The organism is Holdemania sp. 1001302B_160321_E10, from assembly GCF_015552275.1.
Lineage (GTDB): Bacteria > Bacillota_I > Bacilli_A > Erysipelotrichales > Erysipelotrichaceae > Holdemania.
Window position 1 is genome coordinate 1 of sequence record NZ_JADNEM010000002.1, and the last position, 112717, is coordinate 112717.

At 47.4% G+C, this 112717-nt stretch carries 133 protein-coding genes and 1 pseudogene (1 of these 134 cut by a window edge); 23 read left to right on the forward strand and 111 right to left on the reverse strand.

Annotation, left to right across the window (positions count from 1 at the left end; translation table 11 throughout):
- The 61 genes and pseudogenes from I2D94_RS01055 to I2D94_RS01355 all read right to left on the reverse strand — a co-directional run.
- Positions 1–767, reverse strand: a pseudogene (locus I2D94_RS01055) (hypothetical protein); the annotation flags it as partial.
- Between the two features lie 17 nt (positions 768–784).
- Positions 785–1555: a hypothetical protein gene (locus tag I2D94_RS01060; protein ID WP_195395306.1), complete on the reverse strand. Its 771-nt coding sequence runs from the start codon at positions 1553–1555 to the stop codon at positions 785–787.
- A gap of 1 nt (position 1556) precedes the next feature.
- Positions 1557–2036, reverse strand: coding sequence for a hypothetical protein (locus tag I2D94_RS01065; protein WP_195395307.1), 480 nt, complete (start codon positions 2034–2036; stop codon positions 1557–1559).
- Positions 2037–2097: 61 nt separating this feature from the next.
- Positions 2098–2460 carry a hypothetical protein gene (locus I2D94_RS01070; protein WP_195395308.1) on the reverse strand — a complete coding sequence of 121 codons (363 nt, stop codon included), beginning with the start codon at positions 2458–2460 and terminating at the stop codon, positions 2098–2100.
- Between the two features lie 5 nt (positions 2461–2465).
- Entirely contained in the window at positions 2466–2879 is a 414-nt protein-coding gene (locus I2D94_RS01075) for a hypothetical protein (RefSeq protein WP_195395309.1), read from the reverse strand.
- Positions 2879–3049 carry a hypothetical protein gene (locus I2D94_RS01080; RefSeq protein ID WP_195395310.1) on the reverse strand — a complete coding sequence of 57 codons (171 nt, stop codon included), beginning with the start codon at positions 3047–3049 and terminating at the stop codon, positions 2879–2881. Before I2D94_RS01080 ends, I2D94_RS01075 begins: the two co-directional genes overlap by 1 nt.
- Positions 3043–3321: a hypothetical protein gene (locus I2D94_RS01085; protein ID WP_195395311.1), complete on the reverse strand. Its 279-nt coding sequence runs from the start codon at positions 3319–3321 to the stop codon at positions 3043–3045. Before I2D94_RS01085 ends, I2D94_RS01080 begins: the two co-directional genes overlap by 7 nt.
- A 1-nt stretch (position 3322) precedes the next feature.
- A complete protein-coding gene (locus I2D94_RS18630; RefSeq protein ID WP_195395312.1) occupies positions 3323–3607 on the reverse strand; it encodes a PF13754 domain-containing protein in 285 nt (94 codons plus the stop codon).
- Positions 3607–4488 carry an Ig-like domain-containing protein gene (locus tag I2D94_RS01095; protein ID WP_195395313.1) on the reverse strand — a complete coding sequence of 294 codons (882 nt, stop codon included), beginning with the start codon at positions 4486–4488 and terminating at the stop codon, positions 3607–3609. The genes I2D94_RS18630 and I2D94_RS01095 overlap by 1 nt, the downstream gene beginning before the upstream one ends.
- A 14-nt stretch (positions 4489–4502) precedes the next feature.
- Positions 4503–5003 (reverse strand): hypothetical protein, encoded by a 501-nt coding sequence (locus I2D94_RS01100; protein ID WP_195395314.1) that lies wholly within the window; start codon positions 5001–5003, stop codon positions 4503–4505.
- Positions 4987–5388: a hypothetical protein gene (locus I2D94_RS01105; protein WP_195395315.1), complete on the reverse strand. Its 402-nt coding sequence runs from the start codon at positions 5386–5388 to the stop codon at positions 4987–4989. Before I2D94_RS01105 ends, I2D94_RS01100 begins: the two co-directional genes overlap by 17 nt.
- On the reverse strand, positions 5342–7594 hold the full coding sequence (locus tag I2D94_RS01110) for a hypothetical protein (RefSeq protein ID WP_195395316.1): 2253 nt from the start codon (positions 7592–7594) through the stop codon (positions 5342–5344). Before I2D94_RS01110 ends, I2D94_RS01105 begins: the two co-directional genes overlap by 47 nt.
- A gap of 2 nt (positions 7595–7596) precedes the next feature.
- Positions 7597–8001 carry a hypothetical protein gene (locus I2D94_RS01115; protein ID WP_072684050.1) on the reverse strand — a complete coding sequence of 135 codons (405 nt, stop codon included), beginning with the start codon at positions 7999–8001 and terminating at the stop codon, positions 7597–7599.
- Entirely contained in the window at positions 8001–11129 is a 3129-nt protein-coding gene (locus I2D94_RS01120) for a hypothetical protein (RefSeq protein WP_195395317.1), read from the reverse strand. The genes I2D94_RS01115 and I2D94_RS01120 overlap by 1 nt, the downstream gene beginning before the upstream one ends.
- Before the next feature lie 33 nt (positions 11130–11162).
- The gene (locus I2D94_RS01125; protein ID WP_195395318.1) at positions 11163–11444 is read right to left on the reverse strand and encodes a hypothetical protein; all 282 of its coding nucleotides are present in this window, start codon (positions 11442–11444) and stop codon (positions 11163–11165) included.
- Positions 11445–11500: 56 nt separating this feature from the next.
- Complete coding sequence (locus tag I2D94_RS01130; protein ID WP_072684047.1) at positions 11501–11956, reverse strand: hypothetical protein; 456 nt, start codon at positions 11954–11956, stop codon at positions 11501–11503.
- Positions 11956–12666, reverse strand: coding sequence for a hypothetical protein (locus tag I2D94_RS01135; RefSeq protein WP_195395319.1), 711 nt, complete (start codon positions 12664–12666; stop codon positions 11956–11958). The genes I2D94_RS01130 and I2D94_RS01135 overlap by 1 nt, the downstream gene beginning before the upstream one ends.
- A 14-nt stretch (positions 12667–12680) precedes the next feature.
- Positions 12681–13088, reverse strand: a complete 408-nt coding sequence (locus I2D94_RS01140; RefSeq protein ID WP_072684045.1) for a hypothetical protein — start codon at positions 13086–13088, stop codon at positions 12681–12683.
- Complete coding sequence (locus tag I2D94_RS01145) at positions 13085–13621, reverse strand: hypothetical protein (RefSeq protein WP_195395320.1); 537 nt, start codon at positions 13619–13621, stop codon at positions 13085–13087. Before I2D94_RS01145 ends, I2D94_RS01140 begins: the two co-directional genes overlap by 4 nt.
- Positions 13622–13708: 87 nt before the next feature.
- Positions 13709–14077: a hypothetical protein gene (locus tag I2D94_RS01150; RefSeq protein ID WP_195395321.1), complete on the reverse strand. Its 369-nt coding sequence runs from the start codon at positions 14075–14077 to the stop codon at positions 13709–13711.
- A complete protein-coding gene (locus I2D94_RS01155) occupies positions 14074–14376 on the reverse strand; it encodes a hypothetical protein (RefSeq protein WP_195395322.1) in 303 nt (100 codons plus the stop codon). The genes I2D94_RS01150 and I2D94_RS01155 overlap by 4 nt, the downstream gene beginning before the upstream one ends.
- 3 nt (positions 14377–14379) lie before the next feature.
- Positions 14380–14601, reverse strand: a complete 222-nt coding sequence (locus I2D94_RS01160) for a hypothetical protein (RefSeq protein WP_195395323.1) — start codon at positions 14599–14601, stop codon at positions 14380–14382.
- Between the two features lie 154 nt (positions 14602–14755).
- Positions 14756–15778 carry a hypothetical protein gene (locus tag I2D94_RS01165; protein WP_195395324.1) on the reverse strand — a complete coding sequence of 341 codons (1023 nt, stop codon included), beginning with the start codon at positions 15776–15778 and terminating at the stop codon, positions 14756–14758.
- A 3-nt stretch (positions 15779–15781) separates the two neighbouring features.
- Positions 15782–16381 carry a hypothetical protein gene (locus I2D94_RS01170; protein WP_195395325.1) on the reverse strand — a complete coding sequence of 200 codons (600 nt, stop codon included), beginning with the start codon at positions 16379–16381 and terminating at the stop codon, positions 15782–15784.
- 105 nt (positions 16382–16486) lie between these two features.
- Positions 16487–18091, reverse strand: a complete 1605-nt coding sequence (locus tag I2D94_RS01175) for a phage portal protein (protein ID WP_195395326.1) — start codon at positions 18089–18091, stop codon at positions 16487–16489.
- A 13-nt stretch (positions 18092–18104) separates the two neighbouring features.
- Positions 18105–19829, reverse strand: a complete 1725-nt coding sequence (locus tag I2D94_RS01180) for a hypothetical protein (protein ID WP_195395327.1) — start codon at positions 19827–19829, stop codon at positions 18105–18107.
- Between the two features lie 1519 nt (positions 19830–21348).
- Positions 21349–21669: a hypothetical protein gene (locus I2D94_RS01185; protein WP_195395328.1), complete on the reverse strand. Its 321-nt coding sequence runs from the start codon at positions 21667–21669 to the stop codon at positions 21349–21351.
- 200 nt (positions 21670–21869) lie between these two features.
- Positions 21870–22049 carry a hypothetical protein gene (locus I2D94_RS01190; protein ID WP_195395329.1) on the reverse strand — a complete coding sequence of 60 codons (180 nt, stop codon included), beginning with the start codon at positions 22047–22049 and terminating at the stop codon, positions 21870–21872.
- 1 nt (position 22050) lies between these two features.
- The gene (locus tag I2D94_RS01195) at positions 22051–22941 is read right to left on the reverse strand and encodes a hypothetical protein (protein ID WP_195395330.1); all 891 of its coding nucleotides are present in this window, start codon (positions 22939–22941) and stop codon (positions 22051–22053) included.
- Positions 22942–23562: 621 nt separating this feature from the next.
- Entirely contained in the window at positions 23563–24480 is a 918-nt protein-coding gene (locus tag I2D94_RS01200; RefSeq protein ID WP_195395331.1) for a hypothetical protein, read from the reverse strand.
- Between the two features lie 2 nt (positions 24481–24482).
- Complete coding sequence (locus I2D94_RS01205) at positions 24483–24983, reverse strand: Panacea domain-containing protein (protein WP_195395332.1); 501 nt, start codon at positions 24981–24983, stop codon at positions 24483–24485.
- A 96-nt stretch (positions 24984–25079) separates the two neighbouring features.
- Positions 25080–25718, reverse strand: a complete 639-nt coding sequence (locus I2D94_RS01210) for a recombinase family protein (RefSeq protein WP_195395333.1) — start codon at positions 25716–25718, stop codon at positions 25080–25082.
- Positions 25719–25827: 109 nt separating this feature from the next.
- A complete protein-coding gene (locus tag I2D94_RS01215; RefSeq protein ID WP_195395334.1) occupies positions 25828–26427 on the reverse strand; it encodes a hypothetical protein in 600 nt (199 codons plus the stop codon).
- Positions 26378–26692 (reverse strand): hypothetical protein, encoded by a 315-nt coding sequence (locus I2D94_RS01220; RefSeq protein WP_195395335.1) that lies wholly within the window; start codon positions 26690–26692, stop codon positions 26378–26380. Before I2D94_RS01220 ends, I2D94_RS01215 begins: the two co-directional genes overlap by 50 nt.
- 61 nt (positions 26693–26753) lie before the next feature.
- On the reverse strand, positions 26754–27110 hold the full coding sequence (locus I2D94_RS01225; protein WP_195395336.1) for a single-stranded DNA-binding protein: 357 nt from the start codon (positions 27108–27110) through the stop codon (positions 26754–26756).
- A gap of 5 nt (positions 27111–27115) precedes the next feature.
- Positions 27116–27649 (reverse strand): dUTP diphosphatase, encoded by a 534-nt coding sequence (locus I2D94_RS01230; RefSeq protein WP_195395337.1) that lies wholly within the window; start codon positions 27647–27649, stop codon positions 27116–27118.
- Positions 27650–27981: 332 nt separating this feature from the next.
- Positions 27982–28428: a hypothetical protein gene (locus tag I2D94_RS01235; protein ID WP_195395338.1), complete on the reverse strand. Its 447-nt coding sequence runs from the start codon at positions 28426–28428 to the stop codon at positions 27982–27984.
- A gap of 90 nt (positions 28429–28518) precedes the next feature.
- Positions 28519–28872: a hypothetical protein gene (locus I2D94_RS01240; RefSeq protein ID WP_195395339.1), complete on the reverse strand. Its 354-nt coding sequence runs from the start codon at positions 28870–28872 to the stop codon at positions 28519–28521.
- Between the two features lie 349 nt (positions 28873–29221).
- The gene (locus I2D94_RS01245; RefSeq protein WP_195395340.1) at positions 29222–29527 is read right to left on the reverse strand and encodes a hypothetical protein; all 306 of its coding nucleotides are present in this window, start codon (positions 29525–29527) and stop codon (positions 29222–29224) included.
- Positions 29524–29808, reverse strand: coding sequence for a hypothetical protein (locus I2D94_RS01250; protein WP_195395341.1), 285 nt, complete (start codon positions 29806–29808; stop codon positions 29524–29526). Before I2D94_RS01250 ends, I2D94_RS01245 begins: the two co-directional genes overlap by 4 nt.
- Positions 29809–30069: 261 nt before the next feature.
- On the reverse strand, positions 30070–30981 hold the full coding sequence (locus I2D94_RS01255) for a radical SAM protein (protein WP_195395342.1): 912 nt from the start codon (positions 30979–30981) through the stop codon (positions 30070–30072).
- A 71-nt stretch (positions 30982–31052) separates the two neighbouring features.
- Positions 31053–31418, reverse strand: a complete 366-nt coding sequence (locus I2D94_RS01260; protein ID WP_195395343.1) for a hypothetical protein — start codon at positions 31416–31418, stop codon at positions 31053–31055.
- 28 nt (positions 31419–31446) lie between these two features.
- Positions 31447–31770: a hypothetical protein gene (locus I2D94_RS01265; RefSeq protein ID WP_195395344.1), complete on the reverse strand. Its 324-nt coding sequence runs from the start codon at positions 31768–31770 to the stop codon at positions 31447–31449.
- A gap of 3 nt (positions 31771–31773) precedes the next feature.
- The gene (locus I2D94_RS01270; protein WP_195395345.1) at positions 31774–32064 is read right to left on the reverse strand and encodes a hypothetical protein; all 291 of its coding nucleotides are present in this window, start codon (positions 32062–32064) and stop codon (positions 31774–31776) included.
- Between the two features lie 5 nt (positions 32065–32069).
- Positions 32070–32471, reverse strand: a complete 402-nt coding sequence (locus I2D94_RS01275) for a hypothetical protein (protein ID WP_195395346.1) — start codon at positions 32469–32471, stop codon at positions 32070–32072.
- Positions 32472–32481: 10 nt separating this feature from the next.
- Positions 32482–32913: a single-stranded DNA-binding protein gene (locus I2D94_RS01280; RefSeq protein ID WP_195395347.1), complete on the reverse strand. Its 432-nt coding sequence runs from the start codon at positions 32911–32913 to the stop codon at positions 32482–32484.
- Between the two features lie 13 nt (positions 32914–32926).
- On the reverse strand, positions 32927–33214 hold the full coding sequence (locus tag I2D94_RS01285) for a hypothetical protein (protein WP_195395348.1): 288 nt from the start codon (positions 33212–33214) through the stop codon (positions 32927–32929).
- Positions 33211–33714 (reverse strand): hypothetical protein, encoded by a 504-nt coding sequence (locus I2D94_RS01290; RefSeq protein ID WP_195395349.1) that lies wholly within the window; start codon positions 33712–33714, stop codon positions 33211–33213. The genes I2D94_RS01285 and I2D94_RS01290 overlap by 4 nt, the downstream gene beginning before the upstream one ends.
- A 4-nt stretch (positions 33715–33718) precedes the next feature.
- Complete coding sequence (locus I2D94_RS01295; protein ID WP_195395350.1) at positions 33719–34174, reverse strand: hypothetical protein; 456 nt, start codon at positions 34172–34174, stop codon at positions 33719–33721.
- On the reverse strand, positions 34164–34526 hold the full coding sequence (locus I2D94_RS01300; protein WP_195395351.1) for a hypothetical protein: 363 nt from the start codon (positions 34524–34526) through the stop codon (positions 34164–34166). Before I2D94_RS01300 ends, I2D94_RS01295 begins: the two co-directional genes overlap by 11 nt.
- A gap of 152 nt (positions 34527–34678) precedes the next feature.
- Positions 34679–35227 carry a replicative helicase loader/inhibitor gene (locus I2D94_RS01305; RefSeq protein WP_195395352.1) on the reverse strand — a complete coding sequence of 183 codons (549 nt, stop codon included), beginning with the start codon at positions 35225–35227 and terminating at the stop codon, positions 34679–34681.
- On the reverse strand, positions 35220–36008 hold the full coding sequence (locus I2D94_RS01310) for a hypothetical protein (protein ID WP_195395353.1): 789 nt from the start codon (positions 36006–36008) through the stop codon (positions 35220–35222). The genes I2D94_RS01305 and I2D94_RS01310 overlap by 8 nt, the downstream gene beginning before the upstream one ends.
- A 19-nt stretch (positions 36009–36027) precedes the next feature.
- Positions 36028–36444, reverse strand: coding sequence for a RusA family crossover junction endodeoxyribonuclease (locus tag I2D94_RS01315; RefSeq protein ID WP_195395354.1), 417 nt, complete (start codon positions 36442–36444; stop codon positions 36028–36030).
- Positions 36428–36946 carry a hypothetical protein gene (locus I2D94_RS01320; protein ID WP_195395355.1) on the reverse strand — a complete coding sequence of 173 codons (519 nt, stop codon included), beginning with the start codon at positions 36944–36946 and terminating at the stop codon, positions 36428–36430. Before I2D94_RS01320 ends, I2D94_RS01315 begins: the two co-directional genes overlap by 17 nt.
- 15 nt (positions 36947–36961) lie before the next feature.
- Complete coding sequence (locus I2D94_RS01325) at positions 36962–37816, reverse strand: recombinase RecT (RefSeq protein WP_195395356.1); 855 nt, start codon at positions 37814–37816, stop codon at positions 36962–36964.
- Positions 37813–38763: a YqaJ viral recombinase family protein gene (locus I2D94_RS01330; protein WP_195395357.1), complete on the reverse strand. Its 951-nt coding sequence runs from the start codon at positions 38761–38763 to the stop codon at positions 37813–37815. The genes I2D94_RS01325 and I2D94_RS01330 overlap by 4 nt, the downstream gene beginning before the upstream one ends.
- Entirely contained in the window at positions 38756–39037 is a 282-nt protein-coding gene (locus tag I2D94_RS01335; RefSeq protein ID WP_195395358.1) for a hypothetical protein, read from the reverse strand. Before I2D94_RS01335 ends, I2D94_RS01330 begins: the two co-directional genes overlap by 8 nt.
- Complete coding sequence (locus I2D94_RS01340; protein WP_195395359.1) at positions 39024–39302, reverse strand: hypothetical protein; 279 nt, start codon at positions 39300–39302, stop codon at positions 39024–39026. Before I2D94_RS01340 ends, I2D94_RS01335 begins: the two co-directional genes overlap by 14 nt.
- Positions 39302–39802 carry a glucosaminidase domain-containing protein gene (locus I2D94_RS01345; RefSeq protein WP_195395360.1) on the reverse strand — a complete coding sequence of 167 codons (501 nt, stop codon included), beginning with the start codon at positions 39800–39802 and terminating at the stop codon, positions 39302–39304. Before I2D94_RS01345 ends, I2D94_RS01340 begins: the two co-directional genes overlap by 1 nt.
- Before the next feature lie 102 nt (positions 39803–39904).
- A complete protein-coding gene (locus tag I2D94_RS01350) occupies positions 39905–40252 on the reverse strand; it encodes a helix-turn-helix domain-containing protein (protein WP_195395361.1) in 348 nt (115 codons plus the stop codon).
- Positions 40253–40394: 142 nt separating this feature from the next.
- Positions 40395–40583: a helix-turn-helix domain-containing protein gene (locus I2D94_RS01355; protein WP_195395362.1), complete on the reverse strand. Its 189-nt coding sequence runs from the start codon at positions 40581–40583 to the stop codon at positions 40395–40397.
- A 200-nt stretch (positions 40584–40783) separates the two neighbouring features.
- Here I2D94_RS01355 and I2D94_RS01360 point away from each other — a divergent pair, with 200 nt between their 5' ends.
- The 5 genes from I2D94_RS01360 to I2D94_RS01380 all read left to right on the forward strand — a co-directional run bounded on the left by I2D94_RS01360 (position 40784) and on the right by I2D94_RS01380 (position 44708).
- On the forward strand, positions 40784–41185 hold the full coding sequence (locus I2D94_RS01360) for a helix-turn-helix domain-containing protein (protein ID WP_072684005.1): 402 nt from the start codon (positions 40784–40786) through the stop codon (positions 41183–41185).
- Positions 41186–41497, forward strand: coding sequence for a hypothetical protein (locus tag I2D94_RS01365; RefSeq protein WP_195395363.1), 312 nt, complete (start codon positions 41186–41188; stop codon positions 41495–41497). It abuts the gene before it with no gap.
- A gap of 1 nt (position 41498) precedes the next feature.
- On the forward strand, positions 41499–42221 hold the full coding sequence (locus tag I2D94_RS01370) for an Ig-like domain-containing protein (RefSeq protein WP_195395364.1): 723 nt from the start codon (positions 41499–41501) through the stop codon (positions 42219–42221).
- A 139-nt stretch (positions 42222–42360) separates the two neighbouring features.
- Positions 42361–43521: a site-specific integrase gene (locus I2D94_RS01375; RefSeq protein WP_072684002.1), complete on the forward strand. Its 1161-nt coding sequence runs from the start codon at positions 42361–42363 to the stop codon at positions 43519–43521.
- 347 nt (positions 43522–43868) lie between these two features.
- Positions 43869–44708, forward strand: coding sequence for a DegV family protein (locus I2D94_RS01380; RefSeq protein WP_195395365.1), 840 nt, complete (start codon positions 43869–43871; stop codon positions 44706–44708).
- A gap of 505 nt (positions 44709–45213) precedes the next feature.
- Here I2D94_RS01380 and I2D94_RS01385 read toward each other — a convergent pair.
- From I2D94_RS01385 to I2D94_RS01415, 7 genes are read right to left on the reverse strand one after another with little or no spacing between them, the layout of a single operon-like run.
- Positions 45214–45522 carry an RnfABCDGE type electron transport complex subunit B gene (locus I2D94_RS01385; protein ID WP_072684000.1) on the reverse strand — a complete coding sequence of 103 codons (309 nt, stop codon included), beginning with the start codon at positions 45520–45522 and terminating at the stop codon, positions 45214–45216.
- A complete protein-coding gene (locus tag I2D94_RS01390) occupies positions 45519–45704 on the reverse strand; it encodes a hypothetical protein (RefSeq protein WP_072683999.1) in 186 nt (61 codons plus the stop codon). Before I2D94_RS01390 ends, I2D94_RS01385 begins: the two co-directional genes overlap by 4 nt.
- 3 nt (positions 45705–45707) lie before the next feature.
- On the reverse strand, positions 45708–46289 hold the full coding sequence (locus I2D94_RS01395) for an electron transport complex protein RnfA (protein ID WP_139248583.1): 582 nt from the start codon (positions 46287–46289) through the stop codon (positions 45708–45710).
- On the reverse strand, positions 46286–46936 hold the full coding sequence (rsxE, locus tag I2D94_RS01400) for an electron transport complex subunit RsxE (protein WP_072683998.1): 651 nt from the start codon (positions 46934–46936) through the stop codon (positions 46286–46288). Before rsxE ends, I2D94_RS01395 begins: the two co-directional genes overlap by 4 nt.
- Before the next feature lie 12 nt (positions 46937–46948).
- Positions 46949–48196 (reverse strand): FMN-binding protein, encoded by a 1248-nt coding sequence (locus tag I2D94_RS01405; RefSeq protein WP_195395366.1) that lies wholly within the window; start codon positions 48194–48196, stop codon positions 46949–46951.
- Between the two features lie 11 nt (positions 48197–48207).
- Positions 48208–49587, reverse strand: a complete 1380-nt coding sequence (locus I2D94_RS01410; protein WP_006058774.1) for an RnfABCDGE type electron transport complex subunit D — start codon at positions 49585–49587, stop codon at positions 48208–48210.
- A gap of 14 nt (positions 49588–49601) precedes the next feature.
- Positions 49602–50897 carry an RnfABCDGE type electron transport complex subunit C gene (locus I2D94_RS01415; protein ID WP_072683995.1) on the reverse strand — a complete coding sequence of 432 codons (1296 nt, stop codon included), beginning with the start codon at positions 50895–50897 and terminating at the stop codon, positions 49602–49604.
- Between the two features lie 251 nt (positions 50898–51148).
- Here I2D94_RS01415 and I2D94_RS01420 point away from each other — a divergent pair, with 251 nt between their 5' ends.
- Positions 51149–52267, forward strand: coding sequence for an FAD:protein FMN transferase (locus I2D94_RS01420; protein WP_229056713.1), 1119 nt, complete (start codon positions 51149–51151; stop codon positions 52265–52267).
- Between the two features lie 168 nt (positions 52268–52435).
- On the forward strand, positions 52436–54301 hold the full coding sequence (locus tag I2D94_RS01425; protein WP_195395367.1) for an LTA synthase family protein: 1866 nt from the start codon (positions 52436–52438) through the stop codon (positions 54299–54301).
- A gap of 194 nt (positions 54302–54495) precedes the next feature.
- Here the strand turns inward: I2D94_RS01425 and I2D94_RS01430 are convergent, their stop codons facing one another.
- Both I2D94_RS01430 and I2D94_RS01435 read right to left on the reverse strand, forming a co-directional pair.
- On the reverse strand, positions 54496–55770 hold the full coding sequence (locus I2D94_RS01430) for a glucose-6-phosphate isomerase (protein WP_195395368.1): 1275 nt from the start codon (positions 55768–55770) through the stop codon (positions 54496–54498).
- Entirely contained in the window at positions 55767–56132 is a 366-nt protein-coding gene (locus tag I2D94_RS01435; RefSeq protein ID WP_020223945.1) for a CvfD/Ygs/GSP13 family RNA-binding post-transcriptional regulator, read from the reverse strand. Before I2D94_RS01435 ends, I2D94_RS01430 begins: the two co-directional genes overlap by 4 nt.
- Before the next feature lie 74 nt (positions 56133–56206).
- Between I2D94_RS01435 and I2D94_RS01440 the strand changes: the two genes are divergently transcribed.
- Both I2D94_RS01440 and I2D94_RS01445 read left to right on the forward strand, forming a co-directional pair.
- The gene (locus I2D94_RS01440; protein WP_006058768.1) at positions 56207–56662 is read left to right on the forward strand and encodes a divergent PAP2 family protein; all 456 of its coding nucleotides are present in this window, start codon (positions 56207–56209) and stop codon (positions 56660–56662) included.
- An 11-nt stretch (positions 56663–56673) separates the two neighbouring features.
- The gene (locus I2D94_RS01445; RefSeq protein ID WP_006058767.1) at positions 56674–56922 is read left to right on the forward strand and encodes a NifU family protein; all 249 of its coding nucleotides are present in this window, start codon (positions 56674–56676) and stop codon (positions 56920–56922) included.
- An 82-nt stretch (positions 56923–57004) separates the two neighbouring features.
- Here I2D94_RS01445 and yunB read toward each other — a convergent pair whose 3' ends face one another.
- The 5 genes from yunB to I2D94_RS01470 all read right to left on the reverse strand — a co-directional run bounded on the left by yunB (position 57005) and on the right by I2D94_RS01470 (position 59852).
- Complete coding sequence (gene yunB / locus I2D94_RS01450; RefSeq protein WP_072683990.1) at positions 57005–57682, reverse strand: sporulation protein YunB; 678 nt, start codon at positions 57680–57682, stop codon at positions 57005–57007.
- A complete protein-coding gene (locus tag I2D94_RS01455) occupies positions 57660–57968 on the reverse strand; it encodes a DUF1805 domain-containing protein (RefSeq protein ID WP_072683989.1) in 309 nt (102 codons plus the stop codon). Before I2D94_RS01455 ends, yunB begins: the two co-directional genes overlap by 23 nt.
- A 452-nt stretch (positions 57969–58420) precedes the next feature.
- Positions 58421–58717, reverse strand: coding sequence for a helix-turn-helix domain-containing protein (locus I2D94_RS01460; protein ID WP_072683988.1), 297 nt, complete (start codon positions 58715–58717; stop codon positions 58421–58423).
- 264 nt (positions 58718–58981) lie between these two features.
- The gene (gene rbr / locus I2D94_RS01465) at positions 58982–59521 is read right to left on the reverse strand and encodes a rubrerythrin (RefSeq protein WP_195395369.1); all 540 of its coding nucleotides are present in this window, start codon (positions 59519–59521) and stop codon (positions 58982–58984) included.
- Between the two features lies 1 nt (position 59522).
- The gene (locus tag I2D94_RS01470) at positions 59523–59852 is read right to left on the reverse strand and encodes a rubredoxin-like domain-containing protein (protein WP_072683986.1); all 330 of its coding nucleotides are present in this window, start codon (positions 59850–59852) and stop codon (positions 59523–59525) included.
- 245 nt (positions 59853–60097) lie between these two features.
- On the opposite strand from I2D94_RS01470, the gene I2D94_RS01475 reads away from it, so the two are divergent.
- Entirely contained in the window at positions 60098–62191 is a 2094-nt protein-coding gene (locus I2D94_RS01475; protein ID WP_195395370.1) for a glutamine synthetase III, read from the forward strand.
- 108 nt (positions 62192–62299) lie between these two features.
- Here the strand turns inward: I2D94_RS01475 and I2D94_RS01480 are convergent, their stop codons facing one another.
- A complete protein-coding gene (locus tag I2D94_RS01480) occupies positions 62300–63448 on the reverse strand; it encodes an AI-2E family transporter (protein WP_195395371.1) in 1149 nt (382 codons plus the stop codon).
- A 117-nt stretch (positions 63449–63565) separates the two neighbouring features.
- Between I2D94_RS01480 and I2D94_RS01485 the strand changes: the two genes are divergently transcribed.
- On the forward strand, positions 63566–63970 hold the full coding sequence (locus I2D94_RS01485; RefSeq protein ID WP_006058758.1) for a PTS sugar transporter subunit IIA: 405 nt from the start codon (positions 63566–63568) through the stop codon (positions 63968–63970).
- An 86-nt stretch (positions 63971–64056) separates the two neighbouring features.
- Here the strand turns inward: I2D94_RS01485 and I2D94_RS01490 are convergent, their stop codons facing one another.
- The 5 genes from I2D94_RS01490 to I2D94_RS01510 all read right to left on the reverse strand — a co-directional run bounded on the left by I2D94_RS01490 (position 64057) and on the right by I2D94_RS01510 (position 69479).
- Positions 64057–65682: a Na/Pi cotransporter family protein gene (locus I2D94_RS01490; RefSeq protein WP_195395372.1), complete on the reverse strand. Its 1626-nt coding sequence runs from the start codon at positions 65680–65682 to the stop codon at positions 64057–64059.
- 192 nt (positions 65683–65874) lie between these two features.
- Entirely contained in the window at positions 65875–66714 is an 840-nt protein-coding gene (locus I2D94_RS01495) for a PTS system mannose/fructose/sorbose family transporter subunit IID (RefSeq protein ID WP_072683982.1), read from the reverse strand.
- Positions 66704–67492 (reverse strand): PTS sugar transporter subunit IIC, encoded by a 789-nt coding sequence (locus I2D94_RS01500; protein ID WP_195395373.1) that lies wholly within the window; start codon positions 67490–67492, stop codon positions 66704–66706. The genes I2D94_RS01495 and I2D94_RS01500 overlap by 11 nt, the downstream gene beginning before the upstream one ends.
- Before the next feature lie 471 nt (positions 67493–67963).
- Positions 67964–68932, reverse strand: coding sequence for a hypothetical protein (locus tag I2D94_RS01505; protein WP_195395374.1), 969 nt, complete (start codon positions 68930–68932; stop codon positions 67964–67966).
- 40 nt (positions 68933–68972) lie between these two features.
- Positions 68973–69479: a hypothetical protein gene (locus I2D94_RS01510; RefSeq protein WP_072685042.1), complete on the reverse strand. Its 507-nt coding sequence runs from the start codon at positions 69477–69479 to the stop codon at positions 68973–68975.
- Positions 69480–70403: 924 nt separating this feature from the next.
- Between I2D94_RS01510 and I2D94_RS01515 the strand changes: the two genes are divergently transcribed.
- On the forward strand, positions 70404–70883 hold the full coding sequence (locus I2D94_RS01515; RefSeq protein ID WP_072685041.1) for a hypothetical protein: 480 nt from the start codon (positions 70404–70406) through the stop codon (positions 70881–70883).
- 89 nt (positions 70884–70972) lie between these two features.
- Here I2D94_RS01515 and I2D94_RS01520 read toward each other — a convergent pair whose 3' ends face one another.
- Together I2D94_RS01520 and I2D94_RS01525 are read right to left on the reverse strand one after the other, a co-directional pair.
- Positions 70973–71734 (reverse strand): HAD hydrolase family protein, encoded by a 762-nt coding sequence (locus I2D94_RS01520; protein ID WP_072685040.1) that lies wholly within the window; start codon positions 71732–71734, stop codon positions 70973–70975.
- A gap of 206 nt (positions 71735–71940) precedes the next feature.
- A complete protein-coding gene (locus tag I2D94_RS01525; protein WP_072685039.1) occupies positions 71941–72423 on the reverse strand; it encodes a PTS sugar transporter subunit IIB in 483 nt (160 codons plus the stop codon).
- A gap of 333 nt (positions 72424–72756) precedes the next feature.
- Here I2D94_RS01525 and I2D94_RS01530 point away from each other — a divergent pair, with 333 nt between their 5' ends.
- The 3 genes from I2D94_RS01530 to I2D94_RS01540 are packed head-to-tail and all read left to right on the forward strand — an operon-like array spanning position 72757 to position 74668.
- Entirely contained in the window at positions 72757–73566 is an 810-nt protein-coding gene (locus tag I2D94_RS01530; RefSeq protein WP_072685066.1) for an endonuclease/exonuclease/phosphatase family protein, read from the forward strand.
- Positions 73563–74105 carry a chromate transporter gene (locus I2D94_RS01535; RefSeq protein WP_195395375.1) on the forward strand — a complete coding sequence of 181 codons (543 nt, stop codon included), beginning with the start codon at positions 73563–73565 and terminating at the stop codon, positions 74103–74105. Before I2D94_RS01530 ends, I2D94_RS01535 begins: the two co-directional genes overlap by 4 nt.
- The gene (locus I2D94_RS01540; RefSeq protein ID WP_072685037.1) at positions 74102–74668 is read left to right on the forward strand and encodes a chromate transporter; all 567 of its coding nucleotides are present in this window, start codon (positions 74102–74104) and stop codon (positions 74666–74668) included. Before I2D94_RS01535 ends, I2D94_RS01540 begins: the two co-directional genes overlap by 4 nt.
- 136 nt (positions 74669–74804) lie before the next feature.
- Here I2D94_RS01540 and I2D94_RS01545 read toward each other — a convergent pair whose 3' ends face one another.
- The 5 genes from I2D94_RS01545 to I2D94_RS01565 all read right to left on the reverse strand — a co-directional run bounded on the left by I2D94_RS01545 (position 74805) and on the right by I2D94_RS01565 (position 81349).
- Positions 74805–76427, reverse strand: a complete 1623-nt coding sequence (locus tag I2D94_RS01545; protein ID WP_195395376.1) for an NAD(P)H-dependent oxidoreductase — start codon at positions 76425–76427, stop codon at positions 74805–74807.
- Complete coding sequence (locus tag I2D94_RS01550) at positions 76408–76977, reverse strand: PadR family transcriptional regulator (protein ID WP_195395377.1); 570 nt, start codon at positions 76975–76977, stop codon at positions 76408–76410. Before I2D94_RS01550 ends, I2D94_RS01545 begins: the two co-directional genes overlap by 20 nt.
- Positions 76978–77442: 465 nt before the next feature.
- Complete coding sequence (aspS, locus tag I2D94_RS01555; protein WP_195395378.1) at positions 77443–79185, reverse strand: aspartate--tRNA ligase; 1743 nt, start codon at positions 79183–79185, stop codon at positions 77443–77445.
- Positions 79182–80474, reverse strand: coding sequence for a histidine--tRNA ligase (hisS, locus tag I2D94_RS01560; RefSeq protein WP_195395379.1), 1293 nt, complete (start codon positions 80472–80474; stop codon positions 79182–79184). The genes aspS and hisS overlap by 4 nt, the downstream gene beginning before the upstream one ends.
- A gap of 383 nt (positions 80475–80857) precedes the next feature.
- Positions 80858–81349 (reverse strand): hypothetical protein, encoded by a 492-nt coding sequence (locus I2D94_RS01565; protein WP_229056714.1) that lies wholly within the window; start codon positions 81347–81349, stop codon positions 80858–80860.
- 179 nt (positions 81350–81528) lie between these two features.
- Between I2D94_RS01565 and I2D94_RS01570 the strand changes: the two genes are divergently transcribed.
- Positions 81529–81999 carry an LURP-one-related/scramblase family protein gene (locus I2D94_RS01570; protein WP_229056715.1) on the forward strand — a complete coding sequence of 157 codons (471 nt, stop codon included), beginning with the start codon at positions 81529–81531 and terminating at the stop codon, positions 81997–81999.
- A 302-nt stretch (positions 82000–82301) separates the two neighbouring features.
- Here the strand turns inward: I2D94_RS01570 and I2D94_RS01575 are convergent, their stop codons facing one another.
- From I2D94_RS01575 to I2D94_RS01590, 4 genes are all read right to left on the reverse strand, one after another.
- The gene (locus I2D94_RS01575) at positions 82302–84500 is read right to left on the reverse strand and encodes a DUF2207 domain-containing protein (protein ID WP_195395382.1); all 2199 of its coding nucleotides are present in this window, start codon (positions 84498–84500) and stop codon (positions 82302–82304) included.
- Entirely contained in the window at positions 84497–85189 is a 693-nt protein-coding gene (locus tag I2D94_RS01580; RefSeq protein WP_072685029.1) for an MBL fold metallo-hydrolase, read from the reverse strand. The genes I2D94_RS01575 and I2D94_RS01580 overlap by 4 nt, the downstream gene beginning before the upstream one ends.
- An 82-nt stretch (positions 85190–85271) precedes the next feature.
- Positions 85272–85784 (reverse strand): Gx transporter family protein, encoded by a 513-nt coding sequence (locus tag I2D94_RS01585; protein ID WP_072685028.1) that lies wholly within the window; start codon positions 85782–85784, stop codon positions 85272–85274.
- A 1-nt stretch (position 85785) separates the two neighbouring features.
- Positions 85786–86127: a NusG domain II-containing protein gene (locus I2D94_RS01590; RefSeq protein WP_072685027.1), complete on the reverse strand. Its 342-nt coding sequence runs from the start codon at positions 86125–86127 to the stop codon at positions 85786–85788.
- 173 nt (positions 86128–86300) lie between these two features.
- On the opposite strand from I2D94_RS01590, the gene I2D94_RS01595 reads away from it, so the two are divergent.
- Entirely contained in the window at positions 86301–86912 is a 612-nt protein-coding gene (locus I2D94_RS01595) for a nitroreductase family protein (RefSeq protein WP_072685026.1), read from the forward strand.
- 181 nt (positions 86913–87093) lie between these two features.
- Here I2D94_RS01595 and I2D94_RS01600 read toward each other — a convergent pair whose 3' ends face one another.
- From I2D94_RS01600 to I2D94_RS01655, 12 genes are all read right to left on the reverse strand, one after another.
- Positions 87094–87735, reverse strand: coding sequence for a GyrI-like domain-containing protein (locus I2D94_RS01600; protein WP_072685025.1), 642 nt, complete (start codon positions 87733–87735; stop codon positions 87094–87096).
- A 284-nt stretch (positions 87736–88019) separates the two neighbouring features.
- On the reverse strand, positions 88020–88478 hold the full coding sequence (locus tag I2D94_RS01605; RefSeq protein WP_195395383.1) for a VOC family protein: 459 nt from the start codon (positions 88476–88478) through the stop codon (positions 88020–88022).
- Between the two features lie 20 nt (positions 88479–88498).
- Positions 88499–88930, reverse strand: a complete 432-nt coding sequence (locus I2D94_RS01610) for a VOC family protein (protein ID WP_195395384.1) — start codon at positions 88928–88930, stop codon at positions 88499–88501.
- A complete protein-coding gene (locus I2D94_RS01615; protein WP_195395385.1) occupies positions 88927–89886 on the reverse strand; it encodes a hypothetical protein in 960 nt (319 codons plus the stop codon). Before I2D94_RS01615 ends, I2D94_RS01610 begins: the two co-directional genes overlap by 4 nt.
- Before the next feature lie 31 nt (positions 89887–89917).
- Positions 89918–90721 carry an AraC family transcriptional regulator gene (locus tag I2D94_RS01620; protein WP_195395386.1) on the reverse strand — a complete coding sequence of 268 codons (804 nt, stop codon included), beginning with the start codon at positions 90719–90721 and terminating at the stop codon, positions 89918–89920.
- A gap of 357 nt (positions 90722–91078) precedes the next feature.
- Positions 91079–91918: a PRD domain-containing protein gene (locus I2D94_RS01625; RefSeq protein WP_195395387.1), complete on the reverse strand. Its 840-nt coding sequence runs from the start codon at positions 91916–91918 to the stop codon at positions 91079–91081.
- Between the two features lie 39 nt (positions 91919–91957).
- Complete coding sequence (locus tag I2D94_RS01630; RefSeq protein WP_195395388.1) at positions 91958–93430, reverse strand: glycoside hydrolase family 1 protein; 1473 nt, start codon at positions 93428–93430, stop codon at positions 91958–91960.
- Position 93431: 1 nt separating this feature from the next.
- Positions 93432–95384 (reverse strand): beta-glucoside-specific PTS transporter subunit IIABC, encoded by a 1953-nt coding sequence (locus I2D94_RS01635; protein WP_229056716.1) that lies wholly within the window; start codon positions 95382–95384, stop codon positions 93432–93434.
- A 122-nt stretch (positions 95385–95506) separates the two neighbouring features.
- Positions 95507–97756, reverse strand: coding sequence for a HAMP domain-containing sensor histidine kinase (locus I2D94_RS01640; protein ID WP_195395390.1), 2250 nt, complete (start codon positions 97754–97756; stop codon positions 95507–95509).
- 4 nt (positions 97757–97760) lie between these two features.
- Positions 97761–98465: a response regulator transcription factor gene (locus I2D94_RS01645; RefSeq protein WP_006058716.1), complete on the reverse strand. Its 705-nt coding sequence runs from the start codon at positions 98463–98465 to the stop codon at positions 97761–97763.
- A 76-nt stretch (positions 98466–98541) separates the two neighbouring features.
- Entirely contained in the window at positions 98542–99420 is an 879-nt protein-coding gene (locus I2D94_RS01650; protein ID WP_195395391.1) for a glycosyltransferase family 2 protein, read from the reverse strand.
- A gap of 3 nt (positions 99421–99423) precedes the next feature.
- Positions 99424–100182 (reverse strand): TVP38/TMEM64 family protein, encoded by a 759-nt coding sequence (locus I2D94_RS01655; RefSeq protein ID WP_195395392.1) that lies wholly within the window; start codon positions 100180–100182, stop codon positions 99424–99426.
- Between the two features lie 220 nt (positions 100183–100402).
- Here I2D94_RS01655 and I2D94_RS01660 point away from each other — a divergent pair, with 220 nt between their 5' ends.
- On the forward strand, positions 100403–101008 hold the full coding sequence (locus I2D94_RS01660) for a histidine phosphatase family protein (RefSeq protein WP_195395393.1): 606 nt from the start codon (positions 100403–100405) through the stop codon (positions 101006–101008).
- A 101-nt stretch (positions 101009–101109) separates the two neighbouring features.
- Here I2D94_RS01660 and I2D94_RS01665 read toward each other — a convergent pair whose 3' ends face one another.
- The 3 genes from I2D94_RS01665 to I2D94_RS01675 form a co-directional block, all read right to left on the reverse strand.
- On the reverse strand, positions 101110–101751 hold the full coding sequence (locus I2D94_RS01665) for a lactate utilization protein (RefSeq protein ID WP_006058713.1): 642 nt from the start codon (positions 101749–101751) through the stop codon (positions 101110–101112).
- Between the two features lie 63 nt (positions 101752–101814).
- Positions 101815–102111, reverse strand: coding sequence for a hypothetical protein (locus tag I2D94_RS01670; RefSeq protein WP_006058712.1), 297 nt, complete (start codon positions 102109–102111; stop codon positions 101815–101817).
- A gap of 94 nt (positions 102112–102205) precedes the next feature.
- Positions 102206–103339 (reverse strand): M20/M25/M40 family metallo-hydrolase, encoded by a 1134-nt coding sequence (locus I2D94_RS01675; RefSeq protein ID WP_195395394.1) that lies wholly within the window; start codon positions 103337–103339, stop codon positions 102206–102208.
- Between the two features lie 89 nt (positions 103340–103428).
- Between I2D94_RS01675 and I2D94_RS18635 the strand changes: the two genes are divergently transcribed.
- Both I2D94_RS18635 and I2D94_RS01685 read left to right on the forward strand, forming a co-directional pair.
- Entirely contained in the window at positions 103429–104922 is a 1494-nt protein-coding gene (locus I2D94_RS18635; RefSeq protein ID WP_195395395.1) for an NAD(P)H-hydrate dehydratase, read from the forward strand.
- Complete coding sequence (locus I2D94_RS01685) at positions 104913–105383, forward strand: GNAT family N-acetyltransferase (RefSeq protein WP_195395396.1); 471 nt, start codon at positions 104913–104915, stop codon at positions 105381–105383. Before I2D94_RS18635 ends, I2D94_RS01685 begins: the two co-directional genes overlap by 10 nt.
- A gap of 114 nt (positions 105384–105497) precedes the next feature.
- Here the strand turns inward: I2D94_RS01685 and I2D94_RS01690 are convergent, their stop codons facing one another.
- Together I2D94_RS01690 and I2D94_RS01695 are read right to left on the reverse strand one after the other, a co-directional pair.
- A complete protein-coding gene (locus I2D94_RS01690) occupies positions 105498–107546 on the reverse strand; it encodes a S9 family peptidase (protein ID WP_195395397.1) in 2049 nt (682 codons plus the stop codon).
- Between the two features lie 66 nt (positions 107547–107612).
- Complete coding sequence (locus I2D94_RS01695) at positions 107613–108512, reverse strand: mechanosensitive ion channel family protein (RefSeq protein ID WP_195395398.1); 900 nt, start codon at positions 108510–108512, stop codon at positions 107613–107615.
- A gap of 163 nt (positions 108513–108675) precedes the next feature.
- Here I2D94_RS01695 and I2D94_RS01700 point away from each other — a divergent pair, with 163 nt between their 5' ends.
- From I2D94_RS01700 to I2D94_RS01710, 3 genes are all read left to right on the forward strand, one after another.
- A complete protein-coding gene (locus tag I2D94_RS01700) occupies positions 108676–108996 on the forward strand; it encodes a co-chaperone YbbN (protein WP_195395399.1) in 321 nt (106 codons plus the stop codon).
- Entirely contained in the window at positions 108996–109913 is a 918-nt protein-coding gene (gene trxB / locus I2D94_RS01705) for a thioredoxin-disulfide reductase (RefSeq protein WP_083538582.1), read from the forward strand. Before I2D94_RS01700 ends, trxB begins: the two co-directional genes overlap by 1 nt.
- A gap of 168 nt (positions 109914–110081) precedes the next feature.
- The gene (locus tag I2D94_RS01710; protein WP_072685004.1) at positions 110082–110315 is read left to right on the forward strand and encodes a hypothetical protein; all 234 of its coding nucleotides are present in this window, start codon (positions 110082–110084) and stop codon (positions 110313–110315) included.
- Positions 110316–110329: 14 nt separating this feature from the next.
- On the opposite strand, the gene dhaS is transcribed toward I2D94_RS01710, so the two are convergent.
- A complete protein-coding gene (dhaS, locus tag I2D94_RS01715; protein WP_195395400.1) occupies positions 110330–110887 on the reverse strand; it encodes a dihydroxyacetone kinase transcriptional activator DhaS in 558 nt (185 codons plus the stop codon).
- Between the two features lie 1471 nt (positions 110888–112358).
- Positions 112359–112717, reverse strand: partial view of an SDR family NAD(P)-dependent oxidoreductase gene (locus I2D94_RS01730; RefSeq protein ID WP_200798802.1) — the final stretch only. Its footprint extends 409 nt past the window's final position; only the last 359 of its 768 coding nucleotides appear in the window; its start codon lies off the right edge, out of view — the gene reads right to left on this strand; it ends in the stop codon at positions 112359–112361.

A 112717-nucleotide genomic window follows, 5' to 3' on the forward strand; every position in this document is an offset into this window, starting at 1 on the left:
CGACCATCTTTGGTAATGATTAAGCTATGATACTCTTTTTGTGCCGGCCGATCATCCCGGGTAAATCCTTGATTACGTCCATAAGTGATACCGTACTCTTTAGTACCTGGATGATTGTTAAAAAATGGCCAGTTAACCTTGCAGTAATGAATGTGGTCATCGTCGATTTTATCTATCGTTTCGGTTACTTGTCCTGGCAGCTGCAGCAGGCCAATATCCTGATCCGTCTTGCGTTTGTAGACATGGATCGTCTGGCCTTGCCATGCGATGCTTTGATAACCTGGTTTTAAATACATCTTGGATCCCTCCTCGTAAATTAAAAAAGGACACCTGAGCCAGTGTGTCCATGTGCCGCGGTACATCGCCGCGGACTTATCTTTGAATTGTGACTTGACGACGCAGCCGCCGACGGATCCCCATCGTTTAGCTGTGGCCTCGATGACCTGGCCGCCGCCGATGTAGATCCCGATGTGGCCCTGCTGCCAGACCAGCAGCCCGGGGATCTCCGGGATCGTGCTGATCGGCCCCTTGTCGGTCGCCCGGGCGTACATCTGATCAGCGTTGATATCCGGCGCCGTCTTACCGTAGTAGCTGGTATTGCCCGGGCCGTAGTCGTGCCACAAAAAGCACTTGATCAGGCCGACGCAGTCAAACACCCGGCGGCCAGACACGTCATAGCGGCCGATCCCGCCGAGTTGATAGATCGTCTTGCGGTTGAGCTGCTGCTCTGCCCATTGGCAGAGATCAGCAGGTGATGTGTAGTCCATCTGATCACTCCCCTCTTTTATTCATACCAAATTTCCTTAATTTTGATTTGTTTATTAAGGCAGTTAAAACTCAATCGTTGGCCAGTATATCCAGTAAATGATGAAAAATCCAAACCAACAATTTTTAAGCAATTATATGCTGTCCCGCCAGAAAAAACCGCGCATGCTTCTTTTAAAACGTTGTTACCATTAATCGCATAAATCCATAAACGAGTGCCATCATTAGAAGCAGCGTTATCATTAAACGCAGATAACATTAAAGTCTTATCTTGTAAGTCTTCAATAGCAAAATCTAAAGATACATTTCCGGACGATGTAATATAGCCGCCGTCAATAAAAACACTACTTGTCAACTGTATGCGAGGATCAATTTCTCCGTTTCTAAATAAATATTGTTTATTAGTTTTAGGGGTGTTGGATTTAGCTATAAACGTCAGCTGATATCCAATACCATTACCGCCAACCGATCCGCTTGTCATGTAGAATTTGATTGATTTAATTTTATCATTAATTGTGATTACCGCATTTTCGCCACCGACAACTTTACTGTTTGTCACGGAGTAGATCGTTTTACTTGTACCATCTTCCAGCGTAATCGTTACGGTCACAGTGGCTGCATAGTCAGAAAAGCTACGAAACCATGATAAATAAACTTTATCAACGTAAACAGGTTTGTCAAACGTCCTTGATCCGCTAATACTCCCCGGGGATTGTCTGGCATCAAAAAGGTTGATGACTTCGTAATTTGAGGAATTAGTTGTCAATATATTTCTACTGAAATTCGACATCTTAATCACCGACCTTTTCGAGCCAAACTTTGCTCACCCACATATAGGAGGTGCTATACCCATTCATTTGTAAAGCGAACTTAATCATATCATTAGTTAATGGCAGCGCAATAATTCTTTGCATATCCCGATTATTGCAGTTTTCGTCAGAAAAACACGATCCATTTTTATCAGCATAGAATTCGCCGCGTCCTCCATTGTCACTTGAATATCCTCTCGCTTTATACTCAAAGAAAGCATAATCATATTTATTTAGCACATCAGCTGATAAGCTATTCTTAGGTTTCCATCCTTTTCTACCATTTCCGCTTCCACCTATATACAATGAATTTTCTCGAATATCTGCTGTATAACTTCCTCCGTTGCCTTCAACGTAATTTGTCCATCCGCCAGTTACATCACTGCATTGATCTCCGTCCTTGAACAGATAAAGTCTTTTTGCGCCGCCAGAAGACGGGAGAATATTTCGGCAGAATCCCATCAGTAACACCTTCTTCCAAAGGTGTTCAGAAAGTGCGAAAACCCTTTTAAATAAGGAGTTTTTACGCCCCCCCCCCCGATTTTTTTACACCTAATGCCATACCCTCAATATACCGGTCATGGCCGCCATTATCATTGGTCATACGGACATATCGGGCATCCACAAAGCACTTCCCGTTGTTAATTGTAGTCCAATTAGTACCATCAGCGGAGTATTCAGTTTTGTGCTTGTTTCTAACAAATTCATGAACATTGGATGTCACAGTAAGACCATAAGCATAAGTGCCAATCAGTGTTACAATTTCCCCAAAATCAAGTGTAAATGAAGGGTTGTACTGCCACGTTCCCGCGCTATTCATCAAGCACACAATTTTGTCAGATTTTAGGCCAGTCGCTACTTGCATGATGTTTTTACAAAATCCCATTTTCTTCATCCTTTCTTGCACTTAAATGCGGTAAGTGCGGTCCCGTTTTTGTTGCTGTCGGCATAGATCCGCAGCTTGTTGGCTGTCACTTTGATGTATGGGCCGATGCCCTCCACATTAGCTGGCCACATCGGCTCGATGATGTCGTCAGCAGCACAGGTGTAGGTGACATCAGTAAACCACGGATAGCTGAGTGCCGGATCCGCCTCTTGATAATCCGGATCCAAGCTGGCTACGTTATCCGCGGTCAGCTGGGTCCAAGTTGCGGTCGCCGCAATTGTAAAGCCAGGAAGATATTTTGACGTCGCGTTGTAAATCGCATCGTCAATCTTGTCAAAGTTGCTGTTAAATACCGTATTATCCGCCAAATCAGAATCCGCCGGCTTTGACAAGCTGTAATGCGTTGTTGAGGTTGCCACTACTTAACCACCCCCTTAATCTGCGCCCAGGTGTACTTTTTGATGTCCGCCCACTTGGCTTTTTTTAGTTCCGCCCAGGTCATTTTTGATGTGACCTCGACGGTCACAATAAAGCGTTCGCCGGTGTTGACGACGGTCTTGGATATGGTAGGATTGGCCACTGTCAGCATTTTACGATCACCCCATATCTAAAGATAAAAGTTTCCGGCCCAACCACGCATTTAATGTCCAACCGATAAAATCCAGGATCCGGAGGTTCAAGCTGGCAAGACACAACATATTTTTCGTTGTCTATTTTGCAATCTCCAGTTAGCACTTCCACTTCATCTAATGTGAGTTTATATGTAGCTTCCTTGACTACAAAATGTTCTCCTTTTGTGCTCTCAAGTTGTAAAGATACTACCTTATTTTCACCAATAATATAGGCCGGATTTGTAACCATGCTATCCTCTCCTTTCCATTGTTGGCATCAACTTCGCTGTAATATTTTGAGATAACAGCACTGCTCGATAAGGGCTTGGAATCAGCCTGTATGTCAGCTTACTGGAATCAAATAAAATCTTATACGCCGTGTAAAAGCTTGGATTTCCAGCATCGTCCTCAGCGTATAAGTCAATAACCAGCTCGTAGGAATCAGGAAAAGGGATCGTGGCAGTCCACAATCCCCTTGAATCCTGTTTAAACTCTACAAAGTATAAGCCGGCGTTACCGTAAACTCGGGTGACCATCAGGCATCTGTGACCTCGACGGTGATCGTAATCGTGCCGCCGGTATTGACCGGATCTGGAGTAACAGTGATCGCGCCGAAGACCGGAGCAACAGTGTCCAAGACGACCGTGCGGGTGACCTCGGAGTATTTACCAGCGGCGTCCGTCGAGCGTACCACGATGGCGTTGCTACCCTCTTTGAGAGTTAACGCCTTGCTGAAATTGCCGCTGGAATCAACCGTGATCGCGCCTTGATCCGTTCCGTTAAGTGTGATCTTAACGGTTACAGGACTGGATGTCGCGTCAGAGGTCTTGCCTGTGATTGTGCAAGCGGCCTTGTTGGTCGGCGTAGTCGGCTGGCTTACTGTCAGTTCCGGCGGCGTAGTGTCTTGCTTGTAGGTTACACTGGCCGCTGCCGATGTGTTTCCGTCATTGTCGCTGCAGCTTGCGGTAATCGTATGGCTGCCGTCCGTCAATGCCGTCTTAGGCGTATAACTGAGATCGACACCACCGGATACATCTGTCAGGGTGTAATCCGCCGCGGCTACTGCGGTATTGTCCACTTTTAAGACAATCGACGATTTCAGGACACCGGATCCAGCATCCCGGAACTGTGCCTTGATTTCCGGTTTGTTCGTAACCACGGTAGAACCGTTGGTCGGCGCTGTGATTGCCGCTGTCGGCTTAACAGTTTCCTTAACACGGATCGTCTTTGAGGTATCTGACTTAGTGTTTCCGGCTACGTCCGCCGCCGTAAAGGTTAACGGGTAGACGTGGTTGTTCTGCCCCCAAGACGTTTCGCTCGGGGCCGTGATTGTTGCCTCGTATTTTTTTGATGTTGAATTGTAGGTTAAATCGTAACTCTGCCCGTTGAGTGTTACTTTTACACTTTTTATTGCCAATTAAATCATCCCTTTCATGATGCAGTATTTGATTTCTTCTGTGTATATTGGTATGCTCGCAACTGAGTCCCGGACATATCAGCATTGCAGTAAATTCTTAATTTGCCAGCCGATACTCTGATAGAGTTTCCCAAACATCCCAATTCAGCGGTGTCAATATCCCATTCAGGATAGACTTCATCGTCTTCATCGCAGTCAAAATCAATATCTGTAAAATATGGATATTTTAGACTGGGATCTGGATTTACCTTTGGGCGAGGATCTAAAGTTCCTACATTTTCAGCCGTGAGAAGTGTCCAAACTGCGGTTGATGGAACAATGATTTCAGTTTCGTGTTTAACCCCTATCGCAAGGCAAATACTGTTTGCGTCTTTTGCCGCGAAGGTATCGCCCTGCTGAACATAATCCGTTTTATCCTCAAGAGAAATGGTTCCGTCCGGATTTTCAACAAGAGTATATTTCCTTGAGCCAGAGAATATATCGTCTTTGTAATTCGTTTTAAGCGTATCGATCACCCCCTAATCTAAAAGAGAGGCGATGACGTCCTCTTTTTTGATTTTCCAATAATTCCTTCATTTTTACCTGAAATGTCTCAATGCGATTTAGATCTGCGGAGCTAATGTATTTATTGTTTGGATAATACGTGTTGGTATCTTTATGCTCCGGATATTGGAAGGTGTTTGCATAAATTGCATCGATATCTCTTTCTATCGCATTCCAAATACTCGCGTAGGGTAAATCTGAATACGTTTTATCTTGTCCAAGAGCAACAATTCCAAATTCCGGATATAATTCGTATGCCAGGTTAATTAAATACTGCATATTATTCTTTATCCGGTTGTAATCAGAAACATTAATCTTGTCCTCGATATCCCAATTTATCTTCGGTTGCGTCCACATAAACTCTCCTTCCTTTAATCTTTCCGCTGTATGCGTTCTGGTTGTAGGTAACCTCATTGTTCATGATCCGGAAAGGCATTCGATCATTAAACCTGTTTTGAATATAAATTATATCGTTACTATCAACGCATGGATCTCCACGCCAATTGAACTCATATTGCTTGTTTTCAAACACATAATCACCAAGCCATTTTGCCATGAGCTTCGCCTGTCCAACACCATCTACAAGATCGTTGCTGAAATACTTATCCGTTCCCTTTTCATGTACCATCCGACCGACATTCACGTAACTTAAAGCAAACTTCTTTCCGTAAATATGAGCTGTAGAATCTTCGGTTACCGCAGCGTATTGAATCTTTACATAATAGCTTCCACATTCAATCAGAGTGGCGTTTTCGACCCGGATATCATATCTGGGTTCATCAAACGTAATCGTCTCATAGAGGCCCGATTCCGTCGATGAGAAGTCGACTGATGATATTTCTTCCTCGACACCTTGTTTTGCGAAACGTGTCGCCGTAACATACAGTGTCTTAATTTTTTCTTCAACTGTTCCTTTTGGCGTTTTCTCAATGTACTCTCCAAAACTGATGTAATAATCCGAAAGTTCACCGAAACTGATTCGATTTACATAGATATGCTGATTCCCTTCAGACGTTTTCAAAAAACGCAAGATAACCTTATCGAACTTCTGCCAACTGCGGTTACAGTTAATGAAAGAGGATGCGTTTGTATATTGCTTTGCTTCCACTTGTTGCCCTTTTAAATAGGTGCAAACCTCAAATTCAGACGCAATCGTATTTCCAAACTCTAAGATAATTCCCATAGTCACAAGGCCAGACTCAAGGTTAATCGTTATTTCAGGGGCCTTTGTAAAAGATCCTGATGAATCAGACATTGATCGCGATACATACGCGATATCAATGTAATCTGAATTTTCCGGAAGAAAGAAACTTTCTTGATCTGTTTCGTTATTTCCGAATGTTGCATAGTGATTATTCCACCCTTTTTTTAGTAGGGATACATTGCTGTATGGAGCTTTATCCTCAGCGGAAAATGAATAATCCGGAATAAAATTAGTATTCAGCACGAGCACTCCATTGGCATCATAAGAAAGATATCCCCGGCCGGCATTCGCAATCATTTGAAGCGCTTCAGCGTGTTTACAAATTGGGATGGGATTATGTGTGAGAATTGTTTTGTAGTAATCATCTATTGCATATTGCCAAGGGTCCAATCCCATATCCGTCACAACATCAATAAACAGATCATACAGAGAGCGTCCTGAATCGCTGTAAATTCCTTTAAAATAGTCAGCGTCGAAAAAGTTGAGTAAACCCTCAAATTTAAAATTTGCCGTATATTGTTCAGCGGACCAGGTTTTGAGCTTTGCAGTCGCCATATTAAACCACTCCCATGATCCACTTTTTAGTTGATATCCAAAGGCCAGACGACCATCCTGCTGTTCTTCCAAAAAATTGATTCTGGATGACGGGTTTTCAAGATCATATTCATAATCTTTATTGATGATATCCATAGACATATCTACCGTTGGAAGCTTGTTTGAAACTGGATTGGTATAGGTTTTCAGCGTCATTTTTTGAACAACACTGTCATCATAAAGAACACCTACGCCAAACATCATATAACGCAGTCTCAACCTGGAATGTGGTTTACTCATTTTTGTAAAGTGAATAATGAAATGATCACGAATACCGTTAAAAACGCTGGATTCTTCCGCAAAAAAACCTGATGCATTGCTGAAATCTTTTGTCCCTTCATCCCACGTTACTGAGAAATTTGTAGGAAAAGAATAATCACCAAAATCAAAAGTCAATCCTTTCACTTCAAGCGGTTGAACTTCCTGTGGAAAGGAAAAATCGATAGTAACATCAATATTTCCTTCCGCATCAGAAAGCGCATCGACAATATAGCCATTAAATAAAACTTCATCAATATCCCCTTCCGGAGGAAAAAACAACAATCCGTTAGCTTGGGCATGATCCTTTTCAAAAGAGGCGTAAGGGAAATTGATTTCCCGATCATCGAAAATTTCTGCGTCAGAAATGAAATAATCGCTTGGATTTATGATGCTTGCATTGGTTTGCGCATCAATACTCACAACACCAATTGATACTCTCACCGCAAACATTCCGCGGACAGGCTGATTGATTTCTTCGCGATAAGCTTTGCTTGTCATTTTCATAATCAATACCCCATGTCGATTATATTTACGGTACAGTTAATATAGCTTAGTGGTTTTGCCACTGAATACGACACACTATCCCATTCATACGGAGTTGCGCTGGCATCACCAAAATAAAACCTTCTGGTAATAATACGATTTTCATATTCATCCCAAAAGGTTAAATTCACTTCAAAATTTTCTACATTTCGGATAATCCACTGCCATTCATCATAGGTTAAATAGCTCCATTGAACGGAATCGTATTTCCGCATCCTACGGTTGATTTTCTGAGCAACGACTTCCGCTCGGCCGTTGCGTTTACTATCAACGAGCTGCGACCCGACAATCTTGAGCTGCCCCATCGGAATTGGGGCGGGGATGCCATTAAACAACCACACTGGTGCAGATCCATAGTTTTTATTCATCAGTCAATCCCCTCCAATCCGAAGTTATAACCTCTATTCTTTTTGATTTTCTGCTGGTTACGATAAATCGATTCGCCGTCCAGTTCAATCGTTTGATTCAAGTTAATATCTCCACCACTGTCAACAGCCGCCATTGCCTCCATTACACCTCGCTTGATGCCTTCGATAATCTGTTCCTGATTCGCGACAGTTGTCTGAGAACCAATTCTGCCTACCAACTCAGGTATACCATCTTCGTTGGCAAAGAAGATATCTGCACGATCTGGAAAACCACCCTCGGCATAGCCATACATAGAATCGGCGCCGGTCGATCCTCCAGAAACGGATTTTGGCCCGACTCTGTCAAGGATGATATGTTGAAGCGTTGGCAATGTACAATCAGCCAGCCACGCTAAACTTGAATGAAGTTTAGAAGCGCCAATGATTAAACCATTGATAAAGTTTAAGAAACCATTGATTCCGTCAATGATCATATTGAGCAATCCTTCAAAAACCGTAATGATGATATTCATGATCCCGGTAAAGATATCACCAAGGCCGCTCCAAGCCATCTTCCAATCAGCTGTAAATATACCGGTGATAAATTTGATTATCCCTTTTAGAATGGTGATAACTGAGTCAATAACACCCGTGACTGTTTTAACGATACTTTCAACTACCCCTAGAATGGTATCAACAACACCGATAACCGTTGGTGCAAGGAGTTCGATTAACCATGAAATGAGTGGTGCCAGAACGTTATTCCAGAGATCAAATAGGGATGTCACTACAAGACCAATAAATCCAGTCAGGTTTATTACAAGATCTTTAAAACCATTTTCCCACAACCAGCTCAGCTTTTCCTTAACCAAATCGATAATTGGACTGATGACTTGTTCCCACAGCTGGGTTCCAAGAGCTTGAATCGTTGTCACAAATATATTAAATTTTTCAACGATTGTATCAATGATCTGTCCAACAAAATTACGGAAATTCTGGCTCGTGTTGTAAAGGTAAATGAAACCTCCAACTAGAGCGGCAAAGAACGCCGCGATAAAAGCAGGGCTGGTAACAAAGGCTGAAATAAACTGAACGAATGGCTGCATAAACTGAATGAAAGGTGCAAACAGGTTTGCGAACTCCGCTGAAATAAGCCCGACAGTTGATGATATTCCAGAGAAAGCAGCTTTTAGTCCGGCAAGCTTGGATGTCAGTATCGTAACCGCCTTACTATTCAAAAGACCGTCCATTAAACCTTTCCCAGCGGATCCTACCGCCTTACCAATTTTTGAATTTTTAACAAGGCTCCCAAGGTTTGAGAAGATTCCACTCAAACTTTTTTTGAGCGTATCAAAATGGAATAACTTATTCCAATCGATTTTTACTCCGCCAGTCTTTCCAAATAAATCTGCAATATTGAATAACCCCTTGAAAAATTTGTTATCCCCTGAAAACAATTCGATGAAACGTCTAAGTGGCGTCGATAAAATCCAACCTGCAATGATTGCGCCAGCGATTTTTAAACCAGTTATGATTCGGCCAATGTTTGTTGGCCCATCTCTCAAAATCCAAGAAATAGAACCGTCATCATTGAGGATTTTATCAAATCCCAGCCAGTCCATGATTGCATCCCGGATCTTCTCGGCTTTCATTTGAACGTCGCCCATCAAGCTGTCATAGTCCATTAAGCCAGCAAGAATTCGATCATCAATGCCCATACCCCCAAGATCAGCGCTGGATCCACCCGTGTCCTGCGAAAAGGTATTAAGTTCATCAATTCCCATGGCGTTCATGTTGTCTACTGCTTTTTCAAGATCTTCTACTTTGGCAGTTGCGTCCTCAGCGCTATCGCCATATCCATCCAGAATATTTCCAACCCCGGAAGATCCTGAAGAATTAGGATTATAACCAAAGAAAATAGCCACCATTTTTGCCAGCTCTTTTAGAACCATGACCACTGCATTAATGTACGGAAGTACCTTTTCCAATGCTTGATAAAAGATACCACCCACCCATTTTGTCAGTTCTTTAAATTGCTGTTGAAGAACTCTGATCTGATTTGCTGCATTCTCGATCGTTCGTGCATAGTCGCCCATAGCGCTCGAATTTGCCATCTGCTGCTGTAAAGTATAGATGATCAATAAACGCTGTTCCATTTGCGATAATGTACGAACCGAACGATCATAAATACCTAATTGCTGTAAGCTTTCCTGCAAGGTTGCTTGAGTAATATCGTAACCTGACGTTGAACGAATTGGACGAACCTGTTTGGTCAGGGCTGCCTGAAATTTCGTCATTGAAGATTCAATAGAGGTGTTATACAAAGAGGCATAATCGACGGCCATCATTGACAGCGTCTCTGACAGTTTTTCTGCTGTCTTTGCACCCAACCCTCCGATTGAATTCATCATATTCATGAATGTAGCCTGGTACTTCATGGTTTCAGTTGTTGCTAAACCATACGCCTCTGCGATTTTGTTCTGAAACCTGTTGGCCGATTCATAAGCTTCTCCCATTGCTCTTGCAAAGTAATTTTCGGTTTCAACGTAATCAATTGCATTATTAACTATATTTGCAAAGCTTTGTCCGAGCTGCTTTGTGTAATTTAAAAACCAATAGATCTTGCCGATATTAAACATTCGCTTTAATAAAGACGGTGATTTCTTGGCTTCTTTATTTACATTTGAAATAGATTTTTCTACATTTTTTAAATTGCTTTTTTTATTAAGCTGGTGCATCGCAGCTTCAAAAGCGATCAGTGATGACTCCGCTTCTTTAAGCATTGCAAGAAACGGTTGAATTTGCGTTGCCAACGTTGTAAACACTTCGCCGATTTTGGAAGCGTCAATAGCCGCAATGGACTCCATAGTCTTCGGAATCTTACGAAGTTGCTTAATTGAGCTTTCAACATTCACATTGCTTAGCGCATTTACAAATTCCGCCATTCTTTGACTTGCGGCTTGAATTGCAGAAAGATCCACTGACTTTAAACGTTCGAAAACTTCTGTCATATGTTCTACTTTTTTTGTAATTGCCGTAACACTTCTGTTAAGCCGGCCGACAACGTCAATCACTTTCTGTAATGATTCCTCGCCTGAATCAACAGCTGTTTTAAGTTGCAAACCGATATCGGCATCATAACCTCCCACTATTTCTACCTCCTTTCCTTTTTAGAAAAACGGTTAATAGAATTGCATTAAACGTTTTCGATATTCACAATCTCTCTTCTTACTATCCGCCTTTATCTCAAGTTCTTCTTGTTTTTCTCTGAGATCAAATGGCATGGAAGGATACGCAAGTTTTTTATGTCCTTTCTTGCTCAAGGCGTTGCTTACAACCGTACTGACGGCGCTATAAATATACAAACCATTCAGCCAGGCTGTCATATTAAGACGATTGTAATAAGCTTCAACGTAAGCGTAGATAAGATTACAATCGTCATACCAAAAAGCATCGAGATCCATCCCGACTTCAATCGCAAGCGGAAGTAACGTTTTATTGCAAAATTCCGCAAAAGTTTTTACTTGGCTTCTTTGCTCTTTGTGGACACGAACGTGTGAAACTGAACCTTGCTTTCTTTGTACTCTTGCATCCGCGCCACTTTTGTAAAAACCTCACTTACGATATCTGTCATCGCATTAAACGTTTCCTCATAACCGTACTTTTCTGATGTGACATCGATGATTTCATTCCATTTGTCTTCGTTCATTTCATTGCGATACCGTCTATCATTTTTCAATAAAATGTACCCGATATCAAAAACATCATCATCTTGCAGTTCATCTAAGTGAGGAATAAGTACAGGCATAAATTCGCGCATTCCTTCTTCATCATCGGACTTGAGCTTCGAAACGACCTCGGCAACTTCTGGAATTTTCAAAAATTCCGTATCTTTTTTTTCAATTTCAATTCGCGCTTTATTTGAAAGGCGGAACTCAAATTCGGATCCGCCTGCATCACAAAATTTAACAGTCATTATGCAGCGTCCTCCTCTACAATTACGTGAATTGTTGTAACCCACGATGCACAGCCTTCTTTAGCTGCTTTTAAACTAATGACAGCTGATCCGGCCGCGACACCTGTAACCATCAATTTCTTTCCTGTTACAGTTGCGCTTGCACAACCAGATGCATCGCTCTCGGCCGTAACCGTGGCATCGGCAGGATCCGTTTCGATTGTAACCTCATACTTTTCGCTTTTTTTAAGTACCAGCGTTGGTTCAATCGGTGACGCAAACTTTGCGGTTTGCTGCAACAGATCAAAGCAATCGTCGATAAAACCAAGATCCTCCGAAGGAATGATCTTCATCGTTCCTTTAAGAGGATCGCCCGACGTTGCATCGCTCTGAGCGATAGACACCGTTCCGTTATAACGATAACCGGTATAATCAGGATTAACTACAAGAAACTCGGTCGTCTTTCCTTTGAGTTCTTGTAAGCGCCGAATTGAATCGCGATGCACAAAAAATTCTGATTCTTTTTCGTCAAGAGATGCTTTGCCTTCGATCTTTCCGATGAACGGTACGGTTGTTACGTCAATATCAATGGATCCGGCAGCTGCAGAGGCAACTGGAACGGTTTCCAAAGGTAAGACGATGGAGAATTTCCCAGTCGCGTTCTTAGAATACAAAGCGCAACCAATGCCACTTTTTGCGCGATTCTCGGGGAATTGTTCATAAAACTTCATATTAACTTCCTCCTTCAATAAAGACGACCTCGATAGTCGTCTTGTTTTGCGTTAAATCTCATTGTGATTCGATAGAGGTCTTTATCAATGTTTGGCGTAGGCCGACAGCTTATTCTATGCAATCCCGCTGCAATCATAAATTTATCGGTCTCATCAGCCAACGACCAAGCGACCATGACATTTTCAATACTAACCCCATCCAATTCAATGTCAGGTGCGTAGATGTTTACTTCGTAATCAGATTTTGAATAAGTCACGCTTCGATCTGTCGAAATTGTATCCAGCGAATTGTCGATCATTTCCAAAGTGATTAAAGGATAATTAGAACCATTTGCTTTCTTCAGAACAACCGGCTGATATTGTGTCGATTCCATTAACCGTTTGTACGCAATAAAAATGTCTTCATGCACTTGTGTATTCATATCCCCAAAGCATCCATCCTTTCCTTCATTACATTGAAATAAATTTGTTTATAGATAGCAAGATAATCGTTGACCGCATTGTAAAGAAACCTGTGAGCAGGCATACCCGCAGTGAAATGTAGCTTTCCGGCTTTATCAAGATAGTACCACCCTTCTTCTCCGTGTCCGTTCGTGTCATATTGCCATCCATCTGATCCTGCGTTGGGATGGGGATCGCTGGCACCGACAATACCAGTTCCGTATTCAACAAAGGCAGAATAACCGCAATGGGAAATTAGAGTTGCCAGCGTCTTTCCCTCATAAATCACTTTGTCAGGACCAAATTCATTGAGAAGGGTTCCAGTCACTTGATAAATACCATTTCCTGTTGTTTCCTCAATGTTTTTTTGAATTCGTTCGCAAATAAATTCCATAGAGCGATGAAGGAATATATCATTGATATTACCAAGTTCCTTCTTCAAAGCGATTAACTTTTCTTTCGCTTTTGCCGTTGAATCGGGAGAAAGATTAAACTCGATCTTTGCCAGCTGCATTTTTTTGATTTACAACATTTTCTTTAAGCAGATCCCAATCACCGGTCCCCAAAAAGTCTTTGACGAACTTTTCGTCTACACTTTTAACTACATTGTTCTTTTTATTCCGGATTTTAACTTCACGCATTTTGTCACCTTCTTTTCTAAATAAACGACAGCTTTCAAATTACCTGGACGAACTCCTACAACCTTGTAATCGGCATCTGCTGGTGGAGTATCATAAACCCAAGCATCATCCCCTTCGGCTATATCAGAAATCAGGTGATAATCGACAACAGTTTTCAGCATTCTGAACACACGATCACCATACTCTTTGATCTCTAGTTCGCCAGATACTGGGGATAAGCTTAATCTGTATGCATCAGGACTTCTATACGTCTTTCTTTCAATACCCGTTGAGGTATCGGTACTCATAACATGCGAAATAAAAACAGATTTATTGCGAATGATCGTCACTTCGGGACACCCACTTTCGGCGTGAGTTCTCTAATTAGTCCACTTGAGAGCTGTGTTCGGTCAAAGCTGACCGTGTAGTTATTTTCTGAATATGCAAGCACAGATGACATGCCGCTGCGCTCAATAAATTCAATAGCCGCACGATAAACCCAATTTTTATACTTTGGCATTAAATTGGATATATCATCTTTTTTAAGCTCTGAAAGAACAAATAACGCAGCTTCGATGGCATCCTCAATATCCAGTAAATCTATATAAGGGTATTTTTCAGACAATCTCGCGATCAGCTCATTTTTCACACTTTACTCCTTTCTTTTTCTCCGCTTTTTTTCAACAGGATCTGAAGGTGGTTCATCCTCAGGCTGCTGTCCGTCTTCGGATTGCTGTCCGTCCTCATCGAGCGTATTTTGTACTTGAATGATATAAGGATTGAAGCCAACGCTGGATATACTTTTGTTTGATTTCTTGACAACCTTTTTATTGACTTCGTCCCAAGCGTCAATTTTTTTGATGCCAAGTCGCATACGCATTTCCTCTTCCGTATAGATACACCCAATCGTTGTTTTAACTGGTAAAGGGTTATCTTTCAGAATGAAGACTTTGAATGCATCAATTTGGATTGGATATGCCCTTTCGCCGTCATAGCAAAAGGGCATTCCATTGATAAGAATAAACATATTAACCGTTAGTATACAGGAAAGCCAACGGGACGTTTTTGTGATTGAAAACCAGCTTCCAGTTATTCGGATTCTTTAACTCCGCATCTGTCGGAGATTCTTTTTCGATATTATCTGGAATAATAGATAAACCGTTTGGATGTAAGACTCTGCCCTGCTTTGTGTACAGCATTTCAACGCCGCCTGAAGTTTCCGGGTCATAGTCAACATAATACGGCATATCCAGTTCTCGTGGGCAAGTTAAGAAAGTTCCTTCACCGGCCATGATTGTCTTGTATTTTGGATAGCCTGCGACTGATGTGTCCACTGTTCCGCGATCATCAACGACGATGATCTTGCCGTTGTAAGTCGGAAGATCAACGGTATCAACAATTGCTCCTGGAATTGTGTACTTGCTAAAGTTAATCAGCTTCAGAATGGATAGACGTGTATAAACGGTCGAATGCATGATAACTAAACGGAAACGGTCCGCCATATCGCCAAGAGCCTTCTGGCCTAATTCAATCAGCGTTGTTTCACCGATTTTATTAGATTCTTCAATTGTTCCCTCTGTTTTTGCAAGATTGGTTTTATGTGTCTCCAGACCAGCTACTCCCTCAACGCCTTCCATAATTGCCATTAAGACATGCTGCCAAGTTTGCTGATAGTAATCTCCAACCTTACGACCAATATCGCCAATCGGATCTGCCCCGGTCAGCTCATGTGTGAAATCCTTAGCTTTCCACGCCTTCATTCTCAAGGTGGACATAAAAGTTTGCTTCTTGCCCAATGTTTCAATCGGCGTGTTATCTGTCATGCCGTCGTAGTTTAGCGCTTCGTTTCCTTCTTCTTCGTAGTCCATAGGAACATATAAAGGCATAGTTCCGACGTTGCCGCTTGTTCCGATCAAAGATCGAATTGTATTATCTTCCCGAATAATGCCGGAAGCGATAATTGCTGTTTTTAAATAAGACGGTTCCGATACATAACCGGAAAACACTTCCGGATCGAATGGAAATCCGCCAAAAGTACCTGTTCTTGGCATAGATTATTTTCCTCCTGTAAATTTCTTGTATACGTCTGGATGTTTTTCTTTCAATTCCAGACGCTGCTGATAATTCATTTTTGCAAAATCTTTCGCTGTGATTTTGTCTACCTCAAGTCCACCCTCTCCGGCCGGTGTAGGCGGTCTTTTAACACTTTCCAATTTCAGTGCCGCGATCTCATCGTCTTTCGCCTTTAACCGAGCCGCAATGACGGCGCCAAACCCTGATACAATTCCTTCAACGTCCACATCAGCAACCGAATCCCTCAAGCTCTCGATTTCATCAACTGAGAATCCGTTTTTAAGCAGCGCATTCTCCAATTTCAAAGCACGGGTTGCTTTCTCTGCTTCTTCTCGTTCGTCTCTTTGGCGAGCGGTTTCATCAAGGTTCGCTCTATACTTCTTTTTGATTTCAGCGAGTTCTTTCGCTGTTTTGTCAAAAGCTGACTTTGGCACTGTGGGTTCTACCGGTGGTTCTTGATCGCCAGGTTCATTTGGATCCGATCCACCATCAGGTTTAGGTGCAGGATCTGCTGGTTCTGCAAATTGCTGGATGTTGAGTTTGATTTTCGATCCTCTTTGGATCATTTCCTGTAAAGACATAATTCCTCCTGCGTTTTAAAGACTTCTCTGTCTCTTTAATTTGCGTTTTAAAGACTTCTCTGTCCCTTGCGTTTTATTGTCTTCTCTGACATATAAAAAATCGGACTACTCTTCTTCACCCGATTTCTTAACTTTATCGTTTTCTTCTCCAGTTTCTTGTTCTTTCTGCTTATCAGCAAGCTCAATGGCTTCCTGTTTCGATTTTTCGATTTGATCTTCCCATTGCTGACAAACCTCATGAATGCCAGACACAAGACCAATCGCATTTAATGCAGCCTCTTTCGGGAAATTCATCGCAATCAAATTGGACAACGACTGTGTTTTTACCAACAAGTTATCGCTGTTTGTTCGGTTGAACGAAATCTTAATATCTTCTGGGTAAATTTCGTTGATCGGGCAAGCCGGATCCATCTTACAAATAGCAAGCATAACGTCGAGATCCTGATTGATACCTTTGATGATTGACTTTTCGTCTTGCTTTGCAACGATGTCCGCTCGGGTCCATCCTCCGCCAAGCAATCGCGCCTGGCCTGTATCACCACCGGAAGTAAATGTCCCGGAAGCGCGCGGGACGCCTACGATGTCATAGGCAACCGTAATAAGAGCCTCATATTTCGCGAGGACGTCTGCTTGATTAAGGGCGTTAACCAAATATTTAACGTCCGCAGGGCGTGACGGATCGTTTGAATTCACTTCCAAAGCACCCGCTTCTAATAAATCTTTTAATCGCTTAATATCCACTTCTTGGTTATAAAACACCAAGAGCGAATTAACAAAATCTACGATATTATCAACACTGTTTGAAGATATTAGGTTAACTCCATTGAGAATAGTTTCTACAACTTCGATGATCCCCAATTGGGATTTATTCAGATCATATTCGACGATCGGGCACACTCCAATAGTATTTTTTCCTTCACTTTTTAATTGAGCGATCCCCATAGGCGTGTAATCATATTCCAAAATTAGATCGTCCGTATAAATAGTAAGCGTATACTTTCGATCGTTAATATCGGAAGACGGTTGCTTTGATATCACACCGCCAAACAATTTGTCATGACCAATTGCCGTAGAGTAGACCACAAAAGATTCCTCGAATTCCAAGTTTTCAGTGCGAAATGGGACCTTAACTTTCTTTCTGTTATACTTCTTTTCATGTTCTTTTAGCGGCAGTGTGATTCTTCGGGCTGTGCCGGCAGTGTAAAGGCATTCTGCCAGATCAATGTTTTTAGAATCGTAGTCACAAGCTCGGAGAATCTTTGAAAACTCAGACAATTCTTGGGGACAGTCACTTTCCGATTCCATCGACAGTTTTACGCCATCGCCATACTGATATCCCTTTTTAAATTCAACCATTGAAAAGGCGTGGTTTTCAACAATGATTGTATTTCCTTTGTTTGCCTCATCATATAAACGTTGCTTCTTGAGAATCTCCTGGTCGCCTCTGTAAATTCCGTGAAGATGCCGATATTCAGTCACATTTTCCTGATGACACGCCATGATATGATTGATATATCGTCCTATATTTTCTGGTGTTAGATTGTTCTTTTCCAATGGGATAACAATCCTTTTTCGGCCGAAGTGAAACCTTGAGCCTAAAGCGTCAATCTTGCTCTGAATTTCTTCCTGCGTGGGATCTGTTATTTCCTCTGGTGGAATATCTTGAGATGGATCCTGAGGACTTGGGGATGGATTTATTTCTTCTGTCATAATTCAGTCCTTTCTAAATACCAAGCTTCCGCCGATTAATTGACTTAGGCTTAGACATTTTCAATAAGTTATCGATAAACTGCTGAATAAACAACACTATAGAATCGATCGCGTCATCGAATTTATTCGGATAATCAAAGCTATATGACGTTATTGAAGCCATAGCTTTTCCCATATCTGTGCTTTCTGGGTATAACCCCTTTTTTGGATAGACGATCGAATTTCTGACGGATCCCTGATGATTGCTGATGCGCGACTCTTTGTTTTCTGTTGAATACTTTTCGATAATCGTGCATTTGTAATAGCGCCGTTTCCTCAAACGTTCATCTAAGACCTCTTTCAAGCTTGTGTCAGTATTGTTTTCGATTACAATCTGTAAAACATTATTGCTGATGATTTTCTCAACGATATCGTCATATAGTTCTTTCATTGACTTTTTCTTGTAAAGAAAATCAACAAGGTAATATCGATCATCACCTTTATATCTGTTAAAAATCGGCATAGAAACATAGTTTTTTCCGCGGCGCGCCGGGTCCAGTGAAGCATACACAGTTTCCAGTTCAAGCTTCGGCAATCGCTCATATTGTTGAAGAGCTGACCATGTGAATCCCAACCCTTCCGGCGCAATTGGATTCTGCTGATAAACGGCCGCCCATAGATAATCGCTCATTTCCCTTTGCTTTTTCATCAATTTTTTTGTTGAAAAGCGCAAAGGACAGGTTGATTCGCCGTTTTCGTTCAAAGCAGGAATACTGATAAATGCCATTTCGTCAGATGCAATCGTAAACTTCCGGTTATCATCTTCCACCATCTGGCAATCATCAGAATTGACTTCACGATCATAAACCACATTCAACAGGTCTGTGTGAGCCCACATGGTTCCCAAAAGACATATCTTCTGCGAATCGTCATCGGCACGAGATGTCCAATCCGAATCAAAACGATTTACCAGTTGTGCATGAAGCGTAGTGTTGCTGGATTCAATTTCACCTTTAAGTAAGTCGTCAATAATCAGATATTTAGCTCGTTTTCCGGTTGATTGTCCGTCGCGAGTGACCGCGAAAAATTGATTCTCGTCTTCGCAATCACACATGACAAAGGAATAATTGTCATCATTTTTAAATCGAGGCTTGCCAGCGTACCGAGGAAAAATTTCTTCAAACGCTTTTGATTGAATAATAGCTTTCGTCTGCCGGGTTGTCGTTTTAACGAGGTCATCCGAGTACGTAATTCTCAAGATTGTTGCGTTGGGATCGTTACCGACAATACTGGCAACCAAAAGATTGCCGAAATACGATTTTCCAAGCCCAGGCATACATGAAGCGCGAAGCATCAAGAATTGTTCTTCGTTGACAAACTTCGATCCATAAAAAAACACTGGCTCCATTGTTTCCAGTGTCTTATCCCAGATTTTTTTTGTTTTCTGCGCTTCCACGTATAAGGCCATATTTGCCATGATTCTTCGTGCTGACATTGCGAACAAATGCCTGTATAGATCAAATAATTTATTCGCAATCAGGACATCCCGGCATCTATCGATCGCTTCTTGAACTTTTTTCAGAACGTTATCGTTGATTTCGTAGCAAATATTAACTTGCCCCTGTACATCAGATTCTTCATAAAGCTGATACAACGCCATGTAGAGGTTTGTTGTCACTTTATACATCATCGGAGAATCCCGAACTTTCACTTGCTTAAACAATTTCATATATGCCTGAGCTGCTTCTTTATAGTTCACGGTGACTAACCACCCCCTTTCTAAATTAAATAATCAGAACGTTACTAAGCAGTCCTCCACTATCACGCCATCGTCCAAAATTTCAGGTATGGACCGATCTTGTTCTTTAATCGTAATCGTCGCGATAAAAATTCTTGTTCGCCCGATAAAGATGCTCTGAATCGAAACGATCTGGTCTACCGTGACATATTCGCCAATCGTAAGATCCGCATTCGTATAAATGTTCAGATACAGAAATCCCGTTCGCCTTGAAGATTTCTTTGTTGTAGAAGCTGCGTACAGATTAATGTCCAATGCTTGACACATAACTCTCCGGCCGTGCTTGTCTTCCACAATTGCTATGGGTACAGACTTCGTGGGATCATCCCTATACGTTTTCCACGGATATAATTTAATTTTTGTTCCTGATTTAATCATTTCTTGTCCCTCGTTCTATTGATTTCTGTATTTCCTTTAATGTCTTTCCCAGTTCATGGATTTCTTTAATCAGCTGGGAAATTTGTTTTTCTAATGCCGTCATTGAATGACTCCTTTCAAAATGTTTATGTGTGGTGAAATGGGGTAACTAGACCCCCGGGCGTCGATTGGACAATAGGGAAGGGGCACGTCATATGAAAAAGCCTTTAAATAAGGCTTATTTGACTATCTGAAGTGTGCAATAAACGAACGTTTAATGAACACGATCATTGATCGACCCATGAAACACCATGAGGAAATGGCGCATCCTATGCCATACCTTACGCATATTTAAGTTTAAACTTTTAAATTAATGAAGCCTTATTAACTGTCGTTACATCCCTTATCATAATCACTCTCATAACGCCTCACAGCATCACATGAGCTCATATTAGCGTAATCATGTACGAATACATAACGCCTATATAAACGATGCCTACAAGCACGTAGGAACTCATGAAAAAGCGTCTATCATAATAATAAATATAAAATCTTTATTATTTATATTTCTTTAATATACAATACATAATTTTATATACTAAATAGAATATAAGTTTAAAGTATTATTATATATATACATATCTAGCAGCACGGACAACAAGAAGGCCTCACAAGCTCCAAGAAGCAGCCCAGACGCGACAGGCACACTAAACAGAAGCCCGATCCCTGATCGGAAAGGAAACGCGCCTTATATTGGCTCAGACAGCGTTATAGACCGCCTACATCCAAGATATTCAGTACATCAAGCAATAAGAGAAAACGTTAAACGCTGTACAGCCTATTTAAAAGCCTTTACAGCAACAAACGAAGAAAACAAGTAAACTATAGCCACAACGCGCAAACGTCGCCAGAACAGCCATTTACACAAGTCAGAGGGGCTAGATATGTAAATTAGTTAATAATCATAAACAGATCTAATAAATATAAAGCATAATCGACAATCGGTGAGAGCGTAAAAAAAGACAGCCCGTTATAAGCTGCCTTTATTTATTGAGCCCAACCAGCGCCGCCAGAAACCAGAAGCAGAACCAGATCGGGAAGAAGATGACCATCAGAACACCCTTTATAAGCTTTCCCATGGCTTCACCTCCTCTCTTACTGTACCATGTTTATCTTCTCCCTTCATTAAGTTCTTAGCGATCTTCGCCACATCTTCGGCCATTTTCCTAATTTCAGGATCATCTATACTGCTCTTCCAAGCTCCATAAGAACTTAGATCTTCCGACATTTCCCAGAGCGCGACGCCTGCCGACGTTTTGTCATCGCACCAGAATAAACCGTCTTTTTTTATCAACTTAAAAATTGATGGGCTGTGATAGCGTTTATACTCCGAATCAGAAACAAATAAATCAGTCCACATATTACAATCGGATACATCAATCATAATAACAGCGTGACCATCCCAACCGTTATAGTCCGCTATTGCTTTATAGATGCCTGGAAAGGCTTGCTCTATTTAAATATACCATCGAAAATCCTAAATATCAAGAATTTCCTAACTATTAAATAAGAAAGAGGTGATATTTTGTACAACAAGTTTGCTCAACTTCACGCTCTTTCTTATTCATCAATTTATCTCTATCCTTAAAAAGTGGCACTATTATATTGCGTTTGTGAGATTACGCCATCACGGCATAAACCATCAATAAAGCAAGACCATTCAAGCTGTACTTTGCAATAATCGTTTTTTCTGGCGGCTTTATATGCCGCCATCGTTCCATAAAATTCTAAAACAAATAATCGTTTTATCTCTGCCTGTTTCACTTTATAAGCTCCCTTCTTCAATAAGCTTATAAATAATTTTTTCGTCTTCTTCCGGAATGGGAAAATATTTCCATTCGCTTCCGTATGTGTAGCCACACACCGGGCAAGCTTTAGCAAGAATCCCGTCCGGGTGTTCGCTCTCATGTAACCAGCCTAAAGACTTTGTTTCTGTGTGCCCTTTGTCGCCGGCGTAAAGCGGTTTTTTCGGCTCGTAATATTTCGCCAATTCCGCGGGCAGCATTTCCGTCCATGTAGTCAACGAATATTCGAGGTTAGCGAAAAATTTTTGATCAATTGTCGGATTGAATGTTTCCCCAAGCTTCAACGCAACAAGGGCGGCTTTTTCGGCGTCTCTTTGTTCTTTCATGGCTTCTTGCGTCATTCTCCAATGATATAAAGTAACCTTCTTTCCCGCCAGCTTATGCCATCCCGCGGCGTGTTGATGCTCACATTCTGGGTGCATATCGTTAAGATGATACGCTTTCCAGAGTCTGAAGATTTCGGAGAAAACCGGATTTTGGATATATGGGGCGATGCTGTCAAGGCATTGACCCCCGGCAACAACGTCGGAATGCCGAGCATTCCAAACCAATGCAGAGACGGAAAAACGCTTTTTGTCTCCGTTCTGCTTATATTCCATTTCCACGGTTACCCGGTTAAGCGCCTTTCCTCGTCCTTCGTAATCGATGCAACCAAAATCAAACTTTCTTTTCATCGCTTTGATGATCGCAAATTCCGTGTGATGGGTTTCCGCATCGGATTTCGTGAAAATGTCCGTGCCGTTGTCGTTAGTGAAGTAAAGGCTGAATCCTGCCGATCTGGCCGCTTCCTCAGATGGGAAGGTTACCGCCTCGAATGTGCCGCGCGGTGTTCTGATTGTTCTTGTTGTCATGATTTTTTCTCCTTTCCACAGGGGTTGTCCCCGTGCTATAATTGGGTCGGCTGGTTTTCCTTGTCATGATTTCCAGCCGTTGCCGTAAGCGGTGCGACGCTTGCGGCTTTTTTGATGCTGTTGTATAATTGGTGTACACGGGGTAACCCGTTGTGGTGCGCTTAACCCGGGCAGGGGTTAAGCTTTTTTAATTTTGCTTAACCTTAGACGGAGCGACAACCATATAATCAAAATCACCTTAACCATACGTCCCGCCTTTCTAGCGATCTTCCGCACGGTCTTCGACTGGGGCGGTTTTTTGTTGGGCCGCCCCGTGTACATCTAAAGGATATCTCTATCCTCCGATATTGTCAATTACTTTTTGAACATTTTTTCGCATCTTTATATTAAAGAAATCCCCTTAAAAAAGTGTTTTATCGCGTTTTTTCAACGATAGTCTAATGATTTTATCAAAGAAAAATTTCCAATATTTATTGAACATTTTCGTCATTATAAAAGGGGATGTGTCATAAGTAAACTGTTGCAGGCTTTTGGGATGTGTCATATCAAAACTGTTTCTAAGTTTTCAAAAAAAAGCGTGACCTCAAGAGATCACGTTGCTATAATATAAGAATTTTATTATCAATTTATACGATCAATCACATATGGAAGAAACATGAATACTACTATAGCACATAAAACTACAGGCATTAGATCATAGCCTTCATAGCACACCACAAGCGAAATAATAAACATTAAAAATAATAAAGCTATTGAACAATAAAAAATTTTATCCATGACAGGGTGTTTTGCCGAATCCTTAACAATTACCATAACGAATCTTAAAAACAAATATGTAGCTGCAACCATAGCCATACCAAGCATCGATCCTAATACCATGACTTTACCTAAATCAACACCATCACCGATCTCTTTGAATAAAGTTGACATGGTACTTATACCGCCGAACATTACAAATGAAATTGCAGTAAAAATGGCAACAATTGATATCAGTTGATTAAGTATATCTTTTTTCACTTCTCCAACTTCTGCTTCAGCTTTTTTAGCAACACCTTCAAATCGTTCTTCGGTTGCTTTTATAGCTGCTTTGATTAATGGATCCGATCTTTTTTTAAAAGCTTCATCCGACATTTCAAAACTAGTTTTCTGGCTCATCGCTAAGTTGATATGATCAGTAAGTTTAATAATCACTTTTATGATATTAGCCCGCTTTTCTTCATCAAAATTACAGAATATATATTCGCTTTGCAGGACTTTATCAAGATTTGTTAGTAACGTACCCATTTCCACAGTTTTCTTTGCATACACCCTATTAGTAACAACAGAATATAAAATTCTATCATGATTTTCTATATACGACTTCAATCTGGAAACAAAACTAGATGGATCAAATTCATCGCTACTCACATCTAAAATTGCCAACACATCATTCATTGCCTCTTCTTTTTCGGAATATTTTGTAATTCTGTTATCGTCCAAATCATTTCCGTCAAGTAAATTTTGCAAAACTCTATTTAATTTTTCTACATCGATATCCATAATTAATTACCCGATCCATATTGATTCTGAAAATATTTTTTAATGCTTTCATTAGTTATTTTTATACTTTTTTGATCAGGCTCATACACGTCAGCCCAAGGCGCTTGTGCGTGAGTCATACTAACCAATTTAGTAGACGAATAATTTTTAAACATTTTTACTACTAACTCAACCAATAACTTAGTATTAGAATCTAATACCGATTCGTCGAATGTCTTAACTATGTTATGAGGATCAGTAAAGTCATAATATGTCTCAACCTTAGGTATGCTATTAGAACCAAACACCTTAAATTCATGATAGACCTCAGGCATAACCGGGCCGAAGCTCCAAGCCTCAAATTCGCTTGTAAAACACGCTTCACCGAACGCCGCAAAAGATACCCCTTGCACAAAGTAAAGTAGTTTTTGCAGTTTTAGATTAGAAACCGGTATGTTGCTATCATTACAATAATTAATTATATATCTAGCAACATCTTTGACTTCCGCTTTGCTTTTATCCATATATATCACTCCATATATAGTATATCATCTTAACGCTGAGTTGCGTGTTAAGATGATTACAATCACTCAATTTTCACCACTAATAGAGGAAGCCTTTCAGCTTCCTTTGGTTTCTTTTCTCCGGTCTTTCTTAATTTCCAAGCCTGCCTCTTTGATCGCGCTGTAAACCGTTCCTCTCGCAACGTCCATCTGTTTTGAGATATCCACAATAGACATACCAGAAGAATAAAGCTTGCAAATTTTCTTTCTACGCTTTTCATCTACCGGCCGGCCAAGCGTTTTTCCAGCCGATTTCTTCGCCGCCAACGCTTCTTTGGTTCGTTGCGAGATTTTTTCTCTTTCTCTCTCGGCGAGATAACACATCAGTTCAAATATTACCGATCGCATAAACCGCATATCGAGAGTGGCGCCATTTTTATACATGGAATTCATCATGGGCATATCAATGATAATAACATTGATATCGTGTTTATCCATCCACGCCCATTCTTCCTTGATTCCGTCCCAATCACGTCCGAGGCGGTCGATCTCTTTAATAACAACATAATCGCCAGGCTGCAGGATTTCTTTCATTTTCTGATAAGCGTCACGGGCGAATGTTTTGCCTGTGACTGTATCGCTAAACACTTTTTCATAAGCAATCCCATTTGCACCGGACCATTGCTTTAACGCTTCGTCCTGTCTGTCAAACCCTTGCTTCCCGGTCGATACTCGTTCATATCCGTAATATGCCATAATGACACCCACCTTCCCTATCTAAATGATATCATAAATGTTCATTAAGTCAACGCATTTATTGAACGTTTATATTTTTTAGAATGGGATGTGTCATATCAAAACTGTTTCAGGATTTTTTACCGCATAAAGCCTGCGGCAAAAGATTTTTAAGCTCTCTTTCCAGTTGGTCAGCCGGTTTGAATCGTGCTTTGAACCGGTTGTCCTCGTTGGCTTCTTTTTGAGTCACAAGGCTATGTCCATTGTTGCCAGAAACCTGCGTCCGGAACTTTGTTAAGTTGGCTTTGGTCACACCACCTTGACCGGCAGACAGCTGCGAATCGATCAGATAATCCTCAACCATCTGCATCACCGCCCGGATATCATCAGCGTCACTATTGAGATTTTGGTTATAAACTTCCGCCGTCCAACCCATGAACTGGCAGAAATTTTCTTTGGTTGGAACGAAATTGATCTCTTTATTAAGCATATACATGATCTCTTGATACTTCTTCAAACAAAAATCAATTTCTTCCGGATTGGTGAAAGATCTGTCAGCCATCTCGGACAGGTTGTTATCTTTATTGAAAATGTAAGCTACGATCGGATAAATATTAACACCGTCATCGTTTGCAAATCGCGCCTTCATTTTTTCACTGTCTAGAATATCGCGATTCAGATCACTGATGATCCGATTGTATTTCTTCGTTATCCATTCCAACAGATTCATTAAGCAAGGCCCTCGTTCCTTCTTCAACAACTTCTAAAATTTTTGAAAATTGTTTAGTGAAAAATTCTACACAGTCTTCAGTGTGAAAATTACATACTTCCGATGGCAATCCGCTTTCGTACAAGAATGCATGAATGATTTCGTGCTTTATTATAAAATTAGACTCTATAACATTTAGTGACAAATCCTCACCGATAGGTTTCGTCCAAATAACAATCCGTTTTAACAAATAATTAACATATCCACTAAGTCCGTTGTTTTTCATGTACTCATCCTGTTTGTCTATGAGAACGAAGCTGTACTCAGTTCCCAATATATTCAACTTTCTATTCATAATCATCTACCCCTTTGAATTCTTCGCCGCCAAGTTTGTCAGCGGGTTCTCGACGGGATCCAGAAACAAATCGAATACTATCAGCCACAAGCATAATCCCTCGTTTGCGATCCAAGTCAACATGCCCCTGAACCTCGCAGAAATCGCCTTTAACCGCATACTCAAACGCATTATCTGCTACTTTACCGTAACAGTTAAACTGGATCAGAACGTGCGTGTTACGATTTTCAACGCCTAAATATCTTTTTGGCACCGCAAGTTTAAGGAATGCATAACTGTCTCCTTTTGCGGTTTTGCTATAGATGAGATCCGATCCGATCTTACCGCTACAAATGACGGTGTTGATCATGGTTCTTAATACCCTTGCTTCTGGCGCTGATGATTGATACCGTTTTTAACCAAATATTGCTCATAGATTTCATCTTGCGTGAATCCGAGCACATCTGCCAGCAGCTTTGCACTACCAACCGCTTTGTCAATGTAGCCCTCACTGACGTTCCAGACTAACGACGCTAAAACTTTGCTGATCAGAATTGTTTTATCCTCTTTCTCAGCTCGAGTTTGGTATTCCTGAGCGTCATTTAAACATTCCAAGTATCTTGGCACACTCATCTTATATTCGTTGCACAAGCTCAAAAGAAAGTGGTATACATCCACATATTCTTTTAACGCTTTTTCTCGGTCATCAATCGCTGTAGACTTCCAATGTTTGAACTTCGTCGGAAGTTCGTTCATCATTTCGCCGATCTCGACAATCAGCGCGATCTTAATATTCTCATAAGGGTATTTCTTAATCCCTTGTTTATTCAGAATTTCTTTGTCCAATTCACGTTGCATATGCAACATCGTGCGGATCTGGTTACGTAATGTATTCTTATTTTCTTCCATGATTTTTCTCTCTTTCTTTTTATTTATAGAACTAATTCCGAATGGCTTTAAATTTAAACCCGGCAGCCAGGGAGATAACTGCCGGGAAAAAATAAAAGCGCCCCGAAATCAGGAACGCTTGTATCGCACCCGATTCGCTTAGAATTCTCGGGAGCTTATTTTTTTGAGGTTTAACAGATTCTGCTCAATCCGCTTATTCCCCGCTCGGCGTTGTCACCATCTAAGCAGAGACGTGACGTCAACCGCCCGCGCTGTTACGAGCTTACGCCGCATTTTAGTCGGCACCGGTAATATACCCTGTTGCATCTTACGCGCACATAGTAACACGTTTTTTAGTGGGACGTGTCCCAAGTTTTTAAAATCAGCTGGTTTATTCTATAACCAACGTTAGATTTACTGCGCGGGAGCAGATATCCAATCTCCCTATATGATTTTTCTTTCACATAAACTTGTTTTATCAATTCACGGTCCTCGGGATCCAGACCAGCCATAAAATCATCCAATCCAAGATAACTGCGTTCCTGCGTCACTTCTTCAATTAGATATTCTAAACTGGTGTATTCAATAATTAGTTGTTGTTCCGCAGGGTGTTTGGGATCCGGACTGCCTACACGGCAGCTTCGGGCTGCAGCTTTGGGAAAATCGCTGTGCCATCTTAATTCATCATGAATTTCAAAAAATCGTCTTTGCAGTTTTTCAATTTCTCTGGTGTAGCTCCCATACAACCAGAGTTTCTTTTTGAACCTTTGCTTATATTCCGATTCTGTGATCCCTACCATTTCCTTATACCTCCCTGTGTGTTAAAATAAATTTGTCGATTACACACGGGAGCCAGAAATGGCTCTTTTTTGTCAGCTTTATTTAAAGCATCAAAATTTCAATTTATCTTTAATGCAACGACTGCCATTACCAACTCCAGCAAACACCAAATTATGGTCATCGATGTATTCGTCAGCAAAAATTTTGCGGGGATTGTTTTTATAAAAGTCCTTCATACACTGCACATTGTCATTAATGGCATCAAACTCAATTCCTTGCTTCAGGCACCAATCGACAGCCTCTTGCAGCCGAACGCCCTCACGCATCGTATTAAGGATGATCTGATCACCAGCGTCCTTGCATTGCTTGGCGTACTCAACGATCGGATAGATTGGCCGGATAATCTCCGGCCATTCCGTTACAGCAAGTGTTCCGTCAAAGTCAAATGATACTATTTTACTCATGCCTATCTCCTCTCTACGGCTTGCAGCTTGCGTCTGAGCCTCGCCAGATGATTTGCGTGGCCAGGATGGCCGCCTGGAGCTCAGAGGTGGTCACAGAAGCCATGCCCACACAAGCACGCCAATGATTATAAGCATCACAATCGTGATCCAAACTTTAAAAGACGTGCGACCCAAATCCAAATTATTCGTTTCATACGTAGACCACATCAAAAAAATAATCACGGTTAATACTACGCTAATATATCTTATTGCACATTTAATGATATCAATACCATTCATCACAGATCACCTCCCATCCGATCGATCAACAGAACGGCCGCCACAAAGGCAACGGCGAGTAGCGCGGGGATCATTGATCATCGCCCCAATCCAGCGCCTGACCGCAATGGCGACAATACAAATCTCCATCAAACGGATGTACTCTTCCTCCACATTTTGCGCAGCGATATATCATCACCGTTATTGGATGATCGTCTATAAATTCAGAGGTTGCCGTTTCTTCGTTGGGCTTCATGGGCGTTGCCTTTTTAACCAATTCATCCAGCGTTTCGCAATATTCTAAATTTTCATTTCTGTGTTCCTTCCTAAAATGCACCGGCTCTTCGTACAGAAAAGTCGATGTTATGCTGTTCATTGCTTCTTGATATTTGTTCATTCCTCTCTATCTCCTTTTTTTATCAGCTCTCTTATTTCCGAGATTTGTTCAACATACCATTTAGCAACAGGGAAGGATGTCACCATCAAATCAAATACTTCCATTAATTCTTCTGATTTCATTTCATACCCACACTTTATAATTCCGCTAATCGAATCTTCATAATATTCTTTCGTGATGGTAAGTTTATCAATCAATGTTTGAAAATCGTTGGTAAATGATAACTCATCGTTTTGCAGCAAATTGATTAACAGTTCGATTTCTTCTTTAGTCAGATTCATTGTCTTCCTCCATTAGATTCATTTTCATTTTTTCTATTTTCTCATTTGATTTCGTATGAATTTTATGCGGCTTATACGGTCGTGGATTTTCAAAAAGCGCGTCATCTTCTAAAAATTCAAAACTTTTACAGTGGTTTACTCTCTTCGCAGATTCGTATCCAATTACTTTTTCTTTTTTCCAGCAATATAAAACATTGCTAAGAAAACAGTGTGCGCAATATCTGCAATATTGTTTCATTCTTTCTCTAACCCTCACTTCTATTATTTATCTGGTGATATAAGCAAATATTCACTCCAGCTTAAGCTTCTATAAATACCACTGTACAAATATCTTCTTGAGAACCGCAACTGCTCTTTATTCGGAATTATTCCGAGCGTTTCATTTCTTTCTGGCATACCATACAGATTGATATTTTTATATTTTTTTAGGCATTCAACTCGAAATGCAGCGTCTTCCACGTCTTCCCTAACAAGCACATAGATAAATATTTTATGAGGCTTAACACCTCTGTCTTGCAATAAATCTATGGCATGACACACGGGTTCAATCTGTGATTTTTGATCGCAGCTGAAACGAATATATTTAATCCATTTTAATCTTGCTAAGATATCTGCGATTTCAGGTGTAACAAGCCGAGCATCCATACCTTGATTGAGATCAATGCGATATTTCGTATCTATCAATTCTTTCAGTTGATTTATTCCATACTCGCTGGCCAGAATGTTGTTGTCCATAAGTACAAGCTTATTAGTATCATTTCTTACAACTTCTTCCCACTTCCTATAAGAACGTAGCTTTCCTTCTTTTTTGGGAACATAACACCACGGACATTGATTAGGACAGCCTCTTGTTAAAAAACCAATTGCATAATCGTATCCAGGATAAATCGAATAATCTGGAAACATTGCGTCTACATCATCCGGTAAAGTCTTAGACAAATTGCCATATCCAGTTCCGCCCTTTATCGTGTTTTCCGGAAGATATGGATTTCCCGAAGTGAAATCAAACACTTTGCTCGAATATACTCTGTCATACTCATCTAATGGATTCCACCATTCCACCAGATCTCCCTGTTGCTTGTGCCATGCTGAAATCTTCATGAGTGCTAAATTTGGATATTTGTTAAGTTTTTTTAGATGATCTGCATCTGCATCATGCAATGCGATTTTCATCCCATCAACTCCTTATCATTACTCTCCTTTTTGCCCTTTTAAGTATCCGGATGTTGTGAATCGTCGTTTCGCTAAAGCAGGGTGAGCTGACCATCTTCCGGTTGCATTTTTTTGATCTGCTTTTTCGTCTGGTTACTGAATTCTTCAAACTGTTTAATTTTCTCTGCCCTTTTTCCTGACTTTATAGCCTGGTAATTATCATCTACCTCTGGCGGTGTAGGCAGGTAGTATTCTGGCGGTAGCTCCGTTCCTATTGCTTCGCAGTATTCCGCAATTTCCAGTTTGTAAGAAATTATGTGATTTCGTATAAGATTCATATTGCACCCGTCTGGCCAGAACGGATCGTTACACCCATTTTCAAGGATATAATTCCAGTGGCTGATTTCGCGTACTATCTGTTGGACATATTCCTCAATTGGATTCAGTTTCTTTTTCATAATTCCAACCTCACATCAGGCTTGTAATTCATCCATCAATAACTTCCTTCATTTCCTTCAACACACGCTCTCTGAAATTAAATATAAAGGAATAAACACATTCACCACAAGCGCAAATCCACCATACAGTTTCACCATCTTTTGGCTTCCACGGTAATTTTTCTAATTTCAATGAAAGCAATCGGTTAATCCTCATAGAAGATTCTTCCCAGCCATTAAAGTATTTATCGAACCATAGTAATTTACCGCCTTCAAATTTGCATTTATCCTTACATACATTATTCGAAAGCAAGAATGCTTCGCCTTCGACAACTCCGAAAGCTTCAAGCAGTTTTTCATAGTTGATTTTCATTTCTTAAATCCTTTCATTTTTTTCACTTTTGAACATTACCAGCCTTACAATCTCGTATTTCTGGATTTCTTTATTATCAAACGGATATTTTTTACAGTTAGGACAAACCACCGTTTCTGTTTTTTCATCACACGATAGTTCATAGCCTGTCCAATTTCTATCTGTATCTATAAAGACCGAGTTAATATCGTTTTCTTCTGATATTGAATATTCATAAAAATCGTCTGATCCATCTTGGTTGAACTTGTTTATTAACAACGTATTTATTTCTTTACCACAATTTTCGCATTTCATAATTTTTACCTTCCCACATAATCGTCAATTTTTACTGGCTCGGCGTCTTCCCAGCGTATTGATTGAAATAAATGGTTAAACACACAAAATTCTTCACAGTAAATATCGTCCAACCATACACTCGCAGCATTATTTTTTAATGGCATTGACATATATACAAATAAACTCCCATTTTCATCCCTTGCAATGAAATTAAACTTTGTGTTAATTGATTTCATGATCGCAAGTTCGTCGGCGCTGAATTGTTTCTTTTCTGGCTTTGCTTCTTCTTCTAGCCATTTAAAGAACCTCGCAAGGCAACCTTCGCAATCATAATTTTCACAATTTTCGCTTTGGTAATACTGTGAAATTACGCATTGGTTATCCGCTGTTTTAATCTGATCCGCATACTTTTCTTTGTTTTTCATTGTTACACCTCTAAAACGGCAGATCATCCGAGCTGATTTCTAATGCCGGCGTATCTCTCATATACGCCTCAAAAGACGTGTCAGAATCTGCTTTTTGACTTGCGGAATGCTCTTGATTACCATAGCCAGAAATAAGCTTAATGTTATCGCATTGAATGGTTGTTTTATAAACTCGCCGACCATCTTTATCCTCATAATTATCAATCTGTAATCTTCCTTCAACTCCAACTATCGCGCCTTTATGAGCATACTGACCGATGTAATCCGCAGATTGTCGCCAAGCCACACAGTTAATAAAATCAGCTTTACGATCCTTTCCATCACCACCAGAGTACCGGCGATCGCAAGCTACTGTGAAGTCGGCAACGGAAAGTCCGCTTTGCGTTTTTTTAATCTCTGGATCGCGCGTTAAACGCCCAACAAGAACAACTCGATTTATCATTCTTAATCCCTCCTTAAAATGATAATGAATTTTTTCTATACTGGTTAATGTCCCATCCATCTCTTACAATCAACTGTAAGACTTTCTTATGACCATAAGGGAATTCACCAAAGATCCCTGCACATCCAACAATTTTCACTATAGCAACACCATTCATGTTTTCAACTATAGCCAAATCAGCTGTTTCGCGATCTGGTTTATAAATATAGGATATGTTATCCGGCAATCTCCAATAAAGATATCTACCTGGAGAACCAATGTGCTCTCCAATAATGTACCTTTTAATTTTGTTTATTTTCATTTCCAAGCCTCCTCCCCGATATTTGCATCGCTTGACGTGCATACATAACGTTTAATTGATCTCGTTTTACTCAATAATTCCTCCACGGTTAAATCATCAATCGTTTTAGGATTGTGATCGAATTGAGCGTGATAGAATGCCGTACAATTTGGAATGATGTAAAACGGTAACTCTCCAAAAACAATTTTATTGGTTACCTCTACTGGACGTATAAACCCTTTTACCGGCGCTTGAATACCCAGTGAACGATATAATCTGATCAAATTGTCATGTCGCGTAACGATCATGACATCATCAATTCCAACAAAGTACGAAAGCGATGTGCTTTTAAACAACGACATACCATCGGATTTTCTAATAGCGATAAAACCATCGCACTCTTTTTTCCCGCTGAAGCTGAGTGTGTAAACATTTTTCCCGTTGTCGTAGCAAATTTTGGCTTCTTCGTATGTTGTTTCACGGATTCCGTCGATGTCTCCGTTGATCTTGATTAAGCTCATATTTTTATTTCTCCCTTAATTTGATAATTGACTTTGTTCCTTTTTCGTCTTCAGAAAATTCACAATTAAGTCCAAACGCTTGGAGTATATCCAGCACTTTCTTCGGCCCTCCAAGCCATTTGATACGTTTTGCGTTAACATACACATTTCCAAAAACGGTCAGGTGTTTGATGAGGTAGTTTTTTATAAACTCATCTTCTCGGCTTTGCTTTGCCGGAATTTGCAATGCAATTTTATCGTCAAATTGTATATCCAGCTTTGTTGTCTGCTTGATTTTTTGCCAAGTGTTAATCGTACCTCTGAACTGACCGGCAAGAATCGTTTGCATTGTAGAATTATTTACACCGCAGAGCTTCGCGAAGTCTCGGTTGTACATCTCTTTATTCCGGATGTATTCTCTTACCAACGGTATATTGTGTTGGTACTGATCTTCCGATATAGTGAAAATTTTATTTCCCATTTTCGCATTGCTCCAAATATTCATCTAATTCCATTTTTCTTATCATTTCTGAATTTTTCTCAGATTCTTCATTTGCCTGATTCACAAACTTTAAAGCATAGCCTGAAGCAAACTGTGCTCCGCAGTTTGGGCAGAAATTTGGCACTTTGATTCTTTGCTTTCTAAGCCCAAGTGGATTCGGTCTCGATATAAGACTAATCTTTTTAAACGAAATAATTTCTTCACCGCATTGCGGGCAAACAAGAGTCTTATTTTTTTGTGTAAATATTTTGCCGGCAGATTTACCATGTGAAACTCCGTCAGCGAAGCAATGGAGCTCTTTTTCTTTGACAATTGGCATTACTTCTTTCATTTAGTTTCCTTCCCACGGGATCATCCCGATCACTTCTATCTCTGTTTCTTGGATATTAAGCGCGCCGCTTACAAGCCGAAGTCCCTCCACAGCATTACTGCACATGACGTAAGACGGCGCCAAGTGTGGATAACGGCGTAGACGGTAAACCATCAGCATGACTTATCCTCAATTTCTTTTACGCTATCCCTTTTAGTAGCGATCATTCGTTTAACGCTGGATGGAAGCATTTCCACTTGCGCGAGCTGTTCCTGCCGGCGGCGAAACCCCTTAAGGAAGTTTGACTGCACCACGGTGTTGATATCTTCTGTGTCCATCTTTGCCCAATCACGGATATCGGACACACTGCACACCCACTTCACTTCTTCTGGCAATTTCGCATATTCTTCCTCCGCACCGTAGATTCCGTTGCGCATAGCGATCTTTACCGCTTGCCAGGCATCAGCTTCGGACAAGTGGTCCGGATGCATAATAAGTCGCATTTTCTCTTTGATCTGTCCTGGCGTTGGCGGATATCCGGAAGCGTCAGAAACAATGAATGATTTCAGCGCTGCGCCAACGATTACTGCGTCATCATCCTCAAACAAGCTCTGCCACAAGTTGACTGATTTTTTTATATCGTCCTCACTCTGCCGATAATAGAACGCCGGATAGGTTTGCTTTATGACAGCGAGGATCTTGGCGGTTTCTTGTTTATTCATCAAATTCACCTCTTTCCAGCATTTCAAGGAATGGATTCGTGCTTCCCTTTTTTTGCGGTACTGGCTGTTGGTTACCTCGGCTTTGATTCTGAGCCTTGGCGAGCCATCGGTTGATAAATCTGTTTATCCCCGACTTTGTTTTCCTTCTCTCTGGGTTGTTGATCAACCAGCCTTTCATATTTCTCAATTCCTGCATAATATCAACAGCAGGATAAAGTTCAGCAAATTGATCAACCAACTCCTGTGTCACGGGATGTTCATTCTTGCCTGTCAGAGGAAGCCTAATAACAACTTGCTCCGCACAAGTATTTAATGAATTATTTACTTCTTCTTTCTTTACTTCTTTACTTCTTAAATTCTTATATTCTTTAGATGTTGCTAAAGCAGTCGCTAAACTTTCATCACAAGTCTGTTGAACATCCGTTGATAAGTCTGCTAAATCTTTTGATAAAGGTCTGTCTTCAGGTATGTCGTTCGCTTGATACAGATCGAAGTTTTCTACCTTTATAATGCGGTAATTTGAGAATCGTCGGTTTGTGATTGTGTTTGTCATTTCCATGTGATTTAACGCTGTTCTAATCTGCGATTGCGTTAAACCTAAGTCATTAGATAAGTTTGCTAAACTTGTGACGCATTCTCCACGACCAATTTTCTCGTTTTTGAACCTCGTTTCTTTCCAGTTTGCAGACAATAGAAGGTGAAGAAAAACGCGCATTGTGTTTGTGTCACCGTACCATTCCCACTCCTTTAATTTGCGATGTATTTTAATGTATCCAGCCACACCTATTACCTCCTAATTGTCACTCCTCCATCGCCAAGCGAACCTCAACACAAGGCCTTTCCGAATAGACTTTCTCCACCCTCAAGCTGGTTACCTGACTATCATCCTTAAATGCGATTTGATTCAGACTATCAAGAATGATTTTTGCGATATTATCGAGATCTGGTTTCTTCATCGGACTGATCTCGCCTAAAACCATCGATGCCCTTTTACGTTTAGATGCTGATTTAGGGATACTGAAATAAGCGATAATTTCCGCTTTAACTTTACCTTGCACTGGCGTGTGATACGGATATGCCGTTTGGAATGATAGCCTTACCAAATTCTCATAATTAATCGTATCTTTAGGAGTGTAGGCGATCCCAGAGCGTGTAACTCTGGGTCTCGCCTTTGCTTTTGGTTCGCCGGGAACAACGAAGCTAATTATCTTCATCATCGCGATTGTCACCGCCAGAAACAGCCGAATCTTCAACGCTTTCTTCTTCTGTGTGTTCTATGCTGGCTTTGTCTAAATCGTTCTCAGAAGTCTTGTCTGGGGCTTCTGAGAACATGATGTTAATTTCCTTTGCTTGAGGCTCTTCGCCTCCGAACAAGTCAGCTTGTCCAGGCGCTTCAGTTTTTACCTCAGTCATTTTGTATTCGATTAGACGTCCAACATCGTCGATCGATCTCGTAATATCCATTCTGTCTTTAACAATCTCTTTTTTTACGATTTTTGAATTCGTACTGGCAGAAATCGCAATCGTTTCTTTATTAGATGTTGCCGAGATTTCAAACTCAATAATGATTTTTCTTGGTTTTGTTGGATTTGTTCGTGGATCGTCAATATTCTGTAGAACCGTCGCGAGTTCATCACAGAAACCATCGATCAATTCTGGATCTGAAAGAATGGTTTCTGCGCCGTTGTTTTTTAACACTTCTCTATCTGTAACAATCATTATTTTTCTCCCATCTTACAGCAGGCTCGGCTGGTCCGCCGCTTTTCCCTTCACTTCTCCAGTTTCTTGATCTACCGAATATTCATTTTCAACTTCCGCTTCATAGATTTCATTCTCGTTAGGAACTAAAGTCATATCATCGGAAATATCTGATTTAATAGTTTCATCAGTTTCAATCTGACGAACAAATTCAGTTTTTATAGGCGCATATTTCAGAGCTTTCTTAAGTACCGTTTTCTTCGCCATTTCCTCAAAGTTTGTTTGCCACGGACCATCACTATAAGATTTTGAATATTTTTTAGCGTGTGCTTTAACATCTTCTACGCTCATAACTTCGAAGCCTTCACCGCCATTTACCGTTTTGAATACAGCGTAGAACCAAACCGGATTTCCACGGTTAGATTTTGCGGGAACATGATGTAATTTCGGTGTTAAACCGAACTCGAAATCAAATTCGTCATTTTCGTAAACAGTTTGAGCCATGATCGTTTTGACCTCTCCGCTTCGATAAGCAAGATCAATTAAGCCCTTGTAACCTAACTGAAAAGTACAAGCTGATTTATACGGAATTAAGTATGCTTGGCCAAGTGGTGTGTTTGGCTCAAGCCCAAGTTGAGCTGCATTCATCATGGCGGCTAGGAATGATTGAGGTGTGCATTCTGCTAATTTTTTATTGGAAGAAATTGCTGATAACGCAATGCGTGTAAATCTTTCCGGCGTCATTACTTTAGGTAACGCCTTGGCAATTTCTCCTTGCATGGAAACAACATAATCTTTTAATGTAACGTTTCCTTTCTTTTTACCTTCCACAGCACTTTCTGCCGCTTTGGTAATAGATGTAGCCTTATTGTTTACTGTCTGACCATTCATTGTTCATAATCCTCCTCTTTTATTTCAAATTTTCTAAACGAAATTTCTTTTTGACACTCCGAGTAAATATCTGGATATTTCTTTCTTAACGTCTCAGTGTCAATTCGATTTTGCTTTGCTGTTTTCCAACAAACTTTGTAGTTATTTATCTGTCCATATTCATGATCTCCAAGATCTTTCTTCAGTTCATTTTTAAGCTTATCTATTTGTTTTTCCATGCTTTTCTTCGACTTTTCAAGATCCCTAATAGAACTGATAATTTCTTCTCGGCCAAACAAATCTATTGCACCGTATCCTTCCGGATAGCGTTGTAGAAGGGTGTTTGATGTCGATTCAGATCCGTCAATAGGGGGTTCTTCATCATTTACGACATAATCCCAGAACATCTTTTCCGCTGATATCAATGCGTTGATAGCTTCCTCATCACGTTCGACAACATACCAATAAAAACCCTTGCCAAGAACGAGAATTGCTATATACACTCGATCTGCGCCTGTTGTTGCCATGTAATGGACACATTGAGCATAATAGTTATCCGGAATCTCGCCTTTTTTATATTGAACCCTTGTTAAAGCGGATGCGGTTTTGCACTCTAAAATTGCATTTTCTCCTACAATTATCCTGTCAACATTAGCGAGCATAAATGGATAATCTTTTCTCTGATAACTAAAGTTAGATTTTCTAACTTTTTTGCCTGTTTCTTCCGTAAAGCGGTAGGCTACATATTCTTCTAAATCGCGACCTTGCCGCATTGCTTCATTATCTTCATTATTAGTTATCTTTCCTGTCTTTTCACACCACAGCGTATATGCTGATTTCCAAGGATTCAGTCCAAGCACAGAACCTGCATCACTTCCGCCAATTCCTTTGTTTCTATCTTTTAGCCATTCTTCTCTGGTTCCTGGGATCTTAAGCTTAATTACATTGGAATTTCTTTTCCTAGACATTCCCCAGGATCCCTTCTTCGCACATAATTTCAATTTCTTCTTTTTCAAACTTTGTCTGAATTATTTGTGAGCATTCATTGCGAAGGTTTTCTACAAATTTCGAGTAACAATTTGGACACATCGTTCCCCCGAATACCTTGTGTTCTTCACCAGTTTCACACTCATGACCGCAATCGCATTCGTAAGCCAGCTCAAATTCCGATTGCATTTGACATCCGGTGCTGTAAAGGAAATTTTGCTCCTGTCTCCAAATCTGATCTTCAACTCTTGTCATTGCCGAATACCTCTTTAATTAGTGCCTCCGCTAAATTCTTAAAGGATTCATCATTACTGCACTCACATGTTCGACATTTTTCATCGTGTACTTTTGCCAATCCGGATGAAACAGCGTTTATAATTTCATCCTCAGTTAACTCTTGTCTCGCAAAATCAGTGACGGCAGCCAGCATAATAAGCTTATCCAGCTTTTGCCCGGTCATATATCCTTTAACCTTGCATCCACCAATCTCTATGAGGATTGTTGGTTTTTCAAATTTCATTATTCTCCTCCTGCCAGCTGCTCCATCAGCCGGACTATCTTGTCAGTATCCTCGGCCTCCGACCACAACGCACGTTGTTGGGCTACCGTGGTCAAACCGTTGTTATAGTAGTCGGCCATAATCTCCATCATACGCCGCAGGCCCTCCGTCGCCGTGCTGTACTGGCAGTACCGGTCACCGCACCGGATGCCGGCTGGATTGTGTTTGGTCAGCCAGGCTGACGATGATCCCCAGCCGGTCTCCAGTACAAACACCGCCGCGGCGTAGACTGGGCTGATCTGATACTCCTCGGCCAGTTCCAGCAGTGCTACCGGCACCACGCCGGCTGCTTTGCCGATTGGCTGCCAGTCGTGCCAGCTGACGTCCATGTCTACGGTATAGGCCGGCGTATCAGGCTGATAGAGATCGATCACGGTCATCGTTTGCGGTGCGGGTGTCTCGGCCTCTGCGGATGGCAGGTTAAGCGTCACACCAGCAGTAATTGCGGCTGTGAGGACCACAAGGGCCGGGCGTCTAATCCGATACTTTTTCATTTAATTCTCCCTTCCTTCACAAGCTCAAACGCTTGTGATAAAATAGAGATGAATCTTTTGCAATGGGATTCATCTTTGGGCTTTCCGGGTGCCACCGGGGAGCCCTTTATTTTGCTGTATCATTGCGATCTTGCAATGATCTGAACTGGATAAGCACTTACCTTTGTTTTCATCAAGAAAGCGTTGAAGTTCGTTTTCTGCATAGATGCTTCCTGTTCCTACTTTAATTCCTGTGATAAGACCTTGCCTTACCCAAAAGCAGAACTTATCATAAGTTACCCCTAACACTTCCGCAGCTTCTTCTGCAGTATAAGCAAGACGTTGGATCACGCTTTCACCTCGCTTCCTTAAAAAACTTGAATCAAAATTTCTAGGATAATGCCGATCAAGTAGATGATCAGCATTTTGTAGAGACATCCTACTTTGGCTTCTAGTTCAGAGAGCCGGTCTGTTAATCCGGTTCTTTTAGGCACCATCATGAATAAGCACACAATGAGAGCCATTAGAAGAAAGCATCTAATCAGCGATAAAATAAACCCGATTTTGTTCATACATCACCTCACTCCTCCAGGAAATACTCAATCGGAACATCGAAATAGTCAGCCAAGATCTTCAGCTTGTCGACTTTGGGCTTGGATTTTCCCTTCTTCCAATCAGTAAATACGGTAGAATTTAATCCTGTCTCTTTGGCAACTCGATAGGCAGTAATACCTCTTTCTTCGAGAAGTTGAGCAAACTTGTTGTACAAAATATCACCTCTTTCTTATTTAATAGTTAGGAAATTCTTGATATTTAGGATTTTCGATGGTATATTTAAAGTGTCAAATCAAATATATCAGCACACTCTTTATTTAGAATTTTCTAACCACCTAAATATTACATTAGATTATTCTAAATGTCAATCGTCTTTTTTAATTTTGTTTTTCTAAACAGTTTAGGAGTGATCTAATGTACGAAATTCTTGAGGATCTATTAAAAAAAAAGGGTCTTACTTTTTACCGTTTGGCTAAAGAAACTGGCATAAATGCAGCAGTCTTTTCTGAATGGAAAAAAGGCAAATCACAGCCGAAGTATGACAAATTATCGAAGATCGCAGATTACCTCGGTGTATCTGTTGATTATTTAATGGGTAAAGAGGAGGATGATACCCTAGACCAATATGGATTCAAAAAGGAGGAAGTGTATGCATACTTCCGCGACAATCCCGATCTGCTTGAAACTTACAGGCACATAACCGAAAACGATAACGTTAGAATCCTTTTTGATAAATGCAGAGATCTTACCGTAGAAGATCTGAAACCGGTCCTTATCCTGATCGACGGAATAAGAAAAGAAAAAGGTCTAAAATAAATGACCTTTGAAGAATATTGTGACTTACACAATATCAGGATAAAAATCGATTACAGTTTGACCTATGCAGGGAGAGGATTCTGCTATTATGACGGAGATGAATACCATGTATTTGTTAATGGCCGTTTAGGTTATCAGCAACAGAGAAAAACTACAATCCATGAAATTATTCATATTATGGAAAACCATTTCTACAAACCAGCAGGAGCTTCTTCCGTCGATCAATGCGAGGAAGAAGTTCACGAAATTATAAAAAAATTGAAAGTATTTGAAAGGGAAGGCGAAGATCTTTGCCTTATTATAGGGGATTAATATGAAAGTTATAGGTAAGACCATTTTTGCTGTCTCGCTCTTATTATTAGCGTCAGGATGTAAATCCTCAATGGTTGAAAAAATAGCTATAACACCGGCATCATTAACGGTAATAAAGGGAGAGAAAACTGAATTCAATGTTTACATTACTCCAAGCGATCCTGATAAAAAAAGTATTAGTTGTAAAATCAGTGATGAAAACATTGGAAAAACGTCAGGAATACTTAGTTATTATGTAAAAGGCATTGATGTCGGTTCTGCAGTTGTCACTTGTTCTGATAAGTACAGTGGCGTAGTAAGCAACGAAATGGTTGTAAATGTTGTGCTTTCAGAAGAAGAAAAAAATAAGCTCGAAGCAGAAGCGGAAAAAAATAGAGTTATTGACGATCGACCAACAACAATCATCACAGAAATACAAAATGCTATGGTCGAAAACGAGCTAAACGGAAGTGACCTCTATGGTGGTAAAAACTTTTTAATCACAGCAAATATCGAAGAAATAAGTTCGACGCTGTTTAAAGGTAATCCCCTTATAACATTCAAACAAGGTAATGTTCTATTTAACTGTGCCTTTGATGGAGATCATGTTGCTTTTAGAAATATGCGAAAAGGTGATCAGTTAACATTTACTTGCACTTATGATGGATGGGGAATAGAAGCTGAATTTACAGGCTGCTATTGCTCCGAAGAAGAACTTTCACGTTTTTGGACGCCAGAAGAATAAAATAAAAAAGCCCAGCCGCTACCAACGGCCGGGAAATGGATCCGAGCTACCAACAAGGATCCAAGCATAGAAAAATTGTCCGCCAGACAATACTTTTTCTATGCTCTGATTTTATCATAAATATGAGAGGAGCGCCAGTATGGCAAACAAATTCAAAGCTGAAAAACACATTCGTCAACGCTATTCTGATAGAACAAAGTTATGGACATTCCAAGTCAATATTCAGTATAAAAACGAATATGAAAACTGGGAAACTTATAACGAATCGTTTAGTGAGAAAGACTACGGCTCTGCAAAATTAGCATTTACTGCCGCTGTCGATCACAGAAATGAAATGCTGAAGCAAATTGCCACGGTTGGAATTAAAAAAGTAAAGCCAATTCCTTTAGACAAAGTTTACGACGATTCTGTAATTCTTTTCCCCCGGCGAAAAGAAACAATAAGAAAACGTAAACAGGTTTATGACAAGTATATTAAACCGACGCTCGGACATACGGATATAGCTAAAATCACATCTTACCAAGTCCAGTTGAACCTGAACTCTTTGATTGAGGACTGCACAAATACGACGATTGATAGAGTTTATACCTGCTGGCAATATCTCTTCCGCACAGCACGCATGAAGAAGTACATCAGCATCAATTTGATGGAAGAAGTCATTAAACCAAAAAGTCTGGCGTTAAAAGTAAAAAAGAAAAACAACAAGACTGATTATGATACACTCATAAAAATAATGGACAAAATGAGAGAATGCACCCGTAACAGTGATAAAGATAAATTTGAAACAGAAATTATGATTTATGCCTTGTTTATGTTATACTATACAGGTATGCGGCCGTGCGAATGTTTCGCTTTGACTCGCCAAGATATTTCTATCAAGGAAAGAACCATTAGTGTGAATAAAGAAATTGGTTCTTCTGCCACCGAGTACAATGTCCTGCGCGCAACAAAAACAGAATTGTCAACGCGGATAATTCCTATTGTTTCAGACTTAATTCCAATTCTTAATGATTTATTGGCTTACCAGGACTCAGAATTTCTATTTGCGAAATTTGACGGTACCCTATTCGATATTGACAAGGTAACGAATAAAGTGAGATATGCATCCCGGATGCTTGGCATAAATTTTAATATGTATCAACTTCGACACCAGTTCAGTACAGATCTGATCACGGAAGGGGTTGATCCAAGGACTGTTATGGAATTAATGGGACACAACAATGCCGGAATGACGATAGATTATGCCAGATCGAATGAAGAACTAAAATTGAAAGCTCTCGAAGATCGTCTCCGCAGTTAATATCTTGCCATATATTTGCCATAAATTTGCCATATTTTTTCTCAAAAACGTTCAAAAACCTTCAAAAGGAAAATTACGCATACATCAAAAAAGCCTTTAAATACAGGAACATTCAAAAACATTCAAAGAAAACTGAGCATAAAGATGTCTGGTCGATCGCCCCATTAATAGTTCGCACAGGACATCTGGATTCAGGTGTCCTTTTTCTTAAAATGATGAATTTATCCAGAGGCCAGGCAATTTTAAAGATTTGTCTAATAAATCCAAAAGAACCGGGGAAACTTAGAAAAGTCTTTCCCAGTCGGGGAATGTCTTATGGTATAATTGTAAAGCACGAGGTGAAAAAGATGCCAAAAATAGCAGTGATGACGGATTCGTCCGCCGATATTAATACCCAACAAGCAGAACAGATGAAATTGACCGTCATGCGGTTTCCTTTAATGATTGATGGTCAGGAATACATTGAAGAAATGGAAATTAAAACGCCGGAATTCATTCGCCGGATGGAACAGGGGGCGATCGTCAAGACCTCCCAGGCGCATTTGGGAAAATTAATTCAACAGTGGAGTGACTTATTAAAAGAATATGATGAAATTCTCTACATTCCGCTTTCCTCAGGTTTAAGTGGTTCCTATCAATCCGCCCTAACCGCTTCGGCCGCTTTTGATGGACGGGTAACCGTCGTTGACGCCCGTTTTGCCTGTTATCCTCTCGCCTGGCTTTGTCAATGGGCGCTGGAACAGGTTGAAGCCGGCCGCAGCTGCGATGAAATCAAAAACAAAATCGAAGAAGAAGCTGATCTGTGGGCAGCTCTGATTCCGGAAAAGCTGGAGTATCTGAAACGGGGCGGACGAATTTCCGCAGCCGCCGCGGCGTTGGGCAATCTTCTGAAAATTGTCCCAATCCTCAAGGTGGAACACGGCAGTATCGACGTACTTGGCAAAGTTCGTACAGTAAAGAAAGCCTATCAAGTCGGATTGGACGCAATCGCAGAAGTCGTGGATCCCACTGAGTATGAGTGGATGATCGTTGAAGCTGATATGAAAGAAGAAGCTGAGGAATTGAAACGGCAGATGGAAGAGCGAATTGGACAGCCGGTCACCATTCACGCGATGGGTCCCATCATCATGGCTCATACCGGACCGCGGACATTAGGTTACGGACGCGTTAAAAAATTGAAATTCTAAGCCGGAGCGATCCGGTTTTTTTATTTTCTTACCAGATATAAAAAATCAGGACTATCGTACTCAGTGAACCCCGTCTATTCGCTCCCTAAAAACGCCCATTCGCTCCAAAACACTTGACAACACTAAAGCTGTTGGATTGAAACAAAAACAAGAGCCAAACTTTTGACCTTACTTCAAAGTCTATTCGCTCCCTAAAAACGCCCATTCGCTCCAAAACACTTGACAACATTGGAGCTGTTGGATTGAAACAAAAACAAGAGCCAAACTTTTGACCTTACTTCAAAGTCTATTCGCTCCCTAAAAACGCCCATTCGCTCCAAAACACTTGACAACACTAAAGCTGTTGGATTGAAACAAAAACAAGAGCCAAGCTTTTGATCTTACATCAATGTCTATTCGCTCCCTAAAAACACCCATTCGCTCCCAAATCAGTCCAATTATTCAGAAAATCAAAAAAACAGCTGTCCGTTGTTCTTGAATTGCGAACAAACAGACAGCTGTTTCATTATGCCTTAATGTTAATCGTGTTGCCGTCCGGTCCCGGCGTTGTCGTCAAATACTCAACGATCTTTGCGCGGGCATCCGGTTTGCTTGGCTTACAAGCCGAAGCCGTAGCGACCTCGCCGGCCACCATCGCTTCCGCCATGCCGGAGCATCCGGCAAAGCCGCAGCTTCCGCAGTTATAGCCTGGAAGCATTGCCGTTACTTTTTCAACGCGTTCGTCGACTTCCACTTTGAACACGTTGGAGGCAATCCCCAGAATCAAACCGAGAACGGCGCCGACCACAAACATCATGATAATTGCTGTAATCATTCTTTATTCTCTCCTTTTGATTGTTTCAGTACGGGGTTATGAGCGCAGGAAGTAATCTTGCAGCCCTCACACTCCGCCGTCAGATCCTCGCATCCTTCAGGTACCGGCGTTTTACTATTCAGATAGTAGAACAAGCCGAACAACGCTCCCAGTCCGATTAAGACCAGGATTGCGATGACCATGGATTAAACCAGTCCGGCAAAGCCGCTGAACGCCAGCGCCATCAGCGCCGCAACGATCAGAGCGATCGGATTGCCCTTGAAGGAAACCGGGGTGTCCGCCGCGTCCAGGCGTTCCCGGATCGTGGAGAAGATGTAGAGAACCAACGTGAAGCCGATTGGGATGCCCAGAGAATACACCAGCATTTCAGGGAAGGTAAAGCCCTGCTTGATGTTATCCAGCGCAACGCCCAGAACGGCGCAGTTCGTTGTGATCAGCGGCAGATAGATCCCCAGCGACTTATATAAAGCCGGAGAGAACTTCTTGATGAACATTTCAACAAACTGAACAAAAGAAGCGATGATCAGAATGAATGACAACAGATCCATATATTCCAGAGAATTCGGTTCCAGAACCAGCTTATACAGACCATAGGTCAGGATTGAAGCGCCGAAGATAACAAATGTAACCGCCGCACCCATGCCGATCGCTGAACTTTTATTCTTGGAAACGCCTAAGAATGGGCAGACGCCCAGAAACTGCGACAGGATGACGTTGTTAATCAGCACTGCCGAAATAAACAAAGTAAATAAGTTAGCCATCGTTATTTAGCCTCCTTTTTCGCAGCCTTCGCCGCCTGTGCGTTTTTATACGCTGTCAATGCCGCCGCTAAGACCGCAAAGGTCAGGAATGCGCCGGTCGGCGAACCGAACATCGAAATCGTGAAGCTTTCCGGAATCAGACGAACTTCAAAAATCAACTGGTTCGTAAACGGATTGGTAAAGTTGATTAATCCCGTCGCAATAATCTGACGGATTAAGGACATGACGACCAACGCGCAGGTATAGCCCAAGCCCATGCCTAAACCATCCAATGCGGAATCCAGCACGCCGTTCTTGCTCGCAAAGGCTTCCGCCCGGCCTAAGATAATACAGTTAACGACGATCAGCGGCAAAAACAGTCCTAACGCCGCGTCGATCGAAGACGCATACGCTTTGATCAACAGTTCAATACTCTTAACCAGCGCCGCAATAACGACGATGTAGACCGGAATCCGGATCTCATCCGGAATGATCTTGCGCATCATCGAAATGATGACGTTGGATAAAATCAAAACGATAATAACGGAAACGCCCATGCCGATGGCATTGTTGAGCGATGTGGTGATGGCCAGCGTGGAGCAGCATCCCAGATACAGCCCGAATACTGGATTCTCGCGGATGAAGCCCGCTGTAAAATTCTCTTTACGATTCATTGTTCATCCACCTCATTTCTGGCTGGCCGCGAACGCTGCGCGGACCGCTTCAATCGCGGAATTGCTCGTGAAGGTGGCGCCCGACTTGACGTCAACCTTGGCAATTTCATCGTCCGACTTCAAACCGGCAAATCCCGCCAGATATTCGTCGTTGACCGCGTCGCCAATTCCGGTCGTATCGTTAAAGCTTGTCATTTTAACGCTGACGACTTCCTGCTTGTCAGTATCAATGACGATTTCATATTCGTTATCGCCCTGGAAGCCTTTCGCCGTCGCAGTATAAGTCTTTAATGCGCCGTCCTCCGATGTCAGAACCGCGGCATCATCGCTGTCATCGCCAGCGACCGGCTGATCCGCCGCATCCTGATTGTCCGCTGCGAAAACCGCGTTCCAGGCAGCCTTGACGGCATCAATAGCCGAATTACTCGTATACGTTGCGCCCGACTTTACGTCGATGCCGCCGATCGCGTCTTCGCTGTTCAGTCCGGCAAACCCGGTCAGATACTCATCGTTGACCGCATCGCCGACGCCCGGCGTATCGTTGAACGCCGTCATCGCAACGCTGACGATTTCCTGCTTGTCGGAATCAAGCACAACAGTATAGGTATTGTTGCCCTGGAAGCCCTTGGCTTCAACGGTAACCGTAACCTGGCTGCCGTCGGCCTTCTGATCCAGAACTGTCGCTGTGGAAGCCGGTGTTTCCGGTTCCTTGGATGCTTCTGGCGTTGCCGGGGTGCTTGGCGCAGGAGCCGCGTTGCCCGTTAACGAAGCATAGACAGCCTTGGCGGCGTCTAAGCCCTTGACAACCGCCGTGGAGGAAATCGTTGCGCCGGACAGCGTGTCGATCTGATCACCGGTGGTCTTGCCGATGACGGTATTTCTGAAATCGTCTTCCGCGACGCGGCTGCCGATGCCGGAAGTTTCCGCAATCGCAATCACATCGTAGCCGACGATCTTGGAATCGTTATCAATGCCCAGTACAAATTTAATCGTGTCTTTAAAGCCGGAAGTTTCGACCTGGAACATATAGCCCTGGCCTTCCGCCTGATAGACGCCGGTGACTAATCCGGAGTCATCCGTGTAATCTGTTACTTCCGTATAGGTTGTGCCCGGGAATACTTTTTCCAGGCTGCCCATCACTTCAGCCAAAGCATTGGCATTGATTTTCGCCGCGGTGACTTCGTTGACTGCCGCCAGCAGGCCGCCGGCCAATGCGCTGACAATGGCTAAGAAACAGGCCAGATACAAAGCTTTTTTCATTTCTGACCTCCTTAATTACCGGCGTTCAATGCCTGAATAATGGCATCTTTCGCCGATTTGCTGGTATAGCTCGCGCCGGAAACATTATCCACCGCGTTGACGTCGTCTTCGCTCTTCGCGCCGACAAACTGGCTCAGGTAATCGTCATTGACGCCGTCGCCGATACCCGGAGTATCGTTGAACTCCGTCATCTTGACGCTGACAACCTCGCCCTTGGCCGTGTCGATGACGACCTCAAACTGATTGTCGCCCTGGAAGCCATGCTGCGTGACGTTGTACGTCGTTTCCGTACCGTTGGTCGCGCCTGCTTCCGCAGAACCCGCGGCAACTGGTTTGATCGTGCTGCCGACCAACAGCGTGATCGCCAGACCCGCAACAAACAGGATCGCCAGGTTGCGGATGTTCTTAGATTTCATTTTGATCTGCTGGCCGTCGGTCAGACTTTCGATCAGCGGTGTCAGCATGTTCATGATCAGGATCGAGTACATGACGCCTTCCGGCAGATTGGAACGCAGCCGCAGAACGATCGTGATGACCGCACAGCCGACCGCAAACATAATCCGGCCTGCAGCGCTGGTCGGGTTGGTGACCGGATCGGTCATCATGAAGACCGCGCCGAACATGGCGCCGCCGGTTAACAGGTGGAACAGAGCATAGCTGATCGGCGCGCCGTGCATCAGGCCGACGCCGGCTGCCAGAACAAACAACGTGATCAGATAAGTTGCCGGAACGCGCCAGTCAATGACCTTGCGGATCGCCAGGATCACGCCGACAACCAGAATCACCAGTGCGCTTGTTTCGCCGATAGCGCCCGGATACAGACCGACAAACATGTTTCCCAAACCGCCAAACGGCTTCAGGAAGCTGCTCATGCCTTCCGCGGAATTGATAATCCAGTTCTGCGCCGCCATCGAAGACGTCGGCGTTGCGCCGGTCACAATATCGGCCGCCGCCGCGCCCGCAAACGAGGCGAAGATCGTCGCACGGCCCACGGCCGCCGGGTTGAAGATATTCTGTCCGAAGCCACCGAAGACCAGCTTGCCGAAGAAGATCGCGATCACTGTCGCGACCGCTAAGGCATAGTATTCAATCGACAGCGGGCACATCATCGTCAAGATGATCGCCGTCACCCACGGATAAGAATTTTTCAGACTGTTCAGGATGTCCTTCTTCGTAAAGACACACCACAGGATCTCCGTGCCGCAGGCGCTGACGATCGCCGTGATCATCAACAGAATTGCCCGCAAGCCGTAAGACGCTGAAAAATTGGTAAAATAATAATACAGTGAAAATGCAAATACCGCCAACAGCCCCAAGGTCAGCTCGCCCATGATCCGGCCGGTGCTCTGACCATCACGATAGTTCGGGGACGGTTTAAAATTAAATTTCATACAAACTCCCCTCCTTATTTCTTAGCGCGCAGAGCCATGTAGCGCTTCGCTCTCCGGACGCCTTCAGTGACGTCGATTTTCGACGGGCACACAAAGCTGCACATGCCGCATTCGATACATTCCATGATGCTCAGCTTTTCCAGCATCGCAACGTTCTTGGACTTTTCCGCCTGATTGATCCGGACCGGCTGCAATCCCGCCGGGCAGTGATCCGAGCAGCGTCCGCAGCGCAGACAAGCCACCTGATTGACCGGTTTGTTCTTCAGTACGGTTAACGCGTTGCTGTACGGCGTGATGACGAACTGATCGGTCGTGATCGTTTTGCCCATCATCGGACCGCCCGCGATCAGCAGCACATCTTCCCCGCTGTAACCGCCGCAGGCCGCGATCACATCCGCTGCCTTGACGCCGACCGGCACCAGAACATTGGCCGGCGTGTTGATGCCGTCGCCGCTGACCGTCACATATTTGTGCGTGATCGGCATGCCCTTGGTCAGCGCCTGACCGAATGCAATCGCCGTCGTCGCGTTGTTGACGATGACGCCGACTTCGCCCGGCAGCTTTTCATAACGCTTCTTGGTGATTTCATAGACCAGCGTGCGTTCCCAGCCCATCGGATAAACGTCCGGAACTTCCTTGACGTTGATGTTGCTGTAATCCTTGAACGCTTCGACAACCGTCGGAATAAAATCCTTCTTCGTCGTCTTGATCGCGATCGCCGCTTCCTTAGCGCCTGACATTTTCAGCATCGCCGCCACGCCGGTGACCAGATCCTGCATGTTCATGCTGGAATTCTTGTAATCCGCCGTGATGTACGGTTCGCATTCGACGGCGTTGATGATCAGCAGATCAATGCCCTTGCAGCCTCTGTACTTGACATAGCTTGGAAAACCCGCGCCGCCGCAGCCGACGATGCCGGCGTTCATCATGAAGGAAACCAGTTCCTCCTGCGTCGCCGTTTGATAGTTCAATGTGCCGAATGGCTGTTCTGTTTCGTTTTTGCCATCATTTTCAATGACAAGATGATCGACCGGACGCAAGCCAGCATGCATCATTTTCTGGATGCCTTTGACTGTGCCGGATACAGATGAAAAGTAAGGAACTGTAAAATGATCATTCCGCTTGGCGATCATCGTTCCGACTTTTACTCTGTCACCTTCCTTAACCAACACTTCAACTGCCGTTGAATTACCGTTAATTAAAGGAATGTATACAAGGCTGCCCGCTTCAACCTTGACAAGCTCGGTATGACTTGTAAGCTCTTTGTGACCGTCCAGATGCTTGCGCATCGGTCCCGTTAATAGTGACATTCCGTCCACCTCTTCCTTTCCTCAAATACCGAAAGCCTCTGGCAAACACAAAAAATCGACGGTGATCGATTTTTTCATTATCCGCCTTTCGCTTCGGAGCTATTATAGCATTATCGCTATTAATTTTAAACGTTTTTTCCACATCTATTTAGATAAATTTCAAGTTTTTTCACCCTGGATTCGTTTTGAAAATGTTTCCTTTGGGTAGTATCGCCCGACGATTTATGCTAGAATCTTCACGGGTGATTCAAATGAATAAAAAAGCAATGTCGCTGGCGCTGGCCGGCCTGCTGATGCTGGGCGGCTGTCAAAGCAAGCCGAAGGAGCCGGAGCTGACGCGTTATTCCAATATGGCGCTGGACGCCGGCTTCGACACGGTGATGACGTTAACCGGATTTACTGAAAAAGAAGAACAGTTCAATCAGTATTTCGCTGAAATGAAGCAGCTGTTTCTCCACTACAACGCGTTGTTTGACGTCTATAACGATTACGACGGATTAAACAACATCAAGACGATCAACGACAACGCCGGGATCGAACCGGTCAGCGTCGATCCGGAAATTATCGAGCTGCTTAAGACGGCAAAAGAATTTTATGATTTATCCAACGGCGAGTTTGACGTCACGATGGGCGCGGTACTCAAGATCTGGCATACTTATCGCGAGGAAGGCATCGCGTTAAACAACGAAGGCCAGCTGGGCAAAGTGCCGCCGCTTGCCGAATTGGAGAGCGCAAAAGCGTGCACCGGCTGGGATAAAGTGGAAATCGACGAGATCGCCGGCACGGTCTATCTGAATCAGGGCTGCGCTTCCTTAGACGTCGGCGGAATCGCCAAGGGCTTCGCGGCCGGCAAGGTCCAGCAGAAGCTGATCGAAGCGGGTCTGGTTCACGGCACGGTCGACGCCGGCGGCAACATCTGCACGATCAACGACAAGCCCGGCGGCCAGCAATGGCGCGTCGGCATCCGCAATCCATCCGGCAACGGCTCGCTGGCGGTCGTCACGCTGCCCGGCTCCGCGGCGTTTGTCTCCAGCGGCGACTACGAACGTTTCTACGGTGCCGAGGACGGCAAGCTCTATCATCACATCATCGACCCGCAGACGCTGTTTCCGGCGACCTATTACCATCAGGTCACGATCGTCACGGAAAATTCCGGCTACGCCGACGCGCTGTCGACGGCGCTGTTCACAATGAGCTATGACGACGGTCTGGCTCTGATCGACCGCTTCCGCCAGACCTATCCCGATCAGCCGATCGAGGTCATGTGGGTCATGGATCCCGACCAGGTCCCTTCGGGCGTCAACAGCGTCATGTCGGGCGAATATGCCGTTGTCATGACGGATTCGATGAAAGATTATCTCGCGCAATAAACATTTTTGTCCTTACGATAGGATCCGGTCTTCCTGAGGAAGCCGGATTTTTATTTTCTTCCGCGCTGGAATTTTAGTCATTCCCGTTGATTTGTCCGTTTTTTTCCCGGCTCTTTTTGTGTAAACTAAAACTCTGGAAAATCTGAACTGAAGGAAAGAGGGAACACCATGAAAACGAAGAAATCGAAGCCGGCGGTTTCCCCGCTGGCCTACAAGCTGATTCTCAGCGCGGGAATCACCCTGCTTCTCATCAGCATTCATTATTCTTATTTTTCACCAGCCGGTTATGGCGACTGGATGCTGGGCGCGCTGGCGGCGTTAATCAACTGTCTGATCTGGGGACTGCGGGCGCCCTGGGACAAGCTTGCCGGTCAACTGTGCACGCTGCTGTACTTCCTGTATATTGCCGGCCAGAGCTTATATTACCGCTTATTCGGTCAGTACATTTTCTTATCGACCGCCATCGGCCTGCGCAGCGAGGCCACGCAAAATCTCGGGGCCGGTTTCAGCGCCGTGCTGCCGCAGGACTGGCAGTTTCTGATAGCCCTGATCCTGATCTTTCTGCTTTTAACAACGCTGAAGCCGCAGCCAGCACCGGACGGAAAGCGACGGATGAAATTTTTTTTGGGCGCTTTCATCTGGCTGGGTTTGAGCATGGCATGCAGCCTTGTGTTTTACGGCAAGCTCAACGCTGAGGAAGCCGACAAATTTTACTACACTTATTCTGATCAATACCTATACGAACACGTCAGTTCTCCCCGCCAATTTGTTGAGCTGTTCGGCCCTGAAGCATTCTTCCTGCGTGACCTGAAGCTCAACCAGCTCGAGCCGCTGCGCTTCCGTTCGCAAAAGCGTCAGGCACAGGAAGAAATTGCGGCTTATCTCCAATCCGCTCCGACCCAGCCCAACGCGCAAACGGGCTTGTTCAAAGGCAAAAATCTGATTTTCTTTGAAGCGGAGTCGCTGACTCAGGCGGTCATTGATCCCCTTCTGACGCCGACGCTCTATCAGCTCCAGCAAAAGGGCTATAACTTTGTGAATTACACTGCGCCCCTGCTTCAAGGCTCGACCAGCGACGCGGACTTCATGCTGAACCTCAGTTTGATGCCCAACAACGAAGGCGTGATCGCGATGCAGCAATACGCGGGCAACACCTATCCGGTTTCCCTGGCGAAAGGATTTGCCAGCCAGGGCTATTCCGCCATCGCCGCGCATAATGGAACGAAGGAATTTTACAACCGCGATCAATTCTATGCGCAGATCGGCTATGAAGATTTCTGGGATCTGGGCGTTTTGGGGCCGGAATATGGCACCTCCGACGCCGTGTGCATGGAAATTATCGAGTGGATGATCGACGATTCGCAGCCGTTTTTCCTCTACGACATCACTTACAGCGGCCATCAGGGCTACGAACAATCCGATTTAACGGATCACAATGCCGAAACTGCCCGGGAATACGCCGCCAGCTATGCAAAGGTCAGCCAGCGCTATCCGCAGCTGGACGAACAGGTCAAAGTTTATCTCGCTAAAAGCATGAGTCTGGATCTGGCCGTCGCCTCCGTGATCGATCATTTCCAGCAGAAAGGCACGCTTGATCAGCTCGTCATCGCGGTTGCCGGCGATCACCGGGCCAAAGGTTTTTCTGAAACGGTCATCGAACAGACCGCAAAACAGCTGGCTACTCACGGCTCGCTGGAAGAGGTGCCGTTCTTCATGTGGTCACCTTCGATAGAAGGTCAGACGATTGAAAAACCCGGCACTGATATCGACGTCCTGCCAACCTTATTTAATCTCTTTGCGATTGACGTTCAGCCGGAACTGATCATGGGACATGATTTCTTTGATCCCCGCTATCCGGGATACGCCGACGACGACCGCCAGATTCTGACCAACAATTACCGTTATGACAAGCAAACCCGAAAATTCAGCGATCTGAACATTCCGCTGCAGCAGGCGATGGAAGAAAATGAACATTGGCTGCGAATTCACGAAATCGCCAATTTGATTTTAAAATATGATTATTTCGCAGAATAGCTTGGGCTTCAGCCCAGCGGCGATGATCGGTCTGCGCTGTTTCAGACCGTTTGTCCGTTCTGTTCTGTGCAGCCTGAAAATCATGCCTGCGCATAAAAAAAAGTGAAACCTTTCGGCATTCACTTTTTTATTCTTTGCTTGTGCTGCTTTGCTGATTCCTTTCATCAAACTGAGAAATCGAGAAAGTCCCAGACTTAGTTCTTGCCCAGCAGGCGGAACATGTTTTTCTTATACACTTCGACGCCCGGCTGATTGAACGGATTGACGTTGAGAAGATAAACGCTGACGGCGCAGGCTTTGAAGAAGAAGTAGCACATATAGCCGAAGGTTTCTTCCTTCATGTCCGGCATCGTGATGATCAGATTCGGCACATTGCCGGTGACTTCATGCGCTTCCAGCGTGCCCTGGCATGCCATCTTATTGACCCAGTCCAGGCTTTTGCCGGCCAGATAGTTCATGTTATCCAGATTTTCCCCGTCGCTTGGGAACGTGCCGTCCAGCGTCGGAGTCTCCACTAACAGCAGCGTTTCATAAAGCATTTTCTTGCCTTCCTGAATAAACTGGCCTAACGAATGCAGGTCGGTCGAGAACGTCGCGCTGCATGGCAGAATGCCCTTGCCTTCCTTGCCTTCGGATTCGCCGAACAGCTGCTTCCACCACTCGGCGATCATCGCCATCTGCGGTTCATAGGTGACCAACATTTCCGCATCCTTGCCCTGATTCTCCAGAATCCGGCGGGCAACGGCGTACTGATACGCCGGATTGACATGCAGATCCGGGTTCTTCAGATCTTCATACGCCTGGGCAAAGCCCTTCATGACCGCGTCGATATCAATCCCCGCCAGCGCCATCGGCAGTAAGCCGACCGCTGTCAAAACGGAATAGCGGCCGCCGATATCGTCCGGAATGACAAACGTTTCGTAGCCTTCCTTATCCGCCAGTTCTTTCAGAGTGCCGCGCGCCTTGTCGGTCGTCGCCAGAATCCGCTTCCGGCATTCTTCCTTGGAATATTTCTTTTCCATCAACTGCTTCAGCATTCTGAACGCCATCGCCGTTTCGGTCGTCGTGCCGGATTTGGAAATGACGTTAAGAACGATTTCCTTATTCTGAATATACGCTTCCACCTGCTTGAAATACGTGCTGGAGAACGTATTGCCGATGAAGATGACTTCCGGTCTGGCCTGACAATACAGCCCGCGCATCATCTCAATCGCTGCCCGCGCGCCCAGATATGAGCCGCCGATGCCGCATACCAGCAGCACGTCGCACTGGCCTTCCAGCCGTTTGGCCGCCGCCTTGATTCTTTCAAATTCTTCATGGTCATAGCTGTTCGGCCATTCGACCCAGCCGATGAAATCGTTGCCCGCGCCGCTCTTTTCATGCAGCTGGGTATGTGCCAGCGTTACCGCTTGTTGATAATCGAAAATGTTTTCCTGCAGATGCGCATGCGAAGTGTCAAATTTGATCATACTGTTTCTCCTTTATTTGCTTCCTCGATCCAGCGGTCCAGGTTTTCGGCCAGCGACCGGAATCCAATTTTCATGACTGGCAGACGACTGGCCTTCCCCCGCCCGCGTTCCTTGCGGAATGCCGTGGGATGCAGCGCTTTTAAGGACAGCCGCGCCTGATGCGTAGACTTGTCAAAATCAATAATTTTAACCTTCACGCGATCATGGACATGAACGAAATGATTAACGTCCTTAACGAAGCCCTCCGAGATTTCCGAGATGTGAATCAGTCCTGACGTTTCCTCATCCAGACTGACAAACGCCCCATAAGGCTGAATCCCGGTGATCGTTCCCTCCACGATTTGTCCGATTCGATACTGCATAGACGCCTCCAATCTTTTTTTATTATATCACCTCCTTGCGTTTTTGTGATATACTAATTCTCGAGGTGAGCACCATGCTTCAACAGATGTATCCGTTCTGGGCTGCGATTGTAGCCAATTTAACAGCGCAGCTGCTTAAGCCCGTTATCCGCTACATACGAACCCGGGATTGGGACTGGCATCTCGCCTTGGAAAGCGGCGGTTTTCCCAGCTCGCATACCTCGACGGTAGCGGCGCTGACGCTGGCCGTCGGGATCACGGATAATTTTTCGTCGACGTTATTTGCCGTCACGCTGATGTTTTCGCTGATCGTCGCTTACGACGCCGCCAACGTCCGTTATTATGCCGGACAGAACATCCGGATTACGCAGCAGCTGATCAAGGATATCCAGATTCTGACGCAGACCCGTCTGGACGATCCGATTTATCTGACCAAGGTCAAGGAAGTGCTGGGACACAAATGGATTGAAGTCTTCGGCGGGATTATCCTCGGCTTAATCATCGCCGGGCTGATGTATTTTATAAGATAAGGTGATAAATTATGGAAACCATGGAAACTCAAGTTAAAAATGTTATTGAAAAGATCCGTCCGTATATTCAGCGCGACGGCGGCGACGTGGAATTCGTCAGTCTGGAAGACGGCATTGTCACCGTTAAAATGCTGGGCGCCTGTTCCGAATGTCTGTCGTTAGACGCGACGCTGAAGGATGGGATCGAAGCGATTCTTCTCGATGAAGTTCCCGGCGTAACGGAAGTCCGCATGGCGCCTTCCGAGCCGTTGTTCTTCTAATCGCAGCGAAACAGGCAAAAAACCGCAGATGCGGTTTTTTTATTGGCTTCTCCCCTTTAAGATATCCCTGACGTTTAACGAATCAGGCAAGCTGGCCGACCATCAGCTGCGGAATCTGCCCCTGCACAATTTGCATAACCAGCGGAATCTTAACTTCAATCTGTTGGGGATCGAGCAGAAACGGGCTGATCACCAACATCTCCACGCTGATCTTCAAGTCGATTTCCAACAGAGTGCTGTTGATGCCATAGGCCGTGGACACGGCGTCGATCTGCCCAACCAGACTGTTGACGGCACGCATCCGGATGTCAATCGAAGGTCCGACGTTTGCCAGCAGCACCGATCCGGTCAGCATTCCGACCGGCAGAGAATAAATGATGCCCTTATCGTAATAAACAAGATGGGTGTGCGGGTCCGTTTCCCCTTCTTCCGCAGCATTCAGCGATTCCTGAGCAGCGTCCAGCGACAGGCTCATCAATTCATTCATCCGCTGCGTATCATAAACGATATCCGTAATGTTGCCCTGCCCATCCCGCTGTACCCGGATCAGATCTTCCGTTTTCAAATTCAGCGAATCGACCGCCCGCTTGATCACGGACGAGGCTGCATTGCGGACTTCGCTGGCAGCGACTTTCTCGACATGCGGCTTAAGCAGCGCATTGATCTGACTGAGCGTCCGGTTGCCCAGCCAAACCAGCGCCGCGGCGATCACGACGAGCGCCAGCCAGCGCCGGTTCCTATCCCGTTTCCGTTTTTTCATGCATCACCTTCAGCAGCGCTTCCTTCCCGCTCATTCCTATATATATTCCCAAGCGGGCGGCGGTTGACGTCATCGCTGTAATTTTTCCGTTTAACAGTCCGTCTTTTCCCGGTTTCAGCACCTGAAAGGCTGCGATTTGTTTTGTTTCCAGAACGTTCAGGTCCCAGCTTTCATCAACCAGCACCGCCTTTGTACAGACGATCATCCGACAGGTCCAGCGCGGCAGAAACAGCGTGATATCCATGAACCGATACGCCTCGATTTCCAATGTTTTTAACTCGATCATAGCCCAGCCTCCTCCCCTATCAGTATAGAGAAAGATTGACATTTGGTGCGTTCCTTTTTTCGAAACGCCAGAGGAAAAGCGAGGTGCTTCAGCCTGGCCATTCCCGATCGAATTTCGAAAAGAAAAACGACGAAACCAGGGCCACCCCGCCCCCCTCACTGTGAAAAATCAGGCATCCAGCCGCGAATTCAGGACTTTGACAAATTTCCGCCGCCTTTATCGCTGATAATCGTCTTGACTCATCCCCTCACTTTCAGACTCGCAATGATGCGTACATCCAAATAACGCTGATTGGGAAAACAGAAAATCTGCGGATCAATGTTTTTTGGAAGCGCTGAACTTGGAATTTTAAAACACAGTGTTGAAGATTGAATCTCTGTTCAACGGGAATTTTTTATTTTTTCCGACTTCCCTGCGCTCTTGCCGCACAACGGATAGGTTTCCGTAAAAATTCAGCTGATGATTTCACAATCGTTCAGTCCGTTTTCGCCATTTTCTTCTTCACTGAATTCGTAATCGTTGATCGACGAACAATCAAGAAATTCTGAAATGGTCATACTCAAACCGTTAGCCAGCCGATGCATCGTCTGCAATCCCGGACTTTTTGTGTGGCAATGCACAATGTTCTGAATCGTGGACATACTGACCCCGGAGATTTTGGATAATTCATACAATGAAACATCCCCGCGTTTGTGACATACGTCAAAAATCCGCTGTGAAATGAACTCCGCATATTTATCCTCGCTCATGTTTTTCACCTTCTTTTTGTCATAATAACAGGATGAGTTTCCAATTACTGCCATATTCGGTTATAACTCGTTGATTCTGAATTCAGGTTTTTCAGGCGTTTTCGCTCCTTTTGCCCCGTGATTCAGCGTCGCTGAAACCTTGCTTTTTTCATCTATTTGTACCGGGCATAAAAAAAGTGAACTGGCTTCGGGATTTCCCGTATTCATGTTCACTTTGATTTCCGGTTATAAACGGATTCCGATTTTTGTCAGATTTGAACGATGTTAATAATTCTTAACTTCCTGTTCAAAATAAGCCTGCGGATGAAAGCAGACCGGACAGACCTTCGGCGCCTGCTGAGTGGTGACCGTATATCCGCAGTTGCGGCATTTCCAGACGATCGGTTCCGCTTTTGCAAAGACTGTTTTGTTTTTCACGTTGCCCAATAACGCTAGATACCGCTCCTCATGTCCTTTTTCAATTTTGGCGACCTCGCTCATCAGCCGGGCGATTTCGGTAAACCCTTCCTGTTTCGCGGTTTCAGCGAATTCCCTGTACATTTCCGTCCATTCGTAGTTTTCTCCATTGGCCGCATCCTTCAGATTGATCGGCGTCTCCTGGATCTTGCCGCCATGCAAAAACTTATACCACAGCTTGGCATGGGCGTTTTCATTCGCTGAGGTTTCCTCAAAAATGCCCGCGATCTGACCATAGCCATCCTTGCGTGCCTGATCGGCGTAATATGCGTACTTTACCCGCGCCTGACTTTCTCCGGCAAACGCCGTCCATAAATTTTGTTCTGTTTTTGATCCTTTTAATTCCATGTTACCATTTCTCCTTTCCGGCATGGATCGCAATTTCCGCACGAATCATCTGCCGCAGCAGCACCGCTTGTCTTAACGCCAGATCGAATGTCTGAATACAGCCGGGATCCAGCTGATCGGCGATGCCTTTTTCCGCTAAGCGCACCTGATGCTCAGCGACGGCCGCCAATTCCGTAAGCAGGCTGTTGGTCAAATGGCTGCGGGTGATCTTTTCCGTTTCCTCATGAGGCAGCGTGCGGAAGCGCGAAGCGTCCGCATGACATTTCGGACAATCGTCCCGGATGAATTCCGAGTCCAGAATCAAGCCGCAGACCTCGCATTTTTTTAACATAAGCTTCCTCCTTATCCTATTTCTATTGTCCAGTATGCCCATGTCCGGCTGGGTCAATCAGACCTCCGCTTTAAAATCGAGCTTTTTCTATGTGACTGCGTTTTTTTATCAATTTCCCCCGATTTTTTTCAATCATGTCCGACATTCTTTGATTTTTTTCTTCATTTTTCTGATTTTTTTAACATTTTTATTGACTCCGATCAAATTTGGAATAAAATTAAACCATGTTTTCAGGAGGATGAGTTATGAAAATCACAGATCCGTTTGACGAATTTGGCTGCCTGCTGTTTGATGAAACGCTGATGCAGGAGCGGCTTCCGTATCCGATCTACAAGCGTTGGAAAGAAACCGTCGCCAAAGAAGATTCCCTGGACCGCAATACCGCCGACGCGATTGCGCATGCGATGAAGCGCTGGGCACAGGAAAACGGCGCCACGCACTTTACGCATTGGTTCCAGCCGATGACCGGCTCTACCGCAGAAAAACACGATTCCTTTATCGAACCGGATGAAAATGGTCAGCCGTTAGTTCGTTTTTCGGGCAAGTCGCTGATCAAAGGCGAACCGGACGCATCCAGCTTTCCCAGCGGTGGTCTGCGCGCGACCTTTGAAGCCCGCGGCTACACGTATTGGGACTGCACCTCGCCAGCCTTTATCCGTGACAACGTGCTGTGTATTCCAACCGTCTTTGTTTCCTATAACGGCGAATCGCTCGATAAAAAAGCGCCGTTATTGAAATCCATCGAGGCGATCAGCGCCGCGGCCACCCGGATTGTCAACATCTTCGGGGATAAAGATGTAAAACGTGTCATTCCGATGGTCGGTCTGGAACAGGAATACTTTTTGATTGACAAACGTTATTTTGAGCGGCGCCAGGATCTGGTGCTGACCGGACGGACGCTGTTTGGTGCAATGCCGGCCAAAGGACAGGAGCTGGAAGATCATTACTTCGGAAGTATTCCGTTCCGCGTCGCCGCTTTTATGAAAGAGGTCAATCAGGAACTGTGGAAATTGGGGATTTACGCCAAAACTGAACACAACGAAGTCGCGCCATGCCAGTTTGAAATTGCACCGATCTTCAGCAACGTCAACATTGCAGTGGATCAGAATCAGCTGACGATGGACGTATTGCGCAAAACCGCGGATAAGCATGGCTTCGCCTGCCTGCTTCATGAAAAACCGTTTGCCGGGATCAACGGCTCGGGCAAGCACAACAACTGGTCATTAGTCACCGACGATCGCCAGAACTTATTTGAACCGGGGGATAAGCCGGCTGAAAACATCCGCTTCCTGGTGTTTGTCTGCGCATTTATCAAAGCTGTCGATCAACATGCCGAGCTGCTTCGGATGTCATCCTCCGGCGCCGGCAACGACCACCGTTTAGGCGCCAATGAAGCTCCGCCGGCAATCATTTCAATCTATTTGGGCAGTTACATCGAAAACGTCCTAAACTCCCTGAAGGGTGCGGGGCAAACGATCGAGGATCAACAGGACAGTTCATTTACGCCGATCAGCGGTCTTTCATATATTCCCAAGGACAACACGGACCGCAACCGGACTTCGCCGCTGGCCTTCACCGGCAATAAATTTGAGTTCCGGATGCTGGGTTCATCCCTGTCTGCCTCGTTTGCCAACGTCGTGCTCAATACAATCACTGCCGATGTGCTCAACGAAATCGCCGGGCAGCTTTCTGATTTAAAATACAAGCAGGACATCCGCGCCCGCGCCCTGGAAATTTGTACGCAGATTTTAAAAGATCACGAACGGATTCTGTTCTCCGGCGACGGTTATTCCCAAGAGTGGGTCGCCGAAGCCAAACGCCGCGGATTGCCAAATATTCCATCGTTTATCGAATCGGTCAGCGCCCTGACTTCACCGAAAACTGTCGAGCTGTTTACGCGCAATCACATCTTTACGGAAAAGGAACTGAGCGCCCGCAGCGAGATTATGAACGAGCAGTATGTGAAGATTTCCGAGATTGAAGCCAAGGTTCTGATTGACATGACGCGTACGGAAATCCTGCCGCTTGTCGCCCGGGAAATCCAGTCGCTGGCTTCGACACTGCGGGCGCTGGATCAGCCGGCTTCCTATTTCAGAAAGCAGCTGGCCCACTTAAATGAACTGATGGACCGAATGGATAAAGGCGCTGAACGTCTCGAAAGCAAACTGAAAGAGATCGACGGCGTCGGCGACTATCATGAGCGCGGCATTCGCTTCTATTATGAAGCTGCTCCGCTGATGCAGCAGCTTCGCAGCGCGATTGACGAGCATGAAACAGTTTTTGATAAAAAACAATACACATTGCCAACCTACGAAGATATCTTATTTCACAGCAATTAACTCGTTCCAGGGATCCAATCCGGATCCCTTTTCTTTATATAGTCCTTATATAGTCCTTGCCGCACCAGATGATGCGTCGTTCCTCAAAAAAAACGGGCGAAACGCCCGTTAAAGCATATCGTCCGATCGGATATTCTTTTCTTTCAGCCGGCTGCTGACAAATCCGCGGACGACGACATAGAGAACCGCAAACACCGGCACGCCCAGAAACATGCCGAGAATGCCGAACATCCCGCCGCCGACGATAATCGAAAACATGACCCACAAGCTTGGCAGGCCCAGCTGATCGCCCAGAATCATCGGGCCGAGGATATTGCCGTCAAACTGCTGCAGAAGCAGGACGAAGACCGCGAAGATCAGCGAGTAAATCGGATCGACGATAAACAGGATAAAGATGCCCGGCACCGCGCCGATAAACGGGCCAAACACCGGAATCATGTTCGTCAGACCAACGATAAAGCTGATCAGCACCGCAAACGGCAGCCGCATGATCAACATGCCGATGAAGCAGATCACGCCGATGATCAGCGAATCAATCATTTTCCCAATGATGAAGCTGTTGAACATCCGCGACGTCAGCCGACTCAGCTGAATCAGCGACTCCACCCGGTTCTTTGGCAGAATCGCATATGCCAGCTTTTTAAACTGTTCAGTAAATCGTTCTTTTTCCAACAGGATATAGACTGCGATAATCACCGCGATAAAGAAATTGAACGTCTGGCGGACAAACAGCCAGGAATAATTCAAGATCTTCGGCACGTAATCCTTAGCCATTCCCAGCATGGATTCCAGCAGCGCTTCGCTGGAATTAAACAGAATTTCCAGCCAGCCGGTTTTAAAGCCCAAACCTTCCGTAATTTCGTTCAGCAGCGTATTGGCTTTTCCCAGATAATCACTGAGTTGCGTCGACAAGGTCATAACGCTTTCCAACAGCTGCGGAATTAAAATCGCCATAAAGCTGATGAGTACGATGAACAGGAAAATGATCGCCGCCGCAACGCCGATTTTACGCTTGCTTGCCGGTTTCATTTTTGATTTTGCCAGCCACTTCTTTTCCACTCGGGCCGTTACCGGCGCCAATAAAAACGCCAACGCAAAGCCGAGGATAAACGGAAGCAGAATGCCGAGGATATTGCCCAGAAATTCCTTAAGCTGCGGAAATTTTGTGATCAGAAAATAAAAACCCAATAGTAAAATGCCCGAACAAGTCAGGGCCAGGATATTCTCTTTGGTTTGTTCTTTAAATTTAAATTTCATGGTGTGATCTCCCTTACTGTTATTTTAACATACTCGACCCTTTTCTATATTTAAAATTCTATTAAATTAACGTAGTTTATGATAAAATAAAAATGTAACTTAAGGAGGAAATTATTCATGAGAGGTATTTTATTAATTAGCCATGGTCAGTATGCAGAAGCTTTCAAAGGTTCTCTGAAAATGATCGCGGGCGAAGTTACAAATCTGTATTCCTGCTGCCTGCTGCCAACGGATGGCCCGGAACAGTTCAAGGAAAAACTGAACGCGCTGAAGCCGGAGTTGGACAAGTACGACGAAGTTCTGGTCTTTGCGGATCTGTTCGGTGGTTCCCCATGCAACACAACATTTGTTGAATTCGCGACGAATCCGAAATTCCATTTCATCGCCGGCATGAACTTCCCGATGGTTCTGACAGCGATTCTGTCGGAAGGCGAAGCGGTTGACAGCCTGATCGCCCAGGGACGCGAAGGCATCGTTGACGTCAAAGCGTTCATGGCCAGCATGAGCTCGGACGAAGACTAATTTATCCCTTATCCTTAAACAAAGAAGGCGGAAAATTTCCGCCTTTTCTTATGCTTCAGATTTCTGATATCCTCCGGAAAAGGTCGTCAGGAAACGGCCAGTTCCTCATGATAGAGCTGTTGCGCGAGGTTGTGATAATGGTCGTGAATTCGTTCCAGATCGGTCAGCACTTCGCTGAAGACGACGCACAGCGAGCCGTCGATCTGTTGGCTGCGCAGCCTTTTAATCTGATCCTGACGGCTTTTCTCACAATACTGGTCCATCTGTTCCTCCAGCTGATCAATATGCTGCAGCGTCTCTGTCCGATGATATTCCTCAATCGCCGGCAGCAGCGCCGCCGTCTGATCCAGAATCAGCCGCAAATCCGCCAGCTCCCGATGTGCTTCCGGGGTCATCTTCTGTTTCTCTTTCAAAATTTGGGAGGCATGTTCCGATAAATTGACAACATGATCGCCCATCCGCTCCAAATCGCTGTTGATTTTAAACAAAACGTTTAACCGTCGGGAGTCCTCAACGTTCATCCGGGCTGTCGCCACATAGGGGATGGCGTCAATAATCTTACGGTGCATTGCGTCGATCTCGCTTTCCTGCGCCAGAATCTTCTCTTTATCCCATTCCAGTGTCGTCAAACCACGGAAGGCTTCATCCAGGCTGGACTGCACTAGAGTATACATCCGATTCAGCAGTTCGCTGATCTCATGCAGCGAAATCGTCACATTGCCCAGGCGCTGCTCCGGGATGCGCGTGATTTCAATCGCCGGCGACGGCGTTTCTTTCTCCTGCGGCAAAAGCTTCATCGACAAAGCGGCCAAACCATTCCCCAGCGGAAGCAGAACCAGGGTAGTTACAACGTTGAACAGCGTGTGAAAGTTTGCGATCTGCGCCGCCGGATTGGCCGGCGTCCACTGCCCGATCCATGCGGTCAGCGGCAGCGCCAGCACCGCAACGGAGAACAACAGCGCCCCGCCGATGTTGAATAACAGATGAACCAAGGCAACCCGCTTCGCGTTCCGGCTGGAGCTTAACGACGAGAGCACCGCCGTGATGCATGTTCCAATGTTCATCCCGAACAGAATAAAGACGGAGTGCTGCAGCGTAATCAGGCCATTGTTGGCCAGCGTCTGTAAGATGCCGATGGAAGCGCTGGAGCTTTGGATGATCGCCGTAAAAAGCGCGCCGGTCAGAACCGCAATGATCGGATTATTAAACGCGGTAATTAACGACAGGAACGTCGGATCGTTCCGCAGCGGCGCCATGGCATCGCTCATCATCCCCATGCCAATAAACAGGATACCGAGACCGCCGACAATCATCCCGATCGCGTTGGTCTTTTCTTTTTTCAGGAAGACAACCATAACCACCCCAACCAGGGCAATCGCCGGAGCCGCCGCTCCGATATCCAGAGCGATCAGCTGCCCGGTGATCGTCGTTCCAATATTTGCCCCCATGATCACGCCGACTGCCTGCGGCAGCGTCATTAACCCTGCATTGACAAAACCAACCGTCATCACCGTCGTTGCACTGGAGCTTTGAATTAAAGCCGTGATCAACGCCCCGACAACGACCCCCATCAACCGGTTTGAAGTCAGGCGTTCCAAAATTGACTGCAGCCGGTCCCCGGCGCACAGTTCCAAACCGTCGCTCATCATCTTCATCCCGTAAAGAAATAATGCCAAACCGCCCATCAAAGCGATTACAAAACTAAGTTCCATACTTGTGCAATAACCCTTTCCTCATATAAGCAAGCCTATTATAAAGGAAAAAGCGAAATCCTGCTCAACAGAATTGTTAAGATTCCGTTAACAGGGATTCCTTTCATCATTTTAAATGGAATGGATTAAAGTTCCCGTACCCGGCCAAAAAAAAAGTGATGTCCGAAGACACCACTTTTGAGAGTTTTGATATTAAGCCAGAACTCCGAAGAAAGCCAGAACGATAGCGAATAAGACAACAACTAGAATCAACTTGTTGGAGTTCATCCACTTCTTGCCCAGCATCCAGTAGCACAGAGCTGCGAATAATGCAGGGAACAATGCAGGCATGATGCTGTCAGCATATTTCTGCAGGTTGAATTCGTTAAACATTTCTTCGCCTGTTTCAGGGTCAATGCCTAAGCTCATTTTCAGAGTAGCCAGAGGGAACTTAACGTTCAGCGCGATCATGCCGCCGACAACCGTCAGGCCCAGGACAGAAGCAGCTTCCGTCAGAGCATTCATTGTGCCGGACAGGGAAGTAACCAGCTTAACGCCTTGTTCGTAGCCCATGTCAAACATCTTTGTACGGAATAACAGGACGGCAACCATCCAGATTTCCCAAATTGCGATACCTAAAGCATTGCCTTCCAGAGCCATTGTCGCTGCGATAGATCCGAAAACCGCACCAGCGATCATACCGAAGATTGTATCACCGATACCAGCGAATGGTCCCATCAACGCTGTCTTAATCGAAGCGGCGACGTCCAGACCAGAACCAGTTTCAGCTGTCTGTTCTTCGATAGCGATATTCATACCAACAATGATATCACCCATTGCAGGCTGTGTGTTGAAGAATACGGAATGTGTTCTCAACGCCTTCTGCTTCAGCTCAGGACGATCGCCATACAGCTTGTCGATAACCGGCAGCATAGTGGTCAGGTAGCCCAAGCCCTGCATACGTTCATAGTTCCAGCCGATCTGAGAGTTCCAGATCCAGCGCAGATTCAGACTTCTTAATTCCTTCTTAGTGAACTTCTTACTATTCGTCATAATCGTCGTCGCCTCCCTGTGCAGCGCCTGCAGCTAACTTAGCAGTAGCATTCTGATAAGTGATCAAAGCTGCGGCTGTACCGATCAAGGCAATACCCAGAATCGGCATATTGATATAAGCGGCTAATACGAAGCCCAGAATAATGAACTGCGGCTTCTTCAGAACTGGCAGGTAACGCATCAAGATTGCGAAACCAACGACTGGCAGCAATCCACCAGCGAACTTGAAGCCGTTCATGATGAATGCCGGAATGATCTTGATCAGAGTGTCAACGACGCCCTGGCCAGCAACCAGCAGTAACAGAACAGGCAATCCGCGGGACAGGCCCCAAGGAATGATGCCTAATGTGTTCATCAGCGCGATACCCTTTGTGTTGTCTTCTTCAACATACTTGTCAGCGATGTGCTGGAATGCAGTGTTGGAGAAACGAGCCAGGATGTCCAACTGTGTGAATAATGCAGCTAATGCGATACCGATTGAAGAAGCCATTGCAATCGGGTCAGCGCCGGAAGCAGCGCCTAACGCTGTCGCGATCATACCGGAAGAAGTGATGTTCGGAATCGAAGCACCTCCGTATGTGCCAGCGCCTAACTGAGTCATCTGTAACGTACCACCAACGATCAGGCCATATTTCATATCGCCTACAACAACGCCGGTGAATAAGCATGCAAGAATACAGTTGTTGAAACCGATGTTCCAAGACAAACTATCGACGATGCTCCAAAATGCCCATGCTGTGATCAGCAGGATTTGGATAATACTCAACCCTCCAGACATAAATAGTCCTCCCTTTCTAACCTTTTGTGTCTTTGGTTTTTTCCGGTTGCCCGGATCCTCGAAAACCATTTCAGCCGGGCTGAGATCCGCGTGGCTTCTTACGCGATTTCGCAGACCGGATGTAACCGTTTTCTCGATGATTAAATGATACACTAGAAAATGGGATTTGTAAACCCTCAACACATATTTTTCACATAATTCAAAGAAATTTTCACAAAATTTGATGGTTCATTTTCTGTATTAAACACGTGTTAAAATTCATGAAAAAGCCCTGTATACAAGCTTTATTAGCAATTAATTTCGCTAATTTTCCGAACGGTTAATCCCGTTTTTTTTCTTTGCAAACTTTCACATTTTCTCCCCATGTTTCATAAAATGATTTGTTTTCCAAAGAAAGTTAAGCATTATTTCAGTCTATTCCGCAGCCTTTGGTTTTAGAACTTGAATATAAAAAAAACAGGATTGCTCCTGTTATGAAATCTGTTTGGCCAGCTCCGTCAAATCCGCCGCCAGCGCTTCAATTTTTTCCCGTTCGACCTCGTCGTCATGATTGGTCGCGGTGTTCTCAACGATCAGCGAGCCGTTGAGGTTTTTGCCGCGGCAGACGATCATGCCCTTTTCATAGAAGGACAACGACGTATACTTTACATGATCCTCATCGACCAGGCTTGTGTGCAGCTTCGCTTCCGGATCTTTCGCCTTGACGATTGCTTCCAGCTTTTCGGCGTTGGCCTTGCTGGCTTCAAAATAGCCGATGCCCAAGCGCGGGCCTTTGCCGACGCAGTCCAGAATGATCACATTGCGGTCCTTAATCGTATTGGGCAGCGCGTCGCGCAGCATATAATCTCCGACATGCGTGCCGTTGCCGCCGTCGGTCAGCACAAAAGCCACTTTATCCCGCAGCTTTTCCGGCAGCCGCTGAGCGATCAGATACGCGGCAATGACTCCGGAAGTATTCCGATTCAGATTGACTTTATTGCCGATCCGAAACGTCATCATAAACGAAACGACGACCAGCGCGATTAAAACGCCGAGAATTAACACGGACATCGCCAGATTATCCTGAAAATTGATCTTCCGTCCCAATCCCAGAAGCAGGATCAGCCCCAGCACCATGCTTAAGATCGCCGGCGTGTTCATCGGCAGAAACGAGGAAGAAAAACTGGCGTTGCCATCCAGCGGAAAATAGCGGATCGGATTGCCGAAATCGTGATTGAGCGTGTCGTAATGCGCGACGAAGATCGTCTTCGCCTTGCCGACGTTGCCGATCATCAAATTCATCCCCCTGGTTCTTTTTTTCTTTCCGATCGCCCCGCGCACGGAATAGCCCAGCGCCTGGAAATCCTTGCCGATCTCGTTGCAGAAGAAATTCTTCTCCTTGCGGGTAAACCGGCGGCCGATCGTCAGACCATATTTAATAATCAAATCATCAATATTCATAATAACCTCCAGCGAACGCGCTTGCACGAACGTCCGTTTATTACTTTCTGCCCCACTTCTTTGGCCACTTGAATGGCGAGTTCTTCATCTTCGCCTGCTGCTGCCGATGCGCTTCCTTATCCGGAATAAACTTATTAAAGCAATGCACCAATTTCGTACTGCTGTACGCGTTGATGAATACAAATTCTTCTTCACTGACGCGAATCACCAGCATATCCATACCGGCCTTGCCCTGGCGGAACACCCATTCCTGTACCTCATCCCAGCGCACCATCTGACAAAACTCCTCGTCGCCCCGGGTATAAACCACAAAATAATCAGGATAGGCTTCCAGCACGGTGTAATCCGGCGTTTTCCATAAAACCAGCAGTGCCACAATGATCAGAATGGCGCCTACAATCCAGACAAACTGCGCGGCGATCATCAAAATTCCGACCAGAATGCAGACGATGATCGAAACATACGGCTTGATATTAATCGAAACGACCGGCTTCCCCGACTGCGGCAAATCGGCGATCCGACACAGCTTCGCTCTCATTTCTTCCATGTTCTTCACCTCTTGCGTTTCATTATAACAAAATTCCCTGTATTCGTCATTCAAAATTCGACCAGAATCCAAAAGCGCTGCTGAAACCACATGCCCCTTCGTAAAAAAACAATGGGATTGTTCAAGACACTTGAACTTGGAAAAGCCGCTGCGGAATCGGGTTCTAAGCAGCGTCACCAATCAGAAACAGCGAGATCAGGCTCTCTGTCAATTCTGATTCAACGTTGCCATTTGTTTATTTTATACGGTTCAGAAACGGAAAAATTCCGGCTCTAACCACAGCTGAACAAGCCGAACTTAATTCATCTGTCCTTTCCTTTTCATTTTGCATTATGGAACCCGGCCATGTCCTTCTCCATTATTGAAATCTGTGATGTCCGACCTTTTTCAACATTCAAAAAGAGTACAAGCAAAATTGAAGCTTATTTCGAAAGAGAACGTCAAGCATCCCATGAACGTTCTTTTCACTTTGCGGATAATGGTTCATCATTTTCCCATGGGGGAGTTATTTCCCCTTTTATACAATATCAATCGTGCAGGATTTTGTTGAGCCGCGGATATCCGCTGGGGTAGAATGACTTTTATTTTTTCCAAGTCAGTTCAAGCGGAAATAGAATCAAAGCGATGCGGGTTTTAAGCGTGAAGCGGAAACCGAGGGAAAACCTGAGAAACTGTTGCTCAACGAATTTCAAGCGGTGACGACACCCAGAACAGCACGTCTTGAAAACCCTCGAGACTATCTCAAATTCATGACAGCCTTCAAATCAGCGGTCAGCCTTCAACTGATCCGGTTTTCTTTCCCTCCCTCTTCCCACGAATCATAACCGATGCGTGGCAATTCTGCATTTTTCCTCGTTTTTTCCTGGATTTTTGTTATAATGGAAAGGAAAAACAGAAAGCAATAAATTGAGGAGTGAGAAAAGCATGTGGATTGTAGCGTTTATAACCGTGGTGGCGGTGTTGATCTTCGCCTCGCGAATGAAAGAATTAAAGGACGCGCGCGAAGCGATTGCCGCGGCGGGGGGAATCAGTTCCAAATATCAGTGCATGGATTTTTCCAAAGGGCCGAAAATCGCCTATATCGTCCTGTCGATTCTGGGTGTACTTTCCGGAATTTACGGATATACCATTCAGGATTACACGACCGTCGCGCTGGGCGTTCTGATCTTCTTTTTGTTTCTGGCGGAATTCTTCATGGCCAACATCCAGTACAAGTTCTATTACAGCAACAGCGCCTTTATCAACCGCGGCAAAGTCGTGCGGTATAAAAGCATCAAGGACTTTGAAAAGAAAAAGATGCCGATGGCCTTCGTTACCGTCATCACCTACAGCGGCGATAAGCATTTAGTTCCGCCCAAGGCTTTGACCATCATCAAAGAACAAATGCAGAAAAAAGAGAAATAAACAGAAAATCCGCAGATCCGCGGATTTTTTTATTTGACAGCCTTTCTCTTCCGACGCTTTCTTCCCGGATGATGCGCTGAAATGAGAATTTATTGGCGCATCAAAATCGCAACCGCCTCAGCCAGCGAATTCACTACGATCTGCGCTTCCTGTTTCACTGCGGCGGGGGAGGAATGAAACGTAAAGCTTGGCGACGTCGTCCGCAATAGCGGAATATCATTATAGGAATCGCCGATGCCGGCTATCGTATCCAACGCCAAATGGGACTTCAGGATTTCAATGCCTTTCCCCTTGGAACAACCGCGCGGGGCGACGTCGATCCATTCCTCATTTTGAAATGCAGCAAGCGAGGGAAACTGCGTATTGATCTTCATCGCGATCTGCCGGGCGTAATCGTCGGTTTTGGCATACAAGGATAATCCGTAAATATCACTGGGCAACTCACTTATGCGGGTAAAGATCCGGTAAGGAATCGCGGTTAAAATCGACGCTGACGCCGGAATCTGACCGTCCGGCAGCCGTTGGCAATACGTGCCTTCGCAGGTCTGATAGTAAAAATCCAGCTTTGAGTCAAACATCCGCCCAACCTGAACAGCGGTATCATGATCAATACAGGCTTTATAAATTGTTCTTCCTTTATCGTCCAGAATCAGCGCTCCGCTGCTCAGAATCATGAAATCACAGCGCAAAACGCCGCGAATCGGCTCGGTTACCCCGGGCAGCGGCCGGCCGGTGCACAAACCAAAGCGGTGTCCCTGCCCTTGGAACGCCCGAATCTGCCGCAGATCCTCAGGCTTGAACGTCCCTTTGAAGAATAATGTCCCGTCAAAATCACTCGCCAAAACTTTCATTTCTTCCCACTCCTCTATCCGCCTGAGCGATGCTCAGACGTCCTCTGTTTACATTATACAGATCCAGCCCTGACTGTCAAAGTCCTGCGTTGTATCCTGGAGCCTTCTGAAAATGTCCGAAAAAACAAAAAAAGAACAGCCGCCCCGGCGATCGCTCGCCCGAAACGCGACTGTTCTTCCTGATTTTAATTTACAGTTTCACCTGATTAAAGGTCTTTGATCAGCGGCATGAAGTCGATTTTTTCTTCTGTCGGAACCATCTGCGCTGTAAATTTGACGCCTCTGTCATTCAGCTCTCTGAATGCAGCGACATCTTCCGGCGTAACGCTGACCGAACGCTTGATCTGCGTCGAACCGTGCTTGTTGGACATGTTGCCGACGTTGACAACCGGGAACATATAACCGGCGTCCGCAACCTGCTTAATCGTTTTCGGGCCTTTCAGAACGATGAAGATCCGATCCGTCGGGTAAGCTTCGCTCTTCAGTCTTTCCGCTGCTTTTTCAGCCGGCAGAATCGACAGCTTAACCGTTGACGGGCAAGCCATCTTCAGGGCGATTTTCTGAATTTCATCCTTCGCTGCCATATCATCGATAACCATGATACGCGTAGCGTTTAACGTATTCGTCCAGACAGCTGCAACCTGACCGTGGATCAATCTTTCGTCAATACGAACATTTACAATTTCCATAAGTGTAATTCCTCCCTTTGTAAGCGTTTAATTTGACTATTCACATTTTAGCGTAATTCCAGAGTCGTGTCAATATTTCCATTTGGACACTCCCCGCGCTTTGTCTAAATGTTATTTCGGTTAAAACCTGAAAAACGCGCTCAACGGAGGTGATAGAAGACATTTTGCGCAGGATTAAGCGCTTACAATTCGATCAGAAATTTTCTTCAGCTATAAATTTTTTTGGTTAGCGCCTGTGAACTTTTTGTGAAACTCTTTCAGAAACAATCTTTCATCCCTTTTGCTTTGTAAATCACGGCAAACTTGAGTATAATGAAAAACGGCGGTGATGAAATGACCTGTTTAAAGGTAATGACCTTCAATTTAAAAAATGACATGTTCTTTACACGGAAGAATCTGCGCTGGGATACCCGCCGGCAGTATGTCCGCAATCTGATCGCTTCCACCTCGCCGGATATCATCGGCGTCCAGGAATTAAGCGACGTGATGCGCGAACAGCTGCAGGCGCTTTTACCGCAATACCAGTTCGTCGGTCAGGCGCGCAATCGCCGGCGGCAGTTCATGAACGAACATTCCGATATTTTGTTTCTGAAAGATCGCTTTGAACTGCTTGGGGAAAAAACGTTCTGGCTGTCAAAGCAGCCGGATCAAGCCGGCAGCCGGACCTGGACGAGCGTTTTCCCGCGGATCTGCACGATGGCGCAGCTGAAAGATTTGGAAACTGAACAAGTCTTCCGCGTTTTCAACACCCATCTGGATCATTTGCTGGCCTACACCCGGACCTTTGAAATCCGCACGATTATTGATGAAATGCAGCGGCTTCAAGAGGAAACAGCCTGTCCGTTAATCCTGATGGGCGATCTGAACACCACGATGTCCAGCCGCTCGCTGCAGCTTCTGATCATGCCGGAAAATCGGCTGCGGCTCAAACCGGTCTATGATTCCTCGGCAGCGTTCAACACGCTGCATTATGGCAAGGGCCGGTTAAAGGAAGATCGCCTGCCGATCGACTATATTTATGTCAGCGAGGATTTCGACGTTCGCTCAACACGGATCATTACCACCTGTTTCAACGGATTATATCCATCCGATCACTATCCGGTCATTTGTCACCTGGTTAAGAAAGGAAATGCAGAATCATGAGGGATTATTTGGAATTATTCGCAACCTTCAGCAAGCTGGGGCTGTTCACCTTCGGCGGCGGCTATGCGATGCTTCCGCTTTTGGAATCGGAAATCGTCGAGAAGAAAAAATGGGCGACCTACGATGAAATCACCAATTACTACGCGGTCGGTCAATGCACGCCGGGCATCATTGCGGTTAACGTTTCGACCTTTATCGGCTATTATCAAAAAGGCGTGCTGGGAGCGCTGGTCTCGACCTTCGGCTTCGTCTTCCCGTCGCTGGTCATCATTATCATCATCGCGGCGTTCATCCAGAACTTTGCGAGCCTGGCGATTGTCCAGCATGCTTTGGCGGGTTTGCGCGTTGGCGTGTGCGTCCTGGTACTGACTTCCGTCTACAAGCTGATCAAAAACGGCGTCAAGGACGGCTTCGGCATTGCGATGTTTATCTTCGCGTTTGTGCTGTCGCTGTTTACCAACATTTCAGTCGTCTTCATCACGCTGGGGGCCGGCTTATTTGGATTCTTAAAATATAAGCTGGGAGGGAAAAAGGCATGAGTTTACTGATTCAGTTATTCCTTGAATTTTTCAAGATCGGTCTGTTCGCTGTCGGCGGCGGTTTAGCCACCATCCCGTTTTTACACCAGCTGGCGGAAAAATACACATGGTTTACCGTAGAGACGTTGGTCGACATGATTGCGATCTCGGAATCAACGCCGGGTGCGATGGGCGTCAACATGGCGACCTACACCGGCTTTACCACCGCCGGCATTCCCGGCTCGCTGGTTGCGACGCTGGGACTGGTGCTGCCGAGCATCGTCATTATCATCATCATTGCCCATTTCCTGAAGCAGTTCAGCGACAGTCCGGTTGTCAAGGCGATCTTCACCGGATTGAAGCCGGCGGTCGCCGCGCTGATCCTGTGCGCCGCGCTGAATCTGGTCAACGTTTCCGTGATCAACCTGAGCGCCTTTCAGGCATCCGGCAGTCTGATTGATCTGTTTCCGTTAAAAAATATTATTCTGTTCGCCGTGCTGTTATTCTTAACGACGAAAATCAAAAAGCATCCGATCGTCTGGATTGCCCTGTCGGCAGCGGTCGGCGTCCTGCTTCAGTTCTGATCTGTACGCTCCCCGCTTTGGGGAGTTTTTTTATTGGCCGCAGCCACGCCCGGAAGACAAACTTCATATTCATTTTCCCAGCGCAATTTCAGATCCTTTTGCGATGCGCAAAAGCGCTCAATCAAAAACCCGCAGTCTAACCGCGGGCAATTTTAGCTGGATAGGCTTTCTCAAACCAGAGCGTAAACAAGCCCAGAATAAGCGGACAGAGCGTGTTGATCAGCGCCGCCAGCTCAGGAACCGCGCTGCGCAGGATCGCGTATGTTCCTCCCGCGCTCACGGCGTAAAGCAAGCCCCAGGCCAGCGTCAGGATCAGATTGGTCCGCATGAATAAAGGATTCTGATAGGCCGCGTCACCATGATACTTTTCTTTAGAATAGTGCGCGCTTAACGGTATCGGCGTCAGGCAGGAAAGCAGCCATAATAAGCTGAACGCCAGATAAGAAAGCGGGATAAGCCAACGCAGATCAGCGCCCTGCAGCGCTATCAGAGCGAAGGCCGCGACCAACAGGCCGGTAAATCCGTCATAGATCGTCAGCGTCCATTTTTTGCCAGAGAGCGCCAGTCCCGCCGCCATCACAATCGCGGCGCTGGCGCCCAGCGAAGCGGAAAATGGCAGAAGCATCCACAAACAGCACCAGGGCAGGATCAACAGAAGCATGTTGGTCCTTTTCTTCCCTTTTTCCAAATCTGAGGGAATGGAATTCCCCGGGCCGCTGAAATAGCGGTCCCAGTCCATCAAAAGAGTCAAATCGCCCCACGTTTTGTAACGGCCTTCCATCATTGCCTGCTCGCCCCGCAGTTCACCGCGGGCAATCGCCTGCCAGACCTCTAACGGCGTTTCCACGCGCGTCGTATAGGGCTTCGTTCCCAATGGACAGAGTTCGCAGGTCTTGCCCAGCGTCAGCTGATAGCCGGTCTGCACGTCCGTATAGAAAATCTCAAATACCCGTTCTTTTCCATCAAACGCCGCCGGATTATACAGCGCCGCCATCTGGCGGGTAAACTGCTCAGCCTGGCGGACTTTTGTCTTCTGCGGATCGTTCTGTTCCTTTAGATTCTGGATATTCCAGCTGGCATTCGCCAGACTGATAAACGTTTCTTCCGGCAGCAGCGGCTCGCTTAAGCGCCGCAGCGTGCTGTCAGACAGCGTTTTGGTCCGGGCGTATTCCTGCCCGGCCTGCGTAACCTGAGCCAGATACGCCAAGGTCTGCCGGCGCAGCTCGGGATGAGCGAACAGCTCACCTTGAGGACATAATATTTTGAGACTGTCGCCGAAGGCCAGGTCAAACTGCCGGATCAGCGCTTCGTAATTGTTCTCAACCGTCGTAAAGCCGCAGGTAGAGATCAGGATCGATTTCATCGGGGCATTCTGATCGCGCCGGGGATGAACCGGACGCCCGTACGCGTCCCTTTCCATCCAGGGCAGATTCAGCGGCAGACAGCGGTCAAGCAGTGTTTTCACCGGTCCCGGCATGCCGAAATAGTATAATGGGAAGCTCCACAGGATCAGATCGGCTGACCGCATTTCGTCCAGCACCTCCGCCATCGCATCCGGGATAACGCACACACCCGGCGTCGCGGTCCAGCAGCGGAAGCATCCCTGACACGGGCTTAAGTTCAGCTCATTGATCATCCTTGTTTTAACGATCAGCGGACTTTCCAGCTCCTGCCGCAGCCCCTCAAGAAACGCCTGCGTCAGCTGAAACGTATTGCTGGCAGCGCCGCGGGGACTGCCGTTAAGCGTCAGAATTTTCATTTTCAATCTCCTTCAGCCGCGCGATGCAGCGCTCAATCCAATCCCGGCACATCTGCGTATAGGCCCGACCGAAATCAGCGGTCATTTCCCAAACCACCGCATCAAAAGGCGACTGGGTCAGCGCCTGATACTGTTCGATCAAACCAGCGACTGATTCCATCTCTCTCTGGCGGACTTTGTAGACCTGCGCTAACCGTTCAAGCATTTCCCGGTTTTCGTGGGGCGAACGGCGGCCGGAAAAGAAGATCCGCAGCAGTACCTCGCTGCGCGTCGGCATCATTTCCATACTCAGATCGCTCGCTAACCAGCGGTCCAGTTCAGCTTTGCCCTGAGCCGTGATCGCATACACTCGCTTGTCTGGTTTTCCCGTCTGGACTTCAATCCGGGAATGAAGCAGTCCTTCCGCTTCCAGCTGGTTCAGCTCACGGTAGATCTGACTGGTCTGCGCCTGCCAGAAAAACGACAGGGAATCGTTGAACACTTTCGCCAGTTCATACCCGGTCATCTCGCCATAATTCAATAATCCAAGCAAGCCTTGTTTCAGCGCCATCCCTCTAACCCTCCTTCGTTAATATTCCACAAGTAGAATATCATCCTTGACCTGAAATGTAAAGGAGGAGAACTCCGATCGGCGCAGGCAGAATTCTCAAGGCTTGGAAAGGACATGCAGCTCTTGAAATCATCCGGCTTCCAAGCGGATGTCCGCCCTCTGAACCCTTCTTATCAGCCACTCCTGCTCTGGCCGGACTCCCAATCAGCACGCAAAAAAAGCCTTCGTCGGAAGGCTTTCTTTGTGACCTAAAGGGTTGATATGATTCCCGGTTATAAGCCAGGTGGGTACCCTGTTCAGATTTTTAGGATCCCCTGATAAATCAGAGTTTTCGACACCAAACTGAAACGTCCGGATTCCCATATATCAAGTGTTGGAAATATATGTGTTCCCTTTAGGCATTAGTATTATAGCACGCATTTTTTTAATTATGAATGCTTGACATTTGGAAACTTATAGAAAGTGTTATTTTTCCAGCGCGATGTGCAGTTCTTTCAGCTGTTTTTCATCCACGGTGTTCGGCGCTTCGCTCATTAAATCCGATGCACTGGCCGTTTTCGGGAACGCCACGACGTCGCGGATGTTGTCGGTGCCAGCCAGAATCATGACCAGACGTTCCAGACCGATGCCCACCCCGCCATGCGGCGGCGTGCCGTAACGGAAGGCGTCGATGAAGAAACCGAATTTTTCGCGGGCTTCCTCCATCGACATGCCGATCGCCTCGAAGACCTTCTCCTGGACATGCTGGTCGTGGATTCGGATCGAGCCGCTCAACAGCTCATAGCCGTTGAGCACCAGGTCATACGCCCGGGAATAACAGTTTTCCGGATCGCTCATCAGCTTGTCGACATCTTCCAGATTCGGGCTGGTAAACGGATGATGCGCGGCGACATAGCGCTGTTCTTCCTCGCTGTATTCAAACATCGGGAAGTTGGTCACCCACAGGAAGTTGTAACGGCTCTCGTCGATCAGATTCAGCTGCCGTCCCAGCTTCACACGCAGTGCGCCCAGCGCCGTCTGGGCTACCTTCGCCTTATCGGCGATCATGAAGATCAGATCGTTGTCCTTTAAGCCCAGCGTTTCGATCAGGGCGTTCTTTTCTTCCGGCTTGAGCACCTTGGCGACGGATCCGCTCAATTCACCTTGGCTCATTTTCAGCCAGGCCAACGCCTTTGCCCCGTAAATTTTGACAAATTCCTGAAGCTTGTCGATATCCTTGCGGGAGAACTGATCCGCGGCCTGAGCAGCGACGATTGCACCGACCATCCCCTTCGGCTGTTCCAGGACATTTTTAAAGACCGTGAACTCCGTATCCTTAAATACCACGTTTAAGTTCTGAATTTCCATGTCAAAGCGGGTGTCCGGTTTATCCGAGCCATACCGCGCCATGCATTCGTTATACGTTAAGCGCGGGAATGCGTCCAGTTCGACGTTTTTCAGATTGCGGAAGATTTCCTTCATCAAACCTTCGACAACCGTCCAGACCTGTTCCTCGTCGACAAAACTCATCTCAATGTCAATCTGCGTGAATTCCGGCTGGCGGTCGGCGCGCAGATCCTCGTCGCGGAAGCAGCGGGCGATCTGGAAATACTTTTCAATTCCTCCGACCATCAGCAGCTGCTTGTAAATCTGCGGCGATTGGGGCAGGGCGAAAAACTTGCCCTTAAAAATCCGCGACGGCACGAGATAATCGCGGGCGCCTTCCGGCGTCGATTTGCACAGGATCGGTGTTTCGACTTCGATAAAACCGTGATCCGACAAATAATTACGCGTCAACATCGTGACCTTGTGACGCAGGATCAGGTTGTTCTGGATCGGCGCACGGCGCAGATCGAGATAACGGTATTTCAGGCGCGTGTCTTCCAGCGCGTCGGTTTCCTCGGCAATGATCATCGGGGTGGTTTCCGCCGTGTTGACGATGTTCACGTTTTCGGCATAGATTTCAATCTCTCCGGTCGCCATCTTCGGATTTTTATCCTGGCGTTCGACAACCTTGCCCTCGACCTGCAGGATATATTCGTTGCGGACGTCCTTAACCTGCTCGGCCAGTTTTTCATCCACGGTAATCTGAACGATACCGCTGCGGTCGCGCAGGTCGATAAAGACCAGCGCGCCCAGGTTGCGCCGGCGGGCAACCCAGCCGACAACCGTAACGTGTTCTCCGGCGTTGGCTAAGCGCAGTTCGCCGTTATTGTGAGTCCGTTTCATGCTTCTTCTTCTCCTTCTGCCTGAAAATAAGCGTCCAGCGTCGCGATCAGCTCATCCTGATCAATCGTAATCTGACGCTGTTGTTCAATAAATTTAACATTGACCTGATGATTGGCGGCTTCGCTTTCACCGGCGATGACCGCAACCCGGGCCTTGCGCCGGTCCACCGATTTAAACTGGGCTTTCAGCGACCGGGGCTGGATGTTGAATTCCGTGTGATAGCCCGCGGCGCGGCATTCGGTCGCCAGCGCCAGCGGCAGCGTTCCAACATTGCCCAGCGCCATGACGTAGACGTCCAGACTGGCTTCTTCGCCCAGCTCAACCTGTTCCGCCTCCGCCAGGATCATTAAGCGTTCCAGACCCATCGCAAAGCCGACGCCCGACATTTCCGGACCGCCGAAATATTCGACCAGGCCGTCATAGCGGCCGCCCGCGAAAACAGTCGCCTGCGAGCCGGATTCCGGATGCGTGGAGACGACCTCAAACACCGTGTGAGTGTAGTAGTCCAGGCCGCGCACCAGCTTGTCGTCAATTTCATAAGGGATTTCCAACGCGTCCAGCGCGGCGAGCACCTGATCGAAGTATGCCTTCGACTCCGGCGTCAGATACTGCTGCAGCGACGGCACGTTCTGCATGCTTGGATGTTCGTTGTCGACCTTGCAGTCCAGAAGCCGCAGCGGATTTTGTTCGTAGCGGCGCTGGCAGTCCGCGCACAATTCGCTGACACTGTCCTTGAAGTGCTCGCGCAGCGCGCCCCGGTAGGCTGCCCGGCTTTCATCGTCGCCCAGCGTGTTGATCAACACCTTGACCTGACTTAAGCCCAGCGCTTTGACGATGCTGTAACCCAGCGCGATCACCTCGGCGTCGATCAGCGGGCTTTTCATGCCGATATTTTCGATGCCGAACTGGTTGAACTGACGATAACGGCCTTTCTGCGGCCGTTCATAACGGAACATTTCGCCCATGTAGTAGAGCTTGGCCGGCATTTCCAGCCGTCCGTACATCTTGTGCTGCACGAAGCTGCGGACAACCCCGGCTGTGCCTTCCGGTCTGAGCGTCAGCGAATCCTCGCCATGCACAGAGAACGTATACATTTCCTTATTGACCATGTCGGAGCTGTCGTTTTCCCGTTTGAAAACCCGCGTGTCCTCGAAGACCGGCGTGCGGATTTCCTCATACCCGTAAACGTCGCAGAGGTTGCGGATCAAATCTTCAACCTTCTGCCACTTGCGCGTCGCTTCCGGAAGTAAATCCTGCGTTCCGCGCGGAGTCTGGTAATTCTCCATCATCAATTCCTCCTTTTTCTATTTTCAAGTTCCTTGCCTTGGGATGCCGTTCCACAAAAAAAGCGCCCTGTCTAAGGACGCTTTGACTGCGTGGTACCACCTTAGTTCACGGATTGCTCCATGCCCTCTTTCCGATAACGCCGGAAATTCGTCGGCAGCTACTGCTGGTTCCCTGCCGCTTCTTGCAAGTGTCGGTCGCCGGGGGTGATAAAGGAAGCTTTCAGCCGTTGTCTTCCCTCTCTGACTTATCCCGTTCCAGGTTCCTCTTGGTCCTTGAATTTATCCCTAGTTTAGCACGATTTCACGCTTTGCACAAGGGTAAAATCCGCTTTCCCGCGGCTTTGTGGAATCGTATTCTTTTCATTCTGAATGCGGCGTTTTGGCGATCAGTCCTGATGCGTTGATTCGCTGTCCTTCCGGCGGGTATCGTTTGTTTCCTTTTGAATGTAAGCCTTTTTTTCCTTGCCTTCTTTTTTACCAAAATATGCAATAACACAAGCGCCGATCAACATACAAATACAATATGCCGCCAACAGATCAAGCTGAAAAAAATAATGATGCATTAAAACAAGACAACTCAAGCTGAGCAAAGACTCAAAACCGGCAATCCAGCAGCATTCATGGATAACTGCTTTCTCGGAGTATTTAGCACTGTAATATATTTCTTCAACAAAACAAATAACAAACATTGGTACGGAAAACGTCAGCGCGTATAACAGAACGCGGATCGGATCCAAAAGCAGAAACAGCTCCCTTTCATTGATGCACAGTTGAAGCAGCCCCGGCAGAAATAAACCCAAAATTAATGCCATCAAACTTAAAATACTTTCAGGATTTTTCAAGGCCAAATTTTTAATATCCTGATAAATTCCAAACAACATGATCACCCCTTTGTTTCATTGTATCTTATTCCTTATCTAAAACGCAATCATGAATTCATGATCAACGCTGCGCGCTCTGCTTACTTCTTTCCTTTTTCTTACAATTTCTTTTCATCTCTGGCGTTTTATTTCAGCCTTTTGTATTATAGGCTTACGAATTGAAGGAGGATCAGTTCATGCGTTTATTTATTCGCCAGCGGTTCTTTTCCTGGACCGACAGCTTTGATATTACTGATGAAGAAGGCTATGCCGTTTACAGTGTGCGCGCAGATTTATTAGCGTTGTCCCATGTCCTGCGGGTGTTTGACGTCGAAGAACAGGAAATCGGTTTAGTCCGTGAAAAACTATTTCACTTCCTGCCGACCTTTGAAGTCGAGCTGGACGGCGATCGGGTCGCGGTCATCCGCAAGGAATTCTCGTTTCTGCATCCAAGCTATCGCATCGACTGCGAAGGCTGGAGCGTGGAAGGCGACTTGTTCGGCTGGGATTATCAGATCTTCCGCGACGGCGAGCTGTGCGGAACGATCAGTAAGGAGGTCATCTCGCTGACCGACACCTACGTCATTGATTTCGAAGATCCGCGGGATGAGCTGATGATCGTCATGCTTGTTCTGGCGATTGACGCCGCGAATTGCAGCGAACATTAGAAGACTGACAATGTAAATTGTTTTAGGCGCAGGAACAACGCAGTTTGACGGCTGAATCAGCACCCGGCTGATCCAGCCGGACTTATTGAAACCGGAAACGTTTGAGACTTTTTTCATGGCGAACAGGCGGGTCCAGCCCTAAACGTTATTTCTCGGGAAATACAGTCTGACAATGACTGAATCGACAGTATCAGTTGCGTTTCCATAAACAAAATCCCAGTAAAAAAGATCTGAACAGAAACAGACCGGCATCAGCTTGTGCGGAGAACATCCGAATCAAGTTTTGTCGGTCCGTTTTTAATTTATTCAGTGAAACTGCTTGTCAGCTGTTCAAACAGCCTGTCGAGCACTTCGATCCGCTGCGGCTGTCCTGTCATATCGGTCACCGTGGATAAAGAAGGCAGAATTCGATTGCCGAAACGTTTTTCCCATAGTCCGCCAACCCCCAGCGTCCGCGCATAGCCATAACATTTCAACGCGTAGTCCGGATCACGGTCCAGCCAGTCGTCCAGTTTTGAATCCGGCATCTGCTTCAGATCACTGCGCCATTGCCTGACCTGCTGAAGCAGCCGCGCTCCTTCCGGATTCAACGGCTTCATCGGCCACAAGATCAGCTGCCCGAGCAGCAGGCTGCTGAAGCTGATTACCGCCGGAAGATCCTGCGGATCAAAATAAGCCAGGACGCGGATTAAAAGAATCAGCCAGCCGAGGCCCAATCCTGCCAACGCCCAGCGTGTCTTTTTCAATCCCTGCCCCAACGCCGCACTCAAGCAGCCTATCGTGATCGTTACCGCAATCAATCCCAGACTGAACAGATATACGACGCTGTCAGATGCTGCCCATGGAAACAGGATTTGCGTGATCATTACCGGCGGCAGGACGCTCAGTCCAATCAACAGCCAGCGCAGACCCGCCAGCCCTTTATGCCGCCATTGCGCCTTTTCCTGCCGGGCCTGCCTGCAGGCTTCCTGAATACAGGCGGATGAGCGCAAACCGTTCTTATCCAACGTCACCGTATTTCCATCTTCCAGATTCAACAGCGAACGCATGAATTGCTTTTCCCAGTCCGGCTGATGGATCAGCGAGCGTTTGCGCGTCAGCTGAATACGATGACCCTGCATTTCCACCTGGATATAATCCCGGGCCGCCCAGTTGATCACCACGGCCGCCAGCGTTTCTGCGCCGATCGGTTTATCCGTTAACAACGCAGCCTGCAGCGGGTTAACGCCGTTAGGCAGCTCGCCGAGGGTCCTCCGCTTTGTACTGCGGCTCAAAAAGCGGAACAACCCCGACGCCAGCACCATCCCGACGCCAAACATCGACCAGAACCCGATCAGATCGCTGCCCAGCATTCGCCGTACATGGCGCGGAATATCAATTTCAACGCTCACCCGATCATCCCCGCTCAAACCCTCCGTCGAGTAGAGATGCAGCAGGCGGCCGTCCTCGCTGACGTCCAGCGTCACCTTTTCCAGATCCTCATATGTCCGGGAATTATAGAAATCGGTTCTGAATTTGAGCTCTTGCGGCAGCTGAATCACGACGTCCAGCTCGTCGATCTGCGCGTCGTTCATCGCGTCGTCGAAATTCAGGTGCCATTGGTCCTCTGACGAGGCCAATTCAATCCGGTAATCCAGTGTCAAGGCCACCGGCTTATCCTTTGGCAGCCGGATGAAGCCGTATTCCGAGGCTTTTAGCGAGGGATCGCTGATCACGACGTCTTTCAACAGGGCGTCGGGATAGCTCGGCCAGCCTAAAAACAAATCAAGCATCGGATCCAGTTCGGAACTCTGGCTCGTCCATTCCAGCTCCTGATACACCTGAAGATCCATCTGTGGCAGCACTTCGACCTCCACATGCCAGCGCGAATATCGTGAAGGCCAGCGATAGGACTGCGCTTTGGCGAAGGTTCCTTCGTCGAAATGAACGATCAAATTCAACGTCGGATAATCCAGGACATCCGTGGAATCAAAAACAAACGTCTGATCCTGCCACTTGCCTGTTCCATAGCGGCACTGACCGCCGCTTTGGCCGCAGTCGAGAAGCCAGTTGTCGCGGATAAGCCCGGAATCAAACTGGATTTCGGCATGCATCTGCTCGACGGGCAAATCCAGCGGCGAACGGCCTAAATCCAGTGAAAAGGTATCGCGATCTGCTTCGTCATCCTGAAAACAGCGCAGCGTATAATTCAGCTGCAGCTGAACGTCTTGATCCCGATTGACTTTGACCTGATTCCATTGCGGATCCAGCACGGCTTGCCTGCTGAGCAAGCTGACATCCTCAGCCCGAGCTACGGCATCGTCCGGCAGTTCCAGAAAGAGATCATAAGTCTCGTGCTCCGGCAGCCGCAGTCTGATTGTTTCCGACACGGTGATCGTCTTATCCGCATGGACGACTGCTTCCACGAGCCGGGATGTGATCGCGGCGGATTCTTCCGCGTGAATGGGCAGAAACGAAAAGCACAATCCCAGCGCAATCAGTATTCCAAGACCTTTTCTCATCGCTGCGGATCCTCCAGTACCTGCGGTCCCTTCCGCAGATCAAGAATCCGGCTTCTCAATTCGGCACAGGCCGGATCCTGAAGCAGGCGGTCGATCACGTCGTTTTCTCCAAAGGTGTGCATCGGAGCGATCCAGCCTAACTGACAGACTTTCGCCCACCCCAACAGACCACGGTTATAGCCGTCCTTTAACCGCGGATCGGTCGGGATCATCGCCAAGTCGAAGGTTCTTCCGGCAACCCGTTCCAGTTCGCGGTCAAAGCGTCGTTTCAGCACTTCGTTTTCCCGTCGGTCCTGATCGTTTTCTTCCTCCCAATGCCAGTCGTTTAAATCGCCCGCGTGCAGAATCCGCCAGCCGTCGACTTCGATCATAAACGCCACGCCCTCGTCGTTGGATTTGAGCGTTTCAATGATCATCCCGTTCAGCTCATAGCGCTGATGCGGCTTCACCTTGATGTGATGTTCGTCCTGCGGGCCGAAAATATCCCGGCTCAGCACATACCAGATCTGATCCGTGCCGTGTTCCAGAATCGCTTTATCGTAATGATCGGCGTGATGATGGCTGGCCAGAAACGTAACCGGTTTGTTCGCCGGCAGCGGCAGCCGACTTTTCCCGAAATAATCCAGCACGAGCACGCGCTCAGGCAGCTCCAGCAGGAAACTGCTGTGTTCGATCCATGTGATTTTCATTCAAGTACCCCCTTCTGATTTCTATTTTACAGGAAATCACAGAAAAAAAACAGAATCCGCAGGACTCTGTTTCCAAATTTGTCTAACGCACGACTAAATTTTTATCAATCCGTTTTAACGCCTGGGTCGCGACGATCCCGGTAAAGATTCCAGTCGGAATCGAGGTCACCAGAAGCAGCGGCACGATCGTCATCATCGCCGCGGTTTTATACAGCACCATGACGATCACAACCTGCCCAACGCTGTGGCCGATCGCGCACAGCATCGAGGTCGAAATCATCGACATCTTCAACCCTTTTTTAATCACGATCAGCACGATCGAGCTGAGGATAACGCCGCCGGCAGAGATCCAGAACGTCGAGCCGAAGATCGTTCCCCGCAGCAGATTGCCGATCACGACGCGCATCGTATTGACGATGATCATTTCCTTAACGCCCAGAATTTCAATCGTGATCAGGGCGATGATGTTGGCCAGCCCCAGACGCATGCCAAACGGCAGCGATACCGTCAGCATCGTTTCCAGCAGATTGATCGCGATCGCCATCGCCGCCAGCATTGTGACATAAACGAAATGCTTTGTCTTACTCAGCTTCATGTCAGTTATCCTTCAGAGTGACAATCACTTCATTCGGGATACAGACGATTGGGAAATAGTCCTTAACGCTGACCCAGCCGATCGAGGAACAGATGTGATTCGGACATTCTTCTTCCGTAATCCGCCATTTGCCGTCCTTGACTTCCAGCTTCATCTTGCCATAGGATCCGTTAAAATAGTAGTCTTCGTCTTTGTTGACGTTGAACGTATGGATCACCTGATTTTTATACGTGACGATCCCATAGGTTTTGACGTTCAGCCGGTTATAGATCTGAACGCCGACATAAATGCCCAGCGCTACAAATAAAATAGCGACTATCAGTTTGATTTCTTTTTTGCTCATCGTTTCACATCCTAATTCAGCTTTTCTATTATAACATGGTTGTTTGTGATTGCAAGTGAAGGTTAGCTGAACATCGCCTCCCGCAGGCTGGAAACGGATGCCGCTTTCCCCGCGTGCATTTTCTCTGACTTTCGCCTATAATAGAAAACGTAATCTTACCAGGGAGAAAACTGATGACAATTTTGGACAATGCATTAACGCAGGCGCAGAAACGCCGTACGATCCGGCACTTTGACAGCACGCCGGTAAAGATGAATGATATTCGGACAGCCTTGAAAATCGCAGCGACCGCTCCCAGCGGCGCGGACATGCAGCCATGGCATTTCTGCGTCATCACCAACAAAGCAAAAAAACGTGCGCTGCGCGAAGCGTGTGAACAGGTGGAACGGGAATTTTATGAGAACCGGATCAGCGAGGTCTGGCGGCAGGATCTGGAAAAACTGAACCTGCAGGTTGAAAAGCCTTTCCTGAGCGAAGCGCCGTGTTTGATCGTGATCTTTAAGCAGATGAAACATGAGGACAGCGCAGGACACTGGGTTCCCAATTATTACGTGAACGAGTCCGTCGGGATCGCGACGGGGTTCCTGATCCAGGCGCTGCACCAGGCCGGCTATGCGATGCTGACGTACACGCCGGCGCCGATTCATTTTCTCACAGAGCTTTGCGGCCGTCCGGAAAATGAAGTCGCCGAAATGATTCTCGTGGTTGGCCACGCGCAAAAAGACGCGCCGCTGCCGCAGCTGAAAAAGAAGACCCTTGAGGAAATCGCCAGTTTTATCGACTGATCAGACAGCCATGACGCAAACCGCCTTGACCTTTCTTTTTCAGGTGAAATTCGCTTATTTAAATTTGTGATTCATTCATTTTCCAAATTTTATAGAAAAACAGCTAAAAAAAGCTGGAAGTTGCGTTTCCAGCTTCAGTTCCTTGATTTCAAAAATTTGTATTTCGTGTTGATCAGACGGTTTAACGACCGTCTTTTTTGCGGATCGGATGCCGGATTACCGTCTTCTGCTTCGCCGGATCGCATTTCCGCGGATCCGACAAATAGATTTCATGATGCCGGCGGACTTCGTTAATCTCATTTTCATATCCCTGCGCTTCGATGTACGCGTCCATCATCGCGACGCTGGCCGGTTCGTCGTCATAGGCACCGATGTGCATCATCTGCACGCACAGTCCCTCCTCGATCGTCAGAAACGCCGCGGATGAACAGTCGATCTGTTTCTTCCGCTGCGCCTCCTGCACGGCCCAGTCGAAATCTTCCTGCTTGATGAAATCGGGAACCCGGATCACGCTGAGCCAATGAAAACCGCACTTCTGCGAATAGTCCATGCCGGCGAGGCCCGGCTGCCACCAGAAGCCTTCCAGCGGCGGCACGACATATTCGTAAAACCCGGCGATCTGACGTGTCCCTTTATAGCTCATTTTGAGCGTATAAGCGAGCGCATACAAGACGCTGACGGCCCGTTGATAAGCGCCGCCTTCCTCGTTGGGATCGCCCTGACCAGACACTACGAGAAAATTCATGGGCGGAACCGTAACAATTTCCGGTTTGTTTTTCGGCATATAGAACATTTTTTCTTCTTTTTTAAAATCATAGGCCATGGTATAGCACCTTCCTTTTGATTTCATTGTACCGCGCCAAACCTGACATCAGGATGTCAGGTTGAAAACAAATACGATGCGGGGATTGAATTTTTTTCAAATATTCGGTCTTCGTTTCTACTTTGTCGCATCGTTTGCGTACGATGCGGGGATTGAATTTTTATTTAGTGAGTGAAGTTAAAAAGGAACAGTTCAATCATATCGTTTGTGTACTGAAGCGCATGACTTCTTTCCTCAGCTGGAAATGGGGAATACCGGCTTCCTGACGCTGCATCTGGCAGACTTCAGCGAAGGTAGGCGTTCACCGCTTTGACCGGCACATCCATCCTCTGGGCGATCGCTTCGATCGTCAACCCCTGGTCCAGAAACCGCTGGCAAACGGCTTTCATCGTCTCTCCGACTTCAATGACATGACCATCCGGATCCCAAAACCGCACGATCCGCTGACCCCAGCGCTGTTCCTCAGCAGGATTGATGACCCGCACCGAGGTGAGCGCCGCAAGCTTTGCGGCAAACGCGTCGAACTCCGCTTCTTCAAAATAAAGCTCGATCGCATTGGCTTGATAAGCGACGTCAAGACCGGTGAACTGCTTCCAGCTTTCTTCTGTCTGCAAGGCCAGACCGCCGCTGAGCACGGCATGAATCTCAAGATCCACCAACGTCCGCAGGCCCAGCACTTCCTTATAAAAGGCCTCCGATCGTTTCAGATCCCGGACGACGAGCATCGTATTTTTTAATTTCATCGCTGATCCTTCACTTTCACTTAAAATTTCAACAAGCCCTGCTCGTCATAGTGGAAATTCGGCCCCCAGGCTACTTCCCAGACATAACCGTCAGGATCGCTGAAATACGCATGATAACCACCCCAGAAAACCGGCTGCGGTTCTTTCAGGATCGTGGCTCCGGCTTCACGCGCCAGGGCGATCAACTGATCGACTTCCGCTTTCTTTTCGACATTATACGCCAGCGTGATGCCGGAAAATCCCGGGCTGATTGCCGGCGGATTGTGCAGATTGACGTCCTGCGCCAACTGCGCCAGCGGATAGAGTTCAAATTTGGTTCCCGGCGTATCAAAGAAACAAACAGCCGGATTGTCTTCCTGGCAATCGGTCTTGTAGCCTAAGCCGTCGCGGTAAAAATGGAGGGACTTCGCCATATCGCGGACGCCCAGGCAGATACAGGTAATTTTATTCATCTATGCGGTTTCCTTTCTGAACTAGCGGGTTCAATCCGGTCAAACGCCATCAGAAACGCGATATTCTCAATCGCCTTCCAACCTTTCCATTGTGTGCGTGCCACGCGGAAAGCCTCGGGATACAGCCCCGCCCAATTCCACGGAATTTCCCACACATCACCCTCAGGACAGGTGTCGATCAAATAATCCAGCTCCGCTTCCACCAGGTCTTTCAGCCGGGGATACGCTGCGTCGTTGCGCGAACGGACGAAGTAAGACGGACGTGGTTTATATTCCTGCCACTGGGCAGGATCGCGTTCCACCCGCTTTTCAATCAACGTCAGAATCCGTTCCTCGATTTGATCCTGCGTGTACGCCGTCGCCGGCAGGAAGTCCAGCTGCGGCAGCCACCCGCAGAAGGCATCCACGCCCATCTCACCAAAATCCTCCTGCGTAAACAGCAGCTCCAAGGCCTTTGCAACAATCGCTTCCGCCTTCGCTCTCAGCGTCTTGTCGTCGCAATCCCGCGTCAGGATCTGCCGCGCCAGACCCAGATTCAAACCAAAGCTCTCCGCGTCGTTGAGCTTTGGATCATAGCCCATCCACGGGGCATGCGGATAAGCGTCGTTGGATTGGATCGTAAACGGCCAGCCGTCCCGATACGTCGTGCTTTCCTGGCTCAAATACGCAAACGCTCCTCGATACAGCGGATCGTGCGCGTCCAGCTGCAGCGCTTCGGCCAGCGCCAGCGCGGAACCGGTCTGGTAAGGGGAAGATTGGGGATTCATGCAATCCGGCTCCAGCCCCCAGCCGAAACCACCGTCCGCGTTTTGATAACCGCTTAACACTTCCGCAGCCTGATTCCGGCTGCCGCCTTCAAACATCGCTTGCCAGCGCGCCCATTCCAGCGGCCGGCCATTGCGCAGAACCCAGCGGCGGATTTGCTGAAACTGAGCCTGCGTCATTCTCTTTTTCATCGGAAACACCTCCGGGGCTATTGTACCGGAATCAGCGTTTGGCTGTCTTGGAAAAAAACGACAACCGTTGGGAATTATGATATTTTTTAAAGAAATTCAACAGATGCGCCTGATCGTAAAAGCCATAGTCCGCAACCGTGTCCTGAACGTTGAAATCATGATCCTGCAGACAGGCCTGCCAGATCAGCTGATACCGGATCAAAAGCGAAAGACGCTTGCCGCTGACGCCGTAAAAATCCAGAAATTTCCGTTCCATCCAGCGTTTCTCAAGGCCAAGCTCCGCCGCCAGATCCGCGATCGCCAGCACGCCCTTGCGCCGAATGATCAGCTCCGCCGCCCGCATGATGAGCGGCGGTATCGGATCCGCATGCTGATGCGCAAGCAGAAAGGCTTCCCACTTCGGCCACAGCGCTTCCAGACTTTCCGCTGCGTCAAACGCCTGCTTCAGCCCTTCCGCCCAGCCGGGAAAATAGAAATCCATCTGATCCTTCGTATTCCGCACGGCCTTTAACGAACCTGTGCAGAAGCTGGCGACGGCCCAGAAATAAAAGCGGATGCCGATCAATCGCACGCCGGGCCGGGCGCTGTCGTTGAACGAGGTGAACGTAAAATCGTTGATCCCGCAGAAAAAAATCTCGCTTTTCCCGGTTTCATCGACGCACAGAATGATGTCCATGCACGTATCGGGAATCACGATCTGATCGCACTGATCGGTATATACCCAGAAACAGCGGATCCACGGCTTCAGCGCCAGACACGCTTCAATCTCCCGGTACCCCGCGCCCTGATTGGCGGTCAGCGGAAAATAAGCTTCCGCTAAAGTTTCGGCTGACATCGGTTTTCCCCCCCTCTCTGTTCGCTTGACAAACGTTTCGTCGTTCAATATGCCGTTATTATAGCATAGCCGGACCGGGTAGAAAAACAGCGAAACTTTGGGAATCTTCCAGCTGACATTCCCTTGCGATGATCTGACAGAGACTTTATAACAAACTGAAACCGGCGAAGATGGAGGGAAGATTTTTATTCCCCTGTCCGCCTGTTTTGCTATCCGTCTGTTTTGCTATCCGTTTGTTTAAATACCACAGGAAATCCGTCTGCGGCAACGAAAAAAACAGAGATTCCCGGTTGAATCTGTCCTGCCGGAATTCTCTGTTTTCTTTTTATTCGATTCAATTTTAATTTTAATCCATGCTCATTGCTGACTGCGGGCGATCCGCGCGATGTGCACGACAAGAAACGTCACTTCTTCATTCGGCAGGATCCGGCCATATTTATCATACAGGTAACTCTTGATTTTCAGCGCCACGCCCAGCTCTTTCGGATAGCGCGTCTTGATCTGCTCAAATAACAGATCGTCGTCGTTCTGAAGCAGCTTGTCGGTAAAGAAGCGGTCGACAAAGAATTTGATATGCGTGATAAACCGCGCCGTATGGATGCTTTGGGAATCGAGCTCACGGTTGAGCGAATAGCGGACCAGATTGATGAGTTCGCCGATCAGCTTGGCATTGCGGGCGGCGTCGTAATCCGGGTCGCTTCCCGCCTGGGCGTTGGCCAGATGAAATGCGATATTCGCCGCTTCCTGTTCCGGCAGCTCCACGCCTAAGCGCTGGCGCACCTGTTCGACCGCGTGCAGCCCGGCCTCAAATTCCTGGGGATAGAAGCTTTTGATTTCCCAGAAGACGCGGTTGGTAATCACCATCCCGGTGCGGATCCGTTCCAAGGCAAAGTTGAGATGATCCGCCAGCACAAACACCAGATTTTCCCCCAGCGGCGTTTTTAAGCGCTGCTGAGCGTCGATCACGATATCCTGCGCCAGCTCCAGAATCGCTACGGGCAGGCTGTTGACCAGCTCGACAATTTGCCGGGAACGGGCGTTGTCAACAGGCAGAAACACCTGGTTTTCCTGACGCTGGGCAATCACGTTGCCCGGCTTCTGTCCGTAACCGATGCCTTTCCCCAGCAGGATCGATTCCTGATGCGCATCGTCTTCAACCAGCACGACACTGGAGTTCAATACTTTTTTGATCCGCATCCCCGCTTCCCTGCCTTTCTGCTTCGTCCCTGCTGGACGTTATTGCTCTTCAAAATCCAGACTGTTGTTCTGAATGACTTTCTGATACCAGTAAAACGAATCTTTTCTGATTCTATTATACGTGCCGTTGCCCTGATCATCAAGATCGACATAAATGTAGCCGTAGCGCTTGGAGATCTGCTTGGTCGATTCGCTGATCAAATCAATGCACGCCCAAGACGTATAGCCCATCAGCTCGACGCCGTCCTCTTCGATTGCGTCCAGCATACACTTGAAATGCTTACGCAGATAGTCGATCCGATAGGGATCATGCACCTTCCCATCCCCGCTCAGCACGTCTTTCGCGCCCAATCCGTTCTCTACGACGAACAGCGGCTTGCGGTAACGATCATACAGATCGACTAAGGAAATCCGCAGTCCGATCGGGTCGATCTGCCAGCCCCATTCGCTGGTTTCCAGATGCGGATTCTTGACCGCCAGAATCGTGTTGCCCGGGGTGACGTCCAGTCCGGTTTCATCCGCCGCTACGCAGCTGGACATATAATAGCTGAACGAAACGAAGTCGACCGGGTACTGCTTCATCACTTCATCATCGCCCGGCTGCTTCACGATGTGGATGTTGTGATTCTTATAGTAGGACAGCAGCGTCGAGGGATATTCGCCGAACACCTGCGTGTCGCTGTACGCATAAATGCTGCGCATCCGCTTCTGCGTTTCCAGCACGTCCTCCGGCTTGCAAGAATACGGGTAGTAGGTCAGCTTGGTGATCATGCAGCCGACCTGGGAATCCGGGATGATCTCATGGCAAATCTTGGTTGCCAGCGCCGAGGCGACAAACTGATGGTGCATCGCCTGGTAACAGACCTCTTCAAAGTTCTTCCCCGGGAAACGGTCTTCGATCAGACCGCCGGTCGTGTACGGATGGCGGATGATACTGTCAACCTCATTGAAGGTCAGCCAGTATTTCACCTTGTGCTTGTAGCGTTCGCAGATCGTCCGGACATACTTTTCAAAGAAGCCGATGACTTCACGGGAATACCAGCCGTCGTAATTGAGCACCAGATTCAGCGGTGGTTCATAGTGCGACATCGTAACCAGCGGTTCGATGTTGTATTTCTTGAGTTCGTCGAACACCTCGTCGTAGAACTGCAGGCCGGCCTCGTTAGGCTGTTCGTCATCGCCGTTAGGATAAATGCGGCTCCAGGCGATCGACATGCGGTAGACCTTAAAGCCCATCTCGGCCATCAATGCGATGTCTTCTTTATAATGATGGTAGAAATCGCTGCCGTGCCGTTTCGGATAGTTGACCTCGTCCTCCGGATGGGCCAGCGCTTCCTCAATGTCCCGGGTTGTGATCTGGTTGTGGCGGTTATAATCCTTGACGTCGGCGTCGAAATGCGCGCGGGCCGCGTCGGAAACCGACCAGCCCTTGCCGCCTTCCCGCCATCCGCCTTCGATCTGATTGGCAGCGGTCGCCCCGCCCCATAAAAAGCCTTCAGGGAATTTTCGCATATTAGTCTTCCTTTCTCTGCGTCTGCAGAATAACGTCGGTGTTTTCGGCATGGCCCGTCTTCACGACGCTGACGTTCATGTCCTGGGAATTGGTGACAACTACCGGAGTGATCGGATCCAGCCCGGCGTCCTTGATCGCCTGAATATCAAATGTCAGAAGCAGATCGCCGGTTTTGACACTGTCGCCGGCCTTGACTCTCGGCGTAAACGGCTTGCCTTGCAGATTGACGGTATCCAGGCCGACATGGAACAGAATTTCCGTGCCGTTGGCAGTCGTCATGCCTAAGGAATGCTTCGTTTCAAAGACCATCTGGATCGTGCCGGCGGCCGGAGCGCGCAACTCGCCGACTTCCGGAATGATCGCGACACCGTCGCCCAGCGCTTTCTTGGAGAACATTTCATCGCCGACCTGATCCAGTGCGACAACCTGACCGACGATCGGGCACAGCACATTCAGAACGTCATGGCTGCCTTCCAGCGGTTTCACCGGGGCGGCCGGAGTTGAAGCCGCCGGGGTTTCTTCTTTCCACAGAATCAGCGTGAAGATAAACGAGGAAACCAACGCCAGCACGAAGCCCGCGATTGCCCAGACGATATTCATTTCGTTGGTGCTGTCGATGAACATCGACATACTGGCTGCGCCCGGACCGACGACCGCGAACGCCTTGACCGACAGTAAGCCTAAGAACGCGCCGGTGAGGCCGCCGCCCAGCATGACGCTGTAAAGGACTTTCTTATTCTGCAGCGTCACGCCGTAGAGCGCCGGCTCCGTAATGCCCATGAAGGCGGAGATTCCCGCGGAGAAGGCGGTTGATTTCAGCGTTTCATCTTTGGCTTTTAACGCGACCGCGAAGCAGGCGCCGGATTCCCCGATGTTGTGCGCCAGCGACGCCGGCAGGTACAGCATTTCATAGCCCAGCTCGCCATAAGTCGCCAGAGCGTACGGCAGCAGCGTCTTGTGCATGCCGGTCGCCACCATTAACGGCAGGATCGCCGACAGAACTGTCAACGCCACAAAGCCGAGCTTGTCATATAAGAACAGGATCGCCGCGGTGAAGATCTGGCCGACATTGTAGCCTAATGGACCTAAGAACAACAGGGTGACCGGCACGGTGACGGCCAGTGCGATCATCGGAACAAAGAAGATCCGGATCGGTTTCGGCGAGATTTTGTTCATGAGCCGTTCCATGAACGCCAGGAAGCTGACGCACAGAATCGCCGGGAACACCTGCGCATTATAGGCGATGCTCTGCAGCTGAATGCCGAACAGCGTCGTGCCTTCGGCGATCATCGTCGTCACCGCCGGCAGCAGCGTTACGCCGACCGCGGCAATCGCGACCAGCCGGTTGCTTTTCAGCTTGTTGGCGGTCGTCACAGCCACCATCATCGGTAAGAAGTAGAACGTTGCGTCAGAAATCGCGGCAAGAATCTTATACAGCGCGTTCGCGTCGTCCATGACATGCAGCGCGACCAGCAGAATCAGGATTGACTTCAGCACGCCCGCGCCGGCGATTGCCGGAACTAGCGGCTGGAAGATGCCGATCAGAAAGTCCAGCGCCATTTTGCCGAGCTTCTGTTTCTCCGCCGGGGCTGCCGGGGTTGTCTGATCATTGAAATCAATCATTTTCAACAAGGCGTCGTACACCTCGACGACGTCGTTGCCGATGATGATCTGGAACTGATTGCTGCGGACGACGCCCATGACGCCCGGGACCGCTTTCAGCTTGTCCTCATCAACTTTTTTCTGATCGTTGAGCGTGAAGCGCAGACGGGTCGAGCAGTGCTCAAGCTGAGCGACGTTTTTTTCTGTGCCGACATATTTCAGAATTTCGGCGGCAGTATGCTTATAATCCATAGATTTCTCCTCCATAATCGCCAGATCGCCGGGCTGTTTCAAGTACGCTTTCCTTCCTCTGGCCCCAAGGCAGGAAAACAAAAAGGCAGGATCCATCATAAAAGCCACGTCCTCCTTGCGGATTCCGTTTGTTTTATGAGATCCTGCCTGCATTACCAGTTACATGTCCCTTTGTCTTTTGCGAGCTTATTATAAGCTGGATGAAAGCGCTTTGTCAATCCCTAAATTTTATTTTCGTTATTTTTTAAAATGTCGATCAGCGGCGCCTGTGGCATATCCAGCTTCACGGTTTCCACCGGTTTCGGCTTGAGATCTTCCAGCGCGCGGCGGTTAAAGATCACGATGACCTTGAAGAAATCGCCGTCCGTCTGGATCGTAAAGTGCGCGTGCTGGCTCTCCGCGAAGCCCTTGGCAATCGCCAGCCCCAGCCCGGAGCCTTCCGAGTTGCGCGATTTATCCCCGCGCACAAAGCGTTCGACTAAATCGTTCGGATCGAAGTCGATCTCCGTCTGGGAAATGTTGCGGATCGACAGCACTACTTCCTCGCCCCGCTCGATCAACGTCAGATAAACGCGCGAGCCGCGGAGTGAATATTTCGTCACGTTGGAAACAAGATTTTCCACGATCCGGTACGTCTTCTGCGAATCCAGCGGCAGCACAATCTTATCGTGACTGTACGAGGTCTTGATCGTCAGTCCAGCTTTCTCAATCGCCGGAGCCAGCTCGAACAACGTCTGCGAGATCAGGGAAACAAGATCGACATCCACGACATTCAGCTTCAGATCGCCGCTGTTCGCCTTGCTGACCTCGAACAAATCCTCAATCAGATGTTTCAGACGCATGGAATTGCGTTCCAGCACCGCCAGATATTCCTGCCGCCTGGCTTCGTCCGGCTCCTGCTTCATTAAGTCGATATAGGAGATCAGGGAGGTCAGCGGGGTTTTCAAATCGTGGGAAACGTTGGAAATCAGTTCCGTTTTCATCTTCTGACTCTTGGTTTCTTCCGCGATCGCCGTGTTGAAGCCGTAGCGGATATCATCCAGCTCGCTGTGCAGCGGCTCGAAAATGCCTAAATCCTCACGCACTTCCGTTTCCAGATCGCCCCGCGCCATCCGTCGGGTACAGCCCAGCAGCGTCTCATAGTCGCTGCGCAGCCGCTTCAAAGCCCGCATGATGATGAAATACAGGAAGACCGTGTAGATAACCGCCGCAAAGAAATCGTCCAGAAGCAGACACAGAACACTGATCAGCGCGACGTTGACAACCATCAAACGGATCAGCCGCGAATGCGCCTTCTCCGAGAAATCAACGGTAAAGCATTCCTTGGTCCATTGCTTCAGCGTTGACCAGCCATGCCGCACGCCATGCCAGAGCCGCCGCCACAGCGTGATCGTCGCCATCTTGCCCCACGTTTGATGCCAGCCGTCCCGCAGCGCGGCGCGGATCCAGTAAATCGCGCAATACAAGCCGAAGCATTCCAACAGGAACGTGAACTCATAACCGAGAATCTGGAAGACGCCATTTATGTCGTCAGCCGACTGGGAATAAAGATCGAGCATGATGCCGCCCAGATTATAGGACATTTCCTCCATCATGGCCAGCGCCGCGACGCTGATCAAAATCTGCGCTTCCAGCGGAATCCGGTCGAGCAGCTTTCCGAGCCGGGTGTCGCGCATCTTGCCGCGGGTAAAGTACAGCGCGCCTAAAAACAGGATGAAGTACAGTACCATGTTGATCCGCGAGGCCAGCTGCCGGTAGGAATAATATTCGGCGTTGTGGATCAGGCTGGTGATCGCGTCGTCGCTTTCCAGCACGTTGGGAATGCCGAAGATCAGTGTGATATCCTTCAGCACCGGCTCATGCAGCTCCAGGGAGAAATCCCCATAATACTGCACATAGTCCGCCAGTACGCTCAGCGGATAAAAATCCGAATAGCCATAACCGCTGTTGGACGTGACGCTCAGCACGCCGTAGCTGTCGTATTCCGCCCGGATCCAAAACTGATAGTTTTTGGATAATTCGCTGTCGGTCTGGGCCAACGCGTTGGTTTTGGGTCTGCGCACGGTCGTCTTGGTGACGTTGTCAATCGCCAGGGCATGCAGGTTGCCCAGCTGCAGGCTGTTTTTAAACTCCTGCTGCAGCGACCAGTCGAGCTGTGATTTCTGTTCGTTGATCTCGCTCTGCGTCCATCCGTCTTCTAAAAGACGCTGCTGCTGATCGGCGCTGATCAACAGATCCGCATAGCCCAGATCGGTATGGTTGACCTCGTTGATCAGATCGCGGATCATCGTGACCGCATAGTCGTTGACCCAGGCACGAACCGTGCGGCTTTGGCCGAACAGCTCGCGGTGCGTTTCCGGCCCGGCGTTTTCGCTGATCGACCCGGCCGATGGGACAAGGATCAGACTCAGGAAACAGATCAGAACCAGAAAACCGGTCAACAGTTTTTCTGAAAATTTGGATTTGTTCATTCCTTTATCCCTTCTCTATTTTGTAGCCGACACCCCACACCACCTTTAAATACCGCGGATTGCGGGGATCGATCTCAATTTTTTCACGGATGTTGCGGATGTGCACCATGACCGTATCGGTCGCGATCGCTTCCTCGTTCCACACCCGTTCGTAGATTTCTTCAGCGCTGTAAACGCGTCCCGGATTTTTCATCAACAGCTGCAGAATCCGGAACTCGATCGGCGTCAGGCGCACCGGATTGCCGTCGAGCGACACTTCCTTGGTGTCGTTGTTCAGCTCCAAGCCGCCGACCGTATAGACCTGTTCATCCTCGCTCTGATGTTCTTTCAGGCTTAAGAATTTGGCATAGCGGCGCAGCTGGGAATTCACCCGCGCCAACAACTCCATCGGCGTAAACGGTTTGGTGATATAATCGTCCGCGCCCATGTTCAGGCCGGTGATTTTGTCCATGTCCTCGGACTTCGCCGACAGCACGATCACGGGAAAATCATAGCTCTGCCGCAGTGTCATGATCATCGTCAGCCCGTCCATGACCGGCATCATCAGATCGACGATCGCCAGATGAATCGTCTGACGGGCCAGAACCTCCAGCCCTTCCTTCCCGTTATAGGCACGATGAACGCCGTACCCCTGGTTCTTTAAATAGATTTCGATCGCGTTGCCGATCTCGACTTCGTCTTCGCAGACGAGAATTTGATAGTTTTGCATGGTTTGCTCCCCTCACTGATTCTTCCTTTAGTATAGAATAAACTCATGAAGTTGCAACGGATAAAAAGCTTAAGAATTAGTAAAGATTGCGATGAACGAGGAATTCTGTGCTGGGCGAGGGTTCGAAAAACGGCAGAATCTGATCCAGAAGCGGATCATCAAAGCGGCCGTGCAGCGCCAGCGCGCCCCCGATCACTAACCGCACCCTAGCCAGCATGACCCGGGCCTGACGCGTCAGCGACGGATCATAGGCGACAATGCAGCGGGCCTGATCCTGGAACGCTTCCAGCATATCCTTAAGAATATCCGGGCGCAGTGAATAGGTCAGACTGTTGGGCCGATGGGTATTGTAATGAACCAGGGTATCCGGAACGATCACGGTCTTCTCCGCTCTCAGCAGGATCTGGGGAATTAGCTGGACGTCCTCAAACACCCGGCCTTCCCAGAACTGCAGACCGTCGAACAGCGACCGCCGGATCAGCTTGCCCCAGGCGTAGTTGCGCACCTGGCGGTCCTTCATCAACATTTTCATCAGCGTCCGCTTGTGCGGAATCTGAACACGGCGGACATGGCGGCGGGTTGTGATCCGGCCTTCATAAACGTTGCCGCAGATCACGACGTCGGCCTGATACCGGGCCTGCGCCGCGACCAGCGTTTCCAGTGTGCGCCGCTTCATCCAGTCGTCGCTGTCCAGAAACAAAATGAATTCGCCCTTCGCGGCCTTTAGCGCCGCGTTGCGGGCTGCTGAGACGCCGCGGTTTTCCTGATGGATGACCGTGATCAGCTCGGGATGGATCTTCGCGTAGAAGTCCAGCCGCGATCCGGTGCGGTCCGTGGACCCGTCGTCGACGGCGATCACTTCGAAGTCGTGATAGGTTTGTTCCAACAGGGAACGGATGCAGGTATAGATTTCTTTCTCGCTGTTATAAGCGGGGATTAAGACGCTGACTTTCATGATTTATCCCTCGGACGGCACAAAGGCCGTCTTCCCTTTCTTGGTTTTCGCCTGTTCGTTTCGTTGATGCTCCAGCGCTTTCTGCTGGCGTTTTTTCATCACCGCGCGGTAGAGCAGCAGCCCTGCGCCGCTGAAGGCGATCGTAATCGCATAAATCCAGAAGGCCGATGCGAAATCCTGCTGGATCAGCTTATCCCCGGCAAGCGTCGAGGTGATGACCGACGGAATCCGCGCGACGGTGGTGATGACCAGGAAGTGCGAGAACTTGACCGGCGTTAACCCGGCAAAGTAGGTGATGATATCCTTCGGTGTGCCGGGAATTAAGAAGATCAGGAAGATCAAATTGTCCAGCTTCTGTTCATCCTTCATAAACGAAAGCTTATCGAGCTTTTCCTTCGGCACCAGGCATTCGACTAAGCTGGAGCCGTAGCGGCGCACGAGCCAGAAGATCAGCGCCGTGCCGACCGCCGCGCCGATCAGGCACAGGATCAAGCCTTCGATCGGGCCGTAAGCGACGCCCGCGCCGGTTTCAATGATTTCTCCCGGCAATAACGCGACTAACACCTGCAGCGCCATCATGCCCGCCAGCACCGCCCGGCCCAGCCAGCCGAACTGTTCCAGCCAGACTTTAAACTGCGCCGGATCTGAAGCCACGCTTTGAAATAAAACGAACAACACCGCCGTCATGACGAGAGTAAAGATAATAACCGCGCCGATTGAGAACCAACGCACACGTTTCTGCCACTTTGTTTTCTGTTCCATCTTGAGGGTCCTCCTGATTACTGGTTTTATTCTACCCGTTAAACATGAAGATCCCCTTCTGGAAATTCAAAAGAAATTCTTAAGCCTTGCTGAAGAAGCAATGAAGGTCAAAAAATTACGTTTTTATCAGCGATTTCCCCTTCTCCGCTGGCGTTTCCCGCCAGGTCTGGCTATAATGGATTTCCTGACATCTCGAAAGACAGGGAAAGCGAGGTCTTGTATGAAAATCATTTATACGCTGCAGCATCCGCAATCCGAGCATCATCTCAACGGCCGGGTCGGCTCGTGGACGGATTGGGATTTAACCGAACTGGGCGTCGCACAGGCCGAACGCATCGCCTTCCGTTTGAAAGAAGAACTCAAGGACAAGCCGATCCGGCTTCTTTCCTCGGATCTCAAGCGTGCCTGGCACACAGCGCAGATCGTCGGCCAGGCACTGAATGTCACACCGGAAAAAGAAATCCGGCTGCGGGAGCGGAACCTGGGCGAAGCTGTCGGCCATTCCGTGGCCTGGCTGAAAGAAAATTTGCTTCAGCCGGAAATCACGATCGACGCCCGGCTGTTCTCGTCCGCCCAGACCCGCCGTGAACAATACGTCCAGCTCAAGCCCTTGCTTGAAGAGCTGTTGGCAAAGGAGGAGGAAATCCTGCTTCTTGTTTCGCACGGCGATACGCTGGGCATCCTCCATGCCCTGTGGCTGGGCCTGGAAGCGGAAGCGCTGAATTCGATTCAGCTGGCCGGCTCCGCTGGCGGCGTTTCAGAACTTTGGCTGCGCGGGGGCAAGCGGATCGTGCGCCGGCTCAGCGATCTGTCTTATTTGTGCTGAACTCTTGATCGATAAAAAACATGCGGCTTCCCTTTTCGGGATCGTCCGCATGTCTTTTTTTATGCTTACTTTTTAATCGTGTCCCATTCGTTTTAAGTGGATCAGAACCCGATTTCATCAGCGATCATGATGATCGTGAAACGTCCCGGCGTCTTCCGGCCATGGTTGATGATGCCGACGGAATTGCAGACCGACTGCTGGATCTGGCAATCCATGCACTTTCCCGTTTCGACGCACGGCGCTTTGTGATGCACGCGCATCGCGTTGAGCGGCGCGATCTGACGCAGCCGCTTCATCGCGTCGTCCAGCGTATCGACAACCTTGTTCACCCCGGCGACCACGATGACCTTGCGCGGTCCATAGCTGATCGCTGCGACACGGTTGCCGGACGAATCGATGTTGACCAGCTGGCCCTGCCGCGTGATCGCGTTGCTGCTGGTCAGAAAGACATCCGCCAACAAGGCCTGACGGTAGATTTCCTCAACCTCGGAAAACGGCAGTCCCTCCTGGTAGCGGTCAAAAAAGTGATAATCGCCATTGCGCAGGATATTGATCATATCCATCGCTTTGAGCGTTTCCGATCCGCCGACGCCGACGCTGGCGCCCTTGGGGATCAGCTCGAGCACTTTGTCGCGGGCTTCCTCCACATTTTCGGCATAATAGGTGATATACCCCTTTTCCGCTAACAGATCGACCATTTCATGGGCGACGGCCACTGCTCTGCGCTTACGATACTTATCCATACGACTCTCCTCTTTTCTATTTTTTTGACAAAAAAGACCGCGGCGAAAGCGCGGCCCTTTTCATTACTGATTGACTTCTGAATACTTCCGGCGTTCCGGACTCAAGTTGTCGCAATAATAACGCACGGTCAGCGCGCCGCCAATCTTGGTTTTGACTTTCGGCAATTCCATAAACCGGTCGCCTTCCAGCATGATTTCCATCATCGCTTTGCAGCAGGCCGTCAGATTGTTCACCTTCGGCTCCACTTCCGTCATCAGCTCTTTGGCGTTGATATCAATATACAGCCACTGGATGTTATGGGCATCCCATTTTTTCTGATTGATAATGTCGATATAATCTTGTACTGTTTTCTTTTCCATTAGAAAGGTACCCCCTAATCGATTTTATTATAGCATTGAACATCAATTAAATAAAGTCGAATCACGGAATCAAGCCGTTTTTTCAGAATTCAAATCAAAGAAAATAATTCAGAACAAATTCCATCATGACGCCCAGCCCCGGAAGCAGCGACGCTTTTTCGATTTTTTCTTCGCGGGTATGCGCGCCCTCGCCCAGATAGCCGCCGAAGCATAACGAGTTAATGCCCAGTGAAAACGGAATGTTGCAGTCGGTTGATCCGGAGTGCCCCTCCGGCCGCACGCCGATCCGCCGTTCGATCAAATCCTCGACCTTTTTCTCAATCGTCCGCTGTTTCTCCTGGTCGATTTCGCCCATGCACGGCCGTTCGCCTAAAATCTCGACATTGACCTCCACGCCCATCTTCCGGTAAGCGTCGATCAGGCTGTCGAACATGCCGCGCAGCTGATCCAGGTGCTCGCGCACATCGGAGCGGAATTCAAACAACATCGAAGCCTGCTGGGCGATCGTGTTGACGGAAGTGCCGCCTTCAATCGTGCCGACATTATAGGTGGTCTTGCCGCCCTGCGGCACTTTGACAGAGTACAGCGCGTCGATCAGGGAAGCCAGCACGCGGATCGCGTTGCGGTTGCCGAAAGCGCCGTAGGAATGGCCGCCCTCCGTTTTCACCTCGACGCGGTAGCGGACGGAACCGACCGCCTTGTTGACATAACCTTTATAGGAGCCGTCAAACGAGTAAACCTCGCTCAGCTTATCCGCGTAATCCTGCATCAGCCGGCGGCAGCCTTTAAGGTTACCCAGACCTTCCTCACCGGCGTTCAGCACGATCAAAACACCTTGCTTCGGCGGACACTTCTGCTCGAGCAGATACCGGGTGATGACCATCAAAAGCGCGACGTTCGCCGTGTCGTCCCCGACCCCCGGCGCTTTCAGCCAGCCGTCTTCCTCCACCAGCTCAAAGCCGGTTTCATCCGGGAACACCGTGTCCAGGTGCGCCATAAACGCGACGGCCTTGCCGGCCTGAACGTCGCCCAGCGTAACGATGACATTGCTTGCCTCGTCGATTTTCACATCTTCCGCGCCGACATCGCGAAACCACTTCGCGCAGAACTCAGCGCGGGCCTGTTCATGATTACTGAAGGCCGGGATCGCCACCAGCGTGCGGATCAGTTCCACAACCTCATCCTGATGATCGCTGACATACTGTTCCAAAGCTTCATTCCAAATCAAAGAAATACCCCCTTTTTTCAGGTTTCATTATACCATTCTTTTCGGCGTCGGAACAATTTATGTTAGAATAGTGCCAGGAGGTGATCCCTGTGATCCTCGAGAAGAATCAAATCGCCGCGGCGGAAGCGGCCAGCGGCAAAACTGAAACACAGCTGATGGAGCTGGCGGGCAAACGCTGCGCCGACACGCTGCTGCACGAATATCCGGAAAACGACTCGTTTCTGATCCTGTGCGGAAGTGGCAACAACGGCGGCGACGGGTTTGTGATCGCCCGGCATTGCTTAGCGGCCAACCGGCAGGTGGCGATCATTCTGATGCTGGACGACATCCGTACTCCGGCGGCGATCGAAGCCCGGCAGAAGCTGCCGGATTCCTGCCTGATCTATGGTTATCAGGAATTAAGCGAAACCCAGTTTCAGACGATGGCGCAGCGCGACGACGTGATCGTTGACTGCGTGTTCGGATTTAATTTCCATGCCCCGCTGCCGGATTTTTTGCGCAGCGCTTTCCGCTGGATCAACCAGCAGCGCCTGCCCGTTGTCAGCATCGACCTCAACAGCGGTCTGGAAGCGGATCACAGTCTTGGGGATCCCGATGCCCTGCACAGCGAGCTGACGCTGGCGTTAGGGGCGTTGAAGCCGGTTCACTTATTCAGCCGGGAACATCAGAAGCTGGACCGGCTGATTCCGATCGGACTGGGGTTCGCGGAGCCGGAGGCATCGCGCTGGATCCAGATGGACGCGCTGCAGGTCACGCGCCTGCTGCCGCGGCTGCACGACAACGATTATAAAAGCACGACAGGCCGGTTAACCGTGATCGCCGGCAGTCCCTGGATGGCCGGCGCAGCCCAATTCAATCTGGAAGCGGCCCAGGCGATGGGCTGCGGCATGCTTCACGCGCTTGTCGATCCCGCAATTTATCCGATCCTGCAGGCAGCCTGTCCGCACGTCGTCTATCATCCCAACACGCTTTCGGAAGCGGATCTGACCGCGCTGCTTAATCAATCCGACGCCGTGGCAATCGGCAGCGGCTGCGATCATCTGGCAAATCTGGAAACGTTATTGGAAAGAGTGCTGCGCCGCAGTTCCGTGCCGGTAATTCTGGACGCCGCCGCACTGCGCTGCCTAGCACGTCATCCGGAGTGGCTCAACACCCCTCACGGCGATTGGATTCTCACGCCACATGTCGGGGAGTTCAGCGCGCTGTGCGGACGCAGCGTTGAGGAAATCCAGGCGGACCGGATCCGCTGCGCCGAGGAATACGCCCTCGCTCATCAGGTGACGCTGGTCTTAAAAGGCGCGGACACGCTGATCGTTTCACCGGAAGGCCTGCGCTGCGTCAACAAGACCGGCAACCCGAGCCTGGCCAAAGCCGGCAGCGGCGATCTGCTGACCGGCATGATCGCCGCCCTCGCTGCACGCGGATTGACACCGATGGAAGCGGCCTGCTGCGGCGTCTGGCTGCATGGCAAAGCCGCGGATAAAGCGATTGAAAAGACCTCGCTGTACGGCGTTCATCACAAGGAAATTCTGGCCGGTCTGGACGCCTTCTTATTCGATCATCAGAAGGAGTTATGGCGGTAATGGAAATCCGCCCGGTCAACCGCGCTGATTTACCGGCAATTCGCGACTTGTTTCTCCGCAGCGTCCAGGAAGTCGCCATCCGGGATTACACCCCCGGCCAATGCGCCGCTTGGACAGCGGGCGCTGATAAACCCGGCTGGGCCGAGCGGTTTTTAGTCACCTGGACGATCGGCGCATTCTGTGAAGATCAGCTGGCAGGCTTTGCGAATCTGGAAAGTCCGACTCAGCTGGATTGTTTCTACGTCCACCCCGATTTTCAGCGTCAGGGCGTCGGCACCGCTTTGTTGAACGCTGTCGTAGCCCAGGCCCGCAGCCAGGGCGCGGTCTTCCTGGAAAGTGATATTTCGCTGACCGCCGAACCGTTTTTCCGCAGGCAGGGTTGGAAAGCTGTGCGCCGCAATCAGGTCTGCCGGGGTGATCAGGTGCTGATCAACACGACGATGCGGAAGACATGGGGTTAAAGCCAGACGGACCGTCTGTGTTTTATCTCTGGCGATTTCGCTGCATATTTACCTTTAATTTAACCTAAACAAACGGACGACTGTGATAAGCCGTCCGTTTTTGATCTTTCTGTTTTATGATTCTGTTTCGTTTTCCGTTTCTTCTTCTGGCTCCAGCACGCTGAGATGATCGGTGTACTGATCGAACCACTGCGTGATTTCCTTTAACCGGCGGATCCGGTGAATCGGCTTCCCGGAACGGCTCAGCTCATGATTTTCACCATGGAACAGGCAGATCCGGGCGTCGACATTATGCAGCTTCAGCGCCTGAAACATTTGTAAGCCTTCCGCCATCCAGCAGCGGTAATCCTGATCGGAATGGATGAACAACGTTGGCGTCACCGCCTTGTCCGCGTATTTTAACGGTGAGAAGCCCCACATTTTTTCCGGATTTTCCCATGGCGTCGAATCCATCTGGCTCATGTTGTGATAGTAGCCGATATCGGTTGTCAGCGATTTGGAAAACCAGTTGGAAATGGAGCGCTGGCTGGCAGCACACGCGAAACGATCAGTATGGCCGATAATCCAGTTGGTCATAAATCCGCCGTAGCTGCCGCCGGTGACCGCAACGCGTCGTTCATTAATCATCGGATAGGTCTTCAGCACGAGATCCGTAAACGTCATGATATCGGAATAGTCGACTGTTCCATACTTGCCGCGCAGATCCATAAACGCGTTGCCGCGGCCGTCGGAACCGCGCGGGTTGCAGAAGAACACAAAGTAGCCCTGAGAAGCCCAGTACTGCATCTCATGCATGAAGACTTCGCCATACGCCGCTTTCGGTCCACCGTGGATATCCAGCACCGCTGGATAGGTCTTCGCCGGGTCAAAATCGATCGGTTTCAGCACCCAGCCGTCAATCCGCACGCCGTCGTTGGTAAAGCTGATCTTCTCCGGCTGAGCAACATAGGACTCCGCGAGCACGGCGTCGTTAACATGCGTGAGCTGGATTTCTGCGCCGTCTTTCAATTCGTACAGCTCCTGCAGCCGCATTTTGCGCATCGCGCTCAACACGATCCGGCCGTTCTGCACGTCGAAGAAATCGACGGAGCCTTCCGCCGTCGTTAACGCCCGGCGCTGCCCCTGACGATCAAACACCGTCAGTTCGGAATGGTTATCCCACGTCAATAACGTCCAGATCTCGCCGTTGACGATCTTCCAGCCGCGGCCGCCATACAGCTTGGCATCGCTGCCGACAGAGCTGCCCCACGACAGATCCTCGCCGTTGAGCAGTGTCATCGCACCGCTGGCAACATCAATCGTATACAGCTTGGCGTTTTCGCTGGATCCCCAGGTTTGATAGTCGGTCGCGGTCACGGCCAGCTGGTTATCGTTAAGCCAGCCGAGATGACCGAAGCTCCATTTGCCCGACGGCACCAATGTCGTCCGCTCGCCGCTGGCCCGGTCAATTAAATACAAGACTGAGGTCTGGCTGTTGACGGAATCGAATTCAGGACCGGCGATCGCGATCTTCGTGTGATCCGGGCTGATTTCCAAATGCCGCACATCCATGTATTTCGGGGATAAGATCTGAGCCTCGTCCGTGCCCGGTTTCACCAGCACCGCCCAGGTTCTTTTTTTATTGATGAAGCCGCGGCCGTTAAACCAATACGGCAGTTCGTCTAAAACCTCGTAATCCTTTTCTTCTTCCCGCTGTGCCAGCACCTTGTCGAGTGCCTTGCCTTCCAGCCCCTCTGCCGGCAGCTCGTTGAGATCTTTCAAGACCAGCGCGGCCATCGTTTCCCCGTCGACCGGTTTTAAGGCCGTGACCTTCCATGGCAGCGTAAACGCCTTCCGCGCTTCCCCACCGTTAAGATCCAGACGGTAATAGGTCGTCTGCGTCTTCCCCTGCTTCGCCGCTTTTTCATCCTCGCCGGTCCGATCGGCTGGAAACAGGATATGTTCCGCGTCTTCAAACAGGAAATTACGTTCTTTATGGCCTGACGTCAACGGAATACTGCGTTTCTGATCAAAGTCCCAGCACCTCAGATCGTGCTCATACCCGGTGCCTTCCGCGTTGCTTTGGCTCTGCACATAAACGCATCGCCGGCCATCCGCGGATAACGTCGCTTCCGACAGATACTGATAGGCTTTAAACGTATCAATTTGAATTGGTTTTGCCATTTTATTCTCCCCCCGCCCCGCTAATGGAGCTCATTGTCCTTATTTTACCGCTGCCTGAACGCAACGTCAATTTGGTTGTGACGAATCTTCCGCTTCCATTTTCAAATGCACGTCCTGCTGCGGATACGGAATGCCGATCCCGGCCTCATCCAGCGCTTCCTTGATCGCCAGACGCAGGCCCCGTTCGACCTCCCAATGCCGTAAGGGCAGCGTGCGGCAGATGACCGTGATGTTGACGGAAGAATCCGCCAACTCCGTAATTCCCTGAACCTTCGGTTCCTCGACGATGATTTCCTTGACCTGCTTGGCATACGCCTTGGCCGCCTGATCGAGAATTTCCATCACCTGGCGGCTGTCCGCTTCATACGGCGTGCTGACCGTGACCTTCGCCAGCGAATCCATCCGGGAATAATTGATCACCCGGCCGATCGTGCCGTTGGGAATGATGATCTGCTGCCCGGCGAAGTTTTTCAAATACGTCACGCGCATCGCCGTCGCCGTCACAGTGCCTTCAATATCGTCCAGCTTAACATAATCGCCGACCGAAAACTGCTTTTCAAACATCATGAAAAACCCGGTGACCACGTCCTTGATTAAACTTTGCGCGCCGATGCCTAAAGCCAGCGAGCCGATCCCGGCGGATAACAACAAATTGTTGATCGCATTGCCGAAGCCCAGCTGCGCCAGGATCATCAAGGCGCAGATGCCGTAGACGATATAACGGAAGGTGCTGCGCGTCATCGTCATCATTGTCTGCACGCGGCGCGCCTGCATTTCCGGCATTTCCTCGGATTTTTTGATCTGCCGGGCAGTTAATTTGGAAATCAGATTCAATACCAGCTTGCCGCCCAGAACGATCAACAGTATGCCGACGCCTTTCCAGAACAACAGCCCGCTGTTTTCAGCGAGCGTGCTCAGAAAACCGTTGAAATAATCCGTGATTGTTTTTCCCAGAATTCCTGTCATGAACATCCCCCTGTCTTGTGCTTAAGTTTAACGAAAATCGGCGGCTTATTCAATCCTTCTTCATGGAATTGAAAGATTTCCCGGGGTTTGCAGGCAAATTCCTTGTTTTCCCGCGTTTTTCACGGCTATAATGAAACCAGAATAACATAAAGGAGGATTCGTAATGGCAACGGTAATTACAACGGATAATTTTGATCAGGAGGTCGTTCATTCCGACCTGCCGGTCATGCTGGATTTCCAAGCGCCCTGGTGCATGTACTGCCGGCGTTTGGCCCCTGTCATCGCCAAGCTGGAAAAAGAATTAGAGGGTCGGGTGCGGATCGGGACTGTCGACATTGATCAGCAGCCGGAGCTGGAAGAAAAATTCGACGTCAACACGATTCCGTCGCTGATCCTGTTCAAGCAGGGCGTGCAGGGTTCAACGCTGGTCAATCCGCCGTCCCGCGGCGCGATCATGAGCTGGCTGGAAGAACAGGGGATCTGATGATGGAACACGTACAAGTCGTTGTTTTAGGCGGCGGCCCCGCCGGATACACGGCGGCGCTGTATTGCGCCCGGGCTGGTTTCCGCACTGTAATCCTGGAAAAATTGTCGGCCGGCGGCCAGATGGCGACCACCGCGCAGATCGACAATTACCCGGGTTTTGACGAAGGCGTCGATGGTTTTGAGCTGGGCATGAAAATGCAGGCGCAGGCGGAACGGTTCGGCGCAGAAACTTATTTGGAAGAAGTGCTTTCCGTGGATTTAACCGCAGTCCCCAAGAAGATTGTGACCGACAGCCGCGAGCTGACGGCGGACGCCGTGATTCTGGCGACCGGCGCGTCGGCGCGGAAATTGGGCGTACCGGAAGAGGATTCACTGGTTGGGCGCGGTGTAGCGTACTGCGCGACGTGCGACGGCATGTTTTATAAGGGCAAGACGGTCGCGGTGATCGGCGGCGGCAACACCGCGGCGGCGGATGCTTTGTTTCTCTCGCGGATTTGCGAAAAGGTGATCCTGATTCACCGGCGCGACACACTGCGGGCCGACCGGGTTTACCTCAATCCGCTGCAGAGCTGCGATAATCTGGAATTCATCTGGAACAGCACGGTCGATGCCATTCTGCATGATCAAAAGGTCACCGGTCTGCGGTTGCGCGACAAGTTCAGCGGCGAGCTGCAGGAAATCGCATGCGACGGCGTCTTCGTCGCGGTTGGCCAGCTGCCCAACACCGCTTTGTTTGAAGGACAGCTGAAACTGGATCATGGATACATCGCCGCGGATGAAACGACGAGAACCTCGCTGCCGGGTGTCTTCGCGATCGGCGACGTGCGCACCAAAGCGCTGCGGCAGGTCATCACCGCCGCCAGTGACGGCGCGGTCGCCAGCCACTTTGTTGAGGAATACCTCGCTTCCCTGTAAGCTTCCGTTCCTCATTTCATAATTTCATAACATATTTGACGGCCGCGGTTTTCCGCGGCCTTTTCTGCGCGTCGAAATTTGTCTGAAATTACGACACAACGCGCAAACTGCTTATAGGCAAATCCTGTCTGTTCACGTATGATAATTTCAGAAAGCAAGGGATAGGAAATGTCATTGGACGCAAAGCTGAAGCAATCACTTTTGGAAACCGCCGCCCGCCATCGGCTGCGCCGCGGCAAATCCGGAAGGCAGACCGCCCGCAATCTCGTCGATCTGACCTGCACGCTGAAAAAAAAGGATCTGCCGGAATATGACAGATCGCTGATCAGTGAAGAATGCTTCAATCTATTAAAAAAGACGAGTATCGAAGACACGACAGCCTGGCTGATCCATCGGATCTAGCCTTTTTCTTTGATTCAGAACTGCCCCTGCAGACGCAGATTCGCCATTTTCTCGCTGTCGTTGGCCAATTTCCGAATCCGCAGCGACAGGGATTTGGGGCTTTCCTTCATTCCGCCCCGGACCCAGTCACAGATAATCCCGCACATTCCATAGCTGTAAAAGCGGGAATACAGCCGCACATCCGCCTCCTGCAGCCGCAGGCTCCCATCCAGACGGCGGATCGCTTCTTCAAACAGCGTGCAGGTGATCTGAAACAGATAATCCTCAAAACACTGCGGCGAAGCGCTGATCGTATTCTCATAGAAGATCTGATTTTCGCGCATCATGGTCAGCAGCTTTTCCATGTGCTGATGCCAGTTGTCAAAGGTCACGTCGCTGGCCAGATAAACAAACCCTTCCTGATAATAAATCCAGTCCAGCAATTCGTATTTATCCTGAAAATGGTAATAAAACGTCTGACGATTCAGTCCGCATTGTTCCGTAATGTCCCGCACTGAAATCTTGTTAAAGTCCTTGTGATGACATAATTCTTTCAAGCCTTCCGCGATCGCTTTTTTCGTCAGATCCGCCATGTCCTGCCTCCCGGATCTGCACTTGCCCGACTCTCGGCCGCAAATCCTGTTTCTATGATAGCTTTATTGTAAGCTATTTTGATCAAAAGGGAAAGAATGAAGCATACCCGCTTCTGATAAATGGGATTTTGATCCAAGCTCGGTTATTTTACGGAGTGCTGCAGCCTCTGATCTCTGTAAAAGAGCGTAAGGATTTTAAAACACTGAATACTTTCTATTTAAAATTAATATTGGTATTAATTATCACATCCACTATAATTAAATAGGTATTAGGAAGAAGGGGCGAAATGGATAAAAGTAATTTCCAGTAATATAAGCAAGCCAAAACTATTTCCGAGCAATTACAATATTTAAATGAACATAAAAGAGTTCAATTTAATGAGATGAATAAAGAAAACGCAGGAAACAAGCTGCTAGAATATAACTACATTAATGTAATTACTCCGTTTAAACATAGATTCGCTAAATTAAATAACAAGAAAGAAGTTGAAAAAGCAAACGGAAGACATGTATACGAGAGAGATATAGAATTTCAGGAGTACTATAATTTCTTTATCAATGAAAGAAAGTCTTATCCTATTATCATTACAAACATATTAGATTTTGAAATACATTTTAAAACCAGCGTCGCTTATAATGTTCTTACAGTCTGTAAAATCCAAGATTCAAACCAGTTGGAATTATTTCTTGTTAAATTAAACTTAAAATTTGCTTTTTTAACGTCGAAATATAAGGAAAATAGAATTGAACACATGAGCAATCGCATAAATGCTCTAAAAAAAAGATATTTTTAAATATGCTGATGTTTATTGCTTTTTTGATAGAATGAGTTTAGGAGATATGCTAACCGTCTTTACTTGCCTTGACAATTCAATGCAAAACAGAATTTTTCAGGATTTAAAAAAGTTTCAAATGAAATTTAATGTTGATAAAGTCCCTGATTTTATTGATAAAGTGTTTTGTCTAGTATCCATTAGAAACTGTGTAATGCATTGCAATAGTCTGGAAATATTAAACAGATTCTATAATCCTAAAACACATGAGTTAAGAAAAAAATCAGATAGGAAAAAATATTTAAACATGATAAAAAATCTAAGTATAGAAAAAACTCACGATAAATCGTGAGTTTTCTTCCGCACCGAGTGTCATTTACAATGTTATTATATGCTATAGGTCGGTGAATATCAATTAAAAGTTTCAAATGAAAATCCTGAAGTTTGCTTTCACCGCAATCGAAAAGAGATCTTTAGTAAAACTCATCCCAGTGCCGCTAAGGGATTTTGTTTTCGAAGCCAAACCGTTCCGAGATCTTTTTCCTGGTGTTGACAATCCCTGTCTTCGGCATAAAGCCGAATGTCCTTCCAATTTCGGACTCATGAAGTTCTAATGGCAAGAGCTTGTGAAATGAAAAAGACCGGCTTCCCGCAGAGAAAAACCGGCCTTGGATTCAATCTTCGATTCGATAACTTCTTTAGCGCGCCAGCCAGCCGCCGTCAACAGGAATTGTCGCGCCGCAGATATAGTCGGAAGCTTCGCTCGCCAAAAAGACCACCGGTCCCTGCAGCACGGACGGATCGCCCCAGTAGCCGATCGGCAGCCGGTCGAGCACTTCTTTGTTGCGGACCGGATCGTCCTGCATCGCCTGCGTCAGCGGCGTCTTCATGTAGCCCGGCGCGATGGCGTTGACGTTGATATCCTTGCTTGACAGCTCGTTGGCCATTTCCTTCGTCAGCCCCATGATCGCCGATTTGCTGGCGGTGTAGGCCGGTACGAGGATGCCGCCGGTAAAGGAAAGCATGCTTGCGATGTTGATGATTTTACCGCGGGTTC

Bases quoted from the DNA above. Each gene is read 5' to 3' on its own strand.
- I2D94_RS01060 (WP_195395306.1), bottom strand. From the start codon at position 1,555: ATGTCGAATTTCAGTAGAAATATATTGACAACTAATTCCTCAAATTAC.
- I2D94_RS01065 (WP_195395307.1), bottom strand. From the start codon at position 2,036: ATGGGATTCTGCCGAAATATTCTCCCGTCTTCTGGCGGCGCAAAAAGA.
- I2D94_RS01070 (WP_195395308.1), bottom strand. From the start codon at position 2,460: ATGGGATTTTGTAAAAACATCATGCAAGTAGCGACTGGCCTAAAATCT.
- I2D94_RS01080 (WP_195395310.1), bottom strand. From the start codon at position 3,049: ATGCTGACAGTGGCCAATCCTACCATATCCAAGACCGTCGTCAACACC.
- I2D94_RS01085 (WP_195395311.1), bottom strand. From the start codon at position 3,321: ATGGTTACAAATCCGGCCTATATTATTGGTGAAAATAAGGTAGTATCT.
- I2D94_RS18630 (WP_195395312.1), bottom strand. From the start codon at position 3,607: ATGGTCACCCGAGTTTACGGTAACGCCGGCTTATACTTTGTAGAGTTT.
- I2D94_RS01105 (WP_195395315.1), bottom strand. From the start codon at position 5,388: ATGTGGACGCAACCGAAGATAAATTGGGATATCGAGGACAAGATTAAT.
- I2D94_RS01110 (WP_195395316.1), bottom strand. From the start codon at position 7,594: ATGAAAATGACAAGCAAAGCTTATCGCGAAGAAATCAATCAGCCTGTC.
- I2D94_RS01115 (WP_072684050.1), bottom strand. From the start codon at position 8,001: ATGAATAAAAACTATGGATCTGCACCAGTGTGGTTGTTTAATGGCATC.
- I2D94_RS01125 (WP_195395318.1), bottom strand. From the start codon at position 11,444: ATGGATCTCGATGCTTTTTGGTATGACGATTGTAATCTTATCTACGCT.
- I2D94_RS01130 (WP_072684047.1), bottom strand. From the start codon at position 11,956: ATGACTGTTAAATTTTGTGATGCAGGCGGATCCGAATTTGAGTTCCGC.
- I2D94_RS01135 (WP_195395319.1), bottom strand. From the start codon at position 12,666: ATGAAGTTTTATGAACAATTCCCCGAGAATCGCGCAAAAAGTGGCATT.
- I2D94_RS01140 (WP_072684045.1), bottom strand. From the start codon at position 13,088: ATGAATACACAAGTGCATGAAGACATTTTTATTGCGTACAAACGGTTA.
- I2D94_RS01145 (WP_195395320.1), bottom strand. From the start codon at position 13,621: ATGCAGCTGGCAAAGATCGAGTTTAATCTTTCTCCCGATTCAACGGCA.
- I2D94_RS01160 (WP_195395323.1), bottom strand. From the start codon at position 14,601: ATGCGACTTGGCATCAAAAAAATTGACGCTTGGGACGAAGTCAATAAA.
- I2D94_RS01165 (WP_195395324.1), bottom strand. From the start codon at position 15,778: ATGCCAAGAACAGGTACTTTTGGCGGATTTCCATTCGATCCGGAAGTG.
- I2D94_RS01170 (WP_195395325.1), bottom strand. From the start codon at position 16,381: ATGTCTTTACAGGAAATGATCCAAAGAGGATCGAAAATCAAACTCAAC.
- I2D94_RS01175 (WP_195395326.1), bottom strand. From the start codon at position 18,091: ATGACAGAAGAAATAAATCCATCCCCAAGTCCTCAGGATCCATCTCAA.
- I2D94_RS01185 (WP_195395328.1), bottom strand. From the start codon at position 21,669: ATGATTGATGTATCCGATTGTAATATGTGGACTGATTTATTTGTTTCT.
- I2D94_RS01195 (WP_195395330.1), bottom strand. From the start codon at position 22,941: ATGACAACAAGAACAATCAGAACACCGCGCGGCACATTCGAGGCGGTA.
- I2D94_RS01200 (WP_195395331.1), bottom strand. From the start codon at position 24,480: ATGGATATCGATGTAGAAAAATTAAATAGAGTTTTGCAAAATTTACTT.
- I2D94_RS01205 (WP_195395332.1), bottom strand. From the start codon at position 24,983: ATGGATAAAAGCAAAGCGGAAGTCAAAGATGTTGCTAGATATATAATT.
- I2D94_RS01210 (WP_195395333.1), bottom strand. From the start codon at position 25,718: ATGGCATATTACGGATATGAACGAGTATCGACCGGGAAGCAAGGGTTT.
- I2D94_RS01215 (WP_195395334.1), bottom strand. From the start codon at position 26,427: ATGAATCTGTTGGAATGGATAACGAAGAAATACAATCGGATCATCAGT.
- I2D94_RS01220 (WP_195395335.1), bottom strand. From the start codon at position 26,692: ATGAAAAACAACGGACTTAGTGGATATGTTAATTATTTGTTAAAACGG.
- I2D94_RS01225 (WP_195395336.1), bottom strand. From the start codon at position 27,110: ATGATCAACACCGTCATTTGTAGCGGTAAGATCGGATCGGATCTCATC.
- I2D94_RS01230 (WP_195395337.1), bottom strand. From the start codon at position 27,649: ATGGAAGAAAATAAGAATACATTACGTAACCAGATCCGCACGATGTTG.
- I2D94_RS01235 (WP_195395338.1), bottom strand. From the start codon at position 28,428: ATGGTAGGGATCACAGAATCGGAATATAAGCAAAGGTTCAAAAAGAAA.
- I2D94_RS01240 (WP_195395339.1), bottom strand. From the start codon at position 28,872: ATGAGTAAAATAGTATCATTTGACTTTGACGGAACACTTGCTGTAACG.
- I2D94_RS01245 (WP_195395340.1), bottom strand. From the start codon at position 29,527: ATGAACAAATATCAAGAAGCAATGAACAGCATAACATCGACTTTTCTG.
- I2D94_RS01250 (WP_195395341.1), bottom strand. From the start codon at position 29,808: ATGAATCTGACTAAAGAAGAAATCGAACTGTTAATCAATTTGCTGCAA.
- I2D94_RS01255 (WP_195395342.1), bottom strand. From the start codon at position 30,981: ATGAAAATCGCATTGCATGATGCAGATGCAGATCATCTAAAAAAACTT.
- I2D94_RS01260 (WP_195395343.1), bottom strand. From the start codon at position 31,418: ATGAAAAAGAAACTGAATCCAATTGAGGAATATGTCCAACAGATAGTA.
- I2D94_RS01265 (WP_195395344.1), bottom strand. From the start codon at position 31,770: ATGAAAATCAACTATGAAAAACTGCTTGAAGCTTTCGGAGTTGTCGAA.
- I2D94_RS01270 (WP_195395345.1), bottom strand. From the start codon at position 32,064: ATGAAATGCGAAAATTGTGGTAAAGAAATAAATACGTTGTTAATAAAC.
- I2D94_RS01275 (WP_195395346.1), bottom strand. From the start codon at position 32,471: ATGAAAAACAAAGAAAAGTATGCGGATCAGATTAAAACAGCGGATAAC.
- I2D94_RS01280 (WP_195395347.1), bottom strand. From the start codon at position 32,913: ATGATAAATCGAGTTGTTCTTGTTGGGCGTTTAACGCGCGATCCAGAG.
- I2D94_RS01285 (WP_195395348.1), bottom strand. From the start codon at position 33,214: ATGAAAATAAACAAAATTAAAAGGTACATTATTGGAGAGCACATTGGT.
- I2D94_RS01290 (WP_195395349.1), bottom strand. From the start codon at position 33,714: ATGAGCTTAATCAAGATCAACGGAGACATCGACGGAATCCGTGAAACA.
- I2D94_RS01295 (WP_195395350.1), bottom strand. From the start codon at position 34,174: ATGGGAAATAAAATTTTCACTATATCGGAAGATCAGTACCAACACAAT.
- I2D94_RS01300 (WP_195395351.1), bottom strand. From the start codon at position 34,526: ATGAAAGAAGTAATGCCAATTGTCAAAGAAAAAGAGCTCCATTGCTTC.
- I2D94_RS01305 (WP_195395352.1), bottom strand. From the start codon at position 35,227: ATGAATAAACAAGAAACCGCCAAGATCCTCGCTGTCATAAAGCAAACC.
- I2D94_RS01315 (WP_195395354.1), bottom strand. From the start codon at position 36,444: ATGATGAAGATAATTAGCTTCGTTGTTCCCGGCGAACCAAAAGCAAAG.
- I2D94_RS01320 (WP_195395355.1), bottom strand. From the start codon at position 36,946: ATGATTGTTACAGATAGAGAAGTGTTAAAAAACAACGGCGCAGAAACC.
- I2D94_RS01325 (WP_195395356.1), bottom strand. From the start codon at position 37,816: ATGAATGGTCAGACAGTAAACAATAAGGCTACATCTATTACCAAAGCG.
- I2D94_RS01330 (WP_195395357.1), bottom strand. From the start codon at position 38,763: ATGTCTAGGAAAAGAAATTCCAATGTAATTAAGCTTAAGATCCCAGGA.
- I2D94_RS01335 (WP_195395358.1), bottom strand. From the start codon at position 39,037: ATGACAAGAGTTGAAGATCAGATTTGGAGACAGGAGCAAAATTTCCTT.
- I2D94_RS01340 (WP_195395359.1), bottom strand. From the start codon at position 39,302: ATGAAATTTGAAAAACCAACAATCCTCATAGAGATTGGTGGATGCAAG.
- I2D94_RS01350 (WP_195395361.1), bottom strand. From the start codon at position 40,252: ATGTCTCTACAAAATGCTGATCATCTACTTGATCGGCATTATCCTAGA.
- I2D94_RS01360 (WP_072684005.1), top strand. From the start codon at position 40,784: ATGTACGAAATTCTTGAGGATCTATTAAAAAAAAAGGGTCTTACTTTT.
- I2D94_RS01365 (WP_195395363.1), top strand. From the start codon at position 41,186: ATGACCTTTGAAGAATATTGTGACTTACACAATATCAGGATAAAAATC.
- I2D94_RS01370 (WP_195395364.1), top strand. From the start codon at position 41,499: ATGAAAGTTATAGGTAAGACCATTTTTGCTGTCTCGCTCTTATTATTA.
- I2D94_RS01375 (WP_072684002.1), top strand. From the start codon at position 42,361: ATGGCAAACAAATTCAAAGCTGAAAAACACATTCGTCAACGCTATTCT.
- I2D94_RS01380 (WP_195395365.1), top strand. From the start codon at position 43,869: ATGCCAAAAATAGCAGTGATGACGGATTCGTCCGCCGATATTAATACC.
- I2D94_RS01385 (WP_072684000.1), bottom strand. From the start codon at position 45,522: ATGATTACAGCAATTATCATGATGTTTGTGGTCGGCGCCGTTCTCGGT.
- I2D94_RS01390 (WP_072683999.1), bottom strand. From the start codon at position 45,704: ATGGTCATCGCAATCCTGGTCTTAATCGGACTGGGAGCGTTGTTCGGC.
- rsxE (WP_072683998.1), bottom strand. From the start codon at position 46,936: ATGAATCGTAAAGAGAATTTTACAGCGGGCTTCATCCGCGAGAATCCA.
- I2D94_RS01405 (WP_195395366.1), bottom strand. From the start codon at position 48,196: ATGAAAAAAGCTTTGTATCTGGCCTGTTTCTTAGCCATTGTCAGCGCA.
- I2D94_RS01410 (WP_006058774.1), bottom strand. From the start codon at position 49,587: ATGAAATTTAATTTTAAACCGTCCCCGAACTATCGTGATGGTCAGAGC.
- I2D94_RS01415 (WP_072683995.1), bottom strand. From the start codon at position 50,897: ATGTCACTATTAACGGGACCGATGCGCAAGCATCTGGACGGTCACAAA.
- I2D94_RS01420 (WP_229056713.1), top strand. From the start codon at position 51,149: ATGAATAAAAAAGCAATGTCGCTGGCGCTGGCCGGCCTGCTGATGCTG.
- I2D94_RS01425 (WP_195395367.1), top strand. From the start codon at position 52,436: ATGAAAACGAAGAAATCGAAGCCGGCGGTTTCCCCGCTGGCCTACAAG.
- I2D94_RS01430 (WP_195395368.1), bottom strand. From the start codon at position 55,770: ATGATCAAATTTGACACTTCGCATGCGCATCTGCAGGAAAACATTTTC.
- I2D94_RS01435 (WP_020223945.1), bottom strand. From the start codon at position 56,132: ATGCAGTATCGAATCGGACAAATCGTGGAGGGAACGATCACCGGGATT.
- I2D94_RS01440 (WP_006058768.1), top strand. From the start codon at position 56,207: ATGCTTCAACAGATGTATCCGTTCTGGGCTGCGATTGTAGCCAATTTA.
- I2D94_RS01445 (WP_006058767.1), top strand. From the start codon at position 56,674: ATGGAAACCATGGAAACTCAAGTTAAAAATGTTATTGAAAAGATCCGT.
- yunB (WP_072683990.1), bottom strand. From the start codon at position 57,682: ATGAAAAAACGGAAACGGGATAGGAACCGGCGCTGGCTGGCGCTCGTC.
- I2D94_RS01455 (WP_072683989.1), bottom strand. From the start codon at position 57,968: ATGATCGAGTTAAAAACATTGGAAATCGAGGCGTATCGGTTCATGGAT.
- I2D94_RS01460 (WP_072683988.1), bottom strand. From the start codon at position 58,717: ATGAGCGAGGATAAATATGCGGAGTTCATTTCACAGCGGATTTTTGAC.
- rbr (WP_195395369.1), bottom strand. From the start codon at position 59,521: ATGGAATTAAAAGGATCAAAAACAGAACAAAATTTATGGACGGCGTTT.
- I2D94_RS01470 (WP_072683986.1), bottom strand. From the start codon at position 59,852: ATGTTAAAAAAATGCGAGGTCTGCGGCTTGATTCTGGACTCGGAATTC.
- I2D94_RS01475 (WP_195395370.1), top strand. From the start codon at position 60,098: ATGAAAATCACAGATCCGTTTGACGAATTTGGCTGCCTGCTGTTTGAT.
- I2D94_RS01480 (WP_195395371.1), bottom strand. From the start codon at position 63,448: ATGAAATTTAAATTTAAAGAACAAACCAAAGAGAATATCCTGGCCCTG.
- I2D94_RS01485 (WP_006058758.1), top strand. From the start codon at position 63,566: ATGAGAGGTATTTTATTAATTAGCCATGGTCAGTATGCAGAAGCTTTC.
- I2D94_RS01490 (WP_195395372.1), bottom strand. From the start codon at position 65,682: ATGGAACTTAGTTTTGTAATCGCTTTGATGGGCGGTTTGGCATTATTT.
- I2D94_RS01495 (WP_072683982.1), bottom strand. From the start codon at position 66,714: ATGACGAATAGTAAGAAGTTCACTAAGAAGGAATTAAGAAGTCTGAAT.
- I2D94_RS01500 (WP_195395373.1), bottom strand. From the start codon at position 67,492: ATGTCTGGAGGGTTGAGTATTATCCAAATCCTGCTGATCACAGCATGG.
- I2D94_RS01505 (WP_195395374.1), bottom strand. From the start codon at position 68,932: ATGAATATTGATGATTTGATTATTAAATATGGTCTGACGATCGGCCGC.
- I2D94_RS01510 (WP_072685042.1), bottom strand. From the start codon at position 69,479: ATGGAAGAAATGAGAGCGAAGCTGTGTCGGATCGCCGATTTGCCGCAG.
- I2D94_RS01515 (WP_072685041.1), top strand. From the start codon at position 70,404: ATGTGGATTGTAGCGTTTATAACCGTGGTGGCGGTGTTGATCTTCGCC.
- I2D94_RS01520 (WP_072685040.1), bottom strand. From the start codon at position 71,734: ATGAAAGTTTTGGCGAGTGATTTTGACGGGACATTATTCTTCAAAGGG.
- I2D94_RS01525 (WP_072685039.1), bottom strand. From the start codon at position 72,423: ATGGAAATTGTAAATGTTCGTATTGACGAAAGATTGATCCACGGTCAG.
- I2D94_RS01530 (WP_072685066.1), top strand. From the start codon at position 72,757: ATGACCTGTTTAAAGGTAATGACCTTCAATTTAAAAAATGACATGTTC.
- I2D94_RS01535 (WP_195395375.1), top strand. From the start codon at position 73,563: ATGAGGGATTATTTGGAATTATTCGCAACCTTCAGCAAGCTGGGGCTG.
- I2D94_RS01540 (WP_072685037.1), top strand. From the start codon at position 74,102: ATGAGTTTACTGATTCAGTTATTCCTTGAATTTTTCAAGATCGGTCTG.
- I2D94_RS01545 (WP_195395376.1), bottom strand. From the start codon at position 76,427: ATGAAAATTCTGACGCTTAACGGCAGTCCCCGCGGCGCTGCCAGCAAT.
- I2D94_RS01550 (WP_195395377.1), bottom strand. From the start codon at position 76,977: ATGGCGCTGAAACAAGGCTTGCTTGGATTATTGAATTATGGCGAGATG.
- aspS (WP_195395378.1), bottom strand. From the start codon at position 79,185: ATGAAACGGACTCACAATAACGGCGAACTGCGCTTAGCCAACGCCGGA.
- hisS (WP_195395379.1), bottom strand. From the start codon at position 80,474: ATGATGGAGAATTACCAGACTCCGCGCGGAACGCAGGATTTACTTCCG.
- I2D94_RS01570 (WP_229056715.1), top strand. From the start codon at position 81,529: ATGCGTTTATTTATTCGCCAGCGGTTCTTTTCCTGGACCGACAGCTTT.
- I2D94_RS01575 (WP_195395382.1), bottom strand. From the start codon at position 84,500: ATGAGAAAAGGTCTTGGAATACTGATTGCGCTGGGATTGTGCTTTTCG.
- I2D94_RS01580 (WP_072685029.1), bottom strand. From the start codon at position 85,189: ATGAAAATCACATGGATCGAACACAGCAGTTTCCTGCTGGAGCTGCCT.
- I2D94_RS01585 (WP_072685028.1), bottom strand. From the start codon at position 85,784: ATGAAGCTGAGTAAGACAAAGCATTTCGTTTATGTCACAATGCTGGCG.
- I2D94_RS01590 (WP_072685027.1), bottom strand. From the start codon at position 86,127: ATGAGCAAAAAAGAAATCAAACTGATAGTCGCTATTTTATTTGTAGCG.
- I2D94_RS01595 (WP_072685026.1), top strand. From the start codon at position 86,301: ATGACAATTTTGGACAATGCATTAACGCAGGCGCAGAAACGCCGTACG.
- I2D94_RS01600 (WP_072685025.1), bottom strand. From the start codon at position 87,735: ATGGCCTATGATTTTAAAAAAGAAGAAAAAATGTTCTATATGCCGAAA.
- I2D94_RS01605 (WP_195395383.1), bottom strand. From the start codon at position 88,478: ATGAAATTAAAAAATACGATGCTCGTCGTCCGGGATCTGAAACGATCG.
- I2D94_RS01610 (WP_195395384.1), bottom strand. From the start codon at position 88,930: ATGAATAAAATTACCTGTATCTGCCTGGGCGTCCGCGATATGGCGAAG.
- I2D94_RS01615 (WP_195395385.1), bottom strand. From the start codon at position 89,886: ATGAAAAAGAGAATGACGCAGGCTCAGTTTCAGCAAATCCGCCGCTGG.
- I2D94_RS01620 (WP_195395386.1), bottom strand. From the start codon at position 90,721: ATGTCAGCCGAAACTTTAGCGGAAGCTTATTTTCCGCTGACCGCCAAT.
- I2D94_RS01625 (WP_195395387.1), bottom strand. From the start codon at position 91,918: ATGCGGATCAAAAAAGTATTGAACTCCAGTGTCGTGCTGGTTGAAGAC.
- I2D94_RS01630 (WP_195395388.1), bottom strand. From the start codon at position 93,430: ATGCGAAAATTCCCTGAAGGCTTTTTATGGGGCGGGGCGACCGCTGCC.
- I2D94_RS01635 (WP_229056716.1), bottom strand. From the start codon at position 95,384: ATGATGGATCCTGCCTTTTTGTTTTCCTGCCTTGGGGCCAGAGGAAGG.
- I2D94_RS01640 (WP_195395390.1), bottom strand. From the start codon at position 97,756: ATGAACAAATCCAAATTTTCAGAAAAACTGTTGACCGGTTTTCTGGTT.
- I2D94_RS01645 (WP_006058716.1), bottom strand. From the start codon at position 98,465: ATGCAAAACTATCAAATTCTCGTCTGCGAAGACGAAGTCGAGATCGGC.
- I2D94_RS01650 (WP_195395391.1), bottom strand. From the start codon at position 99,420: ATGAAAGTCAGCGTCTTAATCCCCGCTTATAACAGCGAGAAAGAAATC.
- I2D94_RS01655 (WP_195395392.1), bottom strand. From the start codon at position 100,182: ATGGAACAGAAAACAAAGTGGCAGAAACGTGTGCGTTGGTTCTCAATC.
- I2D94_RS01660 (WP_195395393.1), top strand. From the start codon at position 100,403: ATGAAAATCATTTATACGCTGCAGCATCCGCAATCCGAGCATCATCTC.
- I2D94_RS01665 (WP_006058713.1), bottom strand. From the start codon at position 101,751: ATGGATAAGTATCGTAAGCGCAGAGCAGTGGCCGTCGCCCATGAAATG.
- I2D94_RS01670 (WP_006058712.1), bottom strand. From the start codon at position 102,111: ATGGAAAAGAAAACAGTACAAGATTATATCGACATTATCAATCAGAAA.
- I2D94_RS01685 (WP_195395396.1), top strand. From the start codon at position 104,913: ATGGCGGTAATGGAAATCCGCCCGGTCAACCGCGCTGATTTACCGGCA.
- I2D94_RS01690 (WP_195395397.1), bottom strand. From the start codon at position 107,546: ATGGCAAAACCAATTCAAATTGATACGTTTAAAGCCTATCAGTATCTG.
- I2D94_RS01695 (WP_195395398.1), bottom strand. From the start codon at position 108,512: ATGACAGGAATTCTGGGAAAAACAATCACGGATTATTTCAACGGTTTT.
- I2D94_RS01700 (WP_195395399.1), top strand. From the start codon at position 108,676: ATGGCAACGGTAATTACAACGGATAATTTTGATCAGGAGGTCGTTCAT.
- trxB (WP_083538582.1), top strand. From the start codon at position 108,996: ATGATGGAACACGTACAAGTCGTTGTTTTAGGCGGCGGCCCCGCCGGA.
- I2D94_RS01710 (WP_072685004.1), top strand. From the start codon at position 110,082: ATGTCATTGGACGCAAAGCTGAAGCAATCACTTTTGGAAACCGCCGCC.
- dhaS (WP_195395400.1), bottom strand. From the start codon at position 110,887: ATGGCGGATCTGACGAAAAAAGCGATCGCGGAAGGCTTGAAAGAATTA.